The sequence below is a fragment of the Pseudomonas sp. MF6776 genome (assembly GCF_016613125.1).
GTDB classification, from domain to species: Bacteria; Pseudomonadota; Gammaproteobacteria; order Pseudomonadales; family Pseudomonadaceae; genus Aquipseudomonas; species Aquipseudomonas iridis.
Window position 1 is genome coordinate 1 of the sequence record NZ_JAENSQ010000013.1, and the last position, 115,343, is coordinate 115,343.

Annotated in this window: 99 protein-coding genes and 4 pseudogenes (1 of these 103 running past the window's edge); 48 read left to right on the forward strand and 55 right to left on the reverse strand. The window is 59.9% G+C overall.

The window, feature by feature from the left end:
- Positions 1–119, forward strand: a pseudogene (locus JJD74_RS16275) (IS30 family transposase); the annotation flags it as partial.
- A gap of 349 nt (positions 120–468) precedes the next feature.
- On the opposite strand, the gene JJD74_RS16280 reads toward JJD74_RS16275, so the two are convergent.
- Positions 469–1,764: an OprD family porin gene (locus JJD74_RS16280; protein ID WP_200615711.1), complete on the reverse strand. Its 1,296-nt coding sequence runs from the start codon at positions 1,762–1,764 to the stop codon at positions 469–471.
- Positions 1,765–2,056: 292 nt separating this feature from the next.
- Between JJD74_RS16280 and JJD74_RS16285 the strand changes: the two genes are divergently transcribed.
- From JJD74_RS16285 to JJD74_RS16295, 3 genes are read left to right on the forward strand one after another with little or no spacing between them, the layout of a single operon-like run.
- Complete coding sequence (locus JJD74_RS16285; protein WP_200615712.1) at positions 2,057–3,712, forward strand: MFS transporter; 1,656 nt, start codon at positions 2,057–2,059, stop codon at positions 3,710–3,712.
- Positions 3,709–4,851 (forward strand): HlyD family secretion protein, encoded by a 1,143-nt coding sequence (locus JJD74_RS16290; protein WP_042559669.1) that lies wholly within the window; start codon positions 3,709–3,711, stop codon positions 4,849–4,851. The genes JJD74_RS16285 and JJD74_RS16290 overlap by 4 nt, the downstream gene beginning before the upstream one ends.
- Before the next feature lie 38 nt (positions 4,852–4,889).
- A complete protein-coding gene (locus JJD74_RS16295) occupies positions 4,890–5,510 on the forward strand; it encodes a TetR/AcrR family transcriptional regulator (RefSeq protein WP_042559668.1) in 621 nt (206 codons plus the stop codon).
- Between the two features lie 79 nt (positions 5,511–5,589).
- Here JJD74_RS16295 and preA read toward each other — a convergent pair whose 3' ends face one another.
- From preA to hydA, 3 genes are all read right to left on the reverse strand, one after another.
- Entirely contained in the window at positions 5,590–6,864 is a 1,275-nt protein-coding gene (preA, locus tag JJD74_RS16300) for an NAD-dependent dihydropyrimidine dehydrogenase subunit PreA (protein WP_200615715.1), read from the reverse strand.
- Entirely contained in the window at positions 6,865–8,232 is a 1,368-nt protein-coding gene (locus tag JJD74_RS16305; protein WP_200615719.1) for an NAD(P)-dependent oxidoreductase, read from the reverse strand.
- A 156-nt stretch (positions 8,233–8,388) separates the two neighbouring features.
- Positions 8,389–9,828 (reverse strand): dihydropyrimidinase, encoded by a 1,440-nt coding sequence (hydA, locus tag JJD74_RS16310; protein ID WP_042559665.1) that lies wholly within the window; start codon positions 9,826–9,828, stop codon positions 8,389–8,391.
- Between the two features lie 623 nt (positions 9,829–10,451).
- Here hydA and JJD74_RS16315 point away from each other — a divergent pair.
- Both JJD74_RS16315 and JJD74_RS16320 read left to right on the forward strand, forming a co-directional pair.
- On the forward strand, positions 10,452–11,936 hold the full coding sequence (locus JJD74_RS16315) for an NCS1 family nucleobase:cation symporter-1 (RefSeq protein WP_042559664.1): 1,485 nt from the start codon (positions 10,452–10,454) through the stop codon (positions 11,934–11,936).
- A 63-nt stretch (positions 11,937–11,999) separates the two neighbouring features.
- Positions 12,000–13,283 (forward strand): Zn-dependent hydrolase, encoded by a 1,284-nt coding sequence (locus tag JJD74_RS16320; protein ID WP_200615726.1) that lies wholly within the window; start codon positions 12,000–12,002, stop codon positions 13,281–13,283.
- A gap of 183 nt (positions 13,284–13,466) precedes the next feature.
- On the opposite strand, the gene JJD74_RS16325 is transcribed toward JJD74_RS16320, so the two are convergent.
- Positions 13,467–14,237: an alpha/beta hydrolase gene (locus JJD74_RS16325; RefSeq protein WP_200615731.1), complete on the reverse strand. Its 771-nt coding sequence runs from the start codon at positions 14,235–14,237 to the stop codon at positions 13,467–13,469.
- Positions 14,238–14,349: 112 nt separating this feature from the next.
- On the opposite strand from JJD74_RS16325, the pseudogene JJD74_RS16330 reads away from it, so the two are divergent.
- Positions 14,350–15,293 (forward strand): annotated as a pseudogene (locus JJD74_RS16330) (aldo/keto reductase).
- On the opposite strand, the gene JJD74_RS16335 reads toward JJD74_RS16330, so the two are convergent.
- Positions 15,290–16,189 (reverse strand): LysR family transcriptional regulator, encoded by a 900-nt coding sequence (locus JJD74_RS16335; RefSeq protein WP_042558738.1) that lies wholly within the window; start codon positions 16,187–16,189, stop codon positions 15,290–15,292. The pseudogene JJD74_RS16330 and the gene JJD74_RS16335 overlap by 4 nt on opposite strands.
- Positions 16,190–16,386: 197 nt before the next feature.
- Between JJD74_RS16335 and JJD74_RS16340 the strand changes: the two genes are divergently transcribed.
- Complete coding sequence (locus tag JJD74_RS16340) at positions 16,387–16,863, forward strand: (R)-mandelonitrile lyase (protein ID WP_200615738.1); 477 nt, start codon at positions 16,387–16,389, stop codon at positions 16,861–16,863.
- Between the two features lie 66 nt (positions 16,864–16,929).
- On the opposite strand, the gene paoC is transcribed toward JJD74_RS16340, so the two are convergent.
- The 4 genes from paoC to JJD74_RS16360 all read right to left on the reverse strand — a co-directional run bounded on the left by paoC (position 16,930) and on the right by JJD74_RS16360 (position 22,726).
- Positions 16,930–19,128 (reverse strand): aldehyde oxidoreductase molybdenum-binding subunit PaoC, encoded by a 2,199-nt coding sequence (paoC, locus tag JJD74_RS16345; protein ID WP_200615743.1) that lies wholly within the window; start codon positions 19,126–19,128, stop codon positions 16,930–16,932.
- Entirely contained in the window at positions 19,125–20,078 is a 954-nt protein-coding gene (locus tag JJD74_RS16350; protein WP_047300710.1) for an FAD binding domain-containing protein, read from the reverse strand. Before JJD74_RS16350 ends, paoC begins: the two co-directional genes overlap by 4 nt.
- A complete protein-coding gene (gene paoA, locus JJD74_RS16355) occupies positions 20,075–20,698 on the reverse strand; it encodes an aldehyde dehydrogenase iron-sulfur subunit PaoA (protein WP_047300711.1) in 624 nt (207 codons plus the stop codon). Before paoA ends, JJD74_RS16350 begins: the two co-directional genes overlap by 4 nt.
- A gap of 273 nt (positions 20,699–20,971) precedes the next feature.
- On the reverse strand, positions 20,972–22,726 hold the full coding sequence (locus JJD74_RS16360) for an L-lactate permease (RefSeq protein ID WP_042558744.1): 1,755 nt from the start codon (positions 22,724–22,726) through the stop codon (positions 20,972–20,974).
- Positions 22,727–22,969: 243 nt separating this feature from the next.
- Here JJD74_RS16360 and JJD74_RS16365 point away from each other — a divergent pair, with 243 nt between their 5' ends.
- Complete coding sequence (locus JJD74_RS16365; RefSeq protein ID WP_042558745.1) at positions 22,970–23,176, forward strand: hypothetical protein; 207 nt, start codon at positions 22,970–22,972, stop codon at positions 23,174–23,176.
- 57 nt (positions 23,177–23,233) lie between these two features.
- Here the strand turns inward: JJD74_RS16365 and JJD74_RS16370 are convergent, their stop codons facing one another.
- A complete protein-coding gene (locus JJD74_RS16370; protein ID WP_200615755.1) occupies positions 23,234–23,509 on the reverse strand; it encodes a hypothetical protein in 276 nt (91 codons plus the stop codon).
- Positions 23,510–23,787: 278 nt separating this feature from the next.
- Here JJD74_RS16370 and JJD74_RS16375 point away from each other — a divergent pair, with 278 nt between their 5' ends.
- Both JJD74_RS16375 and JJD74_RS16380 read left to right on the forward strand, forming a co-directional pair.
- A complete protein-coding gene (locus JJD74_RS16375) occupies positions 23,788–24,870 on the forward strand; it encodes a hypothetical protein (RefSeq protein ID WP_200615759.1) in 1,083 nt (360 codons plus the stop codon).
- Between the two features lie 2 nt (positions 24,871–24,872).
- Positions 24,873–25,226 carry a DUF1428 domain-containing protein gene (locus tag JJD74_RS16380; protein ID WP_042558747.1) on the forward strand — a complete coding sequence of 118 codons (354 nt, stop codon included), beginning with the start codon at positions 24,873–24,875 and terminating at the stop codon, positions 25,224–25,226.
- Between the two features lie 276 nt (positions 25,227–25,502).
- Here the strand turns inward: JJD74_RS16380 and JJD74_RS16385 are convergent, their stop codons facing one another.
- The gene (locus JJD74_RS16385) at positions 25,503–25,697 is read right to left on the reverse strand and encodes a hypothetical protein (RefSeq protein ID WP_200615762.1); all 195 of its coding nucleotides are present in this window, start codon (positions 25,695–25,697) and stop codon (positions 25,503–25,505) included.
- A 107-nt stretch (positions 25,698–25,804) separates the two neighbouring features.
- Here JJD74_RS16385 and thpR point away from each other — a divergent pair, with 107 nt between their 5' ends.
- Complete coding sequence (gene thpR, locus JJD74_RS16390; RefSeq protein WP_200615776.1) at positions 25,805–26,344, forward strand: RNA 2',3'-cyclic phosphodiesterase; 540 nt, start codon at positions 25,805–25,807, stop codon at positions 26,342–26,344.
- A gap of 236 nt (positions 26,345–26,580) precedes the next feature.
- Here thpR and JJD74_RS16395 read toward each other — a convergent pair whose 3' ends face one another.
- The 5 genes from JJD74_RS16395 to JJD74_RS16415 all read right to left on the reverse strand — a co-directional run bounded on the left by JJD74_RS16395 (position 26,581) and on the right by JJD74_RS16415 (position 31,894).
- A complete protein-coding gene (locus JJD74_RS16395) occupies positions 26,581–27,678 on the reverse strand; it encodes a polyamine ABC transporter substrate-binding protein (RefSeq protein WP_042558749.1) in 1,098 nt (365 codons plus the stop codon).
- A gap of 157 nt (positions 27,679–27,835) precedes the next feature.
- Positions 27,836–28,711 carry an ABC transporter permease subunit gene (locus JJD74_RS16400; protein WP_200615782.1) on the reverse strand — a complete coding sequence of 292 codons (876 nt, stop codon included), beginning with the start codon at positions 28,709–28,711 and terminating at the stop codon, positions 27,836–27,838.
- Positions 28,708–29,589: an ABC transporter permease subunit gene (locus tag JJD74_RS16405; protein WP_164488122.1), complete on the reverse strand. Its 882-nt coding sequence runs from the start codon at positions 29,587–29,589 to the stop codon at positions 28,708–28,710. Before JJD74_RS16405 ends, JJD74_RS16400 begins: the two co-directional genes overlap by 4 nt.
- Positions 29,590–29,618: 29 nt before the next feature.
- The gene (gene potA, locus JJD74_RS16410) at positions 29,619–30,761 is read right to left on the reverse strand and encodes a polyamine ABC transporter ATP-binding protein (protein WP_042558752.1); all 1,143 of its coding nucleotides are present in this window, start codon (positions 30,759–30,761) and stop codon (positions 29,619–29,621) included.
- A 371-nt stretch (positions 30,762–31,132) separates the two neighbouring features.
- A complete protein-coding gene (locus JJD74_RS16415) occupies positions 31,133–31,894 on the reverse strand; it encodes a gamma-glutamyl-gamma-aminobutyrate hydrolase family protein (RefSeq protein WP_042558753.1) in 762 nt (253 codons plus the stop codon).
- Between the two features lie 282 nt (positions 31,895–32,176).
- On the opposite strand from JJD74_RS16415, the gene JJD74_RS16420 reads away from it, so the two are divergent.
- The 4 genes from JJD74_RS16420 to JJD74_RS16435 all read left to right on the forward strand — a co-directional run bounded on the left by JJD74_RS16420 (position 32,177) and on the right by JJD74_RS16435 (position 37,542).
- Positions 32,177–33,553, forward strand: coding sequence for a glutamine synthetase family protein (locus tag JJD74_RS16420; protein ID WP_047300717.1), 1,377 nt, complete (start codon positions 32,177–32,179; stop codon positions 33,551–33,553).
- Between the two features lie 174 nt (positions 33,554–33,727).
- The gene (locus JJD74_RS16425) at positions 33,728–35,218 is read left to right on the forward strand and encodes an aldehyde dehydrogenase (RefSeq protein ID WP_200615787.1); all 1,491 of its coding nucleotides are present in this window, start codon (positions 33,728–33,730) and stop codon (positions 35,216–35,218) included.
- A 52-nt stretch (positions 35,219–35,270) separates the two neighbouring features.
- Complete coding sequence (locus tag JJD74_RS16430; protein ID WP_042558756.1) at positions 35,271–36,554, forward strand: NAD(P)/FAD-dependent oxidoreductase; 1,284 nt, start codon at positions 35,271–35,273, stop codon at positions 36,552–36,554.
- 439 nt (positions 36,555–36,993) lie between these two features.
- Complete coding sequence (locus JJD74_RS16435; protein ID WP_042558757.1) at positions 36,994–37,542, forward strand: cupin domain-containing protein; 549 nt, start codon at positions 36,994–36,996, stop codon at positions 37,540–37,542.
- Positions 37,543–37,803: 261 nt separating this feature from the next.
- Here the strand turns inward: JJD74_RS16435 and JJD74_RS16440 are convergent, their stop codons facing one another.
- From JJD74_RS16440 to JJD74_RS16455, 4 genes are all read right to left on the reverse strand, one after another.
- Positions 37,804–38,139, reverse strand: a complete 336-nt coding sequence (locus JJD74_RS16440) for a hypothetical protein (protein ID WP_115146832.1) — start codon at positions 38,137–38,139, stop codon at positions 37,804–37,806.
- A complete protein-coding gene (locus JJD74_RS16445) occupies positions 38,132–38,632 on the reverse strand; it encodes an Hcp family type VI secretion system effector (protein WP_200615790.1) in 501 nt (166 codons plus the stop codon). Before JJD74_RS16445 ends, JJD74_RS16440 begins: the two co-directional genes overlap by 8 nt.
- A gap of 214 nt (positions 38,633–38,846) precedes the next feature.
- Positions 38,847–39,137: a hypothetical protein gene (locus JJD74_RS16450; protein ID WP_047300721.1), complete on the reverse strand. Its 291-nt coding sequence runs from the start codon at positions 39,135–39,137 to the stop codon at positions 38,847–38,849.
- Positions 39,138–39,644: 507 nt separating this feature from the next.
- A complete protein-coding gene (locus JJD74_RS16455; RefSeq protein ID WP_042558760.1) occupies positions 39,645–40,076 on the reverse strand; it encodes a hypothetical protein in 432 nt (143 codons plus the stop codon).
- A gap of 222 nt (positions 40,077–40,298) precedes the next feature.
- Here JJD74_RS16455 and JJD74_RS16460 point away from each other — a divergent pair, with 222 nt between their 5' ends.
- The 3 genes from JJD74_RS16460 (at position 40,299) to JJD74_RS16470 (ending at position 42,411) form a co-directional block, all read left to right on the forward strand.
- Positions 40,299–40,721 (forward strand): HD domain-containing protein, encoded by a 423-nt coding sequence (locus tag JJD74_RS16460; RefSeq protein ID WP_200615814.1) that lies wholly within the window; start codon positions 40,299–40,301, stop codon positions 40,719–40,721.
- A gap of 140 nt (positions 40,722–40,861) precedes the next feature.
- The gene (locus JJD74_RS16465) at positions 40,862–41,878 is read left to right on the forward strand and encodes an AbrB family transcriptional regulator (RefSeq protein ID WP_200615824.1); all 1,017 of its coding nucleotides are present in this window, start codon (positions 40,862–40,864) and stop codon (positions 41,876–41,878) included.
- 86 nt (positions 41,879–41,964) lie between these two features.
- Positions 41,965–42,411 (forward strand): YMGG-like glycine zipper-containing protein, encoded by a 447-nt coding sequence (locus JJD74_RS16470; RefSeq protein WP_042558763.1) that lies wholly within the window; start codon positions 41,965–41,967, stop codon positions 42,409–42,411.
- Here the strand turns inward: JJD74_RS16470 and JJD74_RS16475 are convergent.
- From JJD74_RS16475 to JJD74_RS16485, 3 genes are read right to left on the reverse strand one after another with little or no spacing between them, the layout of a single operon-like run.
- Positions 42,396–43,421 carry a DUF2955 domain-containing protein gene (locus JJD74_RS16475; RefSeq protein WP_200615833.1) on the reverse strand — a complete coding sequence of 342 codons (1,026 nt, stop codon included), beginning with the start codon at positions 43,419–43,421 and terminating at the stop codon, positions 42,396–42,398. The two genes, JJD74_RS16470 and JJD74_RS16475, sit on opposite strands and share 16 nt — an antisense overlap.
- Positions 43,411–44,535, reverse strand: a complete 1,125-nt coding sequence (locus JJD74_RS16480) for an HlyD family secretion protein (RefSeq protein WP_200615836.1) — start codon at positions 44,533–44,535, stop codon at positions 43,411–43,413. Before JJD74_RS16480 ends, JJD74_RS16475 begins: the two co-directional genes overlap by 11 nt.
- A complete protein-coding gene (locus tag JJD74_RS16485; RefSeq protein WP_234451773.1) occupies positions 44,528–46,081 on the reverse strand; it encodes an efflux transporter outer membrane subunit in 1,554 nt (517 codons plus the stop codon). Before JJD74_RS16485 ends, JJD74_RS16480 begins: the two co-directional genes overlap by 8 nt.
- Before the next feature lie 119 nt (positions 46,082–46,200).
- On the opposite strand from JJD74_RS16485, the gene JJD74_RS16490 reads away from it, so the two are divergent.
- Positions 46,201–46,719 carry a transporter suffix domain-containing protein gene (locus JJD74_RS16490; RefSeq protein WP_042558768.1) on the forward strand — a complete coding sequence of 173 codons (519 nt, stop codon included), beginning with the start codon at positions 46,201–46,203 and terminating at the stop codon, positions 46,717–46,719.
- Positions 46,720–47,046: 327 nt separating this feature from the next.
- Positions 47,047–47,832: a DeoR/GlpR family DNA-binding transcription regulator gene (locus JJD74_RS16495; protein ID WP_042558769.1), complete on the forward strand. Its 786-nt coding sequence runs from the start codon at positions 47,047–47,049 to the stop codon at positions 47,830–47,832.
- A gap of 130 nt (positions 47,833–47,962) precedes the next feature.
- Here JJD74_RS16495 and JJD74_RS16500 read toward each other — a convergent pair whose 3' ends face one another.
- The 5 genes from JJD74_RS16500 to JJD74_RS16520 all read right to left on the reverse strand — a co-directional run bounded on the left by JJD74_RS16500 (position 47,963) and on the right by JJD74_RS16520 (position 54,300).
- On the reverse strand, positions 47,963–49,246 hold the full coding sequence (locus tag JJD74_RS16500) for an NAD(P)/FAD-dependent oxidoreductase (protein ID WP_200615839.1): 1,284 nt from the start codon (positions 49,244–49,246) through the stop codon (positions 47,963–47,965).
- A gap of 85 nt (positions 49,247–49,331) precedes the next feature.
- Complete coding sequence (locus JJD74_RS16505; protein WP_200615841.1) at positions 49,332–50,696, reverse strand: glutamine synthetase family protein; 1,365 nt, start codon at positions 50,694–50,696, stop codon at positions 49,332–49,334.
- Positions 50,697–51,198: 502 nt separating this feature from the next.
- On the reverse strand, positions 51,199–52,098 hold the full coding sequence (locus JJD74_RS16510; protein WP_200615842.1) for a bestrophin family protein: 900 nt from the start codon (positions 52,096–52,098) through the stop codon (positions 51,199–51,201).
- A gap of 35 nt (positions 52,099–52,133) precedes the next feature.
- On the reverse strand, positions 52,134–53,132 hold the full coding sequence (gene moaA, locus JJD74_RS16515) for a GTP 3',8-cyclase MoaA (protein WP_047300730.1): 999 nt from the start codon (positions 53,130–53,132) through the stop codon (positions 52,134–52,136).
- A gap of 316 nt (positions 53,133–53,448) precedes the next feature.
- Positions 53,449–54,300 carry a CAP domain-containing protein gene (locus tag JJD74_RS16520; RefSeq protein ID WP_042558774.1) on the reverse strand — a complete coding sequence of 284 codons (852 nt, stop codon included), beginning with the start codon at positions 54,298–54,300 and terminating at the stop codon, positions 53,449–53,451.
- Between the two features lie 199 nt (positions 54,301–54,499).
- On the opposite strand from JJD74_RS16520, the gene JJD74_RS16525 reads away from it, so the two are divergent.
- Entirely contained in the window at positions 54,500–55,120 is a 621-nt protein-coding gene (locus JJD74_RS16525; RefSeq protein ID WP_042558775.1) for a cell wall hydrolase, read from the forward strand.
- Here JJD74_RS16525 and JJD74_RS16530 read toward each other — a convergent pair.
- Positions 55,117–56,004, reverse strand: coding sequence for a LysR family transcriptional regulator (locus JJD74_RS16530; protein ID WP_200615843.1), 888 nt, complete (start codon positions 56,002–56,004; stop codon positions 55,117–55,119). The genes JJD74_RS16525 and JJD74_RS16530 overlap by 4 nt on opposite strands.
- A 103-nt stretch (positions 56,005–56,107) precedes the next feature.
- Here JJD74_RS16530 and JJD74_RS16535 point away from each other — a divergent pair, with 103 nt between their 5' ends.
- On the forward strand, positions 56,108–57,520 hold the full coding sequence (locus JJD74_RS16535) for an MFS transporter (RefSeq protein ID WP_200615846.1): 1,413 nt from the start codon (positions 56,108–56,110) through the stop codon (positions 57,518–57,520).
- Between the two features lie 186 nt (positions 57,521–57,706).
- On the opposite strand, the gene JJD74_RS16540 is transcribed toward JJD74_RS16535, so the two are convergent.
- Complete coding sequence (locus JJD74_RS16540; protein ID WP_200615848.1) at positions 57,707–58,420, reverse strand: murein L,D-transpeptidase catalytic domain family protein; 714 nt, start codon at positions 58,418–58,420, stop codon at positions 57,707–57,709.
- Between the two features lie 150 nt (positions 58,421–58,570).
- Here JJD74_RS16540 and JJD74_RS16545 point away from each other — a divergent pair, with 150 nt between their 5' ends.
- On the forward strand, positions 58,571–60,187 hold the full coding sequence (locus tag JJD74_RS16545) for a L,D-transpeptidase family protein (RefSeq protein ID WP_200615854.1): 1,617 nt from the start codon (positions 58,571–58,573) through the stop codon (positions 60,185–60,187).
- A gap of 3 nt (positions 60,188–60,190) precedes the next feature.
- On the opposite strand, the gene JJD74_RS16550 is transcribed toward JJD74_RS16545, so the two are convergent.
- The 3 genes from JJD74_RS16550 to JJD74_RS16560 all read right to left on the reverse strand — a co-directional run bounded on the left by JJD74_RS16550 (position 60,191) and on the right by JJD74_RS16560 (position 62,888).
- Positions 60,191–60,706 carry an HvfX family Cu-binding RiPP maturation protein gene (locus tag JJD74_RS16550; protein ID WP_200615857.1) on the reverse strand — a complete coding sequence of 172 codons (516 nt, stop codon included), beginning with the start codon at positions 60,704–60,706 and terminating at the stop codon, positions 60,191–60,193.
- Positions 60,707–61,094: 388 nt separating this feature from the next.
- The gene (locus JJD74_RS16555; RefSeq protein ID WP_200615861.1) at positions 61,095–61,712 is read right to left on the reverse strand and encodes a DNA-3-methyladenine glycosylase family protein; all 618 of its coding nucleotides are present in this window, start codon (positions 61,710–61,712) and stop codon (positions 61,095–61,097) included.
- A 93-nt stretch (positions 61,713–61,805) separates the two neighbouring features.
- Positions 61,806–62,888 carry a bifunctional transcriptional activator/DNA repair enzyme AdaA gene (locus JJD74_RS16560; RefSeq protein WP_200615864.1) on the reverse strand — a complete coding sequence of 361 codons (1,083 nt, stop codon included), beginning with the start codon at positions 62,886–62,888 and terminating at the stop codon, positions 61,806–61,808.
- Positions 62,889–63,068: 180 nt separating this feature from the next.
- Between JJD74_RS16560 and JJD74_RS16565 the strand changes: the two genes are divergently transcribed.
- The 4 genes from JJD74_RS16565 to JJD74_RS16580 all read left to right on the forward strand — a co-directional run bounded on the left by JJD74_RS16565 (position 63,069) and on the right by JJD74_RS16580 (position 67,357).
- Positions 63,069–63,482, forward strand: coding sequence for a VOC family protein (locus tag JJD74_RS16565; protein WP_200615868.1), 414 nt, complete (start codon positions 63,069–63,071; stop codon positions 63,480–63,482).
- Between the two features lie 232 nt (positions 63,483–63,714).
- Positions 63,715–64,329, forward strand: coding sequence for a biliverdin-producing heme oxygenase (locus JJD74_RS16570; RefSeq protein ID WP_042558784.1), 615 nt, complete (start codon positions 63,715–63,717; stop codon positions 64,327–64,329).
- Positions 64,326–66,563, forward strand: a complete 2,238-nt coding sequence (locus JJD74_RS16575) for an ATP-binding protein (RefSeq protein ID WP_200615872.1) — start codon at positions 64,326–64,328, stop codon at positions 66,561–66,563. The genes JJD74_RS16570 and JJD74_RS16575 overlap by 4 nt, the downstream gene beginning before the upstream one ends.
- Positions 66,564–66,769: 206 nt before the next feature.
- Entirely contained in the window at positions 66,770–67,357 is a 588-nt protein-coding gene (locus tag JJD74_RS16580; protein WP_200615875.1) for a LysE family translocator, read from the forward strand.
- A 98-nt stretch (positions 67,358–67,455) separates the two neighbouring features.
- On the opposite strand, the gene JJD74_RS16585 is transcribed toward JJD74_RS16580, so the two are convergent.
- Positions 67,456–68,289 (reverse strand): AraC family transcriptional regulator, encoded by an 834-nt coding sequence (locus JJD74_RS16585; RefSeq protein WP_200616022.1) that lies wholly within the window; start codon positions 68,287–68,289, stop codon positions 67,456–67,458.
- Between the two features lie 70 nt (positions 68,290–68,359).
- Positions 68,360–68,497 (reverse strand): annotated as a pseudogene (locus tag JJD74_RS31480) (VOC family protein); the annotation flags it as partial.
- A 117-nt stretch (positions 68,498–68,614) separates the two neighbouring features.
- On the opposite strand from JJD74_RS31480, the gene JJD74_RS16595 reads away from it, so the two are divergent.
- Entirely contained in the window at positions 68,615–69,007 is a 393-nt protein-coding gene (locus tag JJD74_RS16595; RefSeq protein ID WP_080963915.1) for a GFA family protein, read from the forward strand.
- Between the two features lie 409 nt (positions 69,008–69,416).
- On the opposite strand, the gene JJD74_RS16600 is transcribed toward JJD74_RS16595, so the two are convergent.
- On the reverse strand, positions 69,417–70,247 hold the full coding sequence (locus JJD74_RS16600) for an alpha/beta fold hydrolase (RefSeq protein ID WP_200615879.1): 831 nt from the start codon (positions 70,245–70,247) through the stop codon (positions 69,417–69,419).
- 260 nt (positions 70,248–70,507) lie between these two features.
- On the opposite strand from JJD74_RS16600, the gene JJD74_RS16605 reads away from it, so the two are divergent.
- From JJD74_RS16605 to JJD74_RS16620, 4 genes are all read left to right on the forward strand, one after another.
- Positions 70,508–70,963 (forward strand): (2Fe-2S)-binding protein, encoded by a 456-nt coding sequence (locus JJD74_RS16605; RefSeq protein WP_007965305.1) that lies wholly within the window; start codon positions 70,508–70,510, stop codon positions 70,961–70,963.
- 20 nt (positions 70,964–70,983) lie between these two features.
- Entirely contained in the window at positions 70,984–73,146 is a 2,163-nt protein-coding gene (locus tag JJD74_RS16610) for a xanthine dehydrogenase family protein molybdopterin-binding subunit (protein ID WP_200615882.1), read from the forward strand.
- 1 nt (position 73,147) lies between these two features.
- A complete protein-coding gene (locus JJD74_RS16615) occupies positions 73,148–73,726 on the forward strand; it encodes a hypothetical protein (protein ID WP_200615885.1) in 579 nt (192 codons plus the stop codon).
- Between the two features lie 62 nt (positions 73,727–73,788).
- Complete coding sequence (locus JJD74_RS16620; protein ID WP_042558791.1) at positions 73,789–74,757, forward strand: GGDEF domain-containing protein; 969 nt, start codon at positions 73,789–73,791, stop codon at positions 74,755–74,757.
- A gap of 100 nt (positions 74,758–74,857) precedes the next feature.
- Here JJD74_RS16620 and JJD74_RS16625 read toward each other — a convergent pair whose 3' ends face one another.
- The 9 genes from JJD74_RS16625 to gloB form a co-directional block, all read right to left on the reverse strand.
- Positions 74,858–77,992 carry a hypothetical protein gene (locus JJD74_RS16625; protein WP_200615889.1) on the reverse strand — a complete coding sequence of 1,045 codons (3,135 nt, stop codon included), beginning with the start codon at positions 77,990–77,992 and terminating at the stop codon, positions 74,858–74,860.
- Positions 77,993–78,143: 151 nt separating this feature from the next.
- Entirely contained in the window at positions 78,144–78,938 is a 795-nt protein-coding gene (gene fabI, locus JJD74_RS16630) for an enoyl-ACP reductase FabI (RefSeq protein WP_007910591.1), read from the reverse strand.
- A gap of 19 nt (positions 78,939–78,957) precedes the next feature.
- On the reverse strand, positions 78,958–80,568 hold the full coding sequence (locus JJD74_RS16635) for an ABC transporter ATP-binding protein (RefSeq protein ID WP_047300747.1): 1,611 nt from the start codon (positions 80,566–80,568) through the stop codon (positions 78,958–78,960).
- Position 80,569: 1 nt separating this feature from the next.
- Positions 80,570–81,589, reverse strand: coding sequence for an ABC transporter permease (locus tag JJD74_RS16640; protein WP_042558794.1), 1,020 nt, complete (start codon positions 81,587–81,589; stop codon positions 80,570–80,572).
- Position 81,590: 1 nt separating this feature from the next.
- Entirely contained in the window at positions 81,591–82,664 is a 1,074-nt protein-coding gene (locus JJD74_RS16645; RefSeq protein ID WP_042558795.1) for a microcin C ABC transporter permease YejB, read from the reverse strand.
- Between the two features lie 4 nt (positions 82,665–82,668).
- Positions 82,669–84,510, reverse strand: coding sequence for an extracellular solute-binding protein (locus JJD74_RS16650; RefSeq protein WP_042558796.1), 1,842 nt, complete (start codon positions 84,508–84,510; stop codon positions 82,669–82,671).
- A complete protein-coding gene (locus JJD74_RS16655; RefSeq protein WP_200615891.1) occupies positions 84,507–86,339 on the reverse strand; it encodes an extracellular solute-binding protein in 1,833 nt (610 codons plus the stop codon). The genes JJD74_RS16650 and JJD74_RS16655 overlap by 4 nt, the downstream gene beginning before the upstream one ends.
- A 223-nt stretch (positions 86,340–86,562) precedes the next feature.
- A complete protein-coding gene (locus JJD74_RS16660; protein ID WP_047300750.1) occupies positions 86,563–88,026 on the reverse strand; it encodes a transglycosylase SLT domain-containing protein in 1,464 nt (487 codons plus the stop codon).
- A 99-nt stretch (positions 88,027–88,125) separates the two neighbouring features.
- Positions 88,126–88,893: a hydroxyacylglutathione hydrolase gene (gene gloB, locus JJD74_RS16665; protein WP_042562028.1), complete on the reverse strand. Its 768-nt coding sequence runs from the start codon at positions 88,891–88,893 to the stop codon at positions 88,126–88,128.
- Positions 88,894–88,959: 66 nt separating this feature from the next.
- Here gloB and JJD74_RS16670 point away from each other — a divergent pair, with 66 nt between their 5' ends.
- From JJD74_RS16670 to JJD74_RS16690, 5 genes are all read left to right on the forward strand, one after another.
- Positions 88,960–89,718 (forward strand): class I SAM-dependent methyltransferase, encoded by a 759-nt coding sequence (locus tag JJD74_RS16670; RefSeq protein ID WP_042558799.1) that lies wholly within the window; start codon positions 88,960–88,962, stop codon positions 89,716–89,718.
- A 92-nt stretch (positions 89,719–89,810) separates the two neighbouring features.
- Positions 89,811–90,272 (forward strand): ribonuclease HI, encoded by a 462-nt coding sequence (gene rnhA, locus JJD74_RS16675; protein ID WP_042558800.1) that lies wholly within the window; start codon positions 89,811–89,813, stop codon positions 90,270–90,272.
- Between the two features lie 191 nt (positions 90,273–90,463).
- The gene (gene dnaQ, locus JJD74_RS16680; protein WP_047300751.1) at positions 90,464–91,222 is read left to right on the forward strand and encodes a DNA polymerase III subunit epsilon; all 759 of its coding nucleotides are present in this window, start codon (positions 90,464–90,466) and stop codon (positions 91,220–91,222) included.
- A gap of 112 nt (positions 91,223–91,334) precedes the next feature.
- Positions 91,335–93,590, forward strand: coding sequence for an Orn/Lys/Arg decarboxylase N-terminal domain-containing protein (locus JJD74_RS16685; RefSeq protein ID WP_047300752.1), 2,256 nt, complete (start codon positions 91,335–91,337; stop codon positions 93,588–93,590).
- A 14-nt stretch (positions 93,591–93,604) separates the two neighbouring features.
- On the forward strand, positions 93,605–94,219 hold the full coding sequence (locus tag JJD74_RS16690) for a GNAT family N-acetyltransferase (protein ID WP_047300753.1): 615 nt from the start codon (positions 93,605–93,607) through the stop codon (positions 94,217–94,219).
- Here JJD74_RS16690 and JJD74_RS16695 read toward each other — a convergent pair.
- Together JJD74_RS16695 and JJD74_RS16700 are read right to left on the reverse strand one after the other, a co-directional pair.
- Complete coding sequence (locus JJD74_RS16695) at positions 94,185–95,078, reverse strand: LysR family transcriptional regulator (protein ID WP_047300754.1); 894 nt, start codon at positions 95,076–95,078, stop codon at positions 94,185–94,187. The two genes, JJD74_RS16690 and JJD74_RS16695, sit on opposite strands and share 35 nt — an antisense overlap.
- 85 nt (positions 95,079–95,163) lie before the next feature.
- Positions 95,164–95,400, reverse strand: a complete 237-nt coding sequence (locus tag JJD74_RS16700; RefSeq protein ID WP_042558811.1) for a hypothetical protein — start codon at positions 95,398–95,400, stop codon at positions 95,164–95,166.
- Positions 95,401–95,581: 181 nt separating this feature from the next.
- Here JJD74_RS16700 and JJD74_RS16705 point away from each other — a divergent pair, with 181 nt between their 5' ends.
- Positions 95,582–96,139, forward strand: a complete 558-nt coding sequence (locus JJD74_RS16705) for an NADPH-dependent FMN reductase (protein ID WP_042558812.1) — start codon at positions 95,582–95,584, stop codon at positions 96,137–96,139.
- A 153-nt stretch (positions 96,140–96,292) separates the two neighbouring features.
- Positions 96,293–97,576 (forward strand): arsenic transporter, encoded by a 1,284-nt coding sequence (locus tag JJD74_RS16710; RefSeq protein WP_042558813.1) that lies wholly within the window; start codon positions 96,293–96,295, stop codon positions 97,574–97,576.
- 57 nt (positions 97,577–97,633) lie between these two features.
- On the opposite strand, the gene JJD74_RS16715 is transcribed toward JJD74_RS16710, so the two are convergent.
- Entirely contained in the window at positions 97,634–98,584 is a 951-nt protein-coding gene (locus JJD74_RS16715) for a DUF1853 family protein (RefSeq protein ID WP_200615897.1), read from the reverse strand.
- A gap of 115 nt (positions 98,585–98,699) precedes the next feature.
- On the opposite strand from JJD74_RS16715, the gene JJD74_RS16720 reads away from it, so the two are divergent.
- From JJD74_RS16720 to pepN, 6 genes are read left to right on the forward strand one after another with little or no spacing between them, the layout of a single operon-like run.
- The gene (locus tag JJD74_RS16720; RefSeq protein ID WP_042558815.1) at positions 98,700–99,590 is read left to right on the forward strand and encodes an NAD(+) kinase; all 891 of its coding nucleotides are present in this window, start codon (positions 98,700–98,702) and stop codon (positions 99,588–99,590) included.
- The gene (locus JJD74_RS16725; protein ID WP_390896401.1) at positions 99,587–100,561 is read left to right on the forward strand and encodes a metallophosphoesterase; all 975 of its coding nucleotides are present in this window, start codon (positions 99,587–99,589) and stop codon (positions 100,559–100,561) included. Before JJD74_RS16720 ends, JJD74_RS16725 begins: the two co-directional genes overlap by 4 nt.
- Entirely contained in the window at positions 100,558–101,427 is an 870-nt protein-coding gene (locus JJD74_RS16730; RefSeq protein WP_200615902.1) for a rhomboid family intramembrane serine protease, read from the forward strand. The genes JJD74_RS16725 and JJD74_RS16730 overlap by 4 nt, the downstream gene beginning before the upstream one ends.
- 33 nt (positions 101,428–101,460) lie before the next feature.
- Entirely contained in the window at positions 101,461–101,721 is a 261-nt protein-coding gene (locus JJD74_RS16735) for a YeaC family protein (protein WP_042558818.1), read from the forward strand.
- Entirely contained in the window at positions 101,718–102,548 is an 831-nt protein-coding gene (locus tag JJD74_RS16740) for a DUF2797 domain-containing protein (protein WP_047300760.1), read from the forward strand. The genes JJD74_RS16735 and JJD74_RS16740 overlap by 4 nt, the downstream gene beginning before the upstream one ends.
- A gap of 10 nt (positions 102,549–102,558) precedes the next feature.
- Complete coding sequence (gene pepN, locus JJD74_RS16745; RefSeq protein WP_200615905.1) at positions 102,559–105,216, forward strand: aminopeptidase N; 2,658 nt, start codon at positions 102,559–102,561, stop codon at positions 105,214–105,216.
- 141 nt (positions 105,217–105,357) lie between these two features.
- On the opposite strand, the gene katG is transcribed toward pepN, so the two are convergent.
- Complete coding sequence (gene katG, locus JJD74_RS16750; protein ID WP_200615910.1) at positions 105,358–107,628, reverse strand: catalase/peroxidase HPI; 2,271 nt, start codon at positions 107,626–107,628, stop codon at positions 105,358–105,360.
- A gap of 270 nt (positions 107,629–107,898) precedes the next feature.
- On the reverse strand, positions 107,899–110,109 hold the full coding sequence (locus tag JJD74_RS16755; protein ID WP_200615913.1) for an LTA synthase family protein: 2,211 nt from the start codon (positions 110,107–110,109) through the stop codon (positions 107,899–107,901).
- Positions 110,110–110,697: 588 nt separating this feature from the next.
- Here JJD74_RS16755 and JJD74_RS16760 point away from each other — a divergent pair.
- Positions 110,698–111,189: a hypothetical protein gene (locus JJD74_RS16760; RefSeq protein WP_200615915.1), complete on the forward strand. Its 492-nt coding sequence runs from the start codon at positions 110,698–110,700 to the stop codon at positions 111,187–111,189.
- Between the two features lie 80 nt (positions 111,190–111,269).
- On the opposite strand, the gene JJD74_RS16765 is transcribed toward JJD74_RS16760, so the two are convergent.
- The 3 genes and pseudogenes from JJD74_RS16765 to JJD74_RS16775 all read right to left on the reverse strand — a co-directional run.
- On the reverse strand, positions 111,270–111,749 hold the full coding sequence (locus JJD74_RS16765) for a copper chaperone PCu(A)C (RefSeq protein WP_042558824.1): 480 nt from the start codon (positions 111,747–111,749) through the stop codon (positions 111,270–111,272).
- Entirely contained in the window at positions 111,749–112,354 is a 606-nt protein-coding gene (locus tag JJD74_RS16770; RefSeq protein WP_200615918.1) for an SCO family protein, read from the reverse strand. Before JJD74_RS16770 ends, JJD74_RS16765 begins: the two co-directional genes overlap by 1 nt.
- Positions 112,355–112,534: 180 nt before the next feature.
- Positions 112,535–113,338: pseudogene (locus JJD74_RS16775) on the reverse strand (GGDEF domain-containing protein); the annotation flags it as partial.
- A gap of 265 nt (positions 113,339–113,603) precedes the next feature.
- Here JJD74_RS16775 and ycaC point away from each other — a divergent pair.
- Positions 113,604–114,236 carry an isochorismate family cysteine hydrolase YcaC gene (gene ycaC, locus JJD74_RS16780; protein WP_042558826.1) on the forward strand — a complete coding sequence of 211 codons (633 nt, stop codon included), beginning with the start codon at positions 113,604–113,606 and terminating at the stop codon, positions 114,234–114,236.
- 173 nt (positions 114,237–114,409) lie between these two features.
- Here ycaC and JJD74_RS16785 read toward each other — a convergent pair whose 3' ends face one another.
- A protein-coding gene (locus JJD74_RS16785; RefSeq protein WP_115146861.1) for a nucleoside permease crosses the window boundary here: on the reverse strand, positions 114,410–115,343 show its 3' portion. It continues 305 nt past the right edge of the window; only the last 934 of its 1,239 coding nucleotides appear in the window; its start codon lies beyond the right edge, outside the window — the gene reads right to left on this strand; its stop codon occupies positions 114,410–114,412.

The following is a 115,343-nucleotide window of genomic DNA, read 5'->3' on the forward strand; positions in this document are numbered from 1 at the left end:
TGACCGTCGAAGCCGTCAATCGGACAGTAGCGAGGATCAATCTACGCCCGCGCAAGCGCTTGGGCTGGAAGACGCCGTACGAAGTGCATACAGGGGTGAGCGTTGCACTTATGTGTTGAATTCAGGCTGCGCTGAAGTATCGGTAGGGTTTCCGGATCTTGTCAACGCGACTTTTGGTGTAAATGACGGAAGGGCTGAATGCCCGGTTGTCGCCTGACAATGCGATCCCTGCAGGAGTGAGCCTGTTCGCGATGGCGCAGTGTCTATCAACATCAATGTTGAATCTGCCGCCCTCATCGCTGGCAAGCCATCTCCCACAGGTATCAAAGGCATGTACGATTCCTGTATTCACCACCAACACTGTGGGAGCTGGCTTGCCAGCGATGGCGGCGGTTTAAGCAACATTTGCATTGACTGACATGACGCCATCGCGAGCAGGCTCGCTCCCACAGAGAAAGGGCGGATGCCTTACAACAACGATATCGGATAGCTGATAAAGATCCGGTTCTCATCGAACTCGTTGGTGCTGAAGTCTCGGCGAATTGTCGCGTTGCGCCATTTCACATTGAGATTTTTCAGTGGTCCGCTCTGTACGGTGTAGGCCAGTTCCGACTCGCGTCCCCATTCCTTGCCATCGCTGGTGGTGGCGGTGTGGACGTTATCGCCGCTGATGTAGCGGTTCATCATGGTCAGCCCGGGAACGCCGAGAGCGACGAAATTGTAGTCATGGCGAACCTGCCAGGAGCGTTCCTTGGCGTTGTCATAACTGGCGTTGTAACTGTCGTTGGCCAGGGTGCCGCCGCTGGTGCCGTTGACGCGCATCCATGCATCGTCGCCGCCGAGTTTCTGCAGGCCGACGTAGAAGGTATTGCCGCCGTATTTGGCGGAAAGCAGGGCGAATGCGGTTTTGTTGTCGAGATCGCCGGCCTGCGCGCTGCCGTCCTCCTTGCCGGTGAAGAAGCCGAGGTTGGCGCCCAGCGTCCAGTCGCCGATTGGCTGGCTATGGCTGAGGTTGAAGTATTGCTGCTGGTAGATGTCGGTGAGTTCGGCGTACCACACGCCGACCTGGGTGCGCTTGTCGTTGAAGGCGTATTCACCACCGCCGAAGTTGAAGCGGTCGGACGTGAACGCGCCGCGGCCGTTCATCGACATGTCTTCCATGCTCGCGTCGTTGCGCGGGCTGTTGCCGCGGAACTGGCCGCCGTACAGGCTCAAGCCGTTGATCTCGGTGGATGTGATCTGGCCACCGCGAAAGGTCTGCGGCAGGGAGCGGCCATCGTCGGAACGCAGGATCGGCAGTACCGGCATCCATTCGCCGACCTTCAATTCGGTCTTCGACACCTTGGCTTTCAACGCCACACCGAGGCGACCGAAATTGTCTGCCGGGCGCCCGTCATCGTGGACCGGCAGCAGCTGTGTACCGCCAGTGCCTTTGCCACCATCGAGCTTTTGCGAGTACAGCCCGAGCATGTCTATGCCGAAACCCACGGTGCCTTGGGTGAAGCCGGACCTGGCATCGAGAATGAAGCTCTGCGTCCACTCTTCAGCCTTGCCCTGCGCATTGTTCGGGTTGGTGAAGTTGCGGTTGAAGTAGGCGTTGCGCAGGTTCAGCGTGGCTTTGCTGTCTTCGAGAAAGCCTTCGGCGGCGGCGCTCATGGGCAAGGCGAGAACGAGACTGCTGCAGCCGATCAGGCTAAGGGTGGCACGAGGACAAGTGACGCTAAAGCGGGAAGGGCGGACGGAATTGCGGGCGATTGTGCTCACTGTGACGCTCCCAGGATCATTGTTGTTTTTATTATTGTTATACGTCGTCGTACAACATAGGGGCGGATATTTCCTAGGTTTCACTGGAAAGTCAACAGGAAGTTATACGATGACTCCCTGTCATCACACAGATCCCTTGTGGGAGCGAGCCTGCTCGCGAATGAGGACTTTCATCTGACACAGTTGTCGACTGACACACTGCTTTCGCGAGCAGGCTCGCTCCCACAGGGGAAAAGTGTTTTAGCCATGAATTTGCGGCAAACTTCATCTACCTCCCGCACAAGGCTTTTCAATGGATCAATACGCCCCGCGCAACTGGCAGCCTCACGAGAAGCCCAGTTTGCCCGGCTCCCCCTCGACGCCATTGCACTCCAATCCCAAGCGACTGGCCTATGCGCTGGTGGGGTTGCTGGTGGCGTTGACTGGCGGTTTGGGCAATTCGCTGGTGGTCGCCAACCTGATTTACCTGCAGGGCGCGCTCGGTACGACCACGGCGGAGATGGCCTGGCTGCCGGCGGCGTATGTGATGACCAACGTGTCGATGAACCTGCTGCTGGTGAAGTTTCGTCAGCAGTTCGGTTTGCGTGCGTTCACCGAGGTGTTTCTGGTGCTGTATGCGCTGGTGACCTTCGGCCATTTATTCGTCAACGATTTGAACTCGGCAGTGGCGGTGCGTGCGGCGCACGGTATGGTCGGTGCGGCGTTGAGCTCCTTGGGTTTGTATTACATGGTCCAGGCGTTTCCGGCGAAATGGCGGATGAAAGCACTGGTGCTCGGCCTCGGCAGCTCGCAATTGGCTTTGCCGCTGGCGCGATTGTTTTCCGAAGATTTGTTGCAGATTGCCGAATGGCGCGGGCTGTACCTGTTCGAATTGGGCATGGCACTGCTGTCGCTGGGTTGTGTTTTGCTGCTCAAGCTGCCGCCCGGAGACCGCTTCAAGACTTTCGAAAAACTCGACTTTCTCACCTTCGCGATTCTGGCCAGCGGTGTGGCGCTGCTCTGCGCGGTGCTGTCGCTGGGGCGGATCGACTGGTGGCTGGAGGCCGACTGGCTCGGCGTCGCCCTGGCCGGTTCGATCGCGTTGATCCTCACCGGCCTGGCCATTGAACACAACCGCAGCAACCCGTTGTTGATGACGCGCTGGCTCGGCAGCGGGGTGATGATTCGTCTGGCGCTGGCGGTGATCCTGATTCGCATGGTCACCTCGGAGCAATCCACCGGTGCGGTCGGCTTCATGCAAAACCTCAACATGAGCAGCCAGCAGTTGCACAGCCTCTACGTGGTGATGATGATCGGCAGTGTCGCCGGGTTGTTGACCAGTGCGCTGACGATCAACCCGAAACACCTGCTCATGCCGCTGATTATTTCGCTGGCATTGATGGCCACAGGTTCAGTGATGGACAGTTTTTCCAACAACCTGACCCGCCCTGAAAACCTGTATTTCAGCCAGTTTTTGCTGGCGTTCGGCAGTACCTTTTTCCTCGGTCCGACCATGGTCCTCGGCACCCGTAATGTGCTGACCAATCCACGCAATCTGGTGAGTTTTTCCGTGCTGTTCGGGATCTGCAATAACCTCGGCGGCCTGATCGGCGCGGCGTTGCTCGGCACCTTTCAGATCGTCCGGGAAAAATTTCATTCCAGCCACATCGTCGAGCACCTGACGTTGTCTGATCCGTTAGTGGCCGCGCGGGTGCAGAGCGGCGGCTCGGCGTACGGCTCGCTACTGGCCGACCCGAGCCTGCGCAATCTGGCCGGGATTCGCAGCCTGGCCAATGCCGCGACGCGCGAAGCCAACGTGTTGGCCTATAACGATGTGTTCATGCTTATCGCGGTGATCGCGGTGCTGACCATGATCTGGATTTCCATTCGCGCACTGTGGCTGATGAGCACCACCAAAGCCGTCGCCCCTGCGCCTCCCGTATCTTCCAGCGGTGCCACAACTTCATGACCGAACCGACCACCACAACCACCAATGCCATCGCTGCCACCCCGGAAGGCGTGGCGCCGCCATCCTCGCCAGGCACCGAACCGCGTTCACTGCGGGTACGGATCATCTCGTCATTGGGTTTTGCCGCAGTTGCCATCGTCGGCGTATTGATCGTGCTGTATGCCTGGCAATTGCCGCCGTTCAGCAGTGCCGTCGAGACCACCGAAAACGCCCTGGTGCGCGGGCAGGTGACGATCATTGGCCCCCAGCTTGCGGGCTATGTTTATGAAGTGCCGGTGCAGGATTTCCAGTTCGTGAAGGCCGGTGATTTGCTCGTACGTCTGGATGACCGCATCTATCAGCAACGCCTCGACCAATCGCTGGCGCAACTGGCGGTGCAGAAAGCCGCCCTGGCCAACGTGGTGCAGCAACGCAACAGCGCCGAAGCGACGATCAAGTTGCGTCAGGCAGTGGTCGCCGACAGCGAAGCGCAGTTACGCAAAAGTGCGGCCGATCTGCGCCGTAACAAGGAACTGGTGAGAGACGGCTCGGTGTCCAAACGAGAAATGGACGTGGCACTGGCGGCCGACGCGCAAAGTATCGCGGCCGTCGCCCAGGCCAAGGCCAATCTGGAAATCGCCCGTCAGGACCTGCAAACGGTGATCGTCAATCGCGGCTCACTCGAGGCCGCTGTCGCCAGCGCCGACGCCGCCGTGCAACTGGCGCGGATCGACCTGTCGAACACGCGCATCGTCGCCCCGCGCGACGGCCAGCTCGGGCAGATCGGCGTGCGTCTCGGCGCTTACGTCAACTCCGGCGCGCAGTTGATGGCATTGGTGCCGAACCAGAAATGGGTGATCGCCAACATGAAGGAAACCCAGATGAATAACGTGCGGGTCGGGCAACCGGTGCACTTCACCGTCGACGGGTTGAACCACCGCAAATTCACCGGGCATGTGCAGCATATTTCGCCGGGCACCGGTTCTGAATTTGCCTTGTTGCAGGCGGACAATGCGACAGGCAATTTCGTCAAAATCGCTCAGCGAGTGCCGGTGCGCATCACCATTGATCCCGATCAGCAGGAAGAAGAACGATTGCGGCCGGGGATGTCGGTGGTGGTAAGTATTGATACGGCGGCGGGGGATACCCAGCCGCATTGACCAACAGTCTTCGAAAACGTTGTTGTCAGGGAGCCCTCATGGGCAATCACAAGATCGAGATTCGCCGCAGTAACGTCGAAAAAATCCTCCTCGGCGCGGAAAAGGTCTTCGCCGAAAAAGGCTTCGGCAGCACCGCGATGGCCGACATTGCCGCGGAGGTGCAACTGCCGCGTTCCAATCTGCATTACTACTTCAGCACCAAGAGTGAGTTGTACAGCGCGGTGCTGTTTGATCTGCTGGAAGTGTGGAAGCAGGACGCATTGTGCTTCGAGATGTTCGATGACCCGCGGGTGGTGCTCAGCAGCTATATCCGCGCCAAGATGAACCACTCGCGCAGCCGGCCGTATGGCTCGAAAGTCTGGGCCAATGAAATCATTCATGGTGCGCCGACGCTGGGTGAGGCGCTGGATGTCAGCCTGTATGACTGGGCGAAGATGAAAGAAGCGAAGATCCGCCAGTGGGTCGAGGACAAGCGCATTTTGCCGGTGGAGCCGTCGAGCCTGCTGTACATGATCTGGGCGTCGACCCAGCATTACGCCGACTTTGATCATCAGGTGAATATCCTGAACGATCACCAGCCGCTGTCGGATATGCAATTCGAGCGGGCGGTGCAGACGGTGACGAGTGTGATTTTGCGCGGGATCGGGCTGGAGCCCTAGCGCAAAAGATCGCAGCCTTCGGCAGCGCCTACAGAGATTGTGTAGGAGCTGCAGAAGGCTGCGATCTTTTGATTTTGAATCAGACCGCAACGTGATACGGATTCCTCGGATCATGATTCCAGTCCAGAAACGGCTTGCCCGTCTCCATCGGCACCATCTCGATGCAGTCCGCTACCGGGCAGGTGATCTGGCACAGATTGCAGCCGACGCACTCATCATCGATCACTTCATATTTATGCGTGCCATCGGCCTCGCGAACACTGCTGATCGCCTGATGTGAAGTGTCCTCGCAAGCAATGTGGCAACGCCCGCAACCAATGCAAGCCTCCTGATCGATCTTCGCAATCACCTGATAGTTGATGTCCAGGTACTTCCAGTCCGTGGTGTTGCCCACCGCACGTCCGGAGAACTCGGCGATGCTGGCGTAACCCTGACTGTCCATCCATCGTGACAGACCGTCCTTCATCTCCTCGACAATCCGAAAACCATGCAGCATCGCCGCCGTGCACACCTGCACCGCGCCGCTGCCCAACGCCATGAATTCCGCTGCATCACGCCAACTGCCGATGCCGCCGATGCCGCAGATCGGCAGGCCCTGGGTCAGTGGATCGCGGGCAATTTCCGCAACCATGTTCAGCGCAATCGGTTTCACCGCCGAGCCGCAGTAACCGCCGTGGGTGCTTTTGCTGCCGACGGTGGGCAGGGCGACCATGTGTTCCAGATCGACGCTGGTGATCGAGTTGATGGTGTTGATCAGCGACACCGCATCCGCACCACCGCGATGCGCTGCGCGGGCGGCGACGCGGATATCGGTGATGTTTGGCGTCAGCTTCACGATCACCGGCAGCGAGCAGTAGGTCTTGCACCAGCGCGTCACTTGTTCGACGTACTCGGGCACCTGACCGACCGCCGCACCCATGCCGCGCTCGGGCATGCCGTGGGGGCAGCCGAAGTTGAGTTCGATGCCATCGGCCCCGGTGGCTTCCACCAGCGGCAGAATGTATCTCCACGATTCCTCAACGCACGGCACCATCAGCGACACGATCATCGCCCGGTCCGGCCAATCCTTTTTCACCTGAGTGATTTCGCGCAGGTTGATCTCCAGTGAACGGTCGGTGATCAACTCGATGTTGTTGATGCCCAGCACTTCGCGGTTGTTGCCGTAGTGCGCCGAGTAACGCGACGATACGTTGACCGCCGCCGGGTCCTCGCCCAAGGTTTTCCAGACCACGCCGCCCCAGCCCGCCTCGAAGGCGCGGACCACGTTGTAGGCTTTGTCGGTCGGCGGCGCGGAGGCCAGCCAGAATGGGTTAGGGGCTTTGATGCCGGCGAAGACTATCGAGAGATCGGCCATTTACGCAGCCTCCACGTTAAGCATCAGTTGAGTGTTGATCGCCTCGGCGGCGAGCTTGCCGTGTTGCACCGCTTGCACCGTCAGGTCCTGATCGAGGCTGGTGCAGTCGCCACCGGCATACACGCCGGGAATACTGGTGCGCAGGTTTTCATCGACCTGAATCCGTTCGCCCTGACGCTTGAGTTCACGGGCCATCGGGTCGGCGAGGGCGCTACCGTCGAAGGACTGACCGATGGCTTTGAAGATCGCATCGGCCGCCAGGTCGAAGGTTTCCCCGGTGGTTTGAAGGCGACCGTCGACCAGATCCGTGCGAGCGAAACGCATGCCGCGCACGCGGCCCTGATCATCGAGCAGCACCTCTTCCGGTTGCGCCCAGGTCAGCAGGCGCACCTGATTGGCTTTGGCGATGTCCTGTTCATGGCCGGTTGCGCCCATATCCGCCGCGCCACGGCGATACACCAGATTCACATCGCGAGCACCGAGGCGAGCCATTTGCACCGCCATGTCGATCGCAGTATTGCCGGCGCCAAGGACGATGCAGCGCTCGGCCAGCGGCAGTTGCGTCAGGTCATCGGCCTGACGCAGTTCGCGGATGTAGTCGGTGGCCGCGAGCAGGCCGGGGGCGTCTTCGTGGGCCAGGCCCAGTTGTTTGCTGGCGTTGAGGCCGAGGCCGAGGAACACCGCATCGAACTGCTGATGCAATTCGCTGAGGGTCAGGTTTTCGCCGAGTTTTTGCCCATGGCGGATTTCGATGCCGCCGATTTGCAGGAGGAAATCCAGTTCCTTCTGCGCGTAATCGTCGACCAGTTTGTACTTGGCGATCCCGTATTCATTGAGCCCGCCAGCCTTTTCCCGCGCCTCGAAAATCACCACATCGTGACCGTGCATGGCGCTGCGATGGGCGCAGGACAAACCCGCCGGCCCGGCGCCCACCACCGCGATGCGCTTGCCGGTCGCAGCGGCGCGCTGGAACGGGTGTTCAGTGAAGTGCGCGTTGTCCACGGCGTAGCGTTGCAACAGGCCGATCAGCACCGGTGCGCATTCCTGGGCGTTGTTGCGCACGCAGGCTTGCTGGCAGAGGATTTCGGTCGGACAGACCCGCGCGCAACTGCCGCCGAGGATGTTCGCCGAAAGGATTTTCTGCGCGGCGCCGGGCACGTTGTCCTGATGGATGTTGCGGATGAACGAGGGAATATCGATCTCGCTCGGGCACGCATTGACGCACGGCGCGTCGTAGCAATACAGGCAACGCGACGCTTCCAGATGGGCTTGCCGAGCATTGAGCGGCGGCGCCAGATCAGTGAAATGACCGGCGAGGGCGGCCGCGCTTTCGTGCGGGTGGGGGAGATGGTTCAGGGTCTCGATCACGGTTTTTTGCCTCACGGTTATTTGAGGTGCTGCCTCTGATGGGCATTGGTTTTTGTGTTGCCTGGACTGGCCTCTTCGCGAGCAGGCTCGCTCCCACAGGGGAAAACATTTCAAATGTGGGAGCGAGCCTGCTCGCGAAGGCCGAAGGCCTGGATTTCAGCGTTTCACAGCTGTCGGCTTATGTTGCTCAGCCCGCTTGCTCAGCAAATCAAACACCGCCGGATACGCCGGTCGTTCGATGTACCGTCCGGCACCCCGTTCGGCGCGCAAGTCGCCATCGGCCCAGACCACACGGCCCTGGCTAACGGTATGGCTCGGCACACCGCGCACGGTCTTGCCTTCGAAGATGTTGAAGTCCACCTGCTGATGGTGGGTCTTGGCGGAAATGGTGCGCGTGCCTTGCGGGTCCCACAGCACCAGATCGGCATCGGCGCCGACGCGAATCGCGCCTTTGCGTGGGTAGAGATTGAAGATCTTCGCGGTGTTGGTGGAGGTCAGTGCGACAAAATCCTGCATCGAAAAACGCCCGGTATTGACCCCTTCATCCCATAACAGCGCCATGCGGTCTTCGATGCCGGCAGTGCCGTTGGGGATCTTGCTGAAGTCGTCGCGCCCGGCGGCTTTTTGCTCGGCGCAGAAACAGCAGTGGTCGGTGGCGGTGGTGTGCAGATTGCCGTTTTGCAGGCCATGCCACAGTGCTTCCTGATGGCCGCGTGGACGAAACGGCGGACTCATCACGTAACCGGCGGCGGTCTGCCAGTCCGGATGTTGGTAGACGCTGTCATCCAGCAATAGATGGCCGGCCAGAACCTCGCCGTAAACCGGTTGGCCCTTGCTGCGCGCATAGGTGATTTCGTCGAGGGCTTCCTTGGTCGAAACGTGCACCAGATACAGCGGCGTGCCGATTGTTTCGGCAATGCGAATGGCTCGACTCGCCGCTTCACCTTCAACCTGCGAAGGACGAGACAGTGGATGTGCTTCCGGCCCGGTGATGCCCTGGGCCATCAATTTGCGTTGCAGGTGATAAACCAGCTCGCCGTTTTCCGCGTGCACGGTCGGCACCGCGCCGAGTTCCAGACAGCGCTCGAAACTCGCCACCAGCGTATCGTCGGCGGCCATGATCGCGTTTTTATAGGCCATGAAATGCTTGAAGCTGTTGATCCCGTGATGGCTGACCAGTTCGGCCATTTCCTCGCGTACCTGCTCGCTCCACCAGGTGATCGCGACATGGAAGCCGTAGTCCGACGCCGATTTTTCCGCCCAGCCGCGCCACTGATGAAACGCCTCCATCAACGACTGCTGCGGATTGGGAATCACGAAATCGATGATCGAGGTGGTGCCGCCGGCCAGACCCGCAGCGGTGCCGCTGAAGAAGTCTTCGCTGGCCACGGTGCCCATGAACGGGAGTTGCATATGAGTGTGTGGGTCGATGCCGCCGGGCATCAGGTATTGACCGCTGCCGTCGAGCACTTCAGCGCTGGCGGGAACATCAAGGTTTTCACCGATGGCTTTAATCACGCCGTCAGCGCAATAGACGTCGGCGCGATAACTTTCATCATGGGTAACAACGGTGGCGCCACGGATCAACAGAGACATTCCGAGTTCCTCGCAGGCATGACCGACTTGTGCCGGTTCTAAATGTTTTATTGATGTACAGCGGCGAAGGGCGTATTCCTGTCATCGCTGTCAGGAATAGAAACTAGCCTCAGTTTTACAATAGATCAAGATTATTTTTTATAAGCTTATATCTTAATTAAATTACTGATAATTAACGAAAAATAATAAAAATCACCAAAATGGTGAGCCTGCTCACCATTTTGACGCACTTGACAGGATGGAAATATGGTCAAGATTTCTTATGTGAAATCAGCCGCTTGAAGTTGAGCTGCGGTTGATCGCTCATAAACAAAAAAAGTGCAGTGCACCAGTTTGAGTCCTGTCTGTTCGGACAACTAGCCAAGCGTTTAGCCTGAGCGCCCAGACAAGTTTCCGAAGGCTCACCCGGTGAATAATTAAAATCGAGCAATATCAGAAAGTTGCAATGCGTTTAATGCACGGCCCGAGCGCTGAGCGGTACACCCGGCACGTTTATTGATGCCGCCGCTGACACCATGGCCGGTGCTTGAAAGTTGTCAGTTCCTCCGGCCATCGTCCGGCTCGCGCCCCATGCGCCAGCCGCCTGATGAGCAAAAAATAATCAGAAGAACAGTGGAGCGGCCATGCAACAGATCAGATCGCAAGTGACCGAGCGCGACGGCTTGTTTGAGCTTGAAGCCGGCAGCGACGTCCTCGACAGTCCCCGTTACAACCACGACATGGCACCGACCAAGGTGCGCGAACGAACCTGGAACAAATGGCACATCACCGCATTGTGGGTAGGCATGGCGATCTGCGTGCCGACCTACACTCTGGGCGGCGTGCTCACGGCGTATTTCGGTCTGAGCGTCGGTGAAGCGCTGTTGGCGATTCTGTTCGCCAACGTCATCGTCCTGATTCCGCTGACGCTGAATGCTTTTCCCGGCACCAAGTACGGCATTCCGTTTCCAGTATTGTTGCGTTCATCGTTCGGCATTCTCGGCTCCAACGTGCCGTGCCTGATCCGGGCGCTGGTGGCGTGCGGCTGGTTCGGCATTCAGACGATGTTTGGCGGACTGGCCATTCACCTGTTTCTCGGCTCGGTGTTCGAGGGCTGGAAATCCCTTGGCGGCACCGGCGAAGTGATTGGTTTCATGGTGTTCTGGGCACTCAATCTATGGGTGGTGATCCGCGGCGCCGAGTCGATCAAGTGGCTGGAAACCTTGTCCGCGCCGCTGCTGGTCGCGGTCGGTATCGGCCTGCTGGTGTGGGCGATGCCCAATGTGTCGATGACCGAACTGCTGGCGATCCCGCCCAAGCGCCCTGAAGGTGCCAGCGTGGTCAGTTACTTCGCCGCCGGGCTGACGGCGATGGTCGGCTTCTGGGCCACGTTGTCGCTGAACATTCCTGACTTCAGTCGCTACGCCAAGAGCCAGAAGGATCAGATTGTCGGGCAGATCATTGGCCTGCCGCTGACCATGTTCCTGTTCGCCTCCCTCGGCGTGATCATGACGGCCGCGTCAGTGAAACTGGTCGGCGTGACGGTTGCTGACCCGGTCACCCTGATCGGCCACATCCAGAGCCCGGTATGGGTCGCGGTGGCGATGGCGTTGATCATCATCGCCACGTTGTCGACCAACACCGCTGCCAACATCGTCTCGCCAACCAACGACTTTCAGAACATCGCGCCGAAGGTCATCAACCGCACCAAAGCCGTGTTGCTGACCGGGTTGGTGGGGCTGGTGTTGATGGCCCATGAGCTGTTGAAAAAACTCGGTCTGATCGTTTCCGACGTCAGCCTCGAAACCGTGTATTCCAACTGGCTGCTGGGCTATTCGAGCCTGCTCGGGCCGATCGCCGGGATCATGGTGGTGGATTATTTCCTGATCAAGAAACAACAACTGGACCTGGCCGGGTTGTATCGCGACGACGTTTACCCAGCGTGGAACTGGGCCGGGTTCGTCGCGTTTGGTGTGCCGGTGGTGCTGACCTTGCTGTCGCTGGGCAGTGATGCGTTCAGCTGGTTTTACAGCTACGGCTGGTTCACTGGCTCGGCGTTGGGTGGAATCATTTATTACGGGTTGTGCGTGATGCGAGCGCAGCCTTCAGTCGTGAAATCGGCGGTGTGAGGGATGGCGGTCTCACAAACGCCACAGCAATATCCATAAGAAAAGCAGCCTGAGGAGATCCCCATGAACGCAGCTGTAGACGTTCTGCAATCGACCCATCAGCACATCAACCGCGACCGCTTGTGGGCGTCGTTAATGGAACTGGCCAAGCTCGGCGCCACGGTCAAGGGCGGTGTCTGTCGCCTGGCGCTGACCGACCTCGACCGCCAGGCCCGCGACCTGTTTGTGCAGTGGTGCAAGGACGCTGGGTGCAGCGTCACGGTCGATGAGGTCGGCAACATCTTCGCCCGCCGCGCTGGGCGCAATCCGAGCCTGCCACCGGTGATGACCGGCAGCCACATCGACACGCAACCCACCGGCGGCAAGTTCGACGGCTGCTTCGGTGTACTCGCCGGTGTCGAGGTGTTGCGCACCCTTAACGACCTCGGCGTGGAAACCGAAGCGCCGCTGGAAGTGGTGGTCTGGACCAACGAAGAAGGCTCGCGTTTCGCGCCGTGCATGATGGGTTCTGGCGTGTTCGCGGAAAAATTCACCCTCGAAGAAACCCTCGCCAAAGTCGATGCCGATGGCGTCACCGTTGGCCAAGCACTGAATTCAATCGGCTATGCAGGGTCGCGCAAAGTCAGCGGGCACAAGGTCGGCGCCTATTTCGAGGCGCACATCGAACAAGGTCCGATTCTGGAAGACGAACATAAAACTATCGGCGTGGTGCTCGGCGCGCTGGGGCAGAAGTGGTTCGACCTCAAGCTGCGCGGAGTCGAAGCCCATGCCGGGCCAACCCCGATGCACCTGCGCAAGGACGCATTGGTCGGCGCCTCGGTCATCGTCGGCGCCGTCAACCGCGCCGCCCTCGGCCATCAACCCCACGCCTGCGGCACGGTCGGTTGCCTGCAAGCCTATCCGGGGTCGCGCAACGTCATTCCTGGCGAAGTGCGCATGACCCTCGACTTCCGCCATCTGGAACCGGCGCGCCTGGACTCTATGATCGCCGAGGTAAAACAAGTCATCGAGGCCACCTGCGAAGAGCACGGCCTGACCTATGAACTGACCCCGACAGCCGACTTCCCGCCGCTGTACTTCGAAAAGGGCTGCGTCGACGCTGTGCGCGCTGCCGCCAAGGGTCTGGGCTTGTCGAACATGGACATCGTCAGCGGCGCCGGCCACGACGCGATTTTCCTCGCTGAACTGGGGCCTGCCGGGATGATCTTCGTACCGTGCGAAGGGGGCATCAGCCACAACGAAATCGAGAATGCCGCACCGGATGATCTGGCGGCGGGGTGCGCGGTGTTGCTGCGGGCGATGCTGGCGGCTTCGGCGATGGTGGCGGGGGGTGAAGTCGCTGCCTGAAGATTGCGCGCTGGTCCCATAGTGCAAGGCCGTCGGTTTTGGTGTTGCGAGGGCAGGCCCCATCGCTGGCAAGCCAGCTCCCACAGGTTCGATGTTGTTCACCAGAATCGGATGCACAACCGATCCCTGTGGGAGCTGCCAGCGATGGGGCCCTGACAACAAAAACTCCCAAACCGATAATCCTCAGCGATTCAACACATCCCCCATCCACTGCAAATATTCCCCCCGCCCGGAAATCGTGTTGTGCCCCGAATCCGGCACAACCTTGAGCAGCGCAACACCTTTGGGGAAACTGCCCAGCAATCGCTCGGTGCTGGCGCGGGGAATGACTTCGTCATCACTCGCCGCCAGTAGCAACGTCGGCACGCGGATGTGCGCGGCGTACTTGCCTGACTCGAAGCGATCCTTGAGCAACCACTTCACCGGCACCCATGGATATTGCCGCGCGGCGATTTCTTCGAGGCTGTTGTAGGGCGTGACCAGAATCAACCGCTGCACCGGGCGTTGACTGGCCAGGCGAACGGCGACCCCCGAGCCCAGGCTGCGTCCGACCACGGCGATCTGCGCATGGCTGGCATACACCTGATCGAACAGTGCCAAGGCATCTTCGGCAATCGCCTCTTCGGACGGCGAACCACCGCTGCCGGCGAAGCCTCGGTAATTGAGCAGGTACAACGCGTACTCGGGAAAAGCTTGGGCGAACTCCGGCAAATTGCGCGAAACGTCCTCGGCATTGCCGCCGAAATAGATCAACGCACGCGGGCCGACGCGTTCGCGGGTGGTGACCCAGATATCCGCGTCCGGCATCGACAGTTTCAGCCGCGAATCCAGCGATTCGACGGCGCCGGGCTGCGGGAAATAGATCAGCGAGCGCTGAAAAACGAACAGCGCCGCGCACAGCACCAGGTACGCGGCGACGATCAATGCGACGAGTGACATCAGGGTTCGGGACATTCGGCTACTTTTAACGGGGTATGAAGGTTTGCTGTCGCAGTGTAGTCCAGCGGATGCAAGCGGCAGCCTGCGCACACAACGTGCAACAGATCCACGCTGCAGGGGAACCAGCATGAGCCACACTGAGGGTTACTCCCGTCGCCGATTGCTCACCCTGGCTGCCGGCGTTCGGCGGTGTTCACCTTTGATCGGGCGTTGGCCACTGCCACGTCGTCCGCCGCTTCCGGAGGCCAAGCCATGCAGACCCGCGCCATCCCATCAAGCTCCGAGTCCCTGCCCGTGGTGGGCCTGGGCACCTATCGCGGCTTCGACGTCGCGCCGGGGGACCCGGCCTACCGGCAATTGCCGGTGGTGCTCGAGGAACTGTTCGCCAAGGGTGGCACGGTGGTCGACAGTTCGCCCATGTATGGCCGCGCCGAAGAAACAACCGGTGAGCTGCTGTCGATCCACGAACCACGTTCGCCGGCGTTTCTGGCGACCAAGGTATGGACACGGGGGCGCAAGGAGGGCATCGCGCAGATGGAGCAGTCCTTCAGCCTGTTGCGTACCGAGCGTATCGACCTGATGCAGATTCACAATCTGCTCGACTGGCAAACCCACCTGCCAACCCTGCGCGAATGGAAGGAGCAGGGACGCATTCGCTACATCGGCATCACTCATTACACGTCGTCCGCTTATGACGAAGTCGAAGCAGTGCTGAAAGCCGAGCAACTGGACTTCCTGCAAATCAACTATGCCCTCGATGATCGTGGCGTGGAAAAACGCATCCTGCCGCTGTGCCGCGAGCGCGGTGTGGCGGTGATTTGCAACCGGCCGTTTGGTGGCGGAGAGTTGTTGGGAAGGCTCAAGGGCAAGCCGCTGCCCGCTTGGGTGTCGGATGTGCAGGTGAGCAGTTGGCCGCAGTTGGCGCTGAAATTTTTGCTGGCGCACCCGGCGGTCACTTGCGTGATTCCCGGCACCGGTAATCCGCGCTATATGGTGGATAACGTCAAGGCCGGGTTCGGGCCGACGCTCACCGATGCGCAGCGTCATCAGTTGATTGCGTTGGTGAGTTAGTTTTCACCGCGAAATCGCAACGCCTCCAGCAACAGCGCAAATGCCGGTGCCGCCTGACGCCGGCTCGGGTAGTAGAGGTGATAACCGGCAAACGTCGGGCACCAGTCTGCCAGCACCTGCACCAGACGTCCTTCCGCCAGCAAAGGCGCGACGAGGTTTTCCGGGATGTAGCTCAAGCCGAAGCCGTCCAGTGCGGCATCGAGCAACGGATAGACGCCGTTCAAGGTGATTTGCCCGGACACCCGCACGTTCAGGCTTTCGCCGTCCTTTTCGAATTCCCAGGTGTACAGCCCGCCGTTGGTGGGCAGGCGTAGATTGTTGCAGGCGTGCCCGGTCAGATCGCGTGGGGTGTCTGGTGCTGAACGAGTGGCAAAGTAGGCCGGCGAACCGACGACGGCCATGCGCATGTCCGGGCCGATGCGGGTGGCGATCATGCCTTGGGCAACGTCTTCACCCAGACGCACGCCGGCATCGAAACCCTGGCCTGCGATATCGACGAAACCGTAGTCGCAGCAGACCTCCACGGCGATGTCCGGGTATTGCGGCAGGAATGTTTTGAGCACCGGGCGCAGCAGCCAGTCCAGCGAGTGGTCGGTGGCGCTGATGCGGATCTTGCCCGCCGGGGTTTCACGCAGGTTGCTCAGGGCGGCGAGTTCCTGCTCGATCTCCTCGAAGCGCGGGCCGACGGTTTGCAGCAGATGTTCGCCGGCCTCGGTGGGGGAGACGCTGCGGGTGGTGCGGGTCAGCAGACGCAGGCCGAGGCGTGCTTCCAGTGCGCGAATGGTATGGCTGAGCGCCGATTGCGAGACGCCGAGCTTGGCCGCGGCTTTGGTAAAACTGCGCTCGCGCGCCACCGCTAGGAAAGCGAGCAGGTCGCTGGCGTTTTCGCGAAGCATTGATTAGTTTCCTGCATAAGTTTTTTCAGATTCTAGTCGATTATCTAAACAGTACGGCCCGGTAGAGTGAACGCATGTCTCGTGCAGGCGCTGCCGCAGGCTGCGATCGTTTGACGTCGTTTTTAGAGTCGAGATCAAGAGATTGCAGCCTGCGGCGGCTCCTACAGGGGGATTCAATCATTTTTCTGGAGAATGCCATGAACCCGATTGCTGCCTCTGCGCTGACCCTTTCCTTGCTCGCTGGCGAGGTTCAAGCCAATGAACAAGTGCGTGTGACTGTGACCCCCAACGGTTCGCAACCCTCGGCCAAGGGGCCGGCAGATTGGTTCACCGGGACCGTACGCGTCGATGCGCCGTTCAAGGGCACCGACGAGGCGCGAGTCAGCGGCGCCACCGTCACCTTTGAGCCCGGCGCACGCGCGGCGTGGCACACCCATCCGTTGGGTCAGACGCTGATTGTTACTGCCGGTTCAGGTTTTGTGCAGGAATGGGGCCAGCCGATTCGCGCGATTCGCCCCGGCGACACGGTGTGGATCGCACCGGGGGCCAAGCATTGGCATGGCGCAGCACCGACGACGGCGATGACGCATATCGCCATTGCTGAAATGCTGGACGGTCGTGTGGTGGAGTGGATGGAGCAGGTGAGTGAGGCGCAATATCCGCGCACCGAGTAACCCGCTGACCCTCACCCCAGCCCTCTCCCAGTGGGAGAGGGTTAGGGTGAGGGGCTCTTCAGGTCTTCAGATCATCGCCGGCAAGGAATCGAGAATCTTGTCCAGCGTGATCGGATACTCCCGCACTCGCGCTCCGGTGGCGTTGTAGATCGCATTGGCCAGCGCCGCACTCACCCCGCAAATCCCTAACTCACCCACACCCTTGGCTTTCATGGGCGAGGAAATCGGGTCGGTCTCATCAAGGAAAATCACTTCCTGATGCGGGATGTCGGCATGCACCGGCACTTCGTATCCGGCCAGATCATGGTTGACGAAGAAACCGAGTTTTTTATCGACCGCCAATTCCTCCATCAACGCCGCGCCAACGCCCATGGTCATTGCGCCGATCACCTGACTGCGCGCCGCTTTCGGATTGAGAATCCGCCCGGCCGCGCACACCGCGAGCATCCGCCGCACACGAACTTCGCCCGTCGCCGCATCCACCGCTACTTCGACGAAGTGCGCGCCAAAGGTTGACTGCTGATACTGCTTTTCGAGGTCGGCGAATTCGATGCTGTCTTCAGCCACCACCTCGCCATTTTTTGCCGCCTCTCGCAGCGCCACACTCTTGCCGCCGACCCGCACCTGACCGTCAACAAACTCCGCCTGATCAGCCGCGAGGCCCAATTTTCCGGCGATCGCTTCACGCAGTTTCACGCACGCGGCATACACGCCGGCAGTCGAGCAATTGCCGCCAAACTGGCCGCCGGAACCCGCCGACACCGGGAAATTCGAATCGCCCAGCCGCACCACGACATCGTCGATGCCCACGCCCATCATTTCTGCGGCGGTCTGCGCGATGATCGTGTAGCTGCCGGTTCCGATGTCGGTCATGTCGGTTTCTACAGTGATCTTGCCATCACGCTCGAGCCGCACCCGCGCGCCAGACTTCATAAGCAGGTTGTTGCGGATCGCCGCGCCGACGCCCATGCCGATCAGCCAGCGACCTTCGCGACGGCTGCCGGGTTTGGCGTTGCGCTTGTCCCAGCCGAATTTTTCGGCGCCGGTTTGCAGACATTCGATCAAGCGTCGTTGCGAGAACGGGCGCTCGGTTTTCACCGGGTCGACCTGGGTGTCGTTGAGGATGCGGAACTGCACGGGATCGAGTTTGAGCTGTTCGGCCATTTCGTCCATGGCGATTTCCAACGCCATCAATCCCGGCGCTTCGCCGGGTGCGCGCATTGAGTTGCCTTCAGGCAGATCCAGCGGCGACAGACGCATGGTGACCAGACGATTTTGCGCCGCGTACAGCAACTGACTCGGCTGCGCCGCGACTTCGACCTTGCCCTCCGCGAGATTGCCCGACCAGCCTTCATGCGCGATGGCGGTGAGCTTGCCGTCCGCGGTGGCGCCCATGCGGATACGCTGGATGGTAGCGGGGCGATGCGTGGTGTTGTTGGCGACCTGTGGGCGGGCGAGGGCGACTTTCACCGGTCTGCCGGCCATGCGCGCACCGAGGGCCGCGAGGATCGCGTCAGCGCGAACAAACAGTTTGCCGCCGAAACCGCCGCCGATGTAGGGCGAGATCAAGCGGACTTTTTCCTTGGGCAGGCCGAGGGTTTCGGCAATGTCGCCGACGCTCCAGGCGATCATCTGGTTCGACGTCCACAGCGTCAGTTGGTCGCCTTTCCACGCGGCCAGGGTCGTGTGGGGTTCCATCATCGCGTGGGACTGGTCGGGGGTGGTGTAGGTCTGGTCGAATTGCACCGGGGCACCGGCGAACGCTGTCGCGAAATCGCCGTGGGTGACGTCGGGCATTTCTTCTTTCTGCTCGACGCCTTGGTCACGCACGCTGGCCAGATCGAACTCGCCTTTGCTCGCGACATAATCGACCTTCACCAGTTGTGCGGCGGCGCGGGCCTGCTCGAAGGTCTCGGCAACCACCAGTGCAACGGCCTGGTGGTAGTGCTGAATCTCGGGCCCGGCTAACAAATGCGCGGCGTTGTACTGGCCTTTGCCAAGTTTGCCGGCATTGTCGGCGGTGACGATGGCCAACACGCCGGGCGCAGCTTTTGCGTCGGCGAGATCAATGTGGCTGATGCGACCCTTGGCGATAGCCGAACCGACCATGAAACCGTAGGCCTGATCGGCCACGGCTTCATGCTGTTCGTAAGCGTAAGGCGCCTGGCCGCAAGTTTTCAGCTTGCCTTCGATGCGATCGGTCGGCTTGCCGATCACCTTCAATTGATCGATCGGGTTGGTGGTGGCGGGCGTGTCGAATTTCATGCTTCTTCCCTCGCTTGCGCCAACACCGAACCGAGCGTGCGCTCGACCAGGGTCAGTTTGAATTGGTTGTCGTGAGTCGGCGTGGCGCCGTCGAGCAAGCGTTCGCTGACGGCTTTCGCGCCCTTGGGCAGCAGCGCTTCAGCCGCTTCCACGCGCCACGGTTTCGGCGCAATACCGCCGACCGCGACGCGGCCGCTGCCGTCCTTTTGCAGGATCAAACCCACGGACACGAGGGCAAAGGCGTAGGAGGAACGATCGCGTACCTTGTGATAAATGTGCGTGCCACCCACCGGCGCAGGCAACGTCACGGCGGTGATGAATTCACCGGCGCCGAGGCTGGTTTCGATGTTCGGCGTGTTGCCCGGCAACAGGTGGAAATCGGCCATGGCGATGCTGCGGGTGCTGCCGTCGGGCTTCACCGTTTCAATCTGCGCATCTAAGGCGCGCATCGCAATCGCCATGTCGCTCGGGTGCGTGGCGATACAGGCGTCGCTGACGCCGATGATCCCCAACTGCCGGGTGACCCCGCCAATTGCCGAACAGCCACTGCCTGGATTGCGCTTGTTGCAGGCCTGATTTGTGTCGTAGAAATACGGGCAGCGGGTGCGCTGCAACAGGTTGCCAGCGGTGGTCGCCATGTTGCGCAGCTGTCCGGAAGCACCGGCGAGCAGGGCGCGGGACAGCAGCGCATAGTCTTTTCTGACCCGGGCGTCGGCCGCCAGATCGGTGTTGCGCACCAGCGCGCCGATGCGCAAACCGCCCTCGGGCGTGGCTTCGATCGTGTCGAGGCCCAGGTGATTGACGTCGATCAGGTGCAGCGGGGTTTCGATGTCGAGTTTCATCAGGTCGAGCAGGTTGGTGCCGCCGGCGATGAACTTCGCGCCTTCGATCTGCGCCGCTTGCGCAGCTGCGGCAGGGGAGTCGGCACGGCTGTAATTGAACGGTCTCATGCCGGCACCTCCGCGACTTCAGTGATGGCTTCGATGATGTTCGAGTAGGCGCCGCAGCGGCAGATATTGCCGCTCATGCGCTCCTGGAATTCGGAAGCGATCAGTTGTGGCGACTCGGTCAGGCTGGGGCTGACGTGGCTGGGAATGCCGTCGCGGATTTCCTTGATAACGGCGACTGCCGAGCAGATCTGCCCCGGCGTGCAGTAACCGCATTGATAGCCATCATGCTTGATGAACGCGGCTTGCATCGGGTGCAGGTTGTCCGGCATGCCGAGGCCTTCGATGGTGGTGATCTCACTGCCTTCGTGCATCACCGCCAGCGTCAGGCATGAGTTGATCCGCCGACCATCGGCGATCACCGTGCAGGCACCGCACTGGCCGTGGTCGCAGCCTTTTTTGCTGCCGGTCAGGTGCAGGTGTTCACGCAAGGCGTCGAGCAGGGTGGTGCGGTTGTCGACTTCAAGGGACTGGGGTTTGCCATTGACTTGAATGGTCACTTTGTTCATGGCCGGTTGCTCCAGGTTGGCGGCGTAGGCCTTGAGGCTGATGAATGGCGGCATCGCGAACGCCGTTGCGGTGACGGCGCCGAGAATCATAAATTTACGTCGGGAAATCGGCATGGTTCGATTCCTATTTCTCTCAATCAGGCGGCAGGTTTGCGAAAGGCCCATAGGGGCATGCCGGCATGTTTGCCAGTCTCGGTCTAGGAGTGACCGCTGGAGGGAGGAAAAGGTTTTTGCGGATTTTCGCTATAGAGTTATTTACTCAGCTCATGAATCGCCATATACGCAAATCCCCTGTAGGAGCTGCCGAAGGCTGCGATCTTTTGACTTTGCGCTTTTAAGATCAAAATCAAAAGATCGCAGCCTTCGGCAGCTCCTACACGGGTGCGTTTAGTGGCCGCCGACGACCATGTGGGTGAATGGTGAAACGTAGGCCTGCAACGTCACCAACCCGCCCACCAGAATCGCCAGCACAATCGAGTGGAAGAACACGTAGCGCAGAATCTCGCCCTCATGCCCATACCAACGGGTTGCCGTGGATGCGACCACAATAGACTGCGCATCGACCATTTTGCCCATCACCCCACCGGAACTGTTGGCCGCTGCCATCAGCACCGGGCTGATGCCAAGCTGTTCCGCCGTCACCCGTTGCAGTCCGCCGAACAGCACGTTGGACGCGGTGTCGGAGCCGGTCAGTGCCACCCCGAGCCAGCCGAGCAGGGTGCCGAACATCGGGTAGAAAATCCCCGTCGCCGCGAACGCCAGGCCCATGGTTGCGTCCAGGCCTGAGTAGCGCGTGAGGAACCCCAGTGCCAGCATCGCCGCGATGGTGATCAGCGAAAAACGTACCACCCACAGTGTGCGCAGGTATTGCTTGATCAGTTGCGGGATCGAATAGCCCATCAGTAAACCGCCGACAATCGCCGCCAGTAAAATTCCGCTGCCGGTGCTGGTCAACCAGGTGAACTTGTAGACCGCCTCTTCGGTTTTCGGCGCAGGCACCACAGGCGGCACCTTCTCGACCTGTTGATGCAGCGTCGTGAACACGATGGCCGGGGCGAAGATCGGATTGGCCTCGCGCATCGGTTTGCCTTGCGGATCGAGTTTGGCTGATTGCGTGACCGGATCAATTGCCGGCCGAGTGTCGAACAGGTTCTTGAAACCCTGCGTGCCCCAAGCGAACACGAACACTGTGAGGATGAACCACGGCATCCACGCGCGCATCACGGCCGGGCGCGCCTGGTCGCTGAATGCGGCGCTGGCGGTGACTTTTTCTTCATCGACCCTGGAGTTGTCGACCCGACCGGACAGCGCCGCCGAGGTGTGAATGGTCGCCGGTTTCCAGACCTTCAGGAACAGCGTCAGGCAGGCCATGGAAATCAACGCGGCGATCACGTCCACCAACATCGGGCCGTGGTAGTTCGATACCAGAAACTGCGGCACGGCGAAGCTGACCCCGGCCACCAGAATCGCTGGCCAGACCTCGAGCATCTTGCGCCACCCGGCGAACGCCCAGATCAGCCAGAACGGCACCAGCACCGAGAAGAATGGCAGTTGCCGACCGACCATCATCGACAGCTCCATCTCGTCCAGCCCGGTGACTTTGGCGAGTGTGATGATCGGTGTGCCGAGTGCGCCGAAAGCCACCGGCGCAGTGTTGGCGATCAGTGCCAGGCCAGACGCGGCCAGCGGCGAAAAACCGAGGCCGATGAGGATTGCCCCGGTCACCGCCACCGGCGTACCGAAGCCTGCCGCACCTTCGAAGAAAGCACCGAAGCAAAAGGCGATCAGCAGCAACTGCAAACGGCGATCATCAGTGATCCGCGCCAGCGAATCCTGCAGCACTTTGAACGAGCCGTTCTCGGTGGTCAGGCGATGCAGAAAGATGATGTTGAGCACGATCCAGCCGATCGGCAGCAAGCCATTGGCCGCACCGAACAGTGCTGCCGAACCGGCCATGGAGGCGGGCATGCCGAACGCAAAGATCGAGATCAACAGCGCTGAAGCCAGTGCCAGCAGCGCCGCCAGATGCGCTTTGACGTGAAAGAACGCCAGCGCCGCCAGCATCACCACCACCGGGACGGCGGCCATCAGCGTGGAGATCACCGGATTGCCAAACGGGTCGTAGATTTGCTGCCATACCATGGTCCACCTCTGCTTTTTGTTATTGAGGGTGCAGATCCATTGCATGGGGTTGGGCTGCAAGCAGTATAGGTGGCATCTCGCCGCTGTTCGGGATGGGCGGGCGAGGCGATAAACGGTCATTAGTGGCCACTGAATCATCCTTGGTTTACCCGGTCGTATTGACGGCTGCGCGCACCGCGTCCTGAAGGCGAGGGCGGCGTGGCCGATTCCGTCGTCAAGACCTTGGTTTTAGGGATGTGTTGAATGAAGCGCGCTACAACGATGCTGCTGACCGTTACCGCCGCCGTATTGCTCGGCGGCTGTGTGGCGGATTTTGATGATGACCACCGCCACGGCCGGCATTACGACCGCGACCATGGGCGCCATTACGACAATGACCGGCGCTGGGACGACCGCGATGACGACCGCCGCGATGGCCGTCGCTATCACCGCGATCGGGATGATGATTGATTGAACACAAAAGGGCGTTCCCGCAAAGGAACGCCCCCGATCATTGGCCCTCAGTCATCAAATAAAACGAGCGCTCGCCTGGACGCGGGAACGCGCAGGCACAGAGGCCTCGAGATCCAGCAAATGGGTGGCGAGAATGTCGCTCAGAAAGCGGAACTGATCGTTGATGCCGACCACTTCATTGCTGAAATGATTGGTCGCGGCGGGCATCAGCAGATCTTCGAAATCTTCGTTGAACACCAGTGTTTGTGCCTTGTGCGACACAGGTTGCTGGTCGTAGTAGTTGCTGCCGAACACCGGGAAACTCACGGAGAGTGCGATGGTGTGAATCATGATGTGAACTCCTCGTTGCGGTTCGGATGTGGCCATCGTGCCTTGCGTGGGCGGCAGACGGAAGGTGATCGTCGCAATGGTGAATATCGACGGCATTGATGCTTGAGTTGTGCGGCGCATCGGCTGGCCTCATCGCTGGCAAGCCAGCTCCCACAGGTTTCCCGTCGTTCACTGAAGATCACTGTGGTCAGCGATGCGGCCAGAACATCCAGCAACACCGCTGACTGACCCACCTATACTCAAATCTGCTCCCTCCTCATTTAAAGGACACACCCACCGTGAGCCTGCGTGCGCTGGTCGTCGCCGCGCTGTTTTTGCTGGCCGGCTGCGCCACGTCGGCCCGGGCTCCAGTGACCGCTGTGCAGGCTGTGGTGGTGTCGCCCGCGACCTGGCAACAGATCGACCGCGAAATCGTCAGCGCCTCGCAACAAGCCACCGAGCAGGTCAAGTTGTTCGCCCGGGGCTCGATGGAACATTGGCGCACTCGCGTCTATCAGCAAACTGAAGAAAATTTCATTCCGTGGTTCAGCAGCTACTGGACCCAGGAATGGCTGTCGATGAAGGTCAGTTGGTACTCGATCAGCGCCGGTGACGAGCAGGATGCCTCGGCCAAGCGCCTGGCGACGTATCTGCTTGATCAGTATCAGAAAAGGGTGCTTGCGCCGGTCGCGGTGGAGGTAGACCCGGATGCGATCCTGGGCCAGGCCACGGCGTTCTATGCAGAGCTGATGGCTCGGCAGATGCCGCTCATCGCCCAGCGTCACCGCGTGCCAATTGCCCAGCTCAACGGTCGTTTGCAGAAGATCCCGGCCATTGCCCTCGGACCACCGCCGGCGCGGGATGCCTCGCTGTACAAAGTCATCAGCACCGAACCGTTGAACACCCTGCCGGCGTACGCGGCTCTCATCGACAAGATTCACACCGACGGCGGCGCCAGAGGCATCGCGTCGACCGACGCCGGCATGGCACCCGTCGCCAAGCGGGCGAGCCAGCGAATGGAGGCGGAAATGGCTCCCCGCGGTGCCGCCAGTGCAGTCGCGGCAGCGGCGGGCAAACTGGCCGGGGCGATGATTTCCGTCGGCGTGATGGGCATCCGCGCGATCCTCCAGGCCAACGACCGGCCCGACAGTGAGGCGCTGATACGCAGCAGCCTGGGCAACACCTTCGATAAGGCCTGGCTGAAACTGGTGCAGAACCCGACCACTGGCGTGATGGCCGGCACGCTGCACATGGCCGGGCAGGTCGAGCGCAATCTCGGTGGGCTTGATGAGCCGTCGGTCGGGTTTGGGGCGAATCGTGTCGAATGGCGTCCGCAGGAATCGACTACCCGGCAGATCGAACCCAACGTACCAGGAGAATGATCATGGCTTACATCGATATTTTTGTAGCGCCGGTCCCGACCGCCAATCGCGAGCAGTACAAAAAGCACGCTGAAATCGCAGCGGTGATCTTCAAGGAATACGGCGCCCTGAGCGTGGCCGAATGCTGGGGCGATGATGTGCCGGACGGCAAGCTCACGTCGTTCCCGATGGCGGTAAAACTCAAGGAAGGTGAAACCGTCGCGTCCGGCTGGCTGATCTGGCCCGACAAGGCCACTCGCGATACCGGCATGGCGAAAATGATGGAAGACCCGCGCATGCAACCGGACGTCAACCCGATGCCGTTTGATGGACAGCGGATGATCTTCGGCGGCTTCCAGTACCTCATCGAACCTTGAAAAAAAACCAGCAGGGGTGAGCCTGCTCGCGATAGCGGTGTGTCAGCCTGCACCTATTTCAACGGACCCACCGCTATCGCTGGCAAGCCAGCTCCCACAGGTTTTGCGGTGTTCGTCCCTCAGGTTTCTGTGTGATGGTTTCGATGGTGAATACACCGCCGATCCCTGTAGGAGCTGCCGAAGGCTGCGATCTTTTGATCTTGGCCTAAAAACAAGATCAAAAGATCGCCGCCTCGTTTCACTCGACAGCTCCTACATAGAGGGCGGGGCTTGGGGTCACTCTGCGGAGGGGGTGATTCGGCAGCCTTTTCGGTTGCGGATCTGCTCGTCCGTCGGTCGCTCGCGGACGAACTCAAAACGTGGCTCACCCTCGCTGTAATGCACCAGCCAGCCCCACTCCAGCTCGGTTTCATCCTGCCCGGGATGTGGTGGTCGTGCCCACCACGGTTCTTTGCTGAGGACCTCGCGCATGGCGGCCTCCGGTTGATGGCAATCCTTGAACTATAGACCGGTGTCGCGAGTCGTCAGATCAGGCTGTGTAGAATCACGCCGATCACCAGAAATGAAGGAGCCCGGCCATGACCGATGACGCGCACAGGGATGAACCCTCCAAACGCCTGTTTTTTGCGCTGGACTGCCCGCCGGCACAGCGTAAGGCGATTGCGCAGTGGCGCGCGGAGTTGGGCCTGAGAACCGGCAAGTCAGTGCCGGCGGACAACTTTCATCTGACGCTGCTGTTTCTCGGCGCAGTGCCGCTGGCCCAGATCGGCGGAGTCTGTGAGGCGGCTGGCAAAGTGGGCACGCCGGGGGAGATGTTGCAGATTTCACTGGATCGCCTGCAGGTCTGGCACCGTGCCGGGGTGTTGGCATTGGCGCCGGATCAGGCTCCGCAAGCGTTGCTGCGATTAGCCTATGGGCTTGAACAGGCGATGCTGCCATTCGGTTTTGAAGAGACGGCCCACGAGTTTCGTCCGCACCTGACACTGGCCCGTGACTACCGGGCGCCGGAGCCGGAATCGGCCACGCCGCCAGAGTTTTTCCTGCGTGCCGAGCGCTTTGCGTTGTTTGAATCGCACAAGGGCCGCTACCGGATTCTGCAGGATTGGCCACTGACGTGAGCGACAAAAAAAGGCGCCCGAGGGCGCCTGAAATTCACCTGAGCCGAGGGAGCCAGGTGAGGCCGTTCATATGTAGGGTGCAGCGGTGGTAAGGCGCTGCGTGAACGGAAAAGCACTGCACAAAACCAGTGTGGGAGCGAGCCTGCTCGCGAAAGCTGTGGGTCAGGCAATGAATGGGTTAAGTGTGCCGACGCCTTCGCGAGCAGGCTCGCTCCCACAGTTGATTTGCGCTTGAATCACTTGCCGAGTTTCACCCGCGTCCAGCCGCGAGTCATGATCCGCTGGGTCGCAATCGGCTGATCCGGCACTGCATACAGCGTCGCCATCACCGCTTGCGAGGGGTACGAGCCCGGGTCGTTACGGATCGCTTCGTCCACCAATGGCGTCGCCGCCGAGTTGGCGTTGCTATAGCCGTTGCTGTTGGTGATCTCGGCGATGATGTCCGGACGCATCAAAAAGTCCATGAACAGATACGCATTGTCGACGTTCGCCGCATCACGCGGGATGGCGACCATGTCGTAGAAACTGCCGGCGCCTTCCTTGGGAATGCTGTAGTCGATCTTCACCTTGTTACCCGATTCCGCCGCGCGGGCCTTGGCCTGCAGGACGTCACCGGAGTAACCGACCGCCACGCAGATATTGCCGTTGGCCAGGTCCGAGATGTACTTCGAGGAATGGAAATACGCCACGTTGGGGCGGATTTTCATGAACAGCGCTTCGGCTTCCATGATGTGCGCCTTGTCCTTGTCGTTCACCGGGTAACCCAGGTAGTGCAGCGCGGCCGGGATCATTTCGGTCGGCGAGTCGAGGAAACTGATGCCGCAGGCCTTCAGCTTTTCAGCGTTTTCCGGCTTGAACAGCAAGTCCCAGGAGTTGGTCGGAGCGTTGGCGCCGAGTACTTCCTTGACCTTGGCCGGGTTGAAACCGATGCCGATCGAGCCCCACATGTACGGGAACGCGTGAGCGTTGTCCGGATCACTGGCGGCGGCATTTTTCAGCAGCACCGGGTTGAGATTCTTCCAGTTCGGCAGCTTCGATTTGTCCAGCGGCTGATAGACGCCAGCCTTGATCTGCTTGGCCAGGAAACTGTTGGACGGCACGACGATGTCGTAGCCGGATTTGCCCGCCAGCAAGCGCGCCTCAAGGGTCTCGTTGCTGTCGAAGACGTCGTAGGTCACACGGATGCCGGTCTCGTCTTCGAACTTCTTGACGGTGTCCGGCGCGATGTAATCGGACCAGTTGTAAACACGCAGCACTTTGTCGTTGGCCTGGGCGCCCATGACGATTGCGCCCATTAAGGACAGTGTCAGCAGAGTCCTGCCAAACATTTTCATCGGTACAACTCCATTTTTTTATTCAAAAACACAACACAAAAACCGAACAACTAACTCGACTCTTGTAGGAGCTGCGGCACGCTGCGATCTTTTGATCTTGCTTTTGATCTTAAAAGCGCAAAGGCAAAAGATCGCAGCGTGCCGCAGCTCCTACAGGTTATGCGGTGGCGGCGCGTGGCGGTTGCTGCCACGACTCGTTCGCCGTTTGATCCATCGCTTCCTGAATCGCACGCTTGCGACTGGCCTCAGCCTTGCGGCCGAAGTACCAGACCAGGAAAGTCACCAGCGACACCGCCAGCAGAATCAGACTCGCCACCGCGTTGATCTCCGGCTTCACGCCCAGACGCACCGCCGAGAACACTTCCATCGGCAGGGTGGTGGAGCCGGGGCCGGAGACGAAGCTTGCCAACACCAGGTCATCCAGCGACAAGGCAAACGACATCATCCCGCCCGCCGCCAGCGACGGAGCGATCATCGGAATGGTGATCAGGAAAAACACCTTGAACGGTTTCGCGCCCAGATCCATCGCCGCTTCTTCAATCGACAGGTCCAGTTCACGCAGGCGGGCGGAGACTACTACCGCCACATAGGCTGCACAAAACGTGGTGTGGGCGATCCAGATCGTGACAATGCCACGCTCCTGCGGCCAGCCGATCAGTTGCGCCATCGCCACAAACAGCAGCAACAACGACAGACCGGTGATCACTTCAGGCATCACCAACGGCGCGGTGACCAAGCCACCAAACAACGTGCGACCCTTGAAGCGCGTTACCCGAGTCAACACGAACGCAGCCAGAGTACCGAGTGCCACAGCAGCAATCGCGGTGTAGCAGGCGATTTCCAGCGAGCGCACCACCGAACCCATCAGTTGCGTGTTGTCGAGCAAACCGGTGTACCACTTGATCGACCAGCCGCCCCACACCGTCACCAGTTTCGAGGCGTTGAACGAGTAGATCACCAGGATCAGCATCGGCAGATAGATAAACGTCAGGCCGAAGATCAACATGAACTTTGCAAAACCGAAGCGTTTCATCCCCGTGCCTCCATCTCTTTGGCCTGGCTGCGGTTGAACAGCAGAATCGGCACAATCAGGATCAACAGCATCACCACCGCCAGAGCAGACGCCACCGGCCAGTCGCGGTTATTGAAGAATTCTTGCCACAGCACGCGACCGATCATCAACGTCTCCGGACCACCCAAAAGTTCGGGAATGACGAACTCGCCCACCACCGGAATGAACACCAGCATGCAGCCTGCGATGATGCCGTTCTTGGCCAGCGGTACGGTGATTTTCCAGAAGTTGTTGAAGTTGCTCGAACCCAGGTCTGACGCGGCTTCCAGCAGACTGCCGTCGTGTTTCACCAGGTTGGCGTACAGCGGCAACACCATGAACGGCAGGTAGGCGTAAACCACGCCGATATACACCGCGGTGTTGGTGTTGAGGATCTCGATCGAGTGATCGGTCAGGCCAGTCCACATAAGGAAGCTGTTGAGCAAACCGTTGTTGCTGAGAATGCCCATCCACGCGTAAACGCGGATCAGGATCGCGGTCCAGGTCGGCATCATGATCAACAGCAGCAGGACGTTTTGCGTTTCCTTGCCGGTCTTGGTGATCGCATAAGCCATCGGGAAGCCGATCACCAGGCACATCAGCGTGCTCAGCGCCGCGACCTTCAACGACCCGAGGTAGGCCGACAGATACAGCTCGTCTTCGCCGAGCATGGTGTAGTTGCCGATGTTCAGCAGCAGCTGGAATTTCTGTTCGGCGTAGGTGTAAATCTCCGAGTACGGCGGGATCGACAGCGCAGCTTCCGAGAAACTGATCTTCATCACCAGGAAAAACGGCAGCATGAAGAACAGGAACAGCCAGATGAACGGAATACCGATCACCAGTTTTCGGCCACTGGGCACCAGGCGCAGGAATTGCTGATTGAAAGTTCTCATGAGCGCAGTACCACGCCGCTGTCGTCTTCCCACCAGACGTAAACCTTGTCGTCCCAGGTCGGTCGTGCGCCACGGCGTTCAGCGTTGGCCATGAACGACTGGACGATTTTGCCGCCCGGCAATTGCACGTAAAACACCGAGTGACCGCCAAGGTAGGCGATGTCATGCACCTTGCCTTCGGACCAGTTGTAGCGGAACTCGGGCTGGGTCGTGCTGACGAGCATTTTTTCCGGACGGATCGCGTAGGTGACCGACTTGTCCTGCACCGAGGTGCTGACGCCGTGACCAACGTAGATCTTCTGCTGCAAGTCCGGGCTGTGGATGATCGCGTGACCTTCGAGGTCTTCAACCACCGTGCCGTCGAAGGCGTTCACGTTGCCGATGAACTCGCAGACCATACGGCTGACGGGTGCTTCATAGATGTCAATCGGGCTGCCGATCTGCGCGATCCAGCCCAGGTGCATGATCGCGATCCGCTCGGCCATGGTCATGGCTTCTTCCTGGTCGTGAGTCACCATCACGCAGGTCACGCCGACGCGCTCGATGATCTCAACCAACTCCAGCTGCATTTGCGAACGCAGCTTTTTATCCAGCGCACCCATCGGTTCGTCGAGCAGCAACAGCTTTGGCCGTTTCGCCAGCGAACGGGCGAGGGCGACACGTTGGCGCTGACCACCGGAGAGTTGATGCGGTTTGCGTTTGGCGTATTGGGTCATGTGCACCAGACGCAGCATTTCTTCAACGCGGGCGTCGATTTCACTGGCTGGCAAACGGTCCTGCTTAAGGCCGAAGGCGATGTTCTGCGCGACGGTCATGTGCGGGAACAGCGCGTAGGACTGGAACATCATGTTGATCGGCCGCTCGTACGGCGGCATGTCGGTGATGTCCACACCGTCGAGCAGAATCCGCCCTTCAGTCGGGCGCTCGAAACCGGCAAGCATGCGCAGCAGGGTCGATTTACCCGAGCCGGAGCCGCCGAGCAGGGCAAAGATTTCGCCCTGATGGATCTCCAGGGATACATCGTCAACTGCGATGGTTTCGTCGAACTTCTTGGTGACACGATCGATTTTCACCAACACCTTTTTCGGTTGCTGATGACCTTCAAGTGCCTTCCTGTAAGTGCTGGAGGCGTTTGCCATGTGAAACTCCCAACAGGTTTCAGTGCCTGGCCAATGTGGCCTGGCTTAAAAGTGGATTGCAGAGCTGTACGGGGTACCTGTCAGGTATGTCGCAGATTCTGTGGGAGCGAGCCTGCTCGCGAATACGGAGTGTCAGCCGACATCATTGTTATCTGACACACCGCTTTCGCGAGCAGGCTCGCTCCCACAGGGGAAATGCAATTACCTGCCTGGCATTACCCGTACCGATCCGGCTTGTTCGGCGCCGCCGTCCTGGCTGCCTGGGTCGTACTTGTTGTTATTACGGGTGTTGTTTTTCACGAATGACGGATGTGCGCAGGCACACCCGACTTGCGTGGGGGCAGTAAATCGTCAGGTATTGTTTGCTGATATCAGCGCTGGTTGCGTCGCGCCGCCCGTTGCCGGCAAGCCTCACCGAAGGCCTGAAAAATCTTCAGGTAGTTCGGGTTGTCCAGCACCTGCCACTCTGGGTGCCATTGCACGCCGAGGGCAAAGGTCGGGCTGTGCTCCACCGAGATCGCCTCGATCAGACCATCAGGCGCCACCGCTTCGGCACGCAGGCCGGGCGCGAGGCGGTCGATGCCCTGACTGTGAATGGAATTGACCTGGAACTCGCCGGGCAACTCCAGCGCTTCGAACACGCCGCCGCCAAGCACCGTGACCGCATGAGCCGGTGCGTATTGCACGGCCACATCCGGGCTGTCCGCTTCACGGTGATCGAGCATGCCCGGCAGCTCATGCACCTTCTGATGCAGGCTGCCGCCAAATGCCACGTTCATCTCCTGGAAGCCGCGGCAAATGCCCAGCACCGGAACGCCCGCCGCAATGGCTGCACGCAATAAAGGAAGGGTCGTGGCATCCCGCGCCGGATCGTGATCCGTACCGGGTTCGCTGGCCGGGCCTTGATAGTGGAAAGGTTCCACGTTGGAAGGCGAACCGGTCAGCAACAGACCGTCGAGTTGACCGAGCAGGTCCTCGATTTCAGTCAGGTTGCCAAGGGAAGGAATGACCACCGGCAGCCCCTGGGCGCCAACGCTGACAGCACGTACGTACTTGTCGCCGCTGATGTGATAGGGGTGCAGGCCAATCTGTTTGACGCACGCAGTAACGCCGATCAATGGCTTGAATGCCATTTTTATTCACCTCGAAGTTTGACACTTGAACGAGCTTTTCCGGAGCTTAGCGTCGTTGATTTTAATTAACAACTCCCGTGTAAAAAATTCTAAACGCCGTTCATCAAATCTTCATGATTGGCAGGCGTCTGGCGCCTGTTTTGGCACGCAGGTGTCAAGAAAAGCCCTAAAAATAAAGGCTGAGCGGCGGGGTGTTCGCTATTGACTTCACTTTGCCGTTCGGGTTGACTGGCTCGGCGAAACAGCAGTGAACATAATAATTAACAGCTAAATAGGTGCATCATGTCGGTCCCTCTGCGTACCGTTCAACTCAACGAAGCAAACGCATTCCTTAAGAAATATCCTGAGGTTTTGTACGTCGACCTTCTGATTGCGGATATGAACGGTGTGGTGCGCGGCAAGCGCATCGAACGCACCAGTCTTCATAAGGTTTACGAGAAAGGCATCAACCTGCCGGCCTCGCTCTTTGCCCTCGACATCAACGGCTCCACGGTGGAAAGCACCGGCCTGGGCCTGGACATCGGCGACGCCGACCGCATCTGCTATCCGATCCCCGGCACCCTCAGCATCGAGCCGTGGCAGAAGCGCCCAACCGCACAACTGTTAATGACCATGCACGAACTTGAAGGCCAGCCGTTCTTCGCTGACCCGCGTGAAGTGCTGGCTAACGTCGTGCGCAAGTTCGATGAAATGGGCCTGACCATCTGCGCCGCGTTCGAACTGGAGTTCTACCTGATCGACCAGGACAACGTGAACGGCCGTCCGCAGTCGCCACGCTCGCCGGTTTCCGGCAAGCGCCCGGTGTCGACTCAGGTCTACCTGATCGACGACCTCGACGAATACGTCGACTGCCTGCAAGACATCCTCGAAGGCGCGAAAGAGCAGGGCATCCCGGCTGACGCCATCGTCAAGGAAAGTGCCCCGGCGCAGTTCGAAGTCAACCTGCATCACGTCTCCGATCCGATCAAGGCCTGCGACTACGCCGTCCTGCTCAAGCGTCTGGTGAAAAACATCGCCTACGACCACGAGATGGACACCACCTTCATGGCCAAGCCGTATCCGGGCCAGGCGGGTAACGGTCTGCACGTACACATTTCGATCCTGGACAAAGAAGGCAACAACATCTTCGCCAGCGAGGATCCCGAGCAGAACGCCGCGCTGCGACACGCGATCGGCGGTGTGCTGGAGACCCTGCCTGCGCAAATGGCCTTCCTCTGCCCGAACGTTAACTCGTACCGTCGTTTCGGCGCGCAGTTCTACGTGCCGAACTCGCCGAGCTGGGGCATCGACAACCGCACTGTGGCCGTGCGCGTACCGACCGGTTCCGCCGACGCTGTGCGCATCGAACATCGTGTCGCCGGTGCCGATGCCAACCCGTACCTGCTGATGGCCTCGGTGCTGGCCGGTATCCACCACGGCCTGACCAACCAGATCGAACCGGGTGCGCCAGTCGAGGGCAACAGCTACGAGCAGAACGAACAGAGCCTGCCGAACAACCTGCGCGACGCATTGCGTGAGCTGGACGACAGCGAAGTCATGGCCCGCTACATCGACCCGCTGTACATCGACGTGTTTGTCGCGTGCAAGGAGAGCGAGCTGGCCGAGTTCGAAAACTCGATTTCTGACCTTGAGTACAACTGGTATCTGCATACCGTTTAAAGCCCAGCACCATCCCCTGTAGGAGCTGCCGAAGGCTGCGATCTTTTGACTTTGTTTTTCAGGATCAAGATCAAAAGATCGCAGCCTTCGGCAGCTCCTACAGGGTATCGGGTTACCAGATTTTGATCGGCGGCGTTCGTCCGCTGCTCACCACCCCCTCGTCGAGCCATAACAATGACAACGACCCGCAACGACTGGGAACAACGCTTCCAGTCCCTGACCATTGAATCCCGCGCGTTCATCAACGGTGAATATCGCCCGGCGATCAGCGGCGACACCTTTGAATGCCTGAGCCCCGTTGACGGCCGTTTTCTGGCCTCCGTGGCAAGCACCGATGAAGCCGACGCCAACCTCGCCGTGGAAGTCGCGCGCCAGTCTTTCGAATCCGGCGTGTGGGCCAACAAGGCCCCGGCCGAGCGCAAGCGCATCCTGATCCGCTTCGCCGATCTGATCCTGCAAAACCAGGAAGAACTGGCGCTGCTGGAAACCCTCGACATGGGCAAACCGATCAGCGACTCGATGAGCATCGACATCCCGGCGACCGCCAACGCGATCCGCTGGAGCGCTGAAGCCGTCGACAAGATCTACGACGAAGTCGCGGCCACACCGCACGACCAGCTCGGCCTGATCACTCGTGAGCCTTGCGGCGTGGTGGCGGCCATCGTGCCGTGGAACTTCCCGCTGATCATGGCCAGCTGGAAATTCGCCCCGGCCCTGGCGGCGGGTAACTCGTTCATCCTCAAGCCTTCGGAAAAGTCGCCGCTGACCGCGATCCGCATCGCTCAGCTCGCACTGGATGCCGGCATTCCGAAAGGCGTGTTCAACGTCTTGCCAGGCTTCGGCCACACCGTCGGCAAGGCGCTGGCGTTGCACATGGACGTCGACGTGCTGGCCTTCACCGGTTCCACGGCGATTGCCAAGCAACTGATGATTTACTCCGGCCAGAGCAACATGAAACGCGTCTGGCTCGAAGCCGGCGGCAAAAGCCCGAACGTGGTGTTTGCCGACGCGCCGGACTTGCGCGCCGCGGCACAAGCAGCGGCCGGCGCCATCGCCTTCAATCAGGGCGAAGTCTGCACCGCCGGTTCGCGTCTGCTGGTCGAGCGTTCGATTCGTGAGCAGTTCATTCCGCTGCTGGTGGAAGCACTGCAAGCGTGGAAACCCGGTCACGCCCTCGACCCGGCGACCACCGTCGGCGCCGTGGTCGATCAGCGCCAACTCGACAACGTGCTGCGCTACATCAGCATCGGTCGCGAGCAGGGCGCCGAGCTGATTGCCGGTGGCCAACGCACCCTTGAAGAAACCGGTGGCCTATATGTGCAGCCGGCGCTTTTCGACGGCGTGACCAACGCCATGACCATCGCTCAGGAAGAAATCTTCGGCCCGGTGCTGTCGCTGATCACCTTCGACACCGTTGAAGAAGCGCTGCAGATCGCCAACGACAGCATCTTCGGCCTCGCCGCCGGGGTCTGGACCAGCAACCTGAGCAAGGCGCACACCTTTGCTCGTGGCCTGCGTGCCGGCAGCGTCTGGGTCAACCAGTACGACGGCGGCGACATGACCGCGCCGTTCGGTGGCTTCAAACAGTCGGGCAATGGTCGCGATAAATCGCTGCATGCATTCGACAAGTACACCGAGCTGAAAGCGACCTGGATCAAGCTCTAATTCTTTTACAGCGGCGGTTGCTGGCGTGAGCCGGCGACCCTCGGAGAACCGTATGAAACAACAACACGTAAACAGCTACTACGCCGCCACTCGCAACGAAGTCATCGACTTTCCGACCCTCGAAGAAGCGGTGGATTGCGACGTTTGCATCATCGGCGCCGGTTACACGGGCCTGTCCTCGGCACTGTTCCTCGCCGAGGCTGGCTATAAAGTCACGGTGCTGGAAGCGGCGAAAGTCGGTTACGGCGCGAGCGGCCGTAACGGCGGGCAACTGGTTAACTCCTACAGCCGCGACGTCGACGTGATCGAAGAGCGTTACGGCGACAAGACCGCCGAAATCCTTGGCAGCATGATCTTCGAAGGCGCCGACATCATTCGTTCGCGCATCAAGCAATACGACATCAAATGCGACTACCGTCCGGGCGGTATCTTCGCGGCGATGAACAAGAAACAACTGAATGGTCTGGCCGAGCAGAAGAAAAACTGGGAACGCTACGGCAACCGCAATCTGAAGATGCTCGACGCTGCGGACATTCGTCGCGAAGTCGGCTCCGACGCCTACGTCGGTGGTCTGCTGGACTTGCAGGGCGGCCACGTGCATCCACTCAACCTGGCCCTCGGAGAAGCTGCTGCCATCGTGAGTTTGGGCGGCAAGATCTACGAGCAATCGGCCGCGGTGGAAATCACCTACGGCGAGCCCAATGTTGTGCGCACCGCCAAAGGTCTGGTCCGCGCCAAGTACCTGTTGATCGCTGGCAACGCCTACCTGCCGCAAGGCCTCGACAACCGCGTCACCGCGAAAAGCATGCCCTGCGGCTCGCAAATCGTTGTCACCGAGCCGTTGACCGAGAAACAGGCACGCAGCCTGATCACCAACAACTACTGCGTCGAAGACTGCAACTATCTGCTGGATTACTACCGCCTCACCGCCGACAACCGTTTGCTGTACGGCGGCGGCGTGGTCTACGGCGCGCGTGAACCGGACGACATCGAACAACTGATCCGCCCGAAGATTCTCAAGACCTTCCCGCAGCTCAAAGACGTGAAAATCGACTACCGCTGGACCGGCAATTTCCTGCTGACCATGTCACGCATGCCGCAATTCGGCCGTATCGAGAAAAACGCCTACTACATGCAAGGCTACAGTGGCCACGGCGTCACCTGCTCGCACCTGGCCGGCAAACTGATCTCGGAAATGATCCGCGGCGATGCCGAACGCTTCAACGCGTTCGCGTCCTTGCCACACATGCCAATGCTCGGCGGCCGCACCTTCTCCGCCCCGCTGACCGCCCTCGGCGCCGTCTACTACTCGCTGCGCGATCGTTTCGGCATCTAAGCTAGTAATGTTCAAAATGTGGGAGCTGGCCTGCCAGCAATGGCGCCTGTAAAGACGCCATCACTCCCACTGACAACCACAAAAGCTGTGGGAGCTGGCTTGCCAGCGATGACGGCCTGACAACCTCCACAAAGCCAACTGACACAAAAGAGATCCAACTGTGGGAGCGAGCCTGCTCGCGAAGAGGTCATATCAGCCAACATCGATGTCGTCTGACACACCGCTTTCGCGAGCAGGTTCACTCCCACAGTCACTGTATTACCAAGGCAAGAAAGACTTTTCCCCCACCACCCATCGAACCTGCTGAGCAACACCATCAAACGTGATTTAATAGCCGCCTTTCACGGTTCCGGGACACGGGAGCAACGTGACCCGCGCCCCGGCGCGTCACCCGCCACCCACCCCCATCGCCCTTAAGTCGTTCTTACATAAGGCAGTCATGGATACGGGTTCTCGACTCAAACTAGTACGCGAAAGCTACAAACTCTCCCAGCGCGAGCTGGCCCGGCGTAGCGGCGTGACCAATGCCACCATCTCCCTGATCGAACAGAATCGCGTCAGTCCCTCCGTCAGCTCATTGAAAAAGCTGCTCGAAGGCATCCCGATGTCCCTGGCCGACTTCTTCACCTTCGACCAGCCGCCGCGCGAACATCAATACGTCTTCCGCGCCAACGAACAGCCCGACCTCGGCCGCCACGGCCTGCGCCTGCTACTGATCGGCGCCTCGGTACCAAGCCGCCAGATGCGCTTGCTGCGCGAGCAATACGCACCGGGCGCGAGCTCCGGGGAAGAGCCGATTGTTCACTCGGAAGGTGAGGAGTGTGGGCTTGTGACGCGCGGGACTGTCGAGTTGACCGTGGATGGCTCGGTGAGTGTGTTGAATGCCGGGGATGGGTATTACTTTCCTACGACGTTGCCGCATAAGTTTCGCAATATCGGGGCGGATGAGGCTGAGATTATTAGTGCGAATACGCCGGCTAACTTCTGATTGATGCTTTAGGTAAAAACCATTCGCTGTAAGTAAATCCGACGCCTTGTTGAAGGGCATCGGATTTTTTTTGAGTCGAGGAAAGGTTTGCAGGCTTGTCGGTTTTCATTTGTAGGAAGGCTCTGAATGAGCGCGTGACGATGCAGGGCTAATGGCGTAATGAATTATCTGGCATGGTTACATTGCTTTGCGCTTTTTTTTCGAGGCGAAGGTGTGGCGGACTAGTGAGTGTTCGGGAAATGTGTCTTGCTTCGCGCTCAATCATAAAGGGTGTCCTCGGCTGTTTTTGATTTTGGAAACGCCTGACTCAAACTGAATAGCTCCTGCGATCACGCCTATTCCGTTCTCGATGTAGAAAGCAGATTTCCTTGAAAGCTCTGAATACTCGCTCCTAATTGCATCAAATCCTTGTTTTGCACTAATAACACCTTCATCTACCGCTCGAACAATCTCATTCGCATAAGATGAAACAACCTCGCCAAGCTTGAGTTGGCTGAAGCTATCGTACAACCGAATCGCGCCGATCTGGCACCCGAATGCGACCAGATCGGAAGCAGCCCGGGTAACGTCGTTGATGTCACACGAATCCTCATTCATCTTCATTTTCCCAACGGCTAAAACCGCACGTGCCCGCCTGTAGGTGTGTCCAACTGATTTCGCGATAAGTAAACGACACCAATTCTTGAGGCTGAGCGTCGTTCAAGTGGATGGCGTGGGGAACCTGGAGGTTGATGTGGGCGATTTTTGCGCCGGCAATGTGGATTTTGAAGTACTTGTCCTGTGTGCCAGCGGGTGAGGTTCGGTAGAAGAAGATGGTGCAGTCCAGCACTTCACGCTCATGAAGTGCGGCGGATAGCAGTGGTGAGGATTTGTCGATGTTCTTGGTAATCATGATCGGCAAGTGTTGGCCACGATCTGCGGTGACGCCGCCGTTATTGCCGGTGGTCATGTTGTGGGAATAGCCCAGTACCATTATTTCGTCAAGGTGACCCAGTTGGCACTTGTTGCCGATTGAATTAGTGTCGGAACAACCGGCGGAGATCAGTCCTCGTCTGTTTCCGGTAATGCTCATGTAACTGTGGTTGGCCATGGATGCTCTGCTTTATTGAATGGAAAACTCTTGCTTGAAGAGTAACCGTCCACTAAAGCCGGAACAGTGAGGCGTCGGTGCGCTGTTGGTGATTTTCAGAAGCGTCTTACAAGGGGCGCGGAAGTCAGGAGGTGATTATTCCGAAGTGCCAACGACGTTATCGCTGATTCGATGACCGGGCGTTTATGAAATTGGCACTTTGGCAACGTTTTGGTTATGAGGTGGGCGCGTCGAAGCCTCGCTGTTCGATTACCCGAAACACGTCACTCACGTCTTGCACCATGATTCTGGCGATATTGGTCACGGTGTTGATGTCGTGTTCGGCGTAGTCGGGGAGGCTGGTGCAGGCGATGAGGTCGAGGTATTTGAGGACGGCGTTGAGACGCTCGGCGAGGCAGGCGTGGAGTTCGCGCAGTGGGGCGTCGGCGTCGATGAGTAGGACGGGGTTGTCGGTGGCGGGATGGGACATGTGGGCGTAGTGGTGGAGCGGTTTTTTGATCGTCATAAGATTGCTCTTCAAATAATTAAGAAGTGCCACCTTTCTGCTGCGAAACAAATGGGTGGCAGCTGTATGCGGGTTCGCAGACCGGAGAAGAGTCAAACCGGCAGACCCGAAGGTCTCCCACACACAGCCGCCATATAACGAAACGGCGGCGAATTTTGCCACAGTTGTCATCTAGCGGTGTGTGTCACTTCTGAGGGCTGCGAAACCCATCGCCAACTGCGGTCAGCGACAGCCCCACTCTAGGCAGCAATTCCTGCCGCCACAACCGACCTGTAGGACGCAAACCCTACCCTGTGGCGAGGGAGCTTGCTCCCACTCGGTGACGCATTCGTCGTAATCCGTGGCCTGCGGCGTGTCTGGAGAAATGAGCTCGCCGGTTTGGGGCCGCTTCGCAACCCATCGGGTATGAATCCCCTCGCCACAAGGGGTGTTTTCCTACGCGTTTTTCAGACTCTAATTCGGTCGATCTCAAGGCATGGCTTTTGTTTGGTGCGCGGGCCACAAACACTACTTCGCCTTCCAATTCCCCCCACCACTTTCACAATCAATCTTCGCCTGCCCCAAATCCTCCGCACCGTAGTAATACGTAGTCACCTGCGCACCATCCGGGATGTTCAACGCCTTGGCGTTTTTATCCTTGCTGGTGGAGTGCGGGTTGGCGAGGGATTCCTGGGTGAGGGTGGCGATGCAAGTAGCCTGGTAGTGGTCGTCGCACTGCTGGACCTTTTTCTTGACGGCGTTGACCATGTCTTTGCTTTCGTTGCTGCACGACCAATCGATGGCGTTGACCGGCGTTCCTTCGTACTCATAGCAACTGTGGCCGGATACGGCAGGCACGGCGGAGCTGGAAGAACGGGTTTGGACGTCGCAGCCTTCGGCCATGACGCAGGTGGGGATGACGCAGAAAGTGGCGAGCAGAAGCAGGAATCGAATGTTCATCGGTATTTCCTCTTCAATGGCGCCGGTTCTGAGCATTCAGTTGGCGCTATAGGGTTTCGAGAGGGCGTACATGACGGAGGTTCAATCGGGTTTTTCATTTGCGCGGTTCGCGTAGACTGCGAAACAATCGGAAACATTCAACGCACCCAAGGAGTGGAAGTTGCCCATGATTGAAATCGACAGTCGCAACGACTCTCCCGCCTCGCGCCAACGGAGATGCTCATGACTCAAACACTCGAACGCGCTATAGCCATCGCCGCCACCGCACACGCCGGGCAGGTGGACAAGGGTGGGGCGCCGTACATTCTGCATCCGCTGAAAGTGATGCTGCGCATGACCACGCTGGAAGAACGCATCGTCGCCGTGCTGCACGATGTGGTCGAGGATTGCGAAATCAGTCTCGATGATCTGCGTAAGGAAGGCTTCAGCGAAGTAGTGCTGAGCGCTATCGAATCGGTGACCAAAGTGCCCGGCGAGTCCTACGAGGATTTCGTCGAACGCGCCGCGCAGAACCCGATCGGCCGTGTGGTGAAACTGGCGGATCTGGAAGAGAACAGCGACCTGTCGCGGATCGCCTCGCCGAGTTGGGAGGATCTGGAGCGGATCGAAAAGTATCGGCGCGCGATTGGCCGGTTGCGCTCATAAATTGCGACGCCCTCGTGTAGGAGCTGCCGAAGGCTGCGATCTTTTGACTTTGATTGTAAAAAGCAAGATCAAAAGATCGCAGCCTTCGGCAGCTCCTACAGGGGATCAGGTTGGTCAGTTGAATAGCCAGGAAGGCGAATATGAAATCCATTCTGTGTTTGTTGATCGCCGCCGGGTTTGGCGCGGTGTTGCAGTCCCTCGGCGTGCCTCACGGTTTGCTGTTGGGCTCGATCCTTGTCACGGCATTGGTCGTGACAAAATCGGGTTTCGCACCCGCGACGCCTTATGGGCTGGGTTATATCCAGGTCACCCTGGGCATCGCCACCGGGCTGATGTTCGAGGCGTGGGACAGTGCGACGGCGTCGACCATGCTCCCAAGCCTTGGCGTTTTGCTGCTGTGTCTGACGGTGCAGATTGCCCTGGCGGGTTGGTGGCTGACGCGCGGGGCAGGGTGGAATCGCACTGATGCATTGTTGGCGGTGTATCCGGGGGCGTTGGCAGCGGTTTTCGATTTGCTGGAGTCGGAAAAGGCTTCAAGCAAAGTCATCATCGTGCACCTGATGCGGTTACTGCTGATCACGGTGCTGGTGAGCTTTTTGATTCCGGGACAGGCATCGGTGGCGGTGGTTGAAAGCGCTCCGTTGACGACGGGGATGGCGCTGACCATATTCGCAGTGATCGGTTTGAGCGTCGTGCTTGGACGCTTGCTCCTGGTGATCGGCGTGCCGGCGCCGTTCATGCTCACGGCGATCATCATCACGGCGGTTTTCGTCAAAGCAGGGTGGCTGCACGGCTTTCACATGCCGGAGTGGAGTTTGAATCTGGCGGCACTGATTCTTGGCGTGCGAATCGGCTCGCGGTTTCAGGGTCTGGGCGTCAAGGAGTTGGGCCAGCATGGCCGCACGGCGCTGGTCTCGGTCGGGTTGATGATCGTGGTCGCGGCGGGATTTGCGGAAGTGGCGGCGCGATTTTTGGACAGTGATCCGCTGTCGCTGTGGCTGGCGTATATGCCGGGGGCGATTGAGACGATTGCGATTGTCGCGTTCGCGGGTGGACTGAATGTGGTGTTTATCCTCACTCACCACTTGGCGCGGATGGTGCTGCTGCATTTTGCGCCGGCGTTTTTGGTGCAGGTGCGGCGGGTGCGGGAGGGCTAGGGTGAGGGGCTCTTGATCCTGCCTCTTGAACTACACTTCTTGATTACCCCGCATCACCGCCAACCCCAGGCCCGCCGGAGGTAATCATGAATCGCCTAACGTCCATCACGCTTATGATCGCTGCCCTGTACGCCACTCACGCCAGCGCCGAATCCATCGTTCCGCTCAAAGGCCAGTCTTCTCAACAAACCCAGATCGACATCAACGACTGCCACTCCATCGCTTCGTCTTCGCCGACTTCAACACCCCAAGCGGGTGGTCGTCTGAAGGGGGCCGCTGTCGGTGCCGCTGCCGGAGCAGTAGGTTCTGAAGTCCGCGGCCGTCAACACGACGAGGTTTACGACCGCGTCGACGATGATCGCAAACAGGATTACCGACAGAACCGGGCCCAGCAAACCGCTGCGGCCGGTGCGGTAGTCGGTGGCTCTCGACAGCGGCAAGAACGTCGCGCGCAGAGCAAAACCGATGCAGCGGCCAGTTCCAGTGCTTACACCGGGTGTTTGCAAGGACGCGGCTATCAGGTCACGCCCTGACGGCGGGTTCTGTGCCCTTGGAGCAGGTGCATCATCAATACGCCGTAAAGCGTAACCAGAATAAACAGGGCCATGCGCACGGCAAACGCTGTGTAGACGTCTTTGCCTGCTGCGCTGTCCTGCACTGATTGGCCGAGCAGGATGATCATCGTTATCAGGGTGTTGAGCCAGAACCCCGGGCTGAGTTGCGTCGGGCTGAGGCGATAGAGTTTGCGCGCCAGCCATAGCCCGATCAGCAGCGTCCACAGAAAGAACATCCACAGGTGCACGAAAAGGCTTAATCCGCACCACACCAGCACCGCCAAAACGCCGGCGAGCAGGGTCGAACCGAGCAGTTCACGCCCCGCGTGATGGGTGTTGGTCGTGGAGCTTTGTTGGCCGAGGCTGACAGCTTTGAGGATGATCGGCATGTAGCTGGCCGGGTCGCTCAGGGCCAGCAAAAAGGTTGGCAGCACGATCAACGTGGCGCGCAGGGCCACACGCGGTACTTCGTCGGCGGGCATGGCGGGCGGCTTGGGTGGGAGGGGGCTGTTTGCCGGTTCCGGGAATAATGCGTGGCTGACACCGACCACCGCCACCGCCAGCAACAGGCCTTTGACCAACGCACCAATCACCGCCATCGCCAGATCGAATTCGGCGAACCCGGCGGCGGAGATCATGGTCATGCCGATCACCAGAAAGGTCACGATCAACGGGTTGCCGCCGCGCAAGCCAAAGCGGAACACCAGAAACAGACCGAGGCCGATCAACAACACGCCACTCACCGGGTAGTAACGCAGCAGCGGCGTCAGCAGCAGCCCGATGCTGGTGGTGAGCGCCGCGACCAACGCCAGCACCAGCGCACCTTTGAGCGGCAATGGCCGGGGCAGACTGGCCAGCAACAACACCGCCAGCACCGGCGAAATAAACGCCAGCGGCAGCGCCAGCGCATAACTCACGGCGGTGCACAGCGCGGTGCCGAACGCCAGGCGCAACGCCCGTTGCGCCGGGACGCTGCGCTCAGTAGGCATACGACAGCCAGCTCATCAGCCCGACAAACAGCCGCCCCAGCGGATTGAGCGGGTTGCCTTCGCTGGGGAAGGCCATGACTTCAGCCTGACCACCGGCACGGATCGCGCGGTTGTCGATCAGGCGTTTTTTCGCCTCCTCAGTGAACTCGATAATCACCGGAAAACGCTGCGCCGGACGCAGCCAGTCGCGGCTGTTCTGGATACTCGGCAAGGTGCCCGGCGCTGGCGTCTGGCCTACGCTGACGCCATAGCCGACGCTGCGCACTCGGCCATCGAGGACTTCGCCGGGCAGCGCGTCGAGGACGATGGCCACCGGTGTTCCGGGTTGCACGCGGCCGAGGTTGTTTTCGGTCAGATCGGCGCTGATCCACACATCATGAATGGCGATCAAGGTCATCACCGGGCTGCCGACAGCGGCGAACTGGCCGACATCGGTGCGCAGGTCGGTGATCAACCCGGCCGAACGTGCGCCGATGCGAGTGTTGGCCAGATCCAGTTCGGCTTTGGCCAGTGCCGAGGCCGCGCTGCGCAGCTGCGCGTTGGTGTCGGTGTTGCCACCTTCCTGCTCCTGCGCGCGCTGCACTTCGGCCCGGGCGGCGGCGACCTGGGCGACCGCCTGTTCGCGGTTGGCTCGCGACACTTCGAGCAAACGCACGGAGATGGTGCCCGGATCCTGTTTGTACAAACCTTCGAGGCGTTGATTGTCTTGCCGCGTCTTGAGCTCGTTGGCTTGCGCGGCACGCAGCGAGGCCTGCGCCGAAGCGATGCCGGCGGTGCTGGCGCCGACCTGCCGGCGGGTCGATTCCAGATCGGCTTTCGCCCGATCCACGGCGATTTGCAGCGGCTGCGGATCGAGCTCAAAGAGGACGTCGCCAGCCTTGACGTCTTGGTTGTTGCGCACGTTGACCCGGATCACGCGGCCGGCGACTTCCGCCGCCACCGGAATCACGAATGCGCCGACCCGCGCCTGCTGGGTGTAGGGCGTGTAGCGGTCGGCGAGCAGGTACCAGGCCAGGCTCAGCACAATCAACAGCAGCACCCAGCGGATACCTTTTTTGGCCGGATCGGTCGGGGTTGGCGTGGGCGCCGGAGGGGGAGGTGCGGCGTCAGTCATGGCGGCTGTCCTGCGACGGGAGTGGATACAGCGGTTGGGCGTGCGGCGCGGTGAGCAAGTCGCCCCAATTAGTGCGTTGTTGCATCTGTTCGCGGGTCGGCTCGTCGATCTGCGGCGAAGTGCTTTGCCAACCGCCGCCAACGGCTTTGTAGAGGGCGATCAGGTTGCTCACGGCGTTGCTGCGACTGACCAGATAGTTGTCCTGCAATTCCAGCAGCGCGCGTTGCGCGTCGAGCACGCGCTGGAAGTCCGAATAGCCTTCGCGATATTGCGTGTTGGCCAGCACCAGTGAACGCCGCGCGGCGCCTTCGGCCTCCCGCAGAATCCGCTCGCGTTCCAGCGCTTTGCTCAAGCCACTGGCGGCGTCGTCGGCCTCGCGTGCGGCTTGGCGTACCTTGTCGCGATAGGCTTCGATCAGTTGCTGCAAGCGTGCGTCCTGCACCCGTATGTTGTTGCGGATACGCCCGTAATCGAAGATGTTCCAGCGCAGGCTCGGCCCGCCGATCAGGTCGAGGCTGCGCGGCGTGGCGCTGAGGGAGTCGGTAGACCACACGATGCTGCCGAGCAAGGTCAGCGATGGATACAGATCGGTTTCAGCGACACCGACCAGCGCCGATTGCGCGGCGACATTCAGTTCCGCCGCGCGCACATCCGGACGGCGCAGCAGCAGGTTGGCCGGTACGTCTTGCAGCACGGCGCGATCCACCAACGGAATCAGCCCCGGTTGTTCGGCGAGCAGCGCCGCGCCGCCGGGCGGCTGGCCAACCAGCACCGCCAGCGCATTGCGCGTGCGCAGCAGCTGATCTTCAAATGCCGGGATGCTGCTAAGCGTGCCAAGGTATTGGGTTTTCGCCTGTTGCAGATCGAGTTCAGCGCTCTGGCCGCTGTTGAAGAGTTTTTCGGTGATCTCGAAATTACGCTTCTGCTGGACAGCGTTTTCCCGCGCGACGCGCAGCCGCGCTTCAGTGGTGCGCAGGGAAAAATAGGTGTCGGCGACTTGTGCGCGCAGCAATACGAGGGCGTCTTCGTAGTTGGCTTGCGCGGCGAAATATTGCGCATCGGATGACTCGATGGCGCGACTGAAGCGGCCCCAGAAATCCAGTTCCCAACCGACATCAAACGCGGCGCTGTGCTGCCAGAAGTGCAGATCCTGCGGATTGTTGCCGCCGGACTGGTGACGGTCGATGTAAAGGCTGTCGACGCCGAGCTGTTGCAATTGCGGGTAGCGGCCGCTTTCGGCGATACCCAGTTGTGCGCGGGCTTCGAGAACTCGCAGGCCTGCGATTTTCAGACTGCTGTTGCGCGCATCGGCTTCGCTGATCAGGCGATCCAGCACCGGGTCACCGAAGACTTGCCACCATTGGCGCAGATCGGGATGGGCGGCGCGTTCACTGGCCTGCTCCAAGGCCGTGCTGTTCCATTGTTTGCTCCATGCTTCGGCGGGCGGCTGGAAATCCGGCCCCAGGCGCACGCAACCGCCCACACTCAAGACACCGAGCAATAACAAATGACCGGATCGCGTCAGCAGTGCTGTTGTTGCAGGCATTGCTTGTTTCCCGGGCCGTAAATATCAGTGGAGCATAGACGGCCAATTGCAAGTTGTTCGGGCGAATCTGCTGCTACGCTTTTGAGGCATCGCAACTCCACCCAGACAGGTAAGAAACCATGGACACTGCCCAAGATCCGCAGACCCCGGCGGCACCCGCAACCTGGCGCTTCAAGGTCGGTGTGGGGATCATTTGCCTGATGCTCGGTTCGTGGTTGATGGTGCCGCTGGCGGCCGCGCTTGATGTGCCTGGCTCAAAAGTCGCGGCACTCACTGGCGTGTTGTTTATCAGCAACAAGGTGTTGTTGCTGGTGGTGATCGCGGTGATGGGCAAGGCCGGATTTGCCGAACTCAAGCACACGATCGGGCGTTATGTCTCGGGGATCATTCCAGCCCCGGTGGACGAGGTTGGCCCGACGCGCCATCGCATCGGCGTGGTGATGTTTTGCCTGCCGTTGCTGTCGTCCTTTCTGGAACCGTATTTCGATAACTTCTGGCCAGGGTTGCGGCCCAACCTGTGGCAAATGCAATTGCTTGGGGATTTGATGTTTGTTGGCAGTTTTTTTGTGCTGGGGGGGAATTTCTGGGACAAGGCTCAAGCGCTGTTCGTGCGCAAGGCGCGTGTGGTCAGCGTTTGAGAGAGCGTGAAATCATGTCGGTGAGGGGATAAATCCCCTCGCCACGATCCTGATATGCGCGTGGAGAATGTGACCGCATCACGCGTGCCCGAGGGCAACCGCGAAAGACACAACGATCATGCAAGCGAAGGCGAAATTGAGATTCATGCGGTGTCCATCCTGAGACTTTTGAGAGTGGCGTCATTCTGAACAGGTTGAATGCAAAGGAAAAATTCGCCTTGTCGATTCCAATGATCGAAGCCATCGATACCTGTCTGTTTGTGTTTGCCTGAGGCTTTCGCTAATCTGCGCGAAAACCTGCAACTACAAGCATAAACAGGCAGAACCATGCACGATCATTCCGTCACCGAACTGCCGTCCCTGCGCCGACAGAAAATCCTTTTGATTCTGGAACGCGACGGCAAGGTCATGGCCTCCGAGCTGAGCCAGCATTTTGCGGTGTCTGAAGATACGATCCGCCGAGACCTCGCCGAACTCGACAACGCCGGGCTGGTGCAGCGAGTACACGGCGGGGCGTTGCCGCGGCCCAAAGACACGGGCAAGGATTACTTCACCCGCATCAGCGAAACCGATGAAGTGAAGACCCGCCTGGCGCAGCTCGCTGCCGGAAGGGTCAAGGACGGCCAGATCGTGCTGTTCGATTCCGGTACCACCACGTTGCAGATCGCGCGCTCATTGCCTGCGGATATCCGGATTACCGCCGTTACCACGTCGCCAATGACCGCGATCACACTCGCCGAATACCAAGGCATCAAGGTGATTCTTGCGGGCGGGCAACTCAATCTGGCGACGATGTCAGTCAGCGGCCACGAAACCGTGCGGCTGCTGCAAAGTATCAAGGCTGACGTGTTGTTTACCGGAGTCTGCGCGATTCACCCGGAGGTGGGGCTGAGCTCGCTGTATTTTGATGAGGTGCCGGTGAAGCAGGCATTGTTCGAGAGCGCCGCCCAAGTGATTGCAGTCACCACGGCGGACAAGCTGGGGGCGGTCGAGCCGTTTGTGGTGACGCCGTGCAATCGCGTGCATACGCTGATTACCGAGCAGCATCTGGCATCGGGCAGTGTCGAGGATTATCGGCGGTTGGGGATTGAGGTGGAGCAGTTGCCGGATTGAGATTTTGTGTTGAAGCTAATGGTCTCATCGCTGGCAAGCCAGCTCCCACAGTGTCCGCGTCGTACACAGAGTCCATGTACACCAATAAAAACCTGTGGGAGCTGGCTTGCCAGCGATGGGGCCAGGGCCGTCAACGCAATTTTTCAAGCATCTGGTAATACCACATCCCCGCCGCCAGCAAGGGATTGCCGAGCAAATCCCCCATCGGCACGCGAATGTGCTGACACGCCGCGAACGTATCGTACTGCTCCATCTGCCCGGTAATCGCCCGACTCATGATTTCGCCCATGATGTGCGTCGTGGCGATGCCATGGCCCGAGTAACCCTGGCAGTACCAGACGTTGTCCGAGAGTTTGCCCAGTTGCGGGATACGGTTGATGACGATGCCCATCGCGCAACTCCACTGATAGTCGATCTGCACGCCTTTGAGCGCCGGGAAAGTCTGCTCGATGCACGGGCGCAGTTCGGCGGCGATGTCGCGTGAGTCCTTGCCGCTGTAGTTGGCGCCGCCGCCAAACAGCAGACGGCCGTCGGCAGTAAGACGGTAGTAGTCGAGGACGAAACGGCAGTCGTACACCGCGAGGTCTTCGGGGTTGATCTGCCTGGCCAGATCGCCCAGCGGCGCGGTGGTGACGATGCCGCCCATGGCCGGGAAAATCTTGCCCTTTAGCTGGCCAGGTTCGAGCTTGTGATAAACGTCGCCGGCCAGCATCACCTGGTTGGCGTCGATCTGGCCGTGGGCAGTTCTCACGCCTGGAGTGTCACCGTGAATGATCTCCAGCACTTCGCTGTTTTCGAAGATCAGCGCACCGAGACTTTCCGCCGCCCGCGCTTCACCGATGCACAGGTTGAGCGGGTGCAGGTGCATGTTGCGAGTATTCTTGATCGCGCCGTGGTAAAGGTCGCTTTGCAGCAGATCGCGCACCTGACTGCGGTCGAGGAGTCTGACCTCTTCACCCAGACCGCGACGCACCGCTTCTTCGTAATCCTTGCGCAGATCGCTCATGTGGCTCGGCTTGTACGCGGCGTGCAGGTGGCCGTGCTTGAGGTCGCACTCAATGGCGTATTTTTCCACGCGCTGTTTGATGATTTCGTGGCCGCGCCAGCGCAGGTGCCAGATGAAATCGTCGACCTCGTCACCGAGTGTCGGGCGCATCTGTTTGCGCATGGCGCCGTCGCCGGAGAGGCTGCCGGTGACCTGCCCGCCATTGCGCCCGGTGGCGCCCCAGCCGATCTTGTTGCTTTCGACGATGGCGACCTTCAAGCCTTTTTCGGCGAGTTCGACAGCGGTGGCGACGCCGGTGAAGCCACCGCCGATGATCACCACATCAACCTTGTGCCGGCCCTGCAGGGTCGGGTAATCGGTCTCTTGGTTGAGGGTGGCGGTGTAGTAGGAATTGCAACGTTCAGTCATGTCAGTGTCCACACAAAATTCGGGAAGCTAATCGGGATCCCTGTGGGAGCTGGCTTGCCAGCTCCCACAGGTTAGCGGGGTGTAATCAGGCCTCGGTCAGATACCAGCGCCAATCCTGCTCACCCACTTCAGCCATGAATTGCCGATACTCGGCACGCTTCACTGCCAGATACACCCCGAGAAATTCCTGGCCCAAGGCATCGCGTGCCCACACCGAATGTTCCAGTGCCTGCAACGACGTCAGCCAATCGGTTGGCAGCAATTCCTTGGCTTGCGCATAGCCGTTGCCCTCAACCGGCGCGCCCGGATCAAGGTTCTCCCTAATGCCCCGATGTATGCCGGCAAGAATCGCCGCCGCTGCCAGATACGGGTTGGCGTCGGCGCCGCAGATGCGGTGCTCGATGTGCCGGGTGTTGGCCGGGCCACCGGGTACGCGCAGGCTGACGGTGCGGTTGTCGACGCCCCAGGTCGGCGCCAGTGGCGCGTAGCTGTTGGCCTGAAAGCGTCGGTAGGAGTTGGCGTTCGGGCAGAACAGCAGCAGCGAATCGAGCAACGAGGCGAGCATGCCGCCAATCGCCGTGCGCAGCAGCGGTGTGCCGGCCGGGTCTTCGGAGGCGAACAGGTTGCGCCCCTCACCATCGGCGAGGCTGACATGCATGTGCATGCCGGTGCCGGCCAGATCATCGAACGGTTTGGCCATGAATGTCGCCTGCATGCCGTGCTTGTGCGCCACGGCTTTGACCAGTCGCTTGTAGCGCACCGCCTGATCCATCGCCTCCAGCGCATCGCCGTGTTCGAGGGTGATTTCCACCTGACCCGGTGCGTATTCCGAGATTGCCGTGCGCGCCGGAATGCCGTGCAGTTTGCAGGCGCTGTAAAGGTCGGCGAGGAACGGTTCGATCTGCTCCAGCTCGCGCAAACCGTAGACTTGGGTATGTCGCGGTCGACCACCATCAGCATCGAGTGCCGGTTGCGGACGACCGTTGTGATCGCGTTTGGCGTCGAGCAGATAAAACTCCAGTTCGCAGGCCATCACCGGGTTGTAGCCCTCGGCCTTGAGGCCGTCGATGACCTTGATCAGCAGGTGTCGCGGGTCGGCAATGCTGGCGGGCATGCCCTCGGTCGGGTGCATGCTGACCTGCACTGCAGCGGTCGGAATCTTGCGCCACGGCAGGCGCACCAGACTGCCTTCCAGCGGATAGGCGCGGCAGTCGATATCGCCGACATCCCAGACCAGGCCGGAGTTCTCAACGTCCTCACCCTGCACGGTCAGACCGAGGATGGTGCTGGGCAGCGGGCGACCGCTTTCATACACGGCGAGCAATTCTTCGCGGTGCAACAACTTGCCGCGCGGCACGCCGTTGGCGTCGAGGATGAACAGCTCGATCATGTCGATGTCGGGGTTTTGTTCAAGGAACAGGCGTGCGTCTTCAATGGCTGCGAATTTCATGGCAAACACTCACGTTGGCGCCGCACAGGCGCGCAGGTTCAGGCCGGACGCGGCGCGAGAATAGGCGCGGGCGTCCTGGCAGGGAATATCAGGGAGCAGGGGGCTGTCGCGGGTTTTAAACGGGCGCGATCAGAGCGTCCGGGCGATATCCGGCGGGCGTGCGGAGTGACGCAGCTTGGAACGGCGCAGGGCCATGGGGAGATTGACGATACGATTCATACGCCGCCCCTGTGAGAGAGGGCGCGCTGAGTAGAGACGGTCAACGATTCTGGTTGTTGTAGTGACGTGCTCATAACGCATGTTTCCGTTGGCGGAAAACGTCGGCGGCGGGACTGACCCGTCGACCGGTGTGCCCGGATAGTAAGGGGGAATCCGCGGGCGTGTAAACGACTGTTTCCGGGATGCGCTGTGACCGGTTGCTCAGCGCAGCAGACGAACGCCCGGTCTCACGGAGACGCAAACGATCAACATGACATGGCTCCCGCGCTTGGAAACGGAGTGATCAGCTCAGGACATACTCGATCGGCTTCAGCGGCGGCGGAAGATCCGCCACGCCGAGTTCGGCGAGAATGTCGCGCTCGATCGTGCGCACCAGCGCGTCGGTCGGCAGATCATTCTCATCGCGGCCAAACGGGTCTTCCAGTTCATCGGCAATCGCGTCCAGACCAAAAAAGGTGTAGCTGACAATCGCGGTAAACAAGGGCGTCAGCCAGCCCAGCGGTTCGGCCATGGCGAACGGCAGCAGGATGCAGAACAGGTAGATCGTGCGGTGCAACAGCAGCGTGTAGGGAAACGGCAGTGGCGTGGTTTTGATCCGCTCGCACACGGCTTGCGCTTGCGTCAGGCTGGTCAGGTGATTGGCCAGCAGCATGTAGCGCCACTCGCTCAGCTCACCGTTTTGATGCAGATCGGAACACTGCTGGCCGACCTGTTGCAGGATCCGCGCGCTGTAATCCGGCACCCCCGCATCGTGTTTTGGGGTGATCCACTGACGGCTGGCGTCGGCTTCACTCTCCTTGCGCAACCGCGCATTGAGCGCATGGGCAAAACCGCACAGGTTGAGCAGCAGCGGTTTGCGTTCTGCGGATTCGCGGATGACATGGGTTTCGCGGATGACCGACCGAATGTGCACGATCACCTCACCCCAGGCCTTGCGTGCCTCGTACCAGCGGTCGTAACAGGCGTTGTTGCGAAAGCTCATGAAGATCGACAGCGACAAGCCGAGCAAAGTGAACGGCGTGGCGTTGACCTTGGTGAAACTGCTCGGATGAAGGATTTCGACCAGCACGATGGCCGAGGCCAGCAGCGTGACCATCAAGGTGCGCAACGCGATGCGCTTGGCAATCGAGCCCTTGAGGGTGAAGAGAATGGCGAACTGGCTGACCTTGGGTCTGATGATCATGCAGAGCGGTCCCGATAACGCAGGAAAGCGGCGGATCAGCCGCCGGTCATATTCATGAAGCGTACGACCTGGACGTCGTCGTTGATTTCGAAATTATGCCGATACGGTTTGATTTTCATCGCCTCGATGATGGCGTTCTCCAGGCGTTGCGGATGCCCCGGATGAGCGCGCAGCACTGCTTTCAAATCCACCGAATGTTCGTTACCCAGACACAGTAGCAGACGACCTTCGACGGTGAGCCGCACCCGATTGCAGGTGCCGCAGAAGTTGTGGCTGTGCGGCGAGATAAACCCCAGACGAATCTGCGGGGCCTCGGCCAGACGCCAATAGCGCGACGGGCCTTGAGTCGATTCCGTAGAGTCGATCAGCGTGTAGCGCTCGGCGATTTTCTCGCGGACCTGCACGCTGGAAAAAAACGACTCCGCACGGCTGTGGTCGCTGATGATCCCCAGTGGCATTTCCTCGATGAAAGAAATATCGAGCTGACGGTCGATGGCAAAACTCACCAGATCATTGATCTCGTGATCGTTGCGGCCCTGCATCACCACGCAGTTGAGTTTAGTGCGGGTGAAACCGGCCTGGCGCGCGGCATCGATGCCGTCGATCACTTGCGCCAGATCGCCAGTGCGGGTCATCTGCTTGAAGCGCTCGGGATCGAGGCTGTCGAGGCTGATGTTCAGGCGTTTGACCCCGGCGTCGAACAGCGGCGCGGCGAGTTTGCCCAGTTGCGAGCCGTTGGTGGTCAGGCACAGTTCACGCAGGCCGGGCAGCGCGGCGATCTGTTCGCACAGCTGCACCACGCCGCGACGAATCAGCGGCTCGCCGCCGGTGAGGCGAATCTTGCGGGTGCCCAGCGCGACGAAGCTCTGCGCCAGTTGAAAGATTTCTTCCAGCGTCAGCACTTGCTGGCGCGGCAGAAACTGCATGTCTTCAGCCATGCAGTAGACACAGCGGAAGTCGCAACGGTCGGTCACTGACATGCGCAGATAGTCGACGCGGCGGTTGTGAGCATCGATCAGGACGCGCTCTGTCATGACAGCCTCGCAGTATTGAAACCGCTGATGAACGGGTTTGGACGGGCAGGGTAGGCGTAACTGCCATGGGCGTCCAATCAGTGAAAGTTAACGGCTGATTGATCGCGTCGATGATCAAGTGTGGGAGCTGTGTTGGTCGAAAATCCGTGAACACCGCAAGACCCTGTGGGAGCTGGCTTGCCAGCGATGAGGGCCGCACAGTCGACATTGATGTTGGCTGACCCACCGCCATCGCTGGCAAGCCAGCTCCCACACATTTTGTGGTGTGCACAGAATCAGTACACATCACCGAACATTGCAGGCGTGAGCCTGAGGGTTATTGCGCACCAAACATCGCGGTCCAGTAAATCCCCGCATCGCTTTTCGGATCGGTCGCATAAGCGGCCCCCAGTTCCTTGTATTGCGGGTTCATCAGGTTGGCGCAGTGGCCGGGGCTGGCGAGCCAGCCGTCGACGACTTTGCCCACGGTGTCTTGGCCGGCGGCGATGTTTTCACCAACCAGTTGCCCGCTGTAGCCCGACAGCTCAGCGCGATCGCCGGGGGTGCGGCCGTCGCGGTCTTTGTGGTCGAGGTAGTTTTTGTTGGCCATGTCGCGGCTGTGATCCTGAGCGACAGTGCCCAAGGTCGCATTCCACGCCAGCGGTGCGGCGGCGGCAAAGGCCTGGCCGCCACACTGGCGTGGCTGGCTGCGTGCGGTGTTGAGTTGTTCGAGCAATTTTTGCCCTTCACTCTGCGCGTCGCCAAGTTTGGCTGACAGCAGCGGCCGCGCCAGCACAATGCGCCAGTCGCGATCGGCGCGGCTGACGCCGACATCGACAAACTGCGGATCCAGCACCACCTGACAGAAGCTCTCCTGAATCGCCTTCATCGCCGACGCCGCATCCCGTGGGCCGTTGAGGGTGATCGCCTGTACGTTGACCATCGGGTAACTGGCGCTGGCCATGGCTTGCTGCAGATTGACGGCGCCGCTGGCCGGCAACCTCAGGCGTGGATCAGCCGACAGGGGCGGCAACTCACTGGACGCCTGCGTGCCACAACGTTGCGGCTGGCTGCGATAGCTGTTGATCGACTCGATCAGTTGCAACTCGTCGGTGGCCATGGCCGAGGCGGCAAACATCAGGCCTGCGGACAGCGCGGCAAATCGCAAAACGGACGGCATGAAGCGCATGGAATTCTCCCTTGAGCTGAATGCGCCCATGATGCGCGAAACGCCCCCGGTGGGTGCAATGTCTTTTTCTTCCGTCGACAGTTTTTTCTACGGAACGCTGCGGTTGATTTAGCCGTCTACACTCAGCCAAGACCCCGGGATCCGGGCGTCTCCCCGACGTAACACCTTGCCCGCACCGGGCCCTGCCGGAAGAGTTCACATGGGATTGAAATGGTTGGCTGGCTGCTTCGCAATAACCCTGTTGGCCAGCGCTGCGTGGGCCACCGATCAAGCGCCGATCAAAGCCAAGGCCGAAGAGAAAGCCCAGGTGCTGGAAGAAAAGGCCGCCGATAAAGTCAGCGCGGCACCGGCGCCGAAATCCGAGGCGATCACCCCGAAGGAAGTGCAGGCGGTCGACCCTGCCGGCGCCGCGCCGCTGGATGATCCGATCACTTGTCTGGCGCGTAGCATCTACTGGGAAGCCAAAGGCAAGGACACGCCGGAAATGGAGGCCGTGGCCAGTGTTGTGATGAATCGCCTCGGCCACGAAGGTTTTCCAGACACGGTGTGTGCCGTGGTCAAGCAAGGTTCGGAAACCAGGAGCTGCCAGTTTTCCTGGTGGTGTGACGGGCGTCCGGATCAGGTCAAGGAAGACGCCGAATACGCGCTCGCCAAAGAAGTTGCCGGCAAGGCGCTGAACCGTCAGCTCAAGGATCGCACCAACGGCGCGTTGTATTTCCACGACCGCAATGTCCACCCGAGTTGGGCCAGGGAATACCGGAAAACCGCCGAGACGAAAAAATTCCTCTTTTATAAACCCGCTGGCGGCGATGCGCGCTAGGTGCAGACTTCCCGCACACAATCGCGCAACCAGCGATGCGCTGGATCGGCATCCATGCGCGGATGCCAGAGCATCGACACGCTGATCTGCGGCATCTTCAACGGCAGGTCGAAACTGTGCAGGCCCGTGCGCAGTTTGCTCGTGTGACGTTCCGGGACGGTGGCAATCAGGTCGGATTCACGAACCAGCGTCAGTGCCGCCGAAAACCCGCCGAACGACGTGACGATGTCCCGTGTCAGTCCGCACTCGAGTAGCGCTTCGTCTACCGGGCCGCTGCTGCGCCCGCGCCGTGACACCAGAATATGCTGGCCTGAGGCGAAGCGTTTGGCGCTGACTTTGCCTGCGCTCAAGGGATGACCCTCACGTACCACACCGATCCAGTGATCGTGAAACAGGATGCGGCTGTGCAGCGTCGGGTCGGTGCTGTCGTCGACTACACCTGTCTCCAGATCCACCCGGCCTTCGCGCAGCAGCGTGCTGTCCTTGTCGGCTTTCTGCACAAAACGCAAACGCACGTTGGGCGCCTCGGCGGCAACCCGGGCAAGCAGGGCGGCGGCGAAGGTTTCAACAAACCCGTCGGTATTGCGCAAGGTGAAGGTGCGTTGTAGCTGCGCGGGATCCAGCACTTGCGCAGGGCGCAAAACCGCCTCGGCCTCCTGCACCAGATGGCTGACCCGTTCGCGCAATTCCAGCGCGCGCGGGGTTGGCACCAGGCCTCGACCGGCGCGCACCAGCAACGGATCTGCGGTGGTTTCGCGCAGACGGGCCAAGGCGCGACTCATGGCAGAAGGGCTCAACCGCAGGCATTTGGCGGCGCGAGCGACGCTGCCTTCACGCAGCAGCACGTCGAGGGTGATCAGCAGGTTCAGATCCGGCGTAGTCATGACATGGCGTTCTATGCAGGTATTGAGTGCAAAGCATGCGTCTTGCGCCTTGTATTGTCGAGGCTCAGGCTATGGCGCATGTCCTTTGTACAGTGAGCACGCCATGCCCAGACAACCCCTCGATACCCAAGCCCGCTGGGCGCTGACCAGTCTGGCGCTGTCGATGTTGATGCCGTCGCTGGACACCAGCATCGCCAACGCCGGGTTGCCGACGCTGGCGGCGGCGTTTGATGCAACGTTCCAACAGGTGCAGTGGATTGTTCTGGCGTACCTGCTGGCAATCACCACGTTGATTGTCAGCGTCGGACGTCTGGGCGATGGCTTTGGTCGGCGGCGATTGCTGTTGATCGGGATAGGCATTTTCACCAGTGCTTCATTGTTTTGCGCGCTGGCCCCGGGGCTTGGCTGGCTGATCGGCGCGCGGGCGGTGCAAGGCATTGGCGCAGCGATCATGTTTGCATTGACGGTCGCACTGGTGGCCGATGCGGTGCCCAAAACGCGGGCGGGCAGTGCGATGGGGTTGCTGGCAACGATGTCGGCCACCGGCACCACCCTCGGCCCGTCGCTGGGTGGGTTGTTGATGGCGCATGTTGGCTGGCAATCGATATTTTTACTCAACGTGCCATTGGGACTGCTCAACGCATGGCTGGTGTACCGCTATCTGCCGGCAGATCGAGCCGCAGGGCCGCGAGTTGCGTTTGATTACCTTGGCAGCGGGGTGCTGGTGTTGACGCTGGCGACCTATGCGCTGGCGATGACGCTTGAAGGTTTCACGCTGAGGTTGCTGTTGATCAGCCTGTGCGGCGTGGGTTTGTTCATCGTGATCGAGATGAAAGCCAGGGCACCGCTGATTCGTCTGTCACTGTTCGCCGATCTACGCCTGAGTGGCAGTCTGGCGCTGACGTTGCTGGTGACGACCGTGATGATGACCACGCTGGTGGTCGGGCCGTTTTACCTGAGCCGCGGTTTGAGTCTCAGCCATACCGTGGTCGGGCTGGTGTTGTCGGTCGGGCCGTTGCTGGCTGCGCTCGGTGGCGTTCCTGCCGGACGGCTGGTCGATCGTTTCGGCGCACAGCGGGTGGTGCCGGGCGCCTTGCTCGGGATGGTTTGCGGTTGCGGGTTATTGGCGCTGCTGCCGATGAGTTTCGGATTGCCTGCTTACGTGTTGCCGATGACGGTGATCGCCGGCAGTTACGCGCTGTTCCAGGCGGCCAACAATACCGGGCTGATGGCGGCGGTCAGTCAGGACCAGCGCGGCGTGGTGTCGGCGCTGCTCGGACTGGCCCGCAATCTGGGGTTGATCACAGGTGCGGCGGCGATGGGCGCGGTGTTTGCCGTGGCCACCGGTAACCCGACGCAAGCGCCCGCCGCCGTCATCGGCAGTGGCATGCACATCACTTTCGGTGTGGGCACGGCATTGATGGTCATGGCCCTGATCATCAGCCGAATGCAGATCAACGACAGGGGCGAGCCTGCTCGCGATGGCGTCGGCACAGCCAAAACGACCGGTGACTGAGACTGCCTGGGCCGAAAAATTGTGGACACCACTAATCCTTGTGGGAGCTGGCTTGCCAGCGATGGGGTCGGCACAGTCGACAGTGATGTTGACTGACCCACCGCCATCGCTGGCAAGCCAGATCCCACAGGTGGTTTTCGCAGTGCGGGGGGCACACCACCCCTAAAGGGTTTTGTGGTGTTTCTCTTAGCTGGCGTGGGTACTGATGATGCTCGCCACCTGCTGCGGCTGGCAGTTGAGATACGGCGACTTCCTCAACCAGCGCTGATCCGGGTACCACGAGAACATGAACTGGCCGTTCTTCAGTTTGTCGATCACCTGTTTCGCAATTTGTGGGCGGACGGCCGGGCAACCCTGGCTGCGACCGATGCGGCCCTGACGCTTGCTCCACAACGGATTCACGTAATCGGCGGCGTGAATGACGATAGCGCGATCACGCGCCAGATCATTGAAACCGGGCTCCAGACCATCCATGCGCAGCGAGTAACCATGAGTGCCGCTGTAGCTTTCCTGGGTGCGGAACAAGCCGAGACTGGACTGATAGCTGCCTTCGACATTGGAAAACTGCGTGGCGAAATTTTCCCCGGAGTTGGAACCGTGGGCGACCAGATCGCGCAGCACCAGTTTTTTCCGGTTGAGGTCAAAGATCCACAGTCGGCGTTCGGTGGACGGTTGCGAATAGTCGATGATCGCCAGGTGGCGGGACGGCTTGGCTCCGCTGTTGACCGCACATTGCATGGCGCTCAAGGCACCTTTCAGCGCCTGGGGATTGAGTTCTGGCGCGGCGTGCGCGAGGCTGGTGAAGAGAACCGGCGATGGTTTGCCGGCGGCGAAAGCTGGACTGCTCACGGCGACAAGGGTCGCGGTGGTCAGCAGAAGTCGGCGCAAATACGTCAACATTTATAAAGTGTCCTCAACTTGCTACTTATTTGGCACTTTGGCTCCTGACGTCCAGTCGTAACCTGCAAGCCCGAAGTTCGAGCCTGACTGTTCAGCGCACCTGATGTAAGGTGGCCATCATCAAGGTGGCCATGGATTGGAGTAAAGCAGTTGTTCAAAAAGTACGCATCCTACTTGAGCATTTGTTTGCTCGCAGCGCCGTTTGTCGCTTGTGCCGATGAATCACTGCCGCCATTGCAGACGCTGCCGACACCTCCTGCCGAAATGCCGGTCGAGTTGCAAAGTCCATTGCATGCCGTATTGATCGGTCTGCCACAGACCTGCCCGGCGCTCGCAAAGCAGCTCAGCGGCCCGTCGTTGCAACAGCTGCAAGCCTTCTATCAGCAGCAGGACTGGATGCCGGTATGGACCAGTGAATCTTCACGATTGCAGGCTTTGCAGAAGCAACTGCCGTTGCTGGCCGACGATGGCCTCAGCCCGCAACGCTATCCGGTCGCTTTGGCCGCGCCGCAGGATGGCGAGTTGTGTGCCGATATCGATATCAGCCGCTATTACCTGCAAGCCCTGCAGGATCTGCATTACGGCCGTCTGCTGCAATCACACTTCGAGCCGTTGTGGCATGCCGATGACACACAGCGTGACCGTCAGGCCGAACTGCTGGCGATTGCCGTGCCGGGTATGCATGACATTCCTGCAGCATTCGACCTGGCCCGTCCGCACTTGGCGCAATATCAGAAACTGCGCCAGCTCTACGCCGCGCAACGGCTCACAGCCTTGCCGAAATGGCAGTCGGTGGGCAGCGGGCCGCTGTTGCGCCCCTCCATGGAAGACAAGCGCGTGCCGGAACTGGCCCAGCGCTTGTACAGCGAAGGCTATCTGAGCCACGCGGTCGGCACTACCGACATTGTTTACGAAGGCGCGTTGGTGGACGCGGTGAAAAGCTTCCAGGCCAATCATTCGTTGCAGGCTGACGGTGTGGTCGGGCCGGGGACGATTGCCGAACTCAACATCAGCCCGCTGACCCGCCGTGAACAACTGCGGGTCAACCTTGAACGTTTCCGTTGGCTGGCCCAGGACATGGAGCCCGATGGTTTGCTGGTCAACGTCGCAGCGGCGGAACTGACCTTGTATAAGGGCGGCGAACCGGTGTGGCAGACGCGCACCCAGGTCGGCCGTGCCGAGCGCCAGACGCCGCTGCTCAAATCCCGTGTCACGCGCCTGACGCTGAACCCGACCTGGACCGTGCCGCCAACCATCTGGAAGGAAGACAAACTGCCGGAGATCCGCAAGGACCAGACCTTCCTCAGTCGGCATAATCTGCAAGTGCTGGATGCCAACGGTCAGCCGTTGGCGGCCGCAGACATCGACTGGGACCACCCCGGCAACATCCTTTTGCGCCAGGACGCGGGGCCACGCAATCCGTTGGGACAGATGGTCATTCGCTTCCCCAATCCGTTTTCGGTGTACTTGCATGACACGCCGAGCAAGGCACTGTTCGACAAAGGGCCGCGGGCATTCAGCTCAGGCTGCGTCAGGGTCGAGCACCCGATGCAACTGCGCGATCTGCTGCTCAGCCCTGCGGAGAGGGCACGCACCGACACCTTGCTCGCCACCGGCGCCACCCATGAGTTTCGCTTGTCGGCGCCGGTGCCGATCCTGATGACCTACTGGACGGCGCAGGTCGACAGCGCCGGTCACGTGCGTTATTCGCCAGACATCTACAGCCGTGACAGTGCCTTGTTGGTGGCCCTGGATCGCGCGCATTGAGCTTCAGCGGTCGCGGCGATTCCACAACACCCGCGCCAGCCACGCATCGATGCTCAACTTGCCGGCGCCGGCGAACACCAGCGGCACCAAAGCTGCCAGGTAAATCACCGGCAGCTTGAAGTTGCCGAAGCCCTTGTTGGTGATCGCGTAACCTTGGGCCAGTTCGCTCAATGACGACCAGTCGGTAGGCCAGTGCACGGCGGCGGTGGCGACGACGGTCACCACGATCAGCGAAATGGCCGAGATTCGCGTGCCGAAACCGATAAGGATCGCCAAGGCGCAGATCAGCTCGGCCCACATCGACAGTTCCCAGTTCAGTGTCGCCGGCAGGTGATCGAAGGGAAACGGGAATTTGTCCTGAATGTCTTCAAACCAGTTCTGCCCGTTGAACTTCTCGAGCCCCGACTCGAAAAATTCCCAGGCGATAAACACGCGCAGGGTCAGCGGCGCCAGCCAGGCACCGGCGCGGTCAAGGTTCAGGTGCAAGCCTTTGACGGCGCTCGAAAGGGTGGTGGTCATGGGGAATCTCCGGTGGATCGGGTGAGTGGGATCGACCGGGTGATTTGAGCGTTGGGGTGTATCGTTGGTGTGTCGCCACTGTGCGGATTTGTGCATTGGATGTGTCTGCCGCCTGGCGGTACACAGTGCGATACAGTCCACCGCATTGCCCTGTAGGAGCTGCCGAAGGCTGCGATCTTTTGATTTTGTCTTTAAAAAACCAAATCAAAAGATCGCAGCCTTCGGCAGCTCCTACATTGGGATAGTGTCTGGTCTTGGAACATGTGCGGAACGTGTAGACGCCATCGCTGGCAAGCCAGCTCCCACAGAGTCTAGCGGCGAACACAAGTTTTCCATCCGCCACAAAACCCGTGGGAGCTGGCTTGCCAGCGATGAACGATGATGCGGTCTACGGCTTGGCCACCCGCCACAAATACCAAGCCGCCACCGTCCGATACGGACTCCAGCCCAAACCAATCTCAACCATCTGCTTTCGCGTCGGCTGCACCTCCAACCCCTTCAACCGCCGATACCCCTCGCGCACGCCAAAATCATCCGCCGGCAAGATGTCCATCCGCTCAAGGCTGTAAATCAACAGCATCTCCACCGTCCAGCGCCCGACCCCGCGCAGGCTGACCAGTCGCTCGATCAGCGCTTCATCATCCATCGCCAACGCCGTGGCGTAATCCGGCACCACGCCATCCAGCGTCGCCTGGGCGATTCCTTGAATCGTCGCAATCTTGCCCGCCGAAAACCCACAGCTGCGCAGTTGATCAAACCCGGTGGCGAGGATTTGCTCCGGTCGCGGAAACGATTGCCCGGGAAACAACCCGACCAACCGACCGACAATCGCATCTCCAGCCTTGGCATGCAGTTGCTGATAGGCAATCGCCCGCACCAGCGATTCGTATGGATCGCGCGCCGGATGCGGTTGATGCAGGCAAGGGCCGACCGCGGCGATGTGTCGTTGCCAGTCGGCATCGAGCGTGGCGAGGAATGAGCTGGCCGTCTTATAAGCGTCAGCCACGCTGACAGCCCGGGCGGTTGATTGACCTGTCGAAATCAATCCGTGTGCTGCATGCGTCCATCGAAATCCCTTTTTATGAGTCGATTCAAGTCGTCAGAAAGCCAGTTGTTGTGTGAGCTGAACGGCGGCGTTTTCCAGCCTCAACAGGAACGCCTTGCGCGGCTGACCTCCACCATAGCCGGTGAGCGAGCCGTCCGCGCCGATCACCCGATGGCAAGGCACCACAATCGAGAGGCGATTTTGACCGTTGGCCAGGCCCACCGCGCGACTGGCGCCGGGTTTGCTCAGGCTGGCGGCAACGGCGCCGTAGGTGCTGGTTTGGCCGTAGGGGATTTGCTGCAGGGCCGACCAGACTTGCCGGGCGAACTCACTGCCGGGCAGGTGCAAGGCGACGGTGAAAGTGGTCAAGCGGCCGGCGAAATACTGCGCCAGCTCATGCTCGATCTGCTGTAGATGTGCGTTATGCCCCGGTGCGACCACGTAGCCATAGCAGTTCTGCAACTCCTCGACTTCCCGGGTCAATGCCGGCCGGTCAAGGAACTCCAGCAACACCAGACCGCGTTGCTCAGCCATGGCAATCATCGGCCCCAGCGGCGTGGTCAATCGGGTAAACAACAGCGGTTCACTGTGGGCGGTGCGGCCCGGGGTGATGTGGAATGATTTCTGGAAAGCATCGCGAAACCCGCTCAGCGATTCATACCCGGAATCGAACGCTGCGTGGTCGATCGAGGTGCCTTGCTTGATCCCGCCCAGCGCCATGCCCAGGCGCCGGGTGCGTAGCCAGGCATGAAATGTCATGCCGAAATGCTGCTTGAACCAGCGCCGCAGCTTCAGCGGCTCAATGCCTTCGGCGAGCAATTGCGCATCGCTCCAGCGCAGCTCTGGGTCAGCGTCGACGGCCGCGAGCAAACGCTGTATCCAGTCCGGTGCAATGGCCGCAGCGTCCAGCGGTTTGCAGCGCAAGCAAGCGCGGTAACCGGCGCTCATGCATTCATCGGCATGGGCGAAGAACTCGACGTTTTCCGGTTTCGGTTTGCGTGCGGTGCAACTGGGACGGCAGAAGATCCCTGTGGTTTTTACGGCCGTGAAGAACACGCCTTCATAGGCAGTGTCGCGTTCGAGCATAGCGCGAACCATCTCGGCGTGGGGCGGCAGGGCAGCGGTTTGTATGTTCATGGGGTGAGAGTAAAACCAGATTCTCGATGGCTCCACCGAAAAATCGACAATGAATTCCGGCTAACGCTGAACTATTGTAGGGGCTGCCGCAGGCTGCGATCTTTTGATGTTGATCCTGAGCAAACAAGATCAAAAGATCGCAGCCTGCGGCAGCTCCTACAGTTTGTTGAGGTCTGCCCAATGCATCCGTTTGTAATTCAGCACATTGATCACATCGTCCTGCGCGTCGCCGACTTGCAACGCAGCATCGATTTCTACGGCCAGGTGTTCGGCGCCGAAGTGGTCAAATTCAACGAACCGCTGGGGCTGGTGCATTTGCGCGCCGGTACGTCGATGATCGATCTGGTCGACCTTCAAGGCGACATCGGCCGCCAGGGTGGTGCAGCGGCGGGTGCCGAGGGGCGCAACGTCGATCACTTCTGCCTGCGAATCGAGCCATTCGATGAAGCGGCGCTGATCGAGCACTTGCGGGCACACGGCCTCAGCGTCGAAAAAGCCGCCACCCGCTTCGGTGCCGAGGGCAACGGCTTGTCGCTGTACTGTTTCGACCCGGATGGCAATCAGGTCGAACTCAAAGGTCCGTCACAGACTTAAGCCCGCTTCGCAGGCCCATACAGTCAGGCGGTGCCGTCGCGTTACAGCAACCCCAGGCGCATCAAATCGGGTCGAACTTTTCGCGTCAGAGGGAACTCTGAAATGTCCGAGGGCCGTGGTTTCGTCTGAAAAAACGATCTGCGCGGTCAGAAATGTCGTTTGACGTGTAAAATTTCACGCGACGTTTTTACACCCCGAATGGCCCCAGGCGGCCTCACCAAGAGCGACATACATGCAAGCAAAGGCCCGTGAGGTTTATGTGCCACCGGTGCTGCAAGATTTGCGGGCCGGCACTGCCGAACTGCACATCGCACTGGAAAAACGCCTTCCTTTTTTCTCCGATACGCTCGATTTACCTGCTTTCAAGCGCTTGATAGCGGCCTATTACGGCTTCTATTTCCCGCTGGAAAACGCATTGCAGCGCAGTGGTTCAGTCCCCGACGATTTCGACCTGACGCCACGCCTCAAAACCCATACATTGCGCGGCGATCTGCAAGCGTTGGGGTTAGCGCCCGCTTCGCTGGAAAACCTGCCGATCTGCGATCAGTTGCCCGTGATTGATTCGAGCGCTGCGTGCCTGGGTGTGCTGTACGTGCTCGAGGGCGCAACCCTCGGCGGACAGATCCTGCGTCGAGAAATCTCCGCACGGTTGGGCCTTGAAGCAGACAACGGCGCTGCCTTCCTCGATGTCTACGGCGCTGCCACCGGCCGTCGCTGGCGCGATTTCATCGAATACCTGGGCAATCGCCCGATGGACGCTGATCAGCGCAAAGCGGTCGTGCTGGCCGCGCAAACCACATTCAGTTGCTTCGAGCGCTGGCTCGAATGCCAGGAGGTATTGGCATGAATCCGCAAGACAAGAAAGACTTTGAAGAACTGCTGGCCAACTGTGCTGACGAGCCGATCCGCTTCCCCGGCGCAATCCAGCCTCACGGTTTACTGCTGACGTTGAGCGAACCGGCGCTTGAGATCATTCAGATCAGCGCCAACGTTGAAACCCTTCTGGGCCGTGCGCCAGAGGCGTTGATTGGCCAGCCATTGGTGGATTTGCTGGGTGAAGTGCACACAGCACAAGTGCGTGAGGCGTTGCAGCAAGCGGCGTTCTTCGACGCGCCGCGGTTGTACCTCCACCTCAATGGCACCGCGTTCGAGGGGTTGCTGCATCGACATCAGGGCGTATTGATTCTTGAGCTGGAGATTCACGTCGAAAACTTCCAGCCGCGCAATGTTGCCGGCAGCCAGACAAATCTGGGGCGCATGCTCCAGCGTCTGCAAGCGGCCACGACGCTGCAGGCGCTGTACGACATCAGCGTCAAGGAAATCCAGGCGATCACCGGGTATGACCGGGTGCTGATCTATCGTTTCGAAGAAGAGGGACACGGCCAGGTCATCGCCGAAGCGTCCGATCCGTCGATGGAAGTCTTCAACGGACTGTTCTTCCCGGCCTCGGATATTCCCGAACAGGCGCGAGAGCTGTACCGGACAAATTGGCTGCGGATCATTCCCAACGCCGACTATCAACCGGTGCCACTTGTACCGAAGTTGCGTCCGGATACGCAGACGCCGCTGGATTTGAGTTTTGCGACGCTGCGCAGCGTGTCACCGATTCACTGCCAATACATGAAGAACATGGGCGTGCTGTCGTCGATGAGCATTTCCCTGCTCAAGGGTGACGAGCTCTGGGGGCTGATCAGTTGCGGCAACCGTCAGCCACTGCATGTACCGCATGAATTGCGCACCGCTTGCCAGACCATCGGCCAGGTGCTTTCGCTGCAGATCAGCGCGATGGAGGCGCTGGAGGTCAGTCGCCAGCGTGAAGAGAAGGTCGAAGCGCTGGCGCTGCTCAATCAGGCCATGATCGATTCGCCGCAAAATGTCTTCGACGGCTTGGCCAATCAGCCACAGGTTCTGATGGCGCTGGCCGATGCCGGCGGTGTCGCAATCATTGAAGACAAGCAATTGCATCGTTACGGCAACTGCCCTGAACCGGAAGACATCCGCGCCCTGCACAAATGGTTGCAGGAAAGCGCCGAGCCGGTGTTCGCCAGTCACCATCTGGCCAGCGTTTATCCACCCGCCGCGCAGTATCCCCACGTGGCCAGCGGCGTACTTGCCATGAGCCTGCCAAAACCGGTGGACAACGGCGTGCTGTGGTTCCGAGCGGAAGTGAAAGAAAACATCAACTGGAGTGGCGATCCGCGCAAGCCGCTGGATCTGGAAAATTCTGATTCGGGCATGCGCCTGCGCCCGCGCACCTCGTTTGAAATCTGGAAGGTCGAGATGGCCGGTATTTCCGCCAAGTGGAGCCATGGCGACCTGTTTGCGGCCAACGATTTGCGCCGGTCGGCGCTGGAAAACGATCTGGCCCGTCAGGTACGACGCGAGCAGGAAGCCGTGCGTGCCCGCGATGAACTGGTGGCCGTGGTTTCCCACGACCTGCGCAATCCAATGACCGTCATTTCGATGCTCTGCGGCATGATGCAGAAAGCGTTCAGCTCCGACGGCCCGCACACCTCGCGGCGAATCTCGACGGCCATCGACACCATGCAACAGGCGGCCGGGCGTATGAATACGCTGCTGGAAGACTTGCTCGATACCTCCAAGATCGACGCCGGGCGATACAGCATCACGCCGCAGAAACTCGACGTCAGCCAGATGTTCGAAGAGGCGCAAGCCTTGCTCGCGCCGCTGGCACTGGACAAAGACATCAGCATTTCCTTCGCGGCTGATCCGGATCTGCGCATCCATGCCGACCCGGAGCGGCTGTTTCAGGTGTTGTCGAATCTGGTGGGCAACGCCATCAAATTCACCCCGCGCCTGGGTTCGGTTGGCGTGCACGCGAAATCAGTCGGCAATGAAATCGTCTTCATCGTGCGCGACAGCGGCGAAGGCATTCCCAAGGAACACCTGCCTCACGTGTTCGACCGTTACTGGACGGTGAAAGAAGGTAATCCGACTGGCACCGGCCTGGGTTTGTACATCAGCCAAGGCATCGTCGAAGCGCATGGCGGCCAGATCTTCGCCGACAGTGAGCCGGGGCAGGGCAGCGAATTCCGTTTCACCGTGCCGCGCCTCGACTGATCCAATTGCCTGCACTTCGCCCCTGTAGGAGCTGCCGCAGGCTGCGATCTTTTGATCTTGATTCTAAAGAAAAGTCAAAAGATCGCAGCCTGCGGCAGCTCCTGCAGGGGTTAGTCGTTTCAGGTTCAGGGTGATTTTCTTCAATACCGGTGACCAGTCGCTGGTTACCGTGAGCACCTTGTTCCTCGTTTTGAAGCAGGTGTGCGATGAGTCTTGTTCTTTCGATGGCGGCGTTTGCTCTGGCAGCGTCCATTACCCCCGGCCCGGTCAACATCGTGGCGCTGAGCTCCGGTGCGCAGTTCGGCTTTCGCGCCAGCCAGCGACATGTCGCCGGGGCGACGTTGGGGTTTGTGCTGTTGCTGGTGCTGATGGGATTGGGCCTGCACGAAATCCTCAAGCTCTGGCCATTCATGACCCGCGTGGTGCAACTGGCCGGGGTGGCGTTTCTGCTGTTCATGGCCTGGAAGCTCGCGACCCATGACGGGCAACTGAATGCCGGCGACTCGGGGCGTGCCCCATCCATGCTCTATGGCGCCGTCATGCAATGGCTCAATCCGAAGGCCTGGCTGGCTTGCGTCGCCGGCATGGGCGCGTTTGTTGCTGATGGCGAGGCACGGTTGGTTTGGCAGTTTGCGGCGGTGTATCTGGTGATCTGCTATGTGTCGGTGGGCTGCTGGGCGTATGCCGGGACGTTTTTGCGTGGGTATCTGGGTAATCCGGCGGGGATGCGCCTGTTCAATCGGCTGATGGCGGGGTTGTTGGTAGTGAGTGCGGTTTATCTGTTGCTACCGTAGTTGCTTGAAGATCAACAGATCGCAGCCTTCGGCAGCTCCTACACCGATCCTTGTAGGAGCTGCCGAAGGCTGCGATCTGTTGATTCTGAACGACCCGGTCAGCCGCGATACTGGCCGGGCGTTGCTGCCAGATGCTGTTTGAACGCCCGTTGGAAGTGCGCCTGATCGGCAAACCCCGCCTCCAGCGCCACATCGGCAATCAACTGTCCGCTGCGTAATCGCTCGCGAGCGAACTGGATGCGTTGGTTGACCAGAAAAGCATGCGGCGTCATGCCGAAATGTTGCTTGAAGGCGCGGATCAGGTAGGACGGTGACAGCTGCGCCGCGCGGCAAATGTCATCCAGGCTCAGCAGATCGGTGCAGTGTTCACGGATGTAGTCGGCGGCACGTTCGAGCTTGAAATTCGGCTCGCGCACCGGCTGTTGCGCCGGGTTCAGGCGCAATTGCAGATCGGTGAAAAACTCCACCGCTGCGCTCTGTTTGCGCAGGGCATCCTGCTGGTTATCGACCAGTACCTCATACAACCCGTTGAGATCACGGAACAGCCCGGCGTCGTCGAGATGGGTGGTCGCGAAACGCCGGAACTCAAGCTCGGCGGCAAACCCCAGTTGATGCTGCAAGTCCGTCAACCACGGTGTCTCGACGTAAAGCATCAGGTACGACCACGGCTGATCATCAATCGGATTGCACGCATGCACATCCCCCGGATTCATCAACACCACGGTGCCCGCCGCGACTTCGAACTGCGCCTGTTCATGCACATACGTGCTGTGCCCGGCAGTGATCGCACCAATGGAAAAGTGCGCGTGGGAATGCCGCGCGTAACACACCTCGCGACCATCGGCGATGGCCCGCGCCTCAATGAACGGCAGGGCCTCATCACGCCAGAAGCGCGGGGCTTTTTCAGGGTTTTTGGCGGCAGCGTGTTTCATCATCGTCCTTCCCGGCAGGCCAGCGCCCGAGTGTATTAGCTCTGGCCGGCAAAGGCTCGTTGCAGTCTGTAGTCAGACCGGTAATTTTCGCGTCATCGAAGATCGAGCAGTAGAACCTCGCGGCGGCTTCAGCCTGATTGTCGAACCACAGGCACGGGGTGAGTTTTTGAAAGCGTTGCCTGGCAGTCGTCCTCGGCAGGTAAGACATGCTGGATTAACAGCGTAGTCAGTCCTTCGTCGATTAGTGGTGCCGTAGATCGATTTAAACTGGCGTGCGGGAATGTGTTTACGCACGGTACACATGGGTGAACAGAGGAGATCCACCATGGACCGATTCACGGGTGGCTGCCTGTGCGGCGACATTCGCTTCGAAGCCTCAGGGCAACCCTACCGCGTGGGACTTTGCCATTGTCTCGACTGCCGCAAACGCCATGGCGCGTTGTTTCATGCCTCGGCGATTTTTCCTGCGAGCGCAGTGACGGTTACTGGCGAAACGCGTGACTACAATGGGCGGTTTTTTTGCCCACGCTGTGGTTCTCCCGTGTTTACGCGTTCGGCTGATGAGGTTGAGGTGAACGTGGGGTCGCTCGATCAGCCTGATCAATTCAAACCCACTTATGAGCTCTGGACGATTCGGCGTGAGTCCTGGCTGCCGGCGCTTCCTGTTGCTCACCATTACGAACGGGATCGCGAGGGTCGTGGGCGTTCCGAGGACTAGTGCGTGACGGGGCCGCAGGACAAGATCAAAAGCGGTGTGCACCGTCGGCACGTTTTTAAACAGCCAAAAGCAGACCCTCTCCCAAAGGGAAAGGGAACTGACCGAGGTGTTGGCGAGAAGTACACCGACGTGGGATATCGAGTCGAACTCAAGTGTTGAAAAGCCCAGATATCGGCTCCCTCTCCCTCGGGAGAGGGCTGGGGTGAGGGGCGAGTACACCACGAGCCCCAAAGCCGACCGCCTGCGCTTCTCACCACTCAAGTTGCCATATTTCACTGTATGCACTCAGAACCTGTGGGAGCGAGCCTGCTCGCGAAAGCGGTGGGTCAGTCAGCTTGATATTCACTGACAGACCGCTTTCGCGAGCAAGCTCGCTTCTACAGGGCCAAGTCTCTGACTCCAGAAATGATCACCCGCGAATAAACGCCAACAAATCCGCATTAATCGTCGCCGCCTCAGTCGTCGGCATCCCGTGCGGGAATCCCGGATACGACTTCAACGTGCCATTTGGCAGCAATTTCGCCGACAAAGGCGCCGAGTTCTCATAGGGAACAATCTGGTCATCTTCGCCATGCATCACCAGCACCGGCACCGTCACCCGCTTTAGATCCTCAGTGAAATCGGTCTGCGAGAACGCCACGATGCCGTCGTAATGCGCCTTCGCGCCGCCAATCATGCCCTGGCGCCACCAGTTGGCGATAACACCTTCCTGCGCCTCGGCACCCGGTCGGTTATAGCCGTAGAACGGACCGCTCGGTACATCTCGATAGAACTGCGCACGATTGGCCGCAAGTTGTGCCTGCAAGTCATCGAACACCGATTTCGGCAAACCACCCGGGTTGCTTTCGGTCTTGACCATCAGCGGTGGCACCGCGCTGATGATCGCGGCTTTGAGGACTGTGTCCTGGCCATGGCGGGCGATGTAGTGGATGACTTCACCGCCGCCGGTGGAGTGGCCGACGTGCACGGCTTTTTTCACGCCCAGATGGTTGACCACCGCAAGGACATCATCGGCGTAGTGATCCATGTCGTGACCGTCCCAGACCTGGCTCGAACGTCCGTGGCCACGGCGATCATGGGCAATCACCCGAAAGCCTTGCCCCAGAAAGAACAGCATCTGTGCATCCCAGTCGTCGGAGCTGAGCGGCCAGCCATGGTGAAAGTGGATGACCGGGGCGTCCTTCGGTCCCCAGTCCTTGTAGAAAATTTCGACGCCATCTTGGGTGGTGACAAATCCCATGTTCGCTACTCCTGACACATATGGAGGGCAATCCGCGAGATGTTCGCGAATCGGTTCGCTGGTACGAGTGTTCCTCTGGCGGCGCAGTGCGAGCCGTTATCAACTGTAGGATTAAAGTCGACATGTGCATGACCGGTGGTCGCCACGTCTGGCTTGAGGCGCAAATTAGGCTTTGCTGAAAGGGATAAGCCGAGGCGCGCGCAGGCTTTACAGCCGCAGTGACGTCCCTTCAGAACACCGTGAGTCTGAGGAAAACCCCGATGCTGACTTTGAATATCAATGGCAAGGATCAGGAGCTCGACGTCCCTGCGGACATGCCGTTGCTCTGGGTCCTGCGCGATGTCGCGCACCTGACCGGCACCAAATTCGGTTGCGGCATGGCGCAGTGCGGCGCGTGCACCGTGCATGTCGATGGCGCGCCGTTGCGTGCCTGTATCACCCCGGCCACGGCCGTCGCCCATGGGCAGAAAATCCTCACCATCGAAGGTTTGTCCACGGATGGCTCGCACCCTGTGCAGCAGGCCTGGGCCGAACTCGATGTGGTGCAGTGCGGTTATTGCCAGTCCGGGCAGATCATGTCGGCCGCTGCCTTGCTGGCGAAAATCCCCAAACCTACCGACAGCGATATCGATCAGGCGCTTTCCGGCAACATCTGCCGCTGCGGCACTTACCCAAGAATTCGCGCAGCGGTCAAACGTGCGGCCGAGATCGGTTGAACCTGACGGGGAGATAAACGATGAACAGTCCCGTATCGCGTCGGGGTTTTCTCAAAGGCAGTGCCCTGTTGGGCGGCGGTCTGGTGGTGGCGTTTGCCGTGCCTGGCGGCCACCGGTTTGCCATGGCGGCGGAGGGTGAGGGCAAAGTCTTTGCGCCGAATGCCTTTCTGCGCATCGGCGCCGACAACAGCGTCACCGTACTGCTCGGGCATTCGGAAATGGGCCAGGGCATCTGGACCGGCCTGACCATGCTGATCGCCGAAGAACTGGACGCTGACTGGTCGACCATCCGCGTCGAACATTCGCCCGCGTCGGCGGCGGATTACGGCATGCCCGCTTTCGGCGGCATGCAGATTACTGGCGGCTCGACGTCAACCTGGATGGAGTTCGACCGCTATCGGTTGGCCGGTGCAACGGCCCGGCAGATGCTGGTCGAGGCGGCGGCCAAGCGCTTCGACGTCGCGCCTTCGACGATTCGCACCGAATCGGGTGTGGTGATTGCTGGCGATAAACGCGCAACCTACGGCGAACTGGCGGACGCCGCCGGGCAACTGCCGGTACCGGATCCGAAATCCATCACGTTCAAGGAGGCCAAGGACTGGAAAGTCATCGGCAAACCGACCAAACGCCTCGATACCCCGGAGAAAATCACCGGCCGCGCCAAGTTCGGCATGGACGTGCAATTCGAGGGTTTGATGACCGCCATGGTCGCCCGTGCGCCGGCTTTCGGGGCGACGGTCGAGTCCTTCGAAGGCGCTCAAGCATTGGCGATCCCGGGCGTACATAAAGTGCTGCAGGTGCCGAGTGGCGTCGCGGTAATTGCGGAGCATTACTGGGCGGCGAAACTGGGCCGCGATGCGCTGAAAGTCGATTGGGACCTTGGGCCTCACGCGGATCTGAGCAGCGAAAAACTACTGGAAAGCTTTCGCAAACTGGCCACCACACCGGGCACATCAGCCAGTCAGGCCGGCGATGCCAAGGCCAACTTCAGCAAAGCGGCGAAGAAGATCGACGTTGAGTACAGCGTGCCTTACCTGGCGCATGCGCCGATGGAACCTTTGAACTGCACGGTGAAAATCAGCGAGCAGAAATGTGAAATCTGGACGGGCACGCAGTTTCAGACACTCGATCAAATGGTTGCCGGAAAAATCACCGGGTTGAAGCCCGAGCAGGTGGAGATCCATACGGAATTCCTCGGCGGCGGGTTTGGCCGCCGGGCCAATCCGACTTCGGATTTTGTCGCTGAAGCCGTGCAGGTGGCGAAAGCGGCGGGTCTGCCGGTGAAAACCGTGTGGTCGCGGGAGGACGATATCCGCGGCGGTTATTACCGCTCGATGTTCCTGCATCAGGCGCGAATCGGCCTTGGCGCGGATGGGCTGCCCCTGAGCTGGCAGCATGTGCTGGTCGGCCAGTCGATCATGACTGGCACGTTGCTGGAAGCGACCATGGTCAAGAACGGCATCGACCCGACGTCCGTCGAAGGTGTCAGCGACAGTCCGTACGTCAAAGGTCTGGCCCATCATCAGGTCGATCTGCATTCACCGCAGACCGGAATCAACGTGCTGTGGCTGCGTTCGGTGGGGCATAGCCACACGGCGTTTGTCATGGAGTCGCTGATCGACGAAATGGCCACGGCGGCGGGCAAGGACCCGGTCGAATACCGGCGAACATTGCTCAAGGAGCATCCGCGTCATCTCGGCGTGCTCAATCTGGCGGTTGAGAAGGCCAACTGGACAGCGCCGCTGCCGGAGGGCCATGCACTGGGTGTCGCGGTGCACGAATCGTTTGGCAGTTACGTGGCGCAGGTCGCGCAGGTGTCCCAGGACAATCTGGCGATTCGCGTGCATCGGGTGGTGTGCGCGGTGGACTGTGGGATTGCGGTCAACCCGCAGAGCATCGCGGCGCAGATGGAATCGTGCATCACCTTCGGTCTGGGCATGGCGCTGCACAGCAAGCTCACGCTCAAGGACGGTGCGGTCGTGCAGTCCAACTATCACGATTATCAGGTGCTGCGGCTTAACGAAATGCCGGTGGTCGAGGTGCACATCGTACCCAGCAGCGACAAACCTGGCGGCATCGGCGAGGCCGGTGTGCCGCCGACCGCACCGGCGGTGGCCAACGCGGTGTACGCCCTGACCGGGCAACGCCTGCGCGAACTGCCGCTGCAACTGTCGGGGGTATGAGATGAAACGACATCTGGTCTTGGGAACGATGGTGTTGGTCGGTCTGGGCGGCTACGCCGCGGATTTGTTCGCCGACGAGCAGGAGGCCTTGAAAGCCTTCGCCACGGTGCAGAAAGTCTTTCAGAGTCCGCGCTGCCAGAACTGCCACATTCCCGGTGATTCGCCGCTGCAATTCGACGCCGGCATTCCTCATGCGATGAGCGTGGTGCGCGGTATGGACGGCAAGGGCGCCGCCGGTTTGCCTTGTGCCACGTGTCATGCTGACAACAATCCGCCGGCCAGTTACGGCCCCCATGCCCCTCCGGGGGCGCCGCACTGGAGCCTGCCGCCAGCGGCGCACAAAATGGCCTGGATCGGCCTGCCGCCGGACAAGCTGTGCGCGATGATCAAAGACCGTTCGAGCAATGGCGACCGCGATTTCGCCGCGCTGATCAAACATGTCAGCGAGGACAAACTGGTGCTTTGGGGCTGGAATCCCGGCACCGGCCGCGCGCCAGTGCCGGTGCCGCACGACATATTCGTGAACCAGTTCAAGCTCTGGGCCGATGCTGGGGGCCCATGTCCTGTGGTAGGTGGTTGATGGGGTGAGGCCGAGGAGAATTAGCGCTACTCTTAGGAACATTGATGCCAATGGAGTGTGTGATGCTGGTTCCCCGAAAACCTGCCAACGAAGAGGCGCGCATTCAGGCGCTGCATGGCCTCAATCTTCTGGATTCGGCCCCCGAAGAGCGTTTCGACCGACTCACGCGGCTGGCCAAACGCCTGTTCAATGTGCCCATTGCATTGGTGACGCTGGTGGACAAGGACCGTCAGTGGTTTAAATCCTGTGTCGGGCTCGATGCTACCGAGACGTCGAGGGACATTTCCTTCTGCGGCCACGCGATTCTCAAGGATGACCTCCTGCTGGTGCGCGATGCCCGCGAGGATGAGCGCTTCCATGACAATCCGTTGGTGACCGGCGAGCCGAACATTCGTTTCTACGCCGGCTACCCGCTGACCGTGCCCACTGGCAACAAACTTGGGACGTTGTGCCTGATCGACACCAAACCCCGTGATCTCGACGAAGAGGAGCGTGCACTGCTACGTGATCTGGCCGAAATGGCCGAGCAAGAGCTGACGGCGGTGCAGATGGCGAGCATGGACGAGCTGACGCTGCTGTCCAATCGTCGCGGCTTCAAGCAACTGGCTCAGCATGCGCTGGACGCTTGCGCGCGGTTGCACCGGCCGGCGACGCTGCTGTTTTTCGACCTCAACGACTTCAAACAGATTAACGACCTTTACGGTCACGCCGAGGGTGACAGTGCGCTCAAGACTTTCGCCGACGTCCTGCGTATCGCCTTTCGTGAGAGCGATGTGGTCGGACGCCTGGGCGGCGATGAATTCGTCGCACTGCTGACCGGCTCCAGCCACATCGAGACCACAGCGGTCATGGCACGCCTCAAGGAAATTCTCGAAGAACGCAACGCCACGCTCCACCGTGGTTACGCCATCCGCTTCAGCGTCGGCCAGATCGAATACGACGCGCAACGCCACGACAACGTCGACCGCCTGCTGGCCGACGCGGACGCGGCGATGTACGCGCACAAACAGGCGTTGAAGCGTATCCAGTAAGGACCTGAAGCGCAGTGCCCGCGCCCACACGGGCGGCGGCATGCCTGAACTCCAGCAAACCGCTCAAAACATAATGGCGCTGGTGACGTTCGGCGCGTTGTCATCGTTCGTACGGACTCAAGGATTGATAGAACGCCAACCAGGCCGCATGGCAGGTCTCGGCATCTTTCAGGTCGAGGGTAGCCCCGGCACGCTCCAGGGCTGATGCTTCGCGCTCCTTGAACATGTGATCGACTGCGGCCTGGGCGATGGCGTTGATTGCGGGTGAGGCGTAGGTGTCGGGAATCGCGGCCGACTGCCGCGTGAACGGCGCCCCCGGTACGTCGAGACGCTCAATGGTGCCCTGACAGATCGCCTGCTCACGAGGACGCGTGCCGCGCCGGTAGGCCTCGTCATCGAATGGCAGCTCGCGCTGAGCGGCTGACGTCAACAGTGAGGGGGGAATGTCCCTGCGCAACCGCACCTGCGAGTGGCGCACGAAAATTTCGAAAATCCGCGAGGTAAAACCCTCGAGCAACGCGATGATGGCGAACGACCCCGCACCGGCAGGCTGCTGCGGCTCTGCTACCGGGTGCAGCGCAAACAGTTGCAGCGTACCGTCTTCGATATCGAGCCTTTGCTGCAACGGCAGCTCGCAGAACGCTTCCTTGATCAGCGCGACGTAGGCGTTTTTCAAACGCGTCAGGCGGCTGGCCAGTGCAGACTGAAATTGCCCCGATACCTTTCTAAGTCGGGAAAACTGCGGCGCCATCGTTTGCAGATTCAACGCTGCCAGCGTCGAGCGCCAGTGCGTCATGTCGGGCTTCAACCTGTCGGCCATGTGCAGCTCGACGAGGGAGTAAAAAGGCGCCTGGTTGTGCGCATTGGCGCTGGCGTCGCTCGCGACCAGAACCCTGTCTTCCAGGTGCAGGTGATGGCCGAAGACAGTCTGCAGATCGGCCAGTGCCACGGTGTAAGGCGTGGCGAACCCTGAGTCGAAAGCTTCCTGGCGCAGCCGGTCCAACGCTTGCGTGTGCGCGCTGAACCGGGCGGCAGCCTGTCCCAGCGTTGCTGCGTCATAGGTGTTGCCGGCAAGCTCGGGATCACGCTGGATCAGACCTCGGGCGATGGCCCAGTCGGCGACCAGCGCAGCGCTCGCATACTTGCTCTCGTACGTCTGTGCAGTCAGCGCGATCGGGATGCTGGCCAGGGTCATCAGTTGGTCGAACGACATCAGTCGGCTCAGGCCTGACTTGAGATGCTCGACATGCAACACCGTCTGTTTCAGTTTGACCCAGTCAATGGAGCTGATGTACGTGACGGAGTCCGGGATGCCGCGAATCAGAAACTCCGGCGCAATGCCCGACAACAGCAAATGGGTGGCCAGGGTTTTGTTTGTGATCGCGGCCAGACCGGATTGATGCTCGATGAAGCGACGCACCTCGCTCAGACTTTCACCCCAGAAAAAGCGGTCGTTCAACGGTTGGCCCACGACCCGATCGAGCTGCTCGCCGATGTTCGCATCAAGACTGAGGATCAGCGCCGCCATTATCAGACGTTCGCGGTTGACGGCAATCAATGCCTTCTCTTTGTACGCCTGCTTGAACGCACTCAACAATTGGTTGCCCAGCGCATGCGAACGGGGCGTGATGAGGATCTGGCTGATCCGGTAATCCGCTTTGGCCAGCAGTGTTGCGCGGGGCAGGTCGGTGTCGACGCCTTCGCTCAGGTAGTCGATCAGCGGTGCGCTGTCAGGGGGGACGAATGCCTGGGTGGTGTCGATGATCAGCTGGCGTTGCTCCACGGTAAATCGCTCGGCGTTTTTGCCGGGGTGGCCTAACAGGTACCAGTGATCCATGTAAGAGGGATGCAGGGCCAGCAGGGTTTTTTCCCACTGCGCGATGCGTCGCGCCGATTCGACGTTGTCGGGCAGATTCATTTCATAGAAACGCATCATTTGCCTCAGGCTGACCTTGCCGTTGCTGCGCATGGCGCCACCGGCCTCGGCCGCCAGTGATTTAAGCCGCTCGAGCATGGCATTCAGCTCCCTGTTCTTTTTCACCTTTGCCGTCAGGTTGACCCAACTGTCGTTCCTGCCTGGCGTCCCCACGTGGCCCCTTTCGCTTACCAACAATGGGCTGTTCGCCCGCAGGTTTTCGCGCCTGAGAATCGCTTGAAACGCAGCATTGGCCCTGAACGCCGCCAGGGTCACCTTATCGGCGGCCACCCGGTGCCCCAATGAAGAAACCGGCATCGGTTGGCTCTGTTCCGTCAGATCAATTGGCGCCGTGGCGTCTTTGTTACGGCTCAACGCCTCCAGCCGCCGAATGATGTGCTGGCAGTTCTCGACGTCGCCGAAAGCCTGTTGGTAACGCAGGATGGGCAGCGCGGTCTGCACATACTCACTGACGTAGGGCAGGGGCGGCCAGGTCTGCTGGCGCAAACGCGAGACCAGCGTGCGGGCTTGCTGGTTGCTTTGCGGCAATGGGTAGCCGTACCGGCTCAAAACGTGGTCGAGGTCGATGGCCAAAGCGGCGTTGGACAGCAGCGAGCCTGACGTGAGGGTAATCGGCAGGCCGGCAATGCTCGCACGGTCGAACGGCCGCTTCAGTTGCTCGTCGTCCGCAAGGGCCTGTTCGAGTGTCGTCGCAATGTCGCGAAGATCCTGGAGCTGAGTGCTGCGCTCTACGACCAGCGCGGACGTCGTGTGGCCGTCGGCGTTGATGCGTGCGAGGCCGCTGTGTTTCAGCTCATTGATCAATGCGCGAGCCTGCTGCACGTTTTGTGGCTCCGGATAACCGTAAAACGCCAGCACCACGCGGCGCGGAAAGCGATGCAGCGGGTTGGCTGACTTGCCGCCGACATACGGCAGGCCGAATCCGGCCGTATCGATGCGCTGGGAGATCGACCACAGGATCGGTGCCATTTGCCACCAGCCGGAGTCGTCCTCCAGGGTGAATGTGCGCAGGGTGCGCGTCCCGTTCGGGGCAGTCAGGACCTGTAACGTGTCGTCCTTGAGATTGAGGGTGTCGAGGTCGATGTGGAACCGGCTGGCCCAGTCGAGAAATTCCGGGCGCTCCAGTGCAGACCAATAAAGCTCTGTCCACTCATGCAGCAGGCACTCGTGCGGAATTTCCAGGGTGCGCAGCGGGGCGCCGGGGCTGGCGACCGGCACGGCGGTCAATTCATCGATGAGGCATCGGATCAGCGCCTGTTCGCGCCGGTCGCGTTGCGGTTGCTGTTCGGTTTCGTCCATCAGTGTTCTCCTGTAGGCGGTTGAAAACCGCTGAGCGTCGATTGTCGAACGACGGGGAGAACCTCCGGTGGTACATAGTTATCGCTCGTGCGCGAGTTTTGCGCAGGCGAAAAAAAACCGCCTCGAAAGGCGGTTTTTTTCTACATCGAGATCACTCTTCGATGTTGCCCATGGCGGTGGTGTTGAAGCCGCCGTCCACGTACATGATTTCACCGCTGATGCCCGACGCCAGGTCAGAGCACAGGAACGCGCCGGCGTTGCCGACTTCGTCGATGGTGACGTTGCGACGCAGTGGGGTCTGCGCCTCGTTGGCGGCCAGCATCTTGCGGAAGTTCTTGATGCCGGAAGCGGCCAGCGTACGGATCGGGCCAGCCGATACGCAGTTGACGCGGGTGCCGTCCGGACCCAGGGAACCGGCCAGGTAACGTACGCCAGCTTCCAGCGAAGCCTTGGCCATGCCCATTACGTTGTAGTTAGGCATGGTGCGCTCGGCGCCCAGGTACGACAGGGTCAGCAGGCTGCCGTTGCGGCCTTTCATCATTTCGCGGCCGGCTTTGGCCAGGGCCACGAAGCTGTAGGCGCTGATGTCGTGAGCGATGCGGAAACCGTCACGGGTGGTGGCTTCGGTGAAGTCGCCGTCCAGTTGGTCGCCCGGTGCGAAGCCAACGGAATGCACGATGCAGTCCAGGCCGTCCCACTTCTTGCTCAGTGCTTCGAAGACCTTGGCGATTTCTTCATCGCTGGCCACGTCGCACGGGAAGCACAGCTCAGGGCTCGAACCCCAGCCTTGGGCGAATTCTTCAACACGACCTTTCAGTTTGTCGTTCTGATAAGTGAAGGCAAGCTCAGCGCCCTCGCGATGCATGGCGGCAGCGATGCCGGATGCGATGGACAGCTTGCTGGCGACACCGACGATCAGTACGCGCTTACCGGCGAGAAAACCCATGTGTTGCTCCTCTTTCAGGTTATTGCGCAGTGGCTGGTGCCAAAAAAGCGGCTTCCAGCAACTGCTGTGTATACGGATGTTCAGGGGCTGCAAAGATTTCTTGCGCGTCTCCCTGTTCGACCACTTGGCCATGCTTGACCACCATCAACTGGTGGCTCAGCGCTTTGACGACAGCCAGATCATGGCTGATGAACAAATACGTCAGGTTGTACTTGGCTTGCAGTGAACGCAACAGCTCCACCACTTGCCGCTGCACCGTCCGGTCGAGCGCTGAAGTCGGCTCGTCCAGCAGGATCAGCGCCGGTTTGAGCACTAACGCTCGAGCAATGGCGATGCGTTGCCGTTGCCCACCGGAAAATTCGTGGGGGTAGCGGTGCCGGGTTTCCGGATCCAGACCTACCTCCTTCAATGCCGCAATAATTGCCGCTTCCTGTTCGGCGGCGGTACCCATCTTGTGAATCCGCAGGCCTTCACCAACGATGTCGCTGACGCACATCCGCGGGCTCAGGCTGCCGAACGGGTCCTGAAACACCACCTGCATCTCCCGTCGCAACGGGCGAATCTCGTTCTGCGTCAGGCAGTCTAGCTGCTTGCCTTCAAAACGGATCGCGCCTTTGCTGGCGATCAGCCGCAAAATCGCCAGACCCAGCGTGGATTTACCGGAACCGCTTTCGCCCACAATGCCCAAAGTCTGACCTTGAGGCAGGCTGAAATTGATGCCGTCCACTGCCTTGACGTAATCCACCGTGCGCTTGAGCAAGCCTTTCTTGATCGGGAACCAGACTTTCAAGTCCTCGACCTCAAGCAGCGGCGCCCCGATTTTATTGGTCGCCGGGCCTCCGCTGGGCTCCGCGCCGAGCAATTCCCGAGTGTACGGATGCTGCGGCGAACGGAACAGCTCTGCGCACGATGCCTGTTCGACGATGCAACCGCGCTGCATGACACATACGCGATGCGCAATTCTTCGCACCAGGTTCAAATCGTGACTGATCAGTAGCAGCGACATGCCCAATCGGGCCTGAAGTTCCTTGAGCAAATCGAGGATTTTCAGCTGAACGGTCACGTCCAGCGCCGTGGTTGGTTCATCGGCAATCAGCAATTCCGGCTCGTTGGCCAGGGCCATGGCGATCATCACCCGCTGGCGCTGGCCGCCGGACAATTCGTGGGGCAGGGCCTTGAGGCGCTTGTGCGGCTCGGGGATGCCCACCATTTCCAAAAGCTCCAGCGTGCGCCTGGTCGCGACTTTGCCGGTCAGCCCCTTGTGGATGCCGAGCACCTCGTTGATCTGCTTCTCGATCGAGTGCAGCGGATTGAGCGAGGTCATCGGCTCCTGAAAAATCATCGCGATGCGGTTGCCGCGGATGTGGCGAATGGTTTTCTCGCTCAGGCCCAACAGGTTTTGCCCGCCGTAATTGATGCTGCCGGCCGGATGCCGCGCCATCGGGTACGGCAGCAAACGCAGGATGGAGTGGGCGGTCACCGATTTGCCCGAGCCGGATTCGCCGACCAGCGCCAGGGTTTCGCCGCGTTTGATGTCGAAGCTCACGCCCTCTACCACCCGGTGCAGGCGCTCGCCGACACCAAATTCGACGGCGAGGTCGCGCACTTCGATCAGATTGTCCTGATTCATTTCACTTCCTCGGGTCGAAGGCATCGCGAGCGGACTCGCCGATAAACACCAGCAAACTCAACATCAGCGCCAGCACCGCAAACGCGCTCATGCCCAACCATGGCGCTTGCAGGTTGGATTTGCCCTGGGCCACCAGCTCGCCCAGCGACGGACTGCCGGCCGGCAAGCCGAAACCGAGGAAGTCCAGCGCGGTGAGCGTACCGATGGCGCCGGTGAGGATGAACGGCATGAAGGTCATGGTCGAGACCATGGCGTTTGGCAGAATGTGGCGGAACATGATCGCCCCGTTCTGCATGCCCAGCGCCCGCGCTGCGCGTACGTACTCGAGGTTACGGCCACGGAGGAACTCGGCGCGCACCACATCAACCAGACTCATCCACGAAAACAGCAACATGATCCCCAGCAGCCACCAGAAATTCGGCTGGACGAAACTGGCCAGAATGATCAGCAGGTACAGGACCGGCAACCCTGACCAGATCTCCAGAAAACGCTGTCCGGCCAAATCCACCCAACCACCATAGAAGCCCTGCAAGGCCCCGGCGATCACGCCGATGATCGAACTCAGAATGGTCAGCGTCAGGGCAAACAGTACCGAAATGCGGAAGCCGTAAATCACCCGTGCCAGCACATCGCGACCTTGATCATCGGTGCCCAGCAGGTTGTCCGCCGACGGAGGGGCAGGGGCCGGGACCTTCAGGTCGTAGTTGATGCTTTGATAGTTGTACGGAATCGGCGCCCACAGCACCCACGCATCCTTGGCCTTGAGCAGTTCACGGATGTACGGGCTCTTGTAGTTGGCTTCCAGCGGAAATTCACCGCCGAAGGTGGTTTCCGGGTAGCGCTTGATCGCCGGGAAGTACCAGTTGTTGTCGTAGTGCACCACCAGCGGTTTGTCGTTGGCGATCAATTCGGCGCCCAGGCTCAGCCCGAACAGGATCAGAAACAGCCACAGCGACCACCAGCCGCGCTTGTTGGCCTTGAACAGTTCGAAGCGGCGGCGGTTGAGAGGGGACAGGTTCATCTCAATGCTCCCGGCTTTCGAAGTCGATGCGCGGATCGACCAGGGTGTAGGTGAGGTCGCCAATCAGTTTCACCACCAGCCCCAGAAGGGTGAAGATGAACAGGGTGCCGAACACCACTGGGTAATCGCGGTTGATCGCCGCTTCGAAACTCATCAGACCGAGGCCGTCGAGCGAGAAAATCACTTCCACCAGCAACGAGCCGGTGAAGAAGATACCGATAAACGCTGACGGAAACCCGGCGATCACCAGCAGCATGGCGTTGCGGAAGACATGACCGTAGAGCACGCGGTGACGGGTCAGGCCCTTGGCCTTGGCGGTGACCACGTACTGCTTGTTGATCTCGTCGAGGAAGCTGTTTTTGGTCAGCAGGGTCATCGTCGCGAAATTGCCGATCACCAATGCCGTCACCGGCAGCGCCAGGTGCCAGAAGTAATCAAGGACCTTGCCGCCCAGGCTCAATTCGTCAAAGTTGTTCGAGGTCAGGCCGCGTAACGGAAACCAGTCCAGATAACTGCCGCCGGCAAACACCACGATCAGCAGGATCGCGAAGAGGAACGCCGGGATCGCGTAGCCGACGATGATCGCCGAACTGGTCCAGACATCGAAGTGACTGCCGTGCCGCGTGGCTTTGGCGATCCCCAGCGGGATCGACACCAGGTACATGATCAGCGTGCTCCACAGCCCCAGCGAGATCGATACCGGCAGCTTTTCCTTGATCAGGTCGATGACCTTGGCGTCGCGAAAGAAGCTGTCGCCAAAATCCAGCGATGCGTAGTTCTTGACCATGATCCACAGACGTTCCGGGGCCGATTTGTCGAACCCGTACATGTGCTCGATTTCCTTGATCAGCGCCGGGTCGAGACCCTGCGCGCCGCGATAGGCGGAACCGGCCACCGACACTTCGGCACCGCCGCCGGCAATGCGGCTGGTGGCGCCTTCGAAGCCTTCGAGCTTGGCGATCATCTGCTCGACCGGCCCGCCGGGCGCAGCCTGAATGATCACGAAGTTGATCAGCAAAATGCCGAACAGGGTCGGGATGATCAGCAACAGTCGCCGAAAAATATACGCCAGCATCTGATTACTCCGTGCCCGCAGGGTCGGCTTGCAGTTTGGTTTCGACTTCTATCGCCGGTTTCGCGTCGGGTTTGACCCACCAGGTATTAATCCCGATGTCGTACTTGGGCGAGACTTTCGGGTGGCCGATGTGGTTCCAGTACGCGACGCGCCAGGTCTTGATGTGCCAGTTGGGGATCACGTAATAGCCCCACTGCAACACGCGGTCGAGCGCGCGGGCATGGGCCACGAGACTTTTGCGCGTATCAGCGTTGATCAGGCTCTCGACCAGTTGATCGACGATCGGATCTTTCAAACCCATGGTATTGCGGCTGCTCGGCTTGTCGGCGGCGGCACTCATCCAGAATTCGCGCTGCTCGTTACCCGGCGAATTGGACTGCGGGAAACTGCCGACAATCATGTCGAAATCCCGCGAACGCACGCGGTTGATGTACTGCGAAACGTCGACACGGCGAATCACCAGATCGATGCCGAGGTCGCTAAGGTTGCGCTTGAGCGGCAGCAGTACGCGTTCGAAGTCGGTCTGCGTCAGCAGAAACTCGATGACCACCGGTTTACCGCTGGCGTCGACCATTTTGTCGTCGACGATCTTCCAGCCGGCCTCTTGCAGCAGTTGATAGGCTTCGCGTTGCTGGGTGCGAATCATGCCGCTGGCGTCGGTCTTCGGATTCTCGAAGGCTTCGCTGAACACCTGCGCCGGGAGTTTGCTGCGAAAGGGTTCGAGAATGGCCCGCTCATCGGCGTCGGGCAGGCCGGTGGCGGCCATTTCCGAGTTTTCGAAATAACTGCGGGTGCGCACATAGGCGCCGTTGAACAGTTGCTTGTTGGTCCATTCGAAATCGAACAGCAGGCTCAAGGCCCGTCGCACGCGCATGTCCTGGAACACCGGGCGACGCAAGTTGTAAATGAAGCCCTGCATGCCGGTCGGGTTGCCGTTGGCGATCTGTTCCTTGATCAACCGACCTTCGGTGACGGCCGGGATGTTGTAGGCGTTGGCCCAACTCTTGGCGGTCATTTCCAGCCAGAAATCGAATTGGCCGGCCTTCAGTGCTTCGAGGGCGACGGTGTTGTCGCGGTAGTAATCGGTGGTCATCGTGTCGAAGTTGTAGAAACCGCGATTGACCGGAAGGTCCTTGCCCCAGTAATCCCTGACCCGCTCGTAGCGCACCGAACGCCCGGCTTTCACTTCGGTGACCTTATAGGGGCCGCTGCCGAGCGGAATTTCCAGGTTGCCCTTGTTGAAGTCACGGCTGGCCCACCAGTGTTTCGGCAGTACCGGCAGTTGGCCGAGGATCAGCGGCAGTTCGCGGTTGTTGGCGTGCTTGAATTTGAACAGTACTTTCAACGGATCTTCTGCGATGACTTCGGCAACGTCATTGTAGTAGCCGCGAAACAGCGGTGAGCCTTCCTTGGTCAGCGTCTCGAAACTGAACACGACGTCGTCGGCGCGTACCGGGTGGCCGTCGTTGAAACGCGCTTCGGGGCGCAGGTAAAAACGCACCCAACTGTTGTCCGGGGCCTTTTCGATCTTGCCGGCGATCAGGCCGTATTCGGTGAAGGGCTCGTCAAGGCTGTGCTTGGTCAGGGTGTCGTAGATCTGGCTGATGTCTTCGGCAGGTACGCCTTTGCTAATGAACGGGTTGAGGCTGTCGAAGCCGCCGGACCCGGCCTGGCGAAAAGTCCCGCCTTTGGGCGCGTCGGGGTTCACGTAGTCGAAATGCTTGAAGTCGGCCGGGTATTTCGGCGGCTCGTTGTACAGGGTCAAGGCATGCTGCGGGGCGGCAAACGCCAGCCCGGCGAACAGCAGGCCGCTGGCCTGCACGAGCAGGGCGCGGATCGGCTTCATTGATCTTTCTCCGAAGACTTCAGCCACCATGCGCTCAGGCCCAGGGTGTAGGGCGGCGTGGTGACAAAGGCCAACCGGTTGCGGTAGGCCAGGCGATGATAATTGAGGTACCAGTTGGGAATGCTGTAGTGCTGCCAAAGCAGTACGCGGTCGAGGGCCTTGCCGGCGGCAACCTGCTCGTCGCGGGTGCGCGCGGCGAGCAATTGTTCGAGCAGGTGATCGACCACCGGATTGGCGATGCCCGCGTAATTCTTGCTGCCTTTGATCCCGACCTGGCTGGAATGGAAATACTGCCATTGCTCAAGGCCCGGGCTGAGGGTCTGGCTGAGCGTCATCAGGATCATGTCGAAGTCGAATTGATCGAGGCGTTGTTTGTACTGGGCGCGATCCACGGTGCGCAGGTGCGCGTCGATGCCGATACTTTTGAGATTCTCGATATACGGCTGGAGGAGGCGTTCCAGGTTCGGATTGACCAGCAACAGCTCGAAGCGAAATGGCTGGCCAGCGGCGTTTTGCAGGCGTTGGCCATTAAGTTTCCAGCCAGCCTCGGCAAGCAACGCCAGGGCCTTGCGCATGGTGTCCCGAGGAACGCCGCGCCCGTCGGTCTGCGGCAGGGTGAACGGCTCGGTAAACAGCTTGGCCGGCAGTTGCTCCCTGTACGGCTTGAGCATCAGCCATTCGTGCCCGACCGGCAGGCCGCTGGCGGAAAATTCGCTGTTGGGGTAGTAACTGGTGGTGCGCTTGTACGCATTGCTGAACAGCGCGCGGTTGGTCCACTCGAAGTCGAACATCAGGCCCAGCGCTTCGCGAACTCTGGTGTCAGCGAAGGTCGCTCGGCGGGTGTTCATGAACAGGCCCTGACTCTGGGTCGGGATCTGATGCGCGATCTGCGCCTTGATCACCTCGCCACGGCGCACGGCCGGGAAGTTGTAGCCGTTGGCCCAGTTCTTCGCCTGATGCTCGATGTAGATGTCGAACTCGCCGGCCTTGAAGGCTTCGAAAGCGACGTCGCTGTCACGGTAGAACTCGACTTGCATGCGATCGAAATTGTACTTGCCACGATTGACCGCCAGGTCCTTGCCCCAGTAATTCTTGACCCGCTCGAAGATCAACTGGCGCCCCGGCGTCACCGAAGTGATGCGGTACGGGCCGCTGCCCAGCGGCGGTACGAATGTGGTGGCCTTGAAGTCGCGGTCTTTCCAGTAGTGTTGCGGCAGCACGGGTAATTCGCCCAGGCGCAGAATCAACAGCGGGTTGCCTGAGCGCTTCATCACGAAACGAATGCGCTGCTTGTTGAGGATGTCGACCCGCAGCACTTCCTGCAGCGCGGTGCGATACAGCGGGTGACCTTCCTTGAGCAGCAATCGGTAGGAGAACGCCACGTCGTAGGCGGTGATGGGGGTTCCGTCGTGGAAGCGTGCTTCCGGGCGCAGATTGAACACCACCCAGCTGCGATCTTCGCTGTACTCCACCGATTGCGCGATCAAGCCGTAGCTGGATGCCGGTTCGTCACCGGACGGCGAATACTGGCCGGTGCCGACCATCAGTGGTTCGTTCAGCTCGTTGATGCCGTACTGAAGGAAATTCCCTGTGGAAACCGGGCTGGTGCCCTTGAAGGTGTACGGATTGACCGTATCGAAAGTGCCGAACGCCATTACCCGCAACGTACCGCCCTTGGGCGCTTGCGGGTTGACCCAGTCGAAGTGGGTAAATCTGGCCGGGTACTTGAGCGTGCCGAATTGCGCATAACCGTGACTTTCGGTAATCGTCGCACTTGCGGGTGAGCTCAAGGCCAGGCTGATCAGGAGCAGGAGGAGGGGACGCTTCAAGTCAGATCTGATCCAGGCGGCTTGGGCTTTGTGGGCCGTACAGTAACAGCTTGTCTGGACAGGAAAAAGATAGCGGGTTAATGGGCTGTTAATCCTCATGCCGAAGAACCCCTCACCCTGACCCTTTCCAGAAGGGAGAGGGGATGGATCTACCAGTCACCCCGCGTTCAAGCCAGACACCCGTCGAAAAAAAGCCCCTGAAATTCAGGGGCTGTTTTATCAATCAATGCGGCGAATAAACCGTGAGCATCTGCCCTGGCTTCAATGCCTTGCCTGCGCCCGGATTCCAGCGCTTGAGATGTTGCATCTCAACGTTGAAACGCTTGGCCACTACATACAAGGTGTCGCCGCGCTTGACCTTGTACTGGGTCTGCTGGGCGCTCTCGGCCTTGCCTTTGGTCTTGCTGTTGGCCGCAATTACAGTGTTGACCCGGCCACTCTTGCGCGAAGGGCTGCGCTTGGTGTTGTCCTGCATCACCAGGGTCTGACCGACCTTGAGGTTCTTGCCGGTCAGTTTGTTCCAGCGTTGCAGATCCTTGACTTCAACCTTGTTGGCCTTGGCGATGGTGCCAAGGTTGTCGCCGCGTTTCACGCGGTAAGCGCGCTTGAGCTGCGCCACTTCGGCAGGATCGGCACCTTCGAACACCGGTTTCAGTGAGCGCGGGCTGATCAACTCGTCAGGGCGCATGGTTTGCAGGCTGGCGGTCAGCAGTTGCGCCTTGGACGTCGGCACCAGCAAATGCTGAGGCCCGTCGATGGTCGTGCGCTGCTTGAATGCCGGGTTGAGCTGGAACAGTTCGTCTTCGTCGATGTTGGCCACCGCAGCGACTTTCGACAAGTCCATGCGCTGGTTGATTTCGACGACCTGGAAGTACGGTTCGTTGGCGATCGGATTGAGATTGACGCCGTAGGCTTCCGGCGCCAGGACCACTTGCGACAGGGCCAGCAACTTTGGCACATAGGCCTGGGTTTCCGCTGGCAGCGGCAGGTTCCAGTAGTCGGTTGGCAGGCCGAGCCTTTCGTTACGCTCGATCGCGCGGCTCACTGTGCCTTCACCGGCGTTGTAGGCCGCCAGCGCCAGCAGCCAGTCACCGTTGAACATATCGTGCAGACGGGTCAGGTAATCCATTGCTGCGGTGGTCGAGGCAGTGATATCGCGACGGCCATCGTAGAAACGGGTCTGACGCAGGTTGAAGTAACGACCGGTGGAAGGAATGAATTGCCAGAGACCTACCGCATTGGCCCGGGAATAGGCCATCGGGTTGTAGGAGCTTTCAATCACTGGCAGCAGGGCCAGTTCCAGCGGCATGTTGCGTTCTTCGAGGCGTTCGACGATGTAATGAATATAGAGACTGCCGCGTTCGCCGGCGTTCTCGAGAAAAGAGGGGTTACTGGCAAACCACAGGCGCTGCTGCTCGATGCGCGGGTTCACGCCCAGGCCTTCCTGCAACTGGAAACCCTGGCGCATGCGCTCCCAGACATCCTGGGGAACCTGTGGGCTGGGCTTCTCGGTCAGCCAGATCGGCTTCTGCTTCGCTCGCGCAGCAATGTTCGGCGTATGGGTCGCTTCAGGCTGCGGGGCATGGCTGGAACAGCCCGCCAGCGTGGCGGACACAGCCACCGCGATGGCTTGCGCCAGGCGGGTCAACGCATCTGAATTGACGGACTTACGTATGGATGACGACATTGGCTGGAAGTAAGTTCCGGGCAAAAATGTCGGGCGATTCTAGAAAGTGCACCCCTCGCGGTCAACCATTCAGAATTTTTGTATCAGGCCATGGGGCACTTAGAACGTATCTTTCCATGCCCGCAGAGCCGCAAAAACCTCACTCGGGGCCCGGTTTTGAGCGCCGTCCCGTTCGTCCACTTTTTGTGTAACCAATGTTTCAGTGGTGCGCAAAAACGGATTTGTGAGCTTTTCAAGCGCCAGGGTCGAGGGCAGGGTCATGACACCGTTTTGCCGTTGCCGGGTGACTTTTTCCAGACGGGCGGCAATGTCCGGGTTGCCCGGTTCAACCGCTGCGGCAAACTTTAGGTTGCTCAGGGTGTATTCGTGGGTGCAATAGACCAGCGTATCTTCAGGCAGCGCGGCGAGCCGGCTGAGCGAGTGGTGCATCTGCTCAGGCGTGCCCTCGAACAAGCGGCCACAACCGGCGGCAAACAGCGTATCGCCGCAAAACAGCAAGCCGTGGTGATAATAGGCAATGTGTCCCAATGTGTGACCGGGCACCGCGTAGACATCGAAGTCCCAGCCGAGCACGCTGACGCTGTCGTTGTCCTTGAGCGCCACGTCTCGTGCCGGAATGTTTTCGCTGGCCGGGCCGTACACGGTGGCGCCGCTGAGCTGCTTCAGGCGCTCGACGCCGCCGACGTGATCGTGATGATGGTGGGTGATCAGGATATCGCTCAGCACCCAGCCAGGATGGGCGTCGAGCCACGCCAGCACGGGCGCAGCATCGCCTGGATCGACCACCACGCAGCGCTGGGTACGGTGATCCTGTAACAACCAGATGTAGTTATCGGTGAACGCGGGCAGGGCACTGATCTGTATCATCGTCGGAATTCGCCAAGCGGAAAACATTGGCGCATCTTAGTAGTTCCTGGCGCGTTGGAGAATGACATGACCGATAAAGCGTTCGCTCAGGCAGATCCCGACTGGCTGGCGTTGATCAGCGCCGCCCGTGAATGGCTGTCGGGCCCGCTCGGGCAATTTCTGCTGGATGAAGAGCGGCGCATGCTCGAAGACGAGCTGGCCCGGTTCTTCGGTGGCTATCTGGTGCACTACGGCCCCTCGGCCGAAACCCCGCCGTCAGCGCCGCAAGTGCAGCGCAACGTGCGACTCGGTGCGCCGTTGCCGGGGGTCGAGATTGTCTGCGAAGAGCAGGCCTGGCCATTGAGCGAGCACGCCGCCGACGTGGTGGTGATGCAGCATGGTCTGGATTTCTGTCTGTCACCTCACGGTCTGTTGCGCGAAGCGGCGAGCAGCGTGCGCCCTGGCGGGCATTTACTGATTATCGGCATCAACCCCTGGAGCACCTGGGGCCTGCGCCATGCATTTGCTCACGACGCCTTGCGCAAGGCACGCTGCATCTCGCCATCGCGGGTTGCCGACTGGCTCAATCTGCTGGGCTTTGCGCTGGAGAAACGCCGCTTCGGGTGCTATCGTCCGCCGCTCGCGTCGCCCAAGTGGCAGGCCCGTCTGGCGGGCTGGGAACGCAAGGCCGGTGACTGGCAACTGTCGGGAGGCGGCTTCTACTTATTGGTGGCGCGCAAGATTGTTGTCGGGCTACGCCCACTGCGTCAGGAGCGACGCGAGCCGATGGGCAAGCTGATTCCGCTGCCGATGGCCAAGGTCAACCGCCGCCGCATCGAACCGTAAACCCTTCTTTTTATAGTGGCCGGACTTGCTTCGGCCGCGGTCATCGTCGATCCGCGATTGGCGAGGCACGCATTTTTTCTGGATAGATTGGCATGAGCGAAACCGTCGAAAGCGTAGAACTGTTCACCGATGGCGCCTGCAAGGGCAATCCCGGCCCGGGCGGCTGGGGCGCCTTGCTGGTGTGCAAGGGCGTCGAAAAGGAACTGTGGGGCGGCGAGGCCAACACCACCAACAATCGCATGGAACTGCTCGGCGCGATCCGCGGCCTCGAAGCCTTGAAGCGCCCGTGTGAAGTGCTGCTGGTGACCGACTCGCAATACGTGATGAAGGGCATCAACGAGTGGATGGTCAACTGGAAGAAGCGCGGCTGGAAGACAGCTGCCAAAGAGCCAGTGAAGAACGCTGATCTGTGGAAAGAGCTGGACGAGCAGGTCAACCGCCACAAGGTCACCTGGAAGTGGGTGCGCGGGCACATTGGTCATCACGGTAACGAGCGCGCTGACCAGTTGGCGAACCGTGGCGTTGATGAAGTGCGCGGTTACAAGCAGAGCTGATTTTTTCCAGTTCCACCGTGGCGCCCATTCGCGAGCAGGCTCGCTCCCACATTGGATTTGTGCAGTTCACAAATCCCCCTGCAGGAGTGAGCCTGCTGGCGAAGAACGATAACGCGCCAAGGCAGATACACCCCGTGAGCGTGTTAAGATCCGCGTTTTTGCCCGATTGACCCGTTGAGAGCTGAGCACTGATGGCCACCAGATCCGTTGTACTCGATACCGAAACCACCGGCATGCCGGTGACCGATGGTCACCGGATTATCGAAATCGGTTGTGTCGAACTGATCGGTCGGCGCCTCACGGGCCGGCATTTCCACGTCTACCTGCAACCGGATCGCGAGAGTGACGAAGGCGCCATCGGCGTCCACGGCATCACCAACGAATTCCTCGTCGGCAAGCCGCGCTTTGCCGAAGTCGCCGATGAGTTCTTCGAGTTCATCAAAGGCGCGCAGCTGATCATCCACAACGCTGCGTTCGACGTTGGCTTCATCAACAACGAATTCGCCTTGATGGGTCGACAGGATCTCGCAGACATCACGCAACACTGCTCGATCCTCGACACCCTGATGATGGCCCGGGAACGTCACCCGGGTCAGCGCAACAGCCTCGATGCATTGTGCAAACGTTATGGCGTCGACAACTCCGGCCGTGAACTGCACGGCGCCTTGCTCGACTCCGAGATCCTCGCCGACGTCTACCTGACCATGACCGGTGGCCAGACCAGTCTGTCGCTGGCCGGCAACGCCTCCGACGGCAATGGCACCGGCGATGGTTCGGACAACTCCGCTACCGAAATTCGTCGCTTGCCGGCTGATCGCCAGCCAGCGCGGATCATTCGTGCAACTGAAGATGAACTGGCTGCGCATCTGGTGCGGCTGGAGATCATTGCCAAGTCGGCCGGTGGACCGGCATTGTGGACGCAGATTGCCGAGGCTGACGCGCAGGCTTGAAGATCAAAAGATCGCGTTGCTGACAACTGGCCACCCTCGCCACTTTCGCTGCAACCCTCTACCCTGAATGCATTGGCGGATTCGAATCCGCCGCCTCAGGACTCTGAGCCTCATGTACAAAGACTTGAAATTTCCGGTGTTGATTGTCCATCGTGATATCAGGGCCGACACGGTCGCCGGCGATCGTGTCCGAGGCATTGCCCGGGAGTTGGAGCAGGAAGGTTTCAGTATCGTTTCGGCCACCGACTACGCGGAAGGGCGTCTGGTGGCTTCGACCCATCATGGTCTGGCATGCGTGTTGATTGCCGCCGAGGACGCCAGCACCGACTCGCATCTTTTGCAGAACATGGCCGAACTGATCAGCCTCGCACGGGTGCGGGCGCCGGATCTGCCGATCTTCGCCTTGGGCGAGCAAGTCACCCTGGAAAATGCCCCCGCCGACGCCATGGCCGAGCTCAATCAACTGCGCGGCATCCTTTACCTGTTCGAAGACACCGTACCGTTTCTCGCCCGGCAAGTGGCGCGGGCGGCGCGCAAGTATCTCGACGGTTTGCTGCCGCCGTTTTTCAAGGCGCTGGTGCAACACACCGCCGACTCCAATTATTCCTGGCACACCCCCGGCCATGGCGGCGGCGTGGCGTATCACAAGAGTCCGGTGGGGCAGGCGTTTCATCAGTTTTTCGGTGAAAACACTCTGCGCTCCGACTTGTCAGTGTCGGTGCCCGAACTCGGTTCGCTGCTCGATCACACCGGCCCGCTAGCCGAGGCGGAAGCCCGCGCAGCACGCAACTTCGGAGCCGACCACACTTTTTTCGTGATCAACGGCACTTCGACCGCCAACAAGATCGTCTGGCATTCGATGGTCGCTCGCGATGATCTGGTGTTGGTGGATCGCAACTGCCACAAGTCGGTGTTGCACGCGATCATCATGACCGGCGCGATCCCGCTGTACCTGTGCCCGGAGCGTAATGAACTGGGGATTATCGGCCCGATACCGCTGAGCGAATTCAGCCGCGAATCGATCCAGGCCAAGATCGACGCCAGTCCGCTGACCAAGGGGCGCGCGCCGAAAGTGAAACTGGCGGTGGTCACCAACTCGACCTACGACGGGCTCTGTTACAACGCCGAACTGATCAAACAAAGCCTGGGCAATAGCGTCGAAGTACTGCATTTCGACGAGGCCTGGTACGCCTATGCGGCGTTTCACGAGTTCTTCGCCGGGCGCTATGGCATGGACACTTCGCGCAGCGAAGACAGCCCTCTGGTGTTTACCACCCATTCCACTCACAAGATGCTGGCGGCGTTCAGTCAGGCCTCGATGATTCATGTGCAGGACGGCGGCGCGCGGCAACTGGATCGTGATCGTTTCAATGAAGCATTCATGATGCACATCTCGACCTCGCCGCAGTACAGCATCATCGCCTCGCTGGACGTGGCTTCGGCGATGATGGAAGGCCCGGCCGGGCGCTCGCTGTTGCAGGAAACCTTCGACGAAGCCCTGAGTTTTCGCCGTGCGCTGGCCAATCTGCGTCAGCACATCGCGGCGGATGACTGGTGGTTTTCGATCTGGCAGCCGCCGGGTGTCGAAGGCATCGACCGCGTGCACACCGAGGACTGGCTGCTGAAGCCCGACGCCGACTGGCATGGTTTCGGCGAGGTCAGCGACGATTACGTTCTGCTCGATCCGATCAAGGTCACGCTAGTGATGCCGGGCCTGAACGCCGGTGGCGCGTTGAGCGAGAAGGGCATCCCGGCGGCGGTGGTCAGCAAGTTCCTCTGGGAGCGTGGGCTGGTGGTGGAGAAGACCGGGCTGTATTCGTTTCTGGTGTTGTTCTCCATGGGCATCACCAAAGGCAAATGGAGCACGTTGCTCACCGAGTTGCTGGAGTTCAAGCGCAGTTACGACGCTAATGTAAGTCTGGCGACGTGTCTGCCGTGTGTCGCCCAGCAAGATGCCGCACGCTATCGCGGCATGGGCCTGCGGGATTTGTGCGATCAATTGCACGCCTGTTATCGCAGCAATGCCACCGCTAGGCATCTCAAGCGCATGTACACGGTGCTGCCGGAAATCGCCATGAAGCCGGCCCACGCATACGATCATCTGGTACGCGGTGAAGTCGAGGCGGTGCCGATCGACGAGCTGGAAGGGCGGATTGCCGCCGTGATGCTGGTGCCGTATCCGCCGGGCATTCCGTTGATCATGCCCGGTGAGCGCTTTACCGAGTCGACTCGCTCGATCATCGATTACCTGAAATTTGCCCGCACGTTCGATAGCAGCTTCCAGGGTTTCGTTGCCGATGTACATGGACTGCAACATGAAGACGAAGGCAATGGGCGGCATTACACCGTCGATTGCGTCAAGGAATGAGGAGCTTTGCGAGCATGCAACCGGTCATGAATCCAAAACACCCAGGGCTGTCGGTGCGGGTTGCCGATGAAGGTTTTGCGCCTTATATCTGGGGCAGTGACTTCAGTTTTGAAGTCGCGGCGTATGGTGTCGCTGTTATCGGCAAACCCGTCGACCAGTGGCGGGTGACGCCCATCGTGCCGTACCGCAAGTGCTATGGCATTGATCCCGAGGAATTCAGCAGCTTTCACAAAGCTGCCGACAGCGCGATATTCATGGCCTACCTCGATGATGAGCCAGTGGGCCATCTGGTGATCAGCACCAACTGGAACGGTTTTGCCCATATCGATGAACTGGCGGTGCACGCGCCGGCCCGTCGCCATGGCGTGGCCAAGGCATTGCTGGATGTGGCGCAGTTCTGGAGTCGCAAGAAGAAGCTGCCGGGCATCATGCTCGAAACCCAGAACAACAACCTCGGTGCCTGTCGGCTGTATGAGCGATGCGGGTATGTGATTGGCGGCGTCGACAAGTTGCGTTATCGCGGTATTGATCCGAACACCGCCGAAGAGGCGCTGTTCTGGTATCGATTGTTCGATAACCCGCTGGAAAATCCGCTCAGTTCGACAACATCGCCTCGGCTTGTTCCGTGATGATCGCCAGTAACGTCTGAATCGCCGATGAGGGGGCGGCGTGTTTGAAGGTCAGGGCGTAGAGGCTGATCGGCACGGCAGGCGACAGCGGGCAGACATCCAGCCCGGCCGCACGTGCACCGAGCGCGGTAAACGGGTCGACGATGGCCAGCCCTTCGCCAGCCTCGACCATGCTGCGCATCATCTGGTGGGTTTGCACGCGGGTCTGGATACTCGGCGCCGGGCGCACGGCCTGGAGCTTGTTATCCAGCGCCGGGCTCAGCGGGTCCTGACCCTCGAGTCCGACCATCGCCTGGCCCGCCAGATCCTGTAGGGAAATGTACTTTTGTCTGGGTTGCAGCCAGCCATGCGGCGCGAGCAGTTGCAGCTTGCTCTGGGCCAGTGGCTGGCAATGAATGTCGGGGTGTTCGGGATCATGCAGGCTCAAGCCGAGATCGCTTTCGCGCAGCAGCAGACTGCGAACGATATCGCGGGTCGGCGCGCTGAGCAGGCTGCACGGTGCGTCTGGCACGCGTCGACGCAGGGCGGCGAGGCTGTGCGGGAGTAATTGTTGCGCCAGCGGCGGGGTGCCGATGATGCGCAGCGGCGGTGCGAGGTATTGCTTGAGGCTGCTGGCCAGGCGTTGCACCGGCTCCAGCGCTTCGTAAACGTGCGCGATTTCCACCTGCAACGCCCGCGCCTCGGGTGTCGATTGCAGGCGCCCGCGAACGCTGGCAAACAGCATGAACCCCAACTGACTCTCGGCTTCACGCAAACGCTCTTCGACTTCGGTCACCGGCAACTGCAGCCATTCGGCGGCGGTGCCCATGTGACCAGTCTGCAAGAGCGCCTGAATCACTTCGATATGGCGTAAACGCATGCGTGAAGTCCATGTTCAGCAGGTGGGGTCAGAGGCCGAATCCTACCCCAAGTCTGCGCATATGACTTCTGCTCATAACGCACGCTTATGAAGCGACGATTGGCTCAGGTTCGCGCGTCAGGATAATGCCTGACTGAACCAGCTTGAATTCAGCGTCATCAAGTTTCTCGATGCGATCGCCAATCGCCAGTTTGTAAGTGGTGACGGGCTCCTTGCCGGTGATTCCGTCCGCCGACGGAGTGGATTCCTGGAACTCATGCACGGAATAAACGCGGCCTTCCGCATCTCTTGCATGGAACTGACCGACGAGTACTGCTGCCATCTGCTTAGAACCTCTGGAGATAAAACGCTTGATTTGCGGCTTGGTAGACCGTCATCAAGTGCTGTAAGTTTTCCTACAGGAAAAAAATAATCAGCAGGCGGGAATTTCCCTCCTCTGCTGGTGAAATCGTCATCGGATCATCTATAACTAGTGGCTCCCCCACTGACAGTCGAGAGTTTCCATGAGCAATGTCTACAACGTCGCAGTAGTGGTTGGTAGCCTGCGTAAAGCTTCGATCAATCGCAAGGTCGCTTTGGCACTGGCTGAGCTGGCGCCAGCGAACCTGAAGCTTGAGATTGTCGAGATTGGCGACCTGCCTCTGTACAACGAAGACATCGACGGTGATTCACCGCCCGCAGCCTACAGCACTTTCCGTGAAAAAGTGGGTTCATCCGACGCGTTGTTGTTTGTGACGCCGGAGTACAACCGTTCCGTGCCGGCACCGCTGAAGAACGCCATCGATGTCGGCTCGCGGCCTTACGGCAAGAGCGCCTGGAGCGGCAAGCCGGGCGCGGTGATGAGCGTATCGCCGGGGGCAATCGGTGGTTTTGGCGCGAACCAGCATCTGCGCCAGTCGTTTGTGTTTCTTGATGTTCACTGCATGCAGCAACCGGAAGCCTATTTGGGTGGCGCGGGCTCGGCATTTGACGAGGCGGGTAAATTGAGCGAGTCGGTGAAGCCGTTCCTGCAAAAGTTTATTGATGCCTACGGCCAGTTCGTCGAGCAACACAAAAAGTAAAGACCTCTTAACCGAAGCCCTGTGGGAGCGAGCTTGCTCGCGAAGGCGGACCTTCAATCACCAATAATGTGTGGCTGAAGGCCTCTTTGCGAGCAAGCTCGCTCCCACAGGTTTTGTGGATTGGCTTATTTCCCCCATTGAAGGTTGTTACGAATGCTCTTTGCGTCACTGATTTTTTTACTGACCATTACCCTCGTGATCTGGCAACCCAAAGGCCTAGGTGTCGGCTGGAGTGCGACTTTGGGCGCGGTGCTGGCGCTGATCTTTGGGGTGGTGCACCTCAGTGATATCCCGCTGGTGTGGCAAATCATCTGGAACGCCACCGGCACTTTTGTCGCGCTGATCATTATCAGTCTGCTGCTCGATGAAGCCGGTTTTTTCAATTGGGCCGCATTGCACGTGGCGCGCTGGGGGCGGGGCAGCGGGCGCAAGCTGTTTGCCTTCATGGTGCTGCTCGGCGCGCTGGTCTCGGCGCTGTTCGCCAATGATGGAGCGGCGTTGATTCTTACGCCGATTGTCATTTCCATGCTGCTGGCGCTGCGTTTTTCGCCCGCAGCGACCCTGGCGTTCGTCATGGGTGCAGGGTTTATCGCCGACACCGCAAGCCTGCCGCTGGTGGTGTCGAACCTGGTCAACATCGTTTCGGCGGACTTCTTCAACATCGGCTTCAACCGCTATGCGGCGGTGATGGTGCCGGTGAACTTCGTCAGTGTGGCCGCGACGCTGGGCATGCTGATGTGGTTTTTCCGTCGCGATATTCCGGCGGCTTACGACCCCGAACAGCTCGAGCGTCCAGAAACCGCGATCCACGACAAAGCCACGTTCTATGCCGGTTGGGCGGTGTTGGTGATTTTGCTGATCGGCTGTTTCGCGCTGGAGCCGCTGGGCATTCCGATTAGTGCGATTTCCGCTGTCTGCGCGGCGCTGCTGCTGGCGATCGCCGCCCGTGGCCACAAGATTTCCACGCGCAAAGTGATGAAAGAGGCGCCGTGGCAGATCGTGATTTTCTCGCTGGGCATGTATCTGGTGGTCTACGGCCTGCGCAATGCCGGGTTGACCGGGTATCTGGCTGGCTGGCTCGATGGTTTCGCCGGATATGGCGTGTGGGGCGCGGCGTTCGGAACCGGCGTGCTGACAGCGCTGTTGTCATCGATCATGAACAACCTGCCGACGGTGCTGATCGGGCTCTTGTCGATTGATGCCAGTCAGGCGAGCGGGGTGGTCAAGGAGGCGATGATCTACGCCAACGTGATCGGCAGCGACCTGGGGCCGAAGATCACGCCGATTGGCAGTCTGGCCACTTTGCTGTGGCTGCATGTGCTGGAGCGCAAGGGGATCCGGATTGGCTGGGGGTATTACTTCCGGGTGGGGATTGTGCTGACGGTGCCGGTGTTGCTGGTGACGTTGGCGGCGTTGGCATTGCGCTTATCTCTTTGACCGATTGACCCGTTCGCTGGCTTGCCAGCGACGGGCCGGTATGAACACCACAGATTCTCAGGGTTGCCCGGGGACATTCGGCCAAAGGTCGGACACCAGAAACAGCCGCTCCGCCTCTTCCCATTCCCCTCCCGCATTCTCGGTCAGGCGCACCATCAGTTGCGCTGGCGCCAAGGGTTCCAGCGCCTCGAGCCACATCTGCAAATGCTCACGGCTCCAGGTCTGATCCGTCGGGTAATGCGCTGGCGCCAGCCAGGCATGGCGGGGCAGGGGTTGCCAACGTCCCGGCGGACGCTGCGCCAGGAATGCCGGCCAGTCTTTCTGATGCAACCAACTGCCACGCAAATGCTGCGGATGCGCGCCATTCGGTGATTGCGACTTGCCGGGCCACGGGTACAGCAGATATCCGCCCAGCCACAGTTGTGCACTGAAGGCCTCGATATCCAGTGCAGCCAGAGTTTCACGGCTTTCCGGGCGCGCCGAAATCGGCAGTTGATGTTCGGCCAAGTGCGCCAGTTTACGATCCAGTCGATCATGGCACCCCGGCCCCAGCCACTGCGCCGGATCCTGGCCGTCGCCGTTTTGCGGGCCGAGGTAGAGTTTGATCGCCAGTTCCAGGTGATGCACGCCGTCGCGATCACGCAGCAGCATGTCCAGCTCGCCAAGGGTGTGCCCCTGGCGGCGGATCGGCAGATTGGCCGCGATCAACTCAATGCCTGGCGCGTGCTGCACGGCAAACTGCCACAGTCGCTCGTAATACAAACCCAGGCGCCGCGTGCGTGCCTGGGACAACCAGTGCAGCAAACCGCTGCTGTCGTGATCGAGCTGACGCAGCCATTGCTCCAGTCGCCCGGGATCGCTGACCCAGTCGCTGCCCGCCAGCGGATGGCGCTGCGGCCACGGCGTGGTCGCGAGCATCGGCGGGGCGAGGATCACCCACGCCAGATCGCGCACATGCGGATGGCGTAATCGGTGGGGTAGCTGCAGCAGGTCGGGAAATAGGATCATCTTGCGAGCATAGCCTTAAACACGCGCCCGCCCTTGAGGCTGAAAGGATTTTGTCTAACGGCGGCTTTCGCCCATAATCGGGTTTTTCGCGTTTTCGATTGTCCGCAGAGGTCCCATGGAGCAATTTCGTAATATCGGCATCATCGGTCGCCTGGGCAGTTCTCAGGTGCTGGATACCGTCCGCCGACTGAAACGGTTTCTGCTCGATCGTCACCTGCATGTGATCCTCGAAGACACCATCGCCGAAGTCCTGCCAGGGCATGGCCTGCAAACCTCGTCGCGCAAGATGCTCGGTGAAGTCTGCGACATGGTCATCGTTGTCGGCGGCGACGGCAGCCTGCTCGGCGCCGCCCGAGCGCTGGCCAAACACAATACGCCGGTGCTCGGGATCAACCGTGGCAGCCTCGGGTTTCTCACTGACATTCGCCCGGATGAGCTGGAAGTCGAAGTCGCCAAAGTACTCGACGGCCATTACCTGGTGGAAAACCGGTTTCTGCTGCAAGCCGAAGTTCGCCGCCACGGCGAGGCCATCGGACAGGGCGACGCGCTCAACGATGTGGTGCTGCACCCCGGCAAGTCGACGCGAATGATCGAGTTCGAGCTGTACATCGATGGCCAGTTCGTCTGCAGCCAAAAGGCCGACGGCCTGATCGTCGCCACACCGACCGGCTCCACCGCGTATGCGCTGTCTGCCGGTGGCCCGATCATGCATCCCAAGCTCGACGCCATTGTGATCGTGCCGATGTATCCCCATATGTTGTCCAGCAGGCCAATTGTGGTCGATGGCAACAGTGAGCTGAAAATCGTCGTGTCCAAAGATATGCAGATCTACCCGCAAGTCTCCTGCGACGGGCAGAACCACTTTACCTGCGCGCCGGGCGACACCATCACCGTCAGCAAAAAAGCGCAAAAGCTGCGGCTGATTCACCCGCTCGACCACAACTACTACGAAGTCTGCCGGACCAAACTCGGCTGGGGCAGCAAGTTGGGTGGTGGAGGCGACTGATGCTCGATCCCGCGCGCAGTTATGACTTGATTGGTGACGTGCACGGATGCGCGCTGACCCTCGAACACTTGCTTGATCGCCTCGGCTATCACAAGCAGGGCGGGGTCTGGCGGCATCCATCGCGCATGGCCGTGTTCGTCGGCGACATCATCGACCGTGGCCCGCGGATTCGCGAGGCGCTGCACATCGTCCATGACATGGTCGAGGCCGGTCAGGCCTTGTGCATCATGGGCAACCACGAATTCAACGCTCTGGGCTGGAGCACCCCGGCGCCACCGGGCAGCGGCAAGCAGTTTGTGCGCGAACACACGCCGCGCCATGCGCGCCTGCTGCATGAAACCCTGACGCAATTCGAAGATCATCCGGGCGACTGGCATGACTTCCAGCAGTGGTTCTATCAACTGCCGCTGTTCGTTGATGCCGGACGTTTTCGCGTGGTGCATGCCTGTTGGGATGCCGGCCTGATCGAGCCGTTGCGCGCGTTGTTCCCCGACGGCTGCATCGATGAACACTTCCTCCAGGCTTCGGCAGTGCCGGGCAGTTTCGCCTGCACCGTGTTCGACCGCTTGCTGCGCGGTACCGACATGCGCCTGCCCGACGGCCAGACCATGACCAGTGGCGATGGTCTGGTGCGTTCGTTCTTCCGCACCAAGTTCTGGGAAGACGATCCGAAAACCTACGGCGACATTGTCTTCCAGCCCGATGCACTGCCGGAGCCGGTGGCGCAAACCCCGCTGACTTCAACCGAAAAGAATTCCCTGCTGCGCTACGGTGTCGATGAGCCATTGCTGTTCGTCGGCCACTACTGGCGCAGCGGCAAACCGGCGCCGATCCGCCCGAACCTCGCGTGTCTGGATTACAGCGCGGTGCTCTACGGCAAACTCGTCGCCTATCGTCTGGATCAGGAAACGCGTCTGGATCCGCATAAATTTGTCTGGGTCGATGTCGAGCGGCCGGAGGTGCTGCAATGAGTTCGGTAGCGGTATTGCGTCTGCCCCTGGCGGTGGATCTGAGCGGTTTCGTCACGCTGTTGCAACGCATGCAAGTGCCCCATCGAGTCAGTGAAGAGGCGGGCGAGCAGGTGCTGTGGGCGCCTGCGGAGATCAGCGACGACGTGCGTTCGCTGTACGAGCGTTTTCCGGCGGGCGATCCCGATCAGCAGATGGATATCCCGGTTGCGCAGACTTTCAAGCGCCCCGGGTTTGTCGAGCAACTGAAGCATGCCAAGGCTACCGGGTTCATCCTGCTGCTGAGCCTGATCGTCGGCGGCCTGACCTTCCTCGGCGAAAATCTTGAAACCCTTCGCTGGCTGACCTTTCTCGATTTTCGCGTGATAGGCGAGTACATCCACTTCACACCATTGGCCGACAGCCTCGCGGCGGGGCAGTGGTGGCGTCTGGTCACGCCGATGCTGATTCACTTTGGCATCCTGCACCTGGCCATGAATGGCATGTGGTACTGGGAGCTGGGGCGGCGCATTGAGTCGCGTCAGGGCAGCATCAACCTGATCGGCCTGACCTTATTGTTCAGCCTCGTTTCCAACTACGCGCAATTTGTCTGGAGCGGCGCGACCCTGTTCGGCGGCCTGTCCGGCGTGCTTTACGGCTTGCTCGGGCATTGCTGGATATTTCAGTTGCTGGCGCCGAACCCGGCTTATCGCCTGCCGCGCGGCGTGTTGGTGATGATGCTGGTGTGGCTGGTGGTGTGCATGTCCGGGCTGATCTCGATGATCGGTTTCGGCGAAATCGCCAACGCCGCGCATGTCAGCGGGTTACTCATCGGATGCTTCACCGGTTTGTTGGGTGGTTTGTATAACCGCCGTAAACTGGCCATCTAATTTTAGTTTGTAGATAAGAGCACGGAGACCCAGATGTCCTCTTTTAACGACATGATCAAGAACATCACCCCGGACATCTACGAGAGCCTGAAACTGGCCGTGGAAATCGGCAAGTGGGCCGACGGTGGCAAGCTCACCGCCGAACAGCGCGAGTTGTCGTTGCAGGCAATGATCGCCTGGGAAATCCAGAACCTGCCTGAAGATCAGCGCACCGGTTACATGGGCCCGCAAGAATGTGCGTCGAAGTCGATCGAAGTGCCGAACATCCTGTTCAAGTCGGATGCCATCCATTGATCGAGATTGGCCGCGGTGCAATCAGCAAAATGTCGGCGCGCCTTGACGGGCCGAACGTGCAATATGCGTTTCGTCTGGATGACGTCGAGGTGCCCGTCAATCCGTTGATCGGCACGACGGTGCGTCTGGAGTATCTGGGGGCGATCCACTGCACCCATTGCGGGCGCAAGACCAAAACCAGTTTCAGCCAGGGGTATTGCTACCCGTGCATGACCAAACTGGCGCAGTGCGACCTGTGCATCATGAGCCCGGAGCGTTGCCACTTTGATGCGGGCACCTGCCGGGATCCGGTGTGGGGCCAGCAGTTTTGCATGACCGACCACGTGGTCTATCTGGCCAATTCCTCGGGCATCAAGGTCGGCATTACCCGTGCTACCCAATTGCCGACGCGCTGGCTTGATCAGGGCGCCAGTCAGGCATTGCCCATCATGCGTGTGTCCACGCGACAGCAGTCAGGCTTCGTTGAAGACCTGTTCCGCAGTCAGGTGGCGGACAAAACCAACTGGCGTGCGCTGCTCAAGGGCGATGCGGTGTCTGTGGATCTGGCGCAGGTGCGTGATCAGTTGTTTGAAAGCTGCGCCGAAGGTCTGCAAGGCTTGCAAGAGCGATTCGGCCTACAAGCCATTCAGACGATTGCCGATGTAGAACCTCTCGAAATCCGCTATCCGGTCGAGCAATACCCGGCCAAAATCGTCAGCTTCAACCTGGACAAGAACCCCATTGCCGAAGGCACGCTGCTGGGAATCAAGGGCCAGTACCTGATCTTCGACACCGGCGTGATCAATATTCGCAAGTACACGGCTTATCAGCTCGCCGTGCATCAATAAGGATTCCAGCATGCGCACCGAACAACCGAAGATGATTTACCTCAAGGACTATCAGGCGCCCGAGTACCTGATCGACGAAACGCACCTGACCTTCGAGTTGTTCGAGGACCACAGCCTGGTCCATGCGCAACTGGTGATGCGCCGCAACCCGGCGCGTGGCGCGGGCCTGCCGCCGCTGGTGCTTGATGGCCAGCAACTGGAACTGCTGTCGGTGACGCTGTCCGATCAGGAACTGAGTGCCGACGCTTATCAGCTCAGCGAAAACAACCTGATCCTGCAGCCGACCAGCGAAACCTTCACGGTCGACACCAGCGTCAGGATCCACCCGGAAACCAACACTGCGCTGGAAGGCCTGTACAAGTCCGGCACGATGTTCTGCACCCAATGCGAGGCCGAAGGCTTCCGCAAAATCACCTATTACCTCGACCGCCCGGACGTGATGAGCAAGTTCACCACCACCGTGGTGGCCGAACAGCACAGCTATCCGGTGCTGCTGTCCAACGGCAACCCGATTGCCTCGGGGCCAGGCGAAGACGGCCGGCACTGGGCAACGTGGGAAGATCCGTTCATGAAACCGGCGTACCTGTTCGCGCTGGTGGCCGGTGACTTGTGGTGCGTTGAAGACACCTTCACCACCATGACCGAGCGCGAAGTCGCGCTGCGCATCTACGTCGAACCGGAAAACATCGACAAGTGCCAGCACGCCATGAACAGCCTGAAGAAGTCGATGCGCTGGGACGAAGAGGTCTACGGTCGCGAGTACGATCTGGACATCTTCATGATCGTCGCCGTGAATGACTTCAACATGGGCGCCATGGAGAACAAGGGCCTCAACATCTTCAACTCCAGCGCCGTGCTGGCCCGCGCCGAAACCGCCACCGACGCCGCACACCAGCGGGTCGAAGCGATCGTCGCCCACGAATACTTCCACAACTGGTCGGGCAACCGCGTGACCTGCCGCGACTGGTTCCAGCTGTCGCTCAAGGAAGGCTTCACCGTATTCCGCGATTCGGGCTTCTCCGCCGACATGAACTCGGCCACGGTCAAGCGCATTCAGGATGTCGCCTACCTGCGCACCCACCAGTTTGCCGAAGACGCCGGCCCGATGGCCCACGCCGTGCGCCCGGACAGCTTCATCGAGATTTCCAACTTCTACACCCTGACCGTGTACGAAAAGGGTTCGGAAGTGGTCGGCATGATCCACACTCTGTTGGGTGCCGAAGGCTTCCGCAAAGGCAGCGATCTGTACTTCGACCGTCACGATGGCCAAGCCGTGACCTGCGATGACTTCATCAAGGCCATGGAAGACGCTAACGGTGTTGATCTGACCCAGTTCAAACGCTGGTACAGCCAGGCCGGCACGCCGCGTCTGGCAGTGAGCGAGTCTTACGATGCTGCGGCGAAAACCTACAGCCTGACCTTCCGCCAAAGCTGCCCGGAAACCCCGGACAAGGTGGAAAAACTGCCGTTCGTGATCCCGGTTGAATTGGGCCTGCTCGACAGCAAAGGCAATGAGATTGCCCTGCGTCTGAGCGGCGAAGAGTCGGCCCAAGGCACCACCCGCGTGATTTCGGTGACCGAGGCTGAGCAGACGTTCACCTTCGTCGATATCGCTGAACAGCCGCTGCCATCCTTGCTGCGCGGTTTCTCGGCGCCGGTGAAACTGAGCTTCCCGTACAACCGCGATCAACTGATGTTCCTGATGCAGCACGACAGCGACGGTTTCAACCGCTGGGATGCCGGTCAGCAACTGTCGGTACAGGTGCTGCAAGAACTGATCGGCCAGCAGCAGAAGGGCGAAAGCCTGAAGCTCGACCCGCGTCTGGTGTCGGCACTGCGCACGGTGCTGTCCGATGAATCGCTGGATCAGGCGATGGTTGCCGAGATGCTCTCGCTGCCGGGTGAGGCGTACCTCACCGAAATCAGCGAAGTCGCAGACGTTGATGCCATCCATATCGCGCGTGAGTTTGCCCGCAAGCAACTGGCTGAAGGGTTGTTCGAGGCGCTGTGGCTGCGTTATCAGGCCAACCGCGACCTGTCGAAGAAAACCCCGTACGTGGCCGAGGCCGAACACTTTGCCCGTCGTGCGCTGCAGAACATCGCGCTGTCGTACCTGATGCTCAGCGGCAAGCCGGAAGTGCTGGCAGCGGCGCTGGAGCAATTCGAAACGGCCGACAACATGACCGAGCGTCTGACCGCGCTGGCCGTGCTGGTCAACTCGCCGTTTGATGAGCAGAAGGACCTGGCGCTGGCGAGTTTCGCCGAGCACTTCAAGGACAATCCGCTGGTCATGGATCAGTGGTTCAGCGTGCAGGCTGGCAGCACGTTGCCGGGCGGTCTTGCGCGGGTAAAAGCGCTGATGCAGCACCCGGCGTTCAACATCAAGAACCCGAACAAGGTGCGTGCGCTGGTGGGGGCTTTTGCCGGGCAGAACCTGATCAACTTCCACGCGGCGGATGGCTCCGGTTATCGCTTCCTCGCGGATCTGGTGATCGAGCTGAATGGCTTCAACCCACAAATCGCTTCGCGCCAACTGGCACCGCTGACGCGCTGGCGCAAATACGACAGCGCCCGTCAGGCGTTGATGAAAGGCGAACTGGAGCGGATTCTGGCTTCGGGTGAGCTGTCGAGTGATGTGTATGAGGTGGTGAGCAAGAGCCTGGCGTAATGCTCGCCTAATCAATATCTTCGGCAAACACAAAACCCTGTAGGAGCTGCGGCACGCTGCGATCTTTTGATCTGATCTTTAAATCAACATTAAAAGATCGCAGCGTGCCGCAGCTCCTACTGGGGTTTTGCGTTTTGTCAGTTACTTCAAATCAAACCGATCCAGATTCATCACCTTCGTCCACGCTGCGACGAAGTCCTTAACAAACTGTTCCTTAGCATCCGCACTCGCATACACCTCCGCGACCGCCCGCAATATCGCGTTGGAACCAAACACCAGATCAACCCGCGTCGCCGTCCATTTCACGCTACCGTTTTTACGGTCGCGGCCTTCAAACGCGTCCGCGTCCGGTGAGGTCGGCTTCCACTCCACGCCCATGTCCAGCAGGTTGGTGAAGAAGTCGTTGGTCAGCGCTTCGGTCTGACTGGTGAACACGCCATGGCGGGTTTGTCCGACGTTAGTGTTCAGCACCCGCAGACCACCGAGCAACACGGTCATTTCCGGCGCGGTCAGGGTGAGCAATTGCGCCTTGTCGATCAGCAGCGCCTCGGCCGCTACGGTGTATTTACCCTTGCTGTAATTGCGGAAGCCATCGGCAATCGGCTCGAGAAAACCGAATGACTCGACGTCGGTCTGCTCCTGAGTCGCATCCGTACGTCCCGGCGAAAATGGCACGGTGACCGCGTGGCCGGCATTTTTCGCCGCTTGCTCGACCCCGGCATTACCCGCCAGCACGATCAGGTCGGCCAGCGAAACTTTCTTGCCGGTTGCGCCGCCATTGAACTCGCCCTGAATCCCTTCGAGGGTTTGCAGGACCTTGGCCAATTGCTCAGGCTGGTTGGCCTGCCAGAACTTCTGCGGTGCCAGACGCAGGCGACCACCGTTGGCGCCACCGCGTTTGTCCGAACCACGGAACGTCGACGCCGCCGCCCAGGCGGTCGAAACCAGTTGCGAGACGGAAAGCCCCGATGCCAGCACTTTGCTTTTCAGCGTGGCCACATCGTTATCGTCGATCAGCGGATGAGTGACCTCGGGAATCGGGTCTTGCCACAGCAGCTCCTCGTTCGGCAGTTCCGGGCCGAGGTAGCGTGACAGCGGGCCCATGTCGCGGTGGATCAACTTGTACCAGGCGCGGGCAAATGCATCGGCCAACTGGTCGGGATTGGCCAGGAAACGCCGGGAGATCTGCTCGTAAGCTGGATCGAAGCGCAGCGCCAGGTCAGACGTCAGCATGGTCGGGTCGATACGTTTGTTCGGGTCATGGGCATGGGGAATGGTGCCCGCGCCCGCGCCATTTTTCGGTTTCCATTGGTGCGCGCCGGCCGGGCTTTTCGTCAGCTCCCACTCGAAGCCGAACAGGTTTTCCAGGTAGTTGTTGCTCCACTGGGTTGGCGTGGTGGTCCAGGTCACTTCAAGGCCACTGGTGATGGTGTCAGCGCCCTTGCCGGTGCCAAAGCTGTTTCTCCAGCCCAGACCTTGTTCTTCCAGCCCGGCGGCTTCCGGTTCAGCACCGACGTTATCGGCAGGGCCGGCGCCGTGGGTTTTGCCGAAAGCGTGGCCGCCGGCGATCAGCGCCACGGTTTCCTCATCGTTCATGGCCATGCGGCCGAAGGTTTCGCGAATGTCGTGGGCCGACGCTACCGGGTCCGGATTGCCCTCGGGGCCTTCCGGGTTCACATAAATCAGACCCATCTGCACCGCAGCCAGCGGGTTTTCGAGATTGCGTTCACCCTGGTCGGTGCGGCTTTCTTCTTTGCCATGCAAATCCGGCTCGGCGACCAGCGTACCGTCACCGGGCTCCTGCATCGGCTCCTTGCTTTTGCCGTAACGGCTGTCGCCGCCCAGCCATTCGTTTTCCGAGCCCCAGTACACGTCCTCATCCGGTTCCCAGACATCCGCGCGACCACCGGAGAAGCCGAAGGTCTTGAAGCCCATGGATTCCAGCGCGACGTTACCGGTGAGAACAATCAGGTCAGCCCAGGAAATATTGCGACCATATTTCTGTTTGATAGGCCACAGCAGGCGGCGGGCCTTGTCGAGACTGACGTTGTCCGGCCAGCTATTGAGCGGGGCAAAACGTTGCTGGCCGGAGCCGGCACCACCGCGGCCATCCGCGGTGCGATAGGTACCGGCGCTGTGCCAGGCCATGCGCACGAAGAGCGGGCCATAGTGGCCAAAGTCTGCCGGCCACCAGTCCTGGGAGTCGGTCATCAGTGCGCGCAGGTCTTGTTTCAGCGCCTGGAAGTCCAGGCTTTTGAAGGCTTTGGCGTAGTCGAAGTCCTTGCCCAGCGGATCGGACTTGGGCGAGTGCTGACTCAGGATCTTCAGGTTGAGTTGATTCGGCCACCAGTCACGGTTCGTCGTACCACCACCGGCGGCGTGGTTGAACGGGCATTTCGATTCATTTGCCATGTTCGGGTCCTTATCAGGTCTGCGACGGCCGGCTCGTGCCGACTTCGGACTTGTAAGGCTAGACCCGAGTTGGCGAGTCGGCTAATAGCCCGACTATTGGACGCTGATAGGCAGAGTCTTTTACCGTAGATGTTGCTGCAAAACCCTCACTCGGCATAGCGCATAACCCCCTGTAGGAGCTGCCGAAGGCTGCGATCTTTTGACGTTGGTCTTTAAAAAGCAAGATCAAAAGATCGCAGCCTGCGGCAGCTCCTACACGGGATTGCGCAGTCAACTCGACTGCGCGGCCTCGTCCTCAAGCACGTCGTCGAGAATGTCCTCTTGCCCCGGTATTTCAGTAATCACACTGAAATCCGTAACCTCCACCGCGCCCAGTCCATAACCCAGCAAATGAAACGAGAACGCCTTGCGCTGCTGCGGGTTCTCAAAGCTGAAATCCATCTCCAGCGGTTGATCCGCCGTGGCGACCATTTCTGCTGGCAAGCCCAGTTGCACGTCCTGCTCGAACTCCTTGGCCTTGAGCTGGATGTACGCCGCCTGTTGCGGATCGACAGAGCGCACGGTCAGGCGCACGCGGGTGTGCGAGCCCTTGGGCATTTCCAGGTATTGCGCGCCGATCAGATTGTCGGCCCAGTCGTCGTTGATTTGTGCTTGCAGCGCAATGACGTTGGTGCTGCCGAACTGATAGCGATGGTTGAGTGGGGTGCGCAGCAGCGACAGGTCGAGTGCCGAGGCGCGGGCGGCGACTTGCCGGGCGCGCTGGCCGCTGTAGCTTCCCTTGAACGTGGCGCTCTCGGCGATGAAGCCGGCGCTTTCGTAATAGCGGCAGCGGCGCGGCATGTCACATTCGGAAAAGATGCCCTGACCGTCGTGATAGCGCAGTTTGCCGTTGGTGTACGACATGATTTCACGACCGGAATCGTAGTCGCGAAACAGCGAACGGCCACTTAGGGCGGAGGGCACGGGCAGGTCGAAGTAGTCGAGGATCGACGTGCTCAGATCCACATGACCGTAGACCCCGGCATTTAGTCGCGGCAGTTGTGGTTGCTCCGGCGCCAGCGTCAGATTGAAGCCCCACGACGAGGCCAGACGTACGCCGTCGATGCCGTGGGATTCATCGGAGGTGATCACCACCAGCGTGTCTTTGAGCACACCTTGGCGCTCAAGCCCTGCGAGGAACTGGTCCAGCGCATCGTCCAGATAACCGACGGCGGCCTGCTTGGGTGTCTCGTAGCGCTCCAGGTATTCGTCCGGCGCGGAGTAGGGCTGATGAGTGCCGACCGTCAACAACGTCAGCATCCACGGCTGTTTCTGCTTGTTCAGTTGGCCGACGTAATCCAGCGCACCCTCGAAGAACGCTTTGTCATCCTTGCCCCACGGAAACTCCAGGTAGTTGGCATTGGTGAACCATTCCAGGCCATGAGTCGCATCGAAACCGATGTGCGGCATGATCTTGTCTTTGGCCATGAAGCGCAGGCCGGCGCCTTGCAGGTAGTGGGTGCTGAAGCCATGTTTGCGCAACTGTGCCGGCAGGCAGGCCTGATTGCGTTCCTTCTGGGTGAGCATTTCCACGCCTTTGGGCGTGCCGTTGTTGAGTTTGTCGTAATCGCCACAGAGCATCGCGTACAGACCGCGAATGGTCTGGTGCGTGTGCAGAACGTAATCCGGAGTGTTCATGCCGCGCTCGGCCCAGCGGCTGAGGTTGGGCATAAGGTCTTCCTGATAATGGCTGCCGATGGCTTCGCGATTGGCGCGGATGTAAGCCCCGGGAATGCCTTCCAGGGCAATGATCAAGACGTTGCGTGCTTGCCCCGGCGCGGCCAGCAGTTTTTGACCGTTGAGGTCAACGTCGGTGAGCCCGGCCATCGCCGGTGTGGCTTCTTCGACATCACCGTCAAGCCATTCCTCGGCCTGAATCTGAAAATCGGCGACCTGAGTGGCGAGCAATTGATGCGGCAGGTTGTACGCGCGCCACGGATCGTCCTCGCTCGGCCACAGATTCTGCGCGCCCCAGTGCGCGGCGAACAATACCAGCGGCGCGCTCCAGACCGCGCGGGGCAGGGGTGGGCGGACAATGCCGCGACCGGTGAACTGCGTCAGCAGCCAGAACGCCAAGGCCAGCAGCAATGTGATGCCCAGCGCCGGATGCGCCAAACCACCGCCGGTGGAGTTTTCGACAAATTGCGGATCAATCAGGTAATGCAGATCGGAAGGATTCGGCAAACGGCCAACAGCGCTGACCAACTCGGCCGTTGCCACCGCCAGCAGCGCCCAGAACACCAGCACCGGCATCGCCAGCCACCATGCCCGGCGATGCAGCAGAACCACCAGCAGACTGCCAATGGCCAAATCCGATAAATAGCCAAGCGGTGTCGACCAGCCCAACGTCGCGCGCAGGCACACCGGCACAACCAGTACCAGCAGAATCAGAGAGAACAGGCGGGCATGCGGCTGCCGCAACCAGCGAAAAAGAGCGCTCACAAAAAAAGACCTTCCAGTCATTAAATCGTCAAAAAAGTGTGGGTGATGATACCAAGGGTGAGCTGTCTGATCGCCTTTTAAAACTTGAAGGTGATCCGGTGTCGGGAGCACTTGTAAGCGTGGGCACCGAGCTGGAGCCCAGTCAGGGGCGGGTGTCTGACAATTAACCGGAATACGGCAGGCGAATCGGTGCAGGCGTTTTTTTGTTTCAGGCTGTTAACCGAAACTGGAGTCCGCCTGCACCGACTTTTGCTCAGTTCAAGCCATCATCAAAAATGCTTTCAATCGACAGCTCAAACGCCCGGGCAATCTGGAAGGCTGAGGATCCACATCAAGCCCATAACTGGCCACACGCAAGTCCACGCGATGTGCGGCGCGCCGACGTTTTACAAAAGCCGTTGCTGAAGGTCAGCAGCGCTGAAGCGGCAACCGCGAAGCCCAGCGCTTTCGATCAGCTTGGCAACAGCCCTTCATCCCTGGCATTTAACGTCTTGCTTTCTGGACAGGGTAAGGGCCACTCAGTAGCATTTGCGCTCAACGGACTTTCCCTGTGCACATCCTTCGACGTGCAATTCTCAAGGAATCGACATGCGCGAAACCCCAAAGGCCGAACAACGGACGGTCGTGACGCTGGTCAACGGCGAGATTCACTACGAAAGCCAGATCAGTTTCAGCTCGGTGTCGATCGTCAATGGCGAGGTGCGTGTGCATTCCGCTGTCGGCGATCGACTAGACGTCGAGGTTCCCGGCGCGGACTTCGCGCTGCGCTTTGATCTGAACGAAGTGCAAAAAATACCGGTGGCGCACCAGACGCCGGTTGAACCCGTGCCTGCCGATGACAGCTTGAAGTTGTTCACCTGGAAAACCGTGCTGATCACCCTCGGGCTGTGGTTCTTCGTCGGTTCGGTTTTCGGTTGGCTGGGGTTTTTCGTTGCAGCCGGATATTTCGGTTACCAGTGGCGCCAGGTGGCAAAGCGCAAGGAACAGCTGGCTCAGGTAACCGCAGCTCCAGCCGTGCCCCGTTCCGGATCGGGTATGTCACGAGAGAGCGTGCGCAACGCATTGGCCCGCAAGCGTTGATGCGGTGCACAGCTAAAGCTAAAAAAGGGGCGGCCTGATCAACGATCAGGCCGCCCCTTTTTTGTTACCGCTTAGTCAGATCAATGCATTTTGCTGTGATCGTGACCTTCCATGTTGGTCAGCGAACGCACGCTGGCCTTCACTTCAACGGTTTCTTTTTCGCCTTTGGCGTTTTCCACGGTCAGGGTCAGCGGCACGGATTCGCCTTCTTTCAACTGACCGGTCAGGCCCATCAGCATGACGTGGTAACCGTTCGGATCAAGCTTGACGGCTTTACCAGCCGGCAGGTCGACCGATTTGACCGGGCCCATGCTCATGACGTCGTTCTTCATGCTCATTTCGTGAATCTGCACGTCCTTGGCCACAGGGGTCGCGACGCTGAGCAGCTTGCTGTCGCTGTCGGCGGTGAGGGTCATGAACGCGCCGCTGGCGGACTGGGACGGCACGGTTGCACGCACCCACGCATCGTCGACCTTGGTCTGCGCCGAAACCTGAAAGGCCAGGCCCAGCAGAGACAGACCGAGTACCGCGCGTTTGATGTTGTTCAGAACCGGTTGCATTAGCAAACCTCCATAACAGTAAGCAAATCTTCCGTGCATTCTTCTGCCGAAAGCGAGGTGGACAGACCCAGGCGCAGTTCGCCGCGCGAGTCGAAGACGTAACTGGTGGAAGTGTGCGAGATGGTGTAGGTGTCGCCGGCCGGCACCTTCTCGAAAAACACGTCGAATTCCTTGGCCGTGGCCTTGGTTTCCTCAAGCGTGCCGTACAGCGCGACGAACGTCGGGTCGAAGGCTTTGACGTAGGCGTCGAGGATTTGCGGCGTGTCGCGCTCGGGGTCGAGGGTGATGAAGATCACCTGCAAGCGATCGCCGTCCCTGCCCATCAGTTTTTTGATTTTTGCTGCGCGGGCCAGGGTGGTCGGGCAGACCGCCGGGCACTGGGTGAAGCCGAAGAACACCATCGGCATCAGGCCGCGGAAGCTCGACAGGGTCATGGTATCGCCGTCGGTGTCCTTCAGTTTGAAGGTGCGGCCCATGATCTTGTTACTCAGATCCTTGCCGTACTTGTACGACAGTTGGCCGCGGGTGTCGCAGCCGGCGAGCAGGCCGAGCCCGAGTACGCCCATTCCCGCAAGTACCTTGCGGCGAGTCAACAAAGCCGTCATCTAATACCGCCTTTTGCAGCCCGTCAGTCGGCAGGACCGGCGGGGTGGGTTAACCGTAAAAGCGGCGCATGATAACAAACTGAACCGGTGAGTCGGTTTTCGATCGGCTGACAGGGTGTCGCAGGGCGACAAAAGGTGTAAGAAAAAGTGACCAGCGCGAGCGATGGCGTGATGAAGGCGTTATTGGCTCATAACCGCTGCGCTCAAACACCAACGGTTGCGCCCCTCTTGCTTGGCCTCATATAGACAAGTGTCGGCCGCTTTCAACAACGAGGCCGACGTGACCGTGTCGTCGACGGGATGACGCGTGGTGATGCCGGCACTGGCTGTGACATACCCCAGAGGATGTCCGGCATGTTCCATCTTCAGCGCACGAATACTCTGCAAAATGTCCTCGGTGACCTGAATCGCCCCAGCGCTATCGGTATTGGGCAATAACACGGTGAACTCTTCGCCGCCATAGCGTACGGCCAGGTCACCCGGACGTTTGACCGCTTGATGGATCGCCTGCCCGACCACGCTCAGGCAATCATCACCCGTCGCATGCCCGTATTGGTCGTTGTAGCGTTTGAAGTGGTCGACATCGAGCATGATCAACGACAGCGCCGAGCCTTGGCGACGGGCCAATCGAATTTCATCGGCCAGCGAATTGTCCAGGCGTCGACGGTTGCCAAGCCCGGTCAGGGCGTCAGTCAATGCCATGTCGCGCATGGTCTGATGGGCGTGGCGGATTTGTCGTTCCATCGCCATACGCTGGCGCAACTGGCTCAGGACGATGAGCCCGAAACAGCTCAGCACCAGAATCAGAAACACCGGCACGAAGCCGTTCTTCAGCAAATCCTGCTGCCAGGGTTCGATGATTGAATCACGCGACAGACCCGCCTCGACCACCAGTGGATAGGTCGTGAGGGCGCGATAGCCATACAAACGCTCGGTGTCGTCGACGACGGCGCGCACTTGCGCGATGCCTGAGTAGAGATGCGGGGTTGTTTGTGTTCCGCTCTGGCGAGTGGCGTCCGAGCATGAACATCTCCTTGGGTTTATTGCACACGTGAAGCGGGTAACAGTATGACAAGGATCGCCGCGAAGGTCGGGATCGCAGCGAAATCCTTGATCAGTGTCGCGTGATTGTCCTTTTTGGGTTGACGGTGAAACGCTTTTCAGCCGATTTATCCAGCGCTGGAGTGTCAGTAATCTGGGCCCATCTTGAACGCAACAAGAACTTCCCCCACCCAAAAGGACTGCACAGATGAACACTCCAACCTACAACCGCCTCAACAAAGACGACGCCGTAGTACTGCTGGTTGACCACCAGACCGGTTTGATTTCTCTGGTGCAGGACTTCTCGCCGAACGAGTTCAAGAACAACGTTCTGGCGTTGGCTGATCTGGCGAAATTCTTCGAACTGCCGACCATCCTCACCACCAGTTTCGAACAAGGCCCGAACGGCCCATTGGTACCGGAACTGAAAGAGATGTTTCCGGACGCGCCGTACATTGCCCGCCCAGGCCAGATCAACGCCTGGGACAACGAAGACTTCGTCAAAGCGATCAAAGCCACCGGCCGCAAGCAGATCATCATTGCCGGCGTGGTGACTGATGTTTGTGTGGCGTTCCCGACATTGTCGGCACTGGCCGAAGGGTTTGATGTGTTCGTGGTCACCGACGCCTCCGGCACCTTCAACACCACGGTGCAACAAGCCGCATGGAGCCGCATGACTCAGGCCGGCGCACAGATGATGAACTGGTTCTCGGTAGCCTGTGAGCTGCACCGCGACTGGCGCAACGACATCGAAGGACTGGGCAATCTGCTGTCGCAGCGGATTCCGAACTATCGCAACTTGATGAATGGTTATGCGGCGCTGACGGCGCAGCAAAAATAAGTCGACGCTGACTGACTAAAAGCCTGCCCTGAAAAGCAGGCTTTTGTTCGTTCAACTGAACACAAAACATCCTGTAGGCGCATTCGAGTGCAGCGAGGCTGCGATTATTCTGATCTTTAAATCAGGATCAAAAGATCGCAGCGTGCCGCAGCTCCTACAGGGGGCGGTAGTGTCTAGACGGGTGAGGGGACCACCGCCTTGTCGGTGTCCCGCCCTTTGAACGTCAGCCAGAAAAGCAGCAGCACCGCGACCGAGAAACCGGCCGGAAACAGCCAGATGCTGCGCCAGTCATGCCCGTTTGGTGAGGCAAAGTGGTCGGTAATCTGGCCTGCGATCCAGAAGCCGATCAGCATGCCCAAACCGTAAGTCGCCAGGGTAATCAGGCCTTGAGCCGAGCTGCGAAAGCGCTCTGGGGCCTTGGCGTCGGTGTAGATCTGCCCGCAGACGAAGAAAAAATCGTAGCAAACGCCGTGCAGGGCAATACCGATGAGCAGCATGAACGCCTGATCACCGTTGTCGCCGAAGGCAAACAGCACGTATCGCAGCGCCCACGCCAGCATGCCGACCAGCAAAGCAATCTTGATGCCGAAGCGCTGGATGAACAGTGGCAGAAGCAGCATGAACAGCACTTCGGACACTTGCCCGATGGCCATCTTCGCCGTGGGATTGGTGACGCCGATTTCGGCGAGGAACGGGTTGGCATTCTGGTAATAAAACGCCAGAGGAATGCAGATCAAAATGGACGCGAGGAAGAACACCAGATAGCTGCGATCCTTGAGCAGACTCAACGCATCCACACCCAGCATCTGCTTAAGGCTTGCCGACCCATCAGTAGATTTCAGCGGGGCGGTGTTCGGCAGGCTGAAGCTGTAAAGCCCCAATACCAGCGACGCAACGGCAGACATCAGGAAGGTGTTGCGCAGGCCGCCCGCCGCGATGGCCTGTTGGGAGTCCCAGGCAAAGCCGAAGCTGATGACGATGCCGGCGACAATCCAGCCGACGGTGCCCCAGACCCGTATGCGCGAAAACTCGAGGGCCGGGTCTTTGATTTGGCGGAACGCCACCGCATTGACCAGGGCCAGCGTCGGCATGTAGACCATCATGTAA

Bases quoted from the DNA above. Each gene is read 5' to 3' on its own strand.
- thpR (WP_200615776.1), top strand. From the start codon at position 25,805: ATGACCGATGACGCGCACAGGGATGAACCCTCCAAACGCCTGTTTTTT.
- fabI (WP_007910591.1), bottom strand. From the start codon at position 78,938: ATGGGTTTTCTCGCCGGTAAGCGCGTACTGATCGTCGGTGTCGCCAGC.
- JJD74_RS16420 (WP_047300717.1), top strand. From the start codon at position 32,177: ATGTCGGTCCCTCTGCGTACCGTTCAACTCAACGAAGCAAACGCATTC.
- JJD74_RS16520 (WP_042558774.1), bottom strand. From the start codon at position 54,300: ATGCGCTTCATGCCGTCCGTTTTGCGATTTGCCGCGCTGTCCGCAGGC.
- JJD74_RS16435 (WP_042558757.1), top strand. From the start codon at position 36,994: ATGGATACGGGTTCTCGACTCAAACTAGTACGCGAAAGCTACAAACTC.
- JJD74_RS16315 (WP_042559664.1), top strand. From the start codon at position 10,452: ATGCAACAGATCAGATCGCAAGTGACCGAGCGCGACGGCTTGTTTGAG.
- JJD74_RS16570 (WP_042558784.1), top strand. From the start codon at position 63,715: ATGCAAGCAAAGGCCCGTGAGGTTTATGTGCCACCGGTGCTGCAAGAT.
- JJD74_RS16445 (WP_200615790.1), bottom strand. From the start codon at position 38,632: ATGGCCAACCACAGTTACATGAGCATTACCGGAAACAGACGAGGACTG.
- JJD74_RS16505 (WP_200615841.1), bottom strand. From the start codon at position 50,696: ATGAAATTCGCAGCCATTGAAGACGCACGCCTGTTCCTTGAACAAAAC.
- JJD74_RS16340 (WP_200615738.1), top strand. From the start codon at position 16,387: ATGAACCCGATTGCTGCCTCTGCGCTGACCCTTTCCTTGCTCGCTGGC.
- JJD74_RS16325 (WP_200615731.1), bottom strand. From the start codon at position 14,237: ATGTCCCGAACCCTGATGTCACTCGTCGCATTGATCGTCGCCGCGTAC.
- JJD74_RS16540 (WP_200615848.1), bottom strand. From the start codon at position 58,420: ATGTTGACGTATTTGCGCCGACTTCTGCTGACCACCGCGACCCTTGTC.
- JJD74_RS16605 (WP_007965305.1), top strand. From the start codon at position 70,508: ATGCTGACTTTGAATATCAATGGCAAGGATCAGGAGCTCGACGTCCCT.
- JJD74_RS16650 (WP_042558796.1), bottom strand. From the start codon at position 84,510: ATGAAGCCGATCCGCGCCCTGCTCGTGCAGGCCAGCGGCCTGCTGTTC.
- JJD74_RS16470 (WP_042558763.1), top strand. From the start codon at position 41,965: ATGAATCGCCTAACGTCCATCACGCTTATGATCGCTGCCCTGTACGCC.
- JJD74_RS16685 (WP_047300752.1), top strand. From the start codon at position 91,335: ATGTACAAAGACTTGAAATTTCCGGTGTTGATTGTCCATCGTGATATC.
- pepN (WP_200615905.1), top strand. From the start codon at position 102,559: ATGCGCACCGAACAACCGAAGATGATTTACCTCAAGGACTATCAGGCG.
- JJD74_RS16670 (WP_042558799.1), top strand. From the start codon at position 88,960: ATGACCGATAAAGCGTTCGCTCAGGCAGATCCCGACTGGCTGGCGTTG.
- JJD74_RS16530 (WP_200615843.1), bottom strand. From the start codon at position 56,004: ATGACTACGCCGGATCTGAACCTGCTGATCACCCTCGACGTGCTGCTG.
- JJD74_RS16485 (WP_234451773.1), bottom strand. From the start codon at position 46,081: ATGCCTGCAACAACAGCACTGCTGACGCGATCCGGTCATTTGTTATTG.
- JJD74_RS16580 (WP_200615875.1), top strand. From the start codon at position 66,770: ATGAGTCTTGTTCTTTCGATGGCGGCGTTTGCTCTGGCAGCGTCCATT.
- JJD74_RS16295 (WP_042559668.1), top strand. From the start codon at position 4,890: ATGGGCAATCACAAGATCGAGATTCGCCGCAGTAACGTCGAAAAAATC.
- JJD74_RS16285 (WP_200615712.1), top strand. From the start codon at position 2,057: ATGGATCAATACGCCCCGCGCAACTGGCAGCCTCACGAGAAGCCCAGT.
- JJD74_RS16430 (WP_042558756.1), top strand. From the start codon at position 35,271: ATGAAACAACAACACGTAAACAGCTACTACGCCGCCACTCGCAACGAA.
- JJD74_RS16765 (WP_042558824.1), bottom strand. From the start codon at position 111,749: ATGCAACCGGTTCTGAACAACATCAAACGCGCGGTACTCGGTCTGTCT.
- JJD74_RS16385 (WP_200615762.1), bottom strand. From the start codon at position 25,697: ATGCGCGAGGTCCTCAGCAAAGAACCGTGGTGGGCACGACCACCACAT.
- JJD74_RS16700 (WP_042558811.1), bottom strand. From the start codon at position 95,400: ATGGCAGCAGTACTCGTCGGTCAGTTCCATGCAAGAGATGCGGAAGGC.
- JJD74_RS16495 (WP_042558769.1), top strand. From the start codon at position 47,047: ATGCACGATCATTCCGTCACCGAACTGCCGTCCCTGCGCCGACAGAAA.
- JJD74_RS16320 (WP_200615726.1), top strand. From the start codon at position 12,000: ATGAACGCAGCTGTAGACGTTCTGCAATCGACCCATCAGCACATCAAC.
- JJD74_RS16490 (WP_042558768.1), top strand. From the start codon at position 46,201: ATGGACACTGCCCAAGATCCGCAGACCCCGGCGGCACCCGCAACCTGG.
- JJD74_RS16640 (WP_042558794.1), bottom strand. From the start codon at position 81,589: ATGAACCTGTCCCCTCTCAACCGCCGCCGCTTCGAACTGTTCAAGGCC.
- JJD74_RS16510 (WP_200615842.1), bottom strand. From the start codon at position 52,098: ATGATCATCAGACCCAAGGTCAGCCAGTTCGCCATTCTCTTCACCCTC.
- JJD74_RS16610 (WP_200615882.1), top strand. From the start codon at position 70,984: ATGAACAGTCCCGTATCGCGTCGGGGTTTTCTCAAAGGCAGTGCCCTG.
- JJD74_RS16440 (WP_115146832.1), bottom strand. From the start codon at position 38,139: ATGAATGAGGATTCGTGTGACATCAACGACGTTACCCGGGCTGCTTCC.
- potA (WP_042558752.1), bottom strand. From the start codon at position 30,761: ATGGCAAACGCCTCCAGCACTTACAGGAAGGCACTTGAAGGTCATCAG.
- JJD74_RS16400 (WP_200615782.1), bottom strand. From the start codon at position 28,711: ATGAAACGCTTCGGTTTTGCAAAGTTCATGTTGATCTTCGGCCTGACG.
- JJD74_RS16480 (WP_200615836.1), bottom strand. From the start codon at position 44,535: ATGACTGACGCCGCACCTCCCCCTCCGGCGCCCACGCCAACCCCGACC.
- JJD74_RS16460 (WP_200615814.1), top strand. From the start codon at position 40,299: ATGACTCAAACACTCGAACGCGCTATAGCCATCGCCGCCACCGCACAC.
- JJD74_RS16635 (WP_047300747.1), bottom strand. From the start codon at position 80,568: ATGAATCAGGACAATCTGATCGAAGTGCGCGACCTCGCCGTCGAATTT.
- JJD74_RS16620 (WP_042558791.1), top strand. From the start codon at position 73,789: ATGCTGGTTCCCCGAAAACCTGCCAACGAAGAGGCGCGCATTCAGGCG.
- paoA (WP_047300711.1), bottom strand. From the start codon at position 20,698: ATGCCGATTTCCCGACGTAAATTTATGATTCTCGGCGCCGTCACCGCA.
- paoC (WP_200615743.1), bottom strand. From the start codon at position 19,128: ATGAAATTCGACACGCCCGCCACCACCAACCCGATCGATCAATTGAAG.
- JJD74_RS16735 (WP_042558818.1), top strand. From the start codon at position 101,461: ATGTCCTCTTTTAACGACATGATCAAGAACATCACCCCGGACATCTAC.
- JJD74_RS16595 (WP_080963915.1), top strand. From the start codon at position 68,615: ATGGACCGATTCACGGGTGGCTGCCTGTGCGGCGACATTCGCTTCGAA.
- JJD74_RS16695 (WP_047300754.1), bottom strand. From the start codon at position 95,078: ATGCGTTTACGCCATATCGAAGTGATTCAGGCGCTCTTGCAGACTGGT.
- JJD74_RS16690 (WP_047300753.1), top strand. From the start codon at position 93,605: ATGCAACCGGTCATGAATCCAAAACACCCAGGGCTGTCGGTGCGGGTT.
- JJD74_RS16360 (WP_042558744.1), bottom strand. From the start codon at position 22,726: ATGGTATGGCAGCAAATCTACGACCCGTTTGGCAATCCGGTGATCTCC.
- dnaQ (WP_047300751.1), top strand. From the start codon at position 90,464: ATGGCCACCAGATCCGTTGTACTCGATACCGAAACCACCGGCATGCCG.
- JJD74_RS16425 (WP_200615787.1), top strand. From the start codon at position 33,728: ATGACAACGACCCGCAACGACTGGGAACAACGCTTCCAGTCCCTGACC.
- moaA (WP_047300730.1), bottom strand. From the start codon at position 53,132: ATGACAGAGCGCGTCCTGATCGATGCTCACAACCGCCGCGTCGACTAT.
- JJD74_RS16500 (WP_200615839.1), bottom strand. From the start codon at position 49,246: ATGACTGAACGTTGCAATTCCTACTACACCGCCACCCTCAACCAAGAG.
- JJD74_RS16335 (WP_042558738.1), bottom strand. From the start codon at position 16,189: ATGCTTCGCGAAAACGCCAGCGACCTGCTCGCTTTCCTAGCGGTGGCG.
- JJD74_RS16370 (WP_200615755.1), bottom strand. From the start codon at position 23,509: ATGATTCACACCATCGCACTCTCCGTGAGTTTCCCGGTGTTCGGCAGC.
- JJD74_RS16350 (WP_047300710.1), bottom strand. From the start codon at position 20,078: ATGAGACCGTTCAATTACAGCCGTGCCGACTCCCCTGCCGCAGCTGCG.
- katG (WP_200615910.1), bottom strand. From the start codon at position 107,628: ATGGCAAATGAATCGAAATGCCCGTTCAACCACGCCGCCGGTGGTGGT.
- rnhA (WP_042558800.1), top strand. From the start codon at position 89,811: ATGAGCGAAACCGTCGAAAGCGTAGAACTGTTCACCGATGGCGCCTGC.
- JJD74_RS16705 (WP_042558812.1), top strand. From the start codon at position 95,582: ATGAGCAATGTCTACAACGTCGCAGTAGTGGTTGGTAGCCTGCGTAAA.
- JJD74_RS16395 (WP_042558749.1), bottom strand. From the start codon at position 27,678: ATGAAAATGTTTGGCAGGACTCTGCTGACACTGTCCTTAATGGGCGCA.
- JJD74_RS16465 (WP_200615824.1), top strand. From the start codon at position 40,862: ATGAAATCCATTCTGTGTTTGTTGATCGCCGCCGGGTTTGGCGCGGTG.
- preA (WP_200615715.1), bottom strand. From the start codon at position 6,864: ATGGCCGATCTCTCGATAGTCTTCGCCGGCATCAAAGCCCCTAACCCA.
- JJD74_RS16565 (WP_200615868.1), top strand. From the start codon at position 63,069: ATGCATCCGTTTGTAATTCAGCACATTGATCACATCGTCCTGCGCGTC.
- hydA (WP_042559665.1), bottom strand. From the start codon at position 9,828: ATGTCTCTGTTGATCCGTGGCGCCACCGTTGTTACCCATGATGAAAGT.
- JJD74_RS16715 (WP_200615897.1), bottom strand. From the start codon at position 98,584: ATGATCCTATTTCCCGACCTGCTGCAGCTACCCCACCGATTACGCCAT.
- JJD74_RS16575 (WP_200615872.1), top strand. From the start codon at position 64,326: ATGAATCCGCAAGACAAGAAAGACTTTGAAGAACTGCTGGCCAACTGT.
- JJD74_RS16600 (WP_200615879.1), bottom strand. From the start codon at position 70,247: ATGGGATTTGTCACCACCCAAGATGGCGTCGAAATTTTCTACAAGGAC.
- gloB (WP_042562028.1), bottom strand. From the start codon at position 88,893: ATGATACAGATCAGTGCCCTGCCCGCGTTCACCGATAACTACATCTGG.
- JJD74_RS16615 (WP_200615885.1), top strand. From the start codon at position 73,148: ATGAAACGACATCTGGTCTTGGGAACGATGGTGTTGGTCGGTCTGGGC.
- JJD74_RS16560 (WP_200615864.1), bottom strand. From the start codon at position 62,888: ATGAACATACAAACCGCTGCCCTGCCGCCCCACGCCGAGATGGTTCGC.
- JJD74_RS16525 (WP_042558775.1), top strand. From the start codon at position 54,500: ATGGGATTGAAATGGTTGGCTGGCTGCTTCGCAATAACCCTGTTGGCC.
- JJD74_RS16660 (WP_047300750.1), bottom strand. From the start codon at position 88,026: ATGTCGTCATCCATACGTAAGTCCGTCAATTCAGATGCGTTGACCCGC.
- JJD74_RS16710 (WP_042558813.1), top strand. From the start codon at position 96,293: ATGCTCTTTGCGTCACTGATTTTTTTACTGACCATTACCCTCGTGATC.
- JJD74_RS16290 (WP_042559669.1), top strand. From the start codon at position 3,709: ATGACCGAACCGACCACCACAACCACCAATGCCATCGCTGCCACCCCG.
- JJD74_RS16455 (WP_042558760.1), bottom strand. From the start codon at position 40,076: ATGAACATTCGATTCCTGCTTCTGCTCGCCACTTTCTGCGTCATCCCC.
- ycaC (WP_042558826.1), top strand. From the start codon at position 113,604: ATGAACACTCCAACCTACAACCGCCTCAACAAAGACGACGCCGTAGTA.
- JJD74_RS16645 (WP_042558795.1), bottom strand. From the start codon at position 82,664: ATGCTGGCGTATATTTTTCGGCGACTGTTGCTGATCATCCCGACCCTG.
- JJD74_RS16625 (WP_200615889.1), bottom strand. From the start codon at position 77,992: ATGGACGAAACCGAACAGCAACCGCAACGCGACCGGCGCGAACAGGCG.
- JJD74_RS16380 (WP_042558747.1), top strand. From the start codon at position 24,873: ATGGCTTACATCGATATTTTTGTAGCGCCGGTCCCGACCGCCAATCGC.
- JJD74_RS16720 (WP_042558815.1), top strand. From the start codon at position 98,700: ATGGAGCAATTTCGTAATATCGGCATCATCGGTCGCCTGGGCAGTTCT.
- JJD74_RS16415 (WP_042558753.1), bottom strand. From the start codon at position 31,894: ATGGCATTCAAGCCATTGATCGGCGTTACTGCGTGCGTCAAACAGATT.
- JJD74_RS16730 (WP_200615902.1), top strand. From the start codon at position 100,558: ATGAGTTCGGTAGCGGTATTGCGTCTGCCCCTGGCGGTGGATCTGAGC.
- JJD74_RS16760 (WP_200615915.1), top strand. From the start codon at position 110,698: ATGCGCGAAACCCCAAAGGCCGAACAACGGACGGTCGTGACGCTGGTC.
- JJD74_RS16450 (WP_047300721.1), bottom strand. From the start codon at position 39,137: ATGACGATCAAAAAACCGCTCCACCACTACGCCCACATGTCCCATCCC.
- JJD74_RS16585 (WP_200616022.1), bottom strand. From the start codon at position 68,289: ATGAAACACGCTGCCGCCAAAAACCCTGAAAAAGCCCCGCGCTTCTGG.
- JJD74_RS16535 (WP_200615846.1), top strand. From the start codon at position 56,108: ATGCCCAGACAACCCCTCGATACCCAAGCCCGCTGGGCGCTGACCAGT.
- JJD74_RS16365 (WP_042558745.1), top strand. From the start codon at position 22,970: ATGAAGCGCGCTACAACGATGCTGCTGACCGTTACCGCCGCCGTATTG.
- JJD74_RS16770 (WP_200615918.1), bottom strand. From the start codon at position 112,354: ATGACGGCTTTGTTGACTCGCCGCAAGGTACTTGCGGGAATGGGCGTA.
- JJD74_RS16550 (WP_200615857.1), bottom strand. From the start codon at position 60,706: ATGACCACCACCCTTTCGAGCGCCGTCAAAGGCTTGCACCTGAACCTT.
- JJD74_RS16475 (WP_200615833.1), bottom strand. From the start codon at position 43,421: ATGCCTACTGAGCGCAGCGTCCCGGCGCAACGGGCGTTGCGCCTGGCG.